99 protein-coding genes and 10 pseudogenes (2 of these 109 cut by a window edge) are annotated in these 113,479 nt (G+C 71.4%); 69 read left to right on the forward strand and 40 right to left on the reverse strand.

What is annotated here, in order from left to right; genetic code table 11:
• Positions 1-931, reverse strand: partial view of a lytic transglycosylase domain-containing protein gene (locus ACLB9X_RS07470; RefSeq protein WP_410359447.1) — the 5' portion only. It extends 101 nt beyond the left edge of the window; only the first 931 of its 1,032 coding nucleotides appear in the window; it begins with the start codon at positions 929-931; its stop codon lies off the left edge, out of view.
• A gap of 244 nt (positions 932-1,175) precedes the next feature.
• Here ACLB9X_RS07470 and ACLB9X_RS07475 point away from each other — a divergent pair, with 244 nt between their 5' ends.
• From ACLB9X_RS07475 to ACLB9X_RS07515, 9 genes and pseudogenes are all read left to right on the forward strand, one after another.
• The gene (locus ACLB9X_RS07475) at positions 1,176-1,424 is read left to right on the forward strand and encodes a hypothetical protein (RefSeq protein WP_410359598.1); all 249 of its coding nucleotides are present in this window, start codon (positions 1,176-1,178) and stop codon (positions 1,422-1,424) included.
• Complete coding sequence (locus tag ACLB9X_RS07480) at positions 1,421-1,798, forward strand: helix-turn-helix domain-containing protein (RefSeq protein WP_410359448.1); 378 nt, start codon at positions 1,421-1,423, stop codon at positions 1,796-1,798. The genes ACLB9X_RS07475 and ACLB9X_RS07480 overlap by 4 nt, the downstream gene beginning before the upstream one ends.
• A 151-nt stretch (positions 1,799-1,949) precedes the next feature.
• Positions 1,950-2,474 carry a 2-oxo-4-hydroxy-4-carboxy-5-ureidoimidazoline decarboxylase gene (gene uraD, locus ACLB9X_RS07485; protein WP_410359449.1) on the forward strand — a complete coding sequence of 175 codons (525 nt, stop codon included), beginning with the start codon at positions 1,950-1,952 and terminating at the stop codon, positions 2,472-2,474.
• On the forward strand, positions 2,471-2,863 hold the full coding sequence (gene uraH, locus ACLB9X_RS07490; RefSeq protein WP_410359450.1) for a hydroxyisourate hydrolase: 393 nt from the start codon (positions 2,471-2,473) through the stop codon (positions 2,861-2,863). Before uraD ends, uraH begins: the two co-directional genes overlap by 4 nt.
• A 5-nt stretch (positions 2,864-2,868) precedes the next feature.
• Positions 2,869-3,792 carry a factor-independent urate hydroxylase gene (gene pucL / locus ACLB9X_RS07495; RefSeq protein WP_410359451.1) on the forward strand — a complete coding sequence of 308 codons (924 nt, stop codon included), beginning with the start codon at positions 2,869-2,871 and terminating at the stop codon, positions 3,790-3,792.
• 75 nt (positions 3,793-3,867) lie between these two features.
• A pseudogene (locus ACLB9X_RS07500) lies at positions 3,868-4,142 on the forward strand (purine permease); the annotation flags it as partial.
• A 74-nt stretch (positions 4,143-4,216) separates the two neighbouring features.
• The gene (locus tag ACLB9X_RS07505; RefSeq protein ID WP_410359452.1) at positions 4,217-5,605 is read left to right on the forward strand and encodes an 8-oxoguanine deaminase; all 1,389 of its coding nucleotides are present in this window, start codon (positions 4,217-4,219) and stop codon (positions 5,603-5,605) included.
• 286 nt (positions 5,606-5,891) lie between these two features.
• On the forward strand, positions 5,892-7,289 hold the full coding sequence (locus ACLB9X_RS07510; RefSeq protein ID WP_410359453.1) for a nucleobase:cation symporter-2 family protein: 1,398 nt from the start codon (positions 5,892-5,894) through the stop codon (positions 7,287-7,289).
• 180 nt (positions 7,290-7,469) lie between these two features.
• Entirely contained in the window at positions 7,470-8,576 is a 1,107-nt protein-coding gene (locus ACLB9X_RS07515; protein ID WP_410359454.1) for a substrate-binding domain-containing protein, read from the forward strand.
• Positions 8,577-8,581: 5 nt separating this feature from the next.
• Here ACLB9X_RS07515 and ACLB9X_RS07520 read toward each other — a convergent pair whose 3' ends face one another.
• From ACLB9X_RS07520 to ACLB9X_RS07530, 3 genes are all read right to left on the reverse strand, one after another.
• Positions 8,582-11,068, reverse strand: coding sequence for a polysaccharide lyase 8 family protein (locus ACLB9X_RS07520; protein ID WP_410359455.1), 2,487 nt, complete (start codon positions 11,066-11,068; stop codon positions 8,582-8,584).
• Positions 11,069-11,228: 160 nt separating this feature from the next.
• The gene (locus tag ACLB9X_RS07525; protein WP_410359456.1) at positions 11,229-11,528 is read right to left on the reverse strand and encodes a hypothetical protein; all 300 of its coding nucleotides are present in this window, start codon (positions 11,526-11,528) and stop codon (positions 11,229-11,231) included.
• A gap of 482 nt (positions 11,529-12,010) precedes the next feature.
• Positions 12,011-12,400, reverse strand: a complete 390-nt coding sequence (locus ACLB9X_RS07530) for an ATP-binding protein (protein ID WP_410359457.1) — start codon at positions 12,398-12,400, stop codon at positions 12,011-12,013.
• A 342-nt stretch (positions 12,401-12,742) separates the two neighbouring features.
• Between ACLB9X_RS07530 and ACLB9X_RS07535 the strand changes: the two genes are divergently transcribed.
• Both ACLB9X_RS07535 and ACLB9X_RS07540 read left to right on the forward strand, forming a co-directional pair.
• Complete coding sequence (locus ACLB9X_RS07535) at positions 12,743-13,594, forward strand: helix-turn-helix domain-containing protein (RefSeq protein WP_410359458.1); 852 nt, start codon at positions 12,743-12,745, stop codon at positions 13,592-13,594.
• A 12-nt stretch (positions 13,595-13,606) separates the two neighbouring features.
• On the forward strand, positions 13,607-13,798 hold the full coding sequence (locus ACLB9X_RS07540; RefSeq protein WP_410359459.1) for a hypothetical protein: 192 nt from the start codon (positions 13,607-13,609) through the stop codon (positions 13,796-13,798).
• A 559-nt stretch (positions 13,799-14,357) separates the two neighbouring features.
• Here the strand turns inward: ACLB9X_RS07540 and ACLB9X_RS07545 are convergent.
• The 3 genes from ACLB9X_RS07545 to ACLB9X_RS07555 all read right to left on the reverse strand — a co-directional run bounded on the left by ACLB9X_RS07545 (position 14,358) and on the right by ACLB9X_RS07555 (position 23,129).
• Positions 14,358-14,888: a hypothetical protein gene (locus ACLB9X_RS07545; RefSeq protein WP_410359460.1), complete on the reverse strand. Its 531-nt coding sequence runs from the start codon at positions 14,886-14,888 to the stop codon at positions 14,358-14,360.
• 268 nt (positions 14,889-15,156) lie between these two features.
• The gene (locus ACLB9X_RS07550) at positions 15,157-15,423 is read right to left on the reverse strand and encodes a hypothetical protein (protein WP_410359461.1); all 267 of its coding nucleotides are present in this window, start codon (positions 15,421-15,423) and stop codon (positions 15,157-15,159) included.
• Entirely contained in the window at positions 15,423-23,129 is a 7,707-nt protein-coding gene (locus ACLB9X_RS07555; protein WP_410359599.1) for a DNRLRE domain-containing protein, read from the reverse strand. The genes ACLB9X_RS07550 and ACLB9X_RS07555 overlap by 1 nt, the downstream gene beginning before the upstream one ends.
• Before the next feature lie 1,324 nt (positions 23,130-24,453).
• Here ACLB9X_RS07555 and ACLB9X_RS07560 point away from each other — a divergent pair.
• Entirely contained in the window at positions 24,454-25,089 is a 636-nt protein-coding gene (locus ACLB9X_RS07560; RefSeq protein ID WP_410359462.1) for a hypothetical protein, read from the forward strand.
• Between the two features lie 206 nt (positions 25,090-25,295).
• On the opposite strand, the gene ACLB9X_RS07565 is transcribed toward ACLB9X_RS07560, so the two are convergent.
• Positions 25,296-25,922: a TIGR03086 family metal-binding protein gene (locus tag ACLB9X_RS07565; protein ID WP_410359463.1), complete on the reverse strand. Its 627-nt coding sequence runs from the start codon at positions 25,920-25,922 to the stop codon at positions 25,296-25,298.
• A gap of 158 nt (positions 25,923-26,080) precedes the next feature.
• On the opposite strand from ACLB9X_RS07565, the gene ACLB9X_RS07570 reads away from it, so the two are divergent.
• Both ACLB9X_RS07570 and ACLB9X_RS07575 read left to right on the forward strand, forming a co-directional pair.
• Complete coding sequence (locus ACLB9X_RS07570) at positions 26,081-28,291, forward strand: hypothetical protein (RefSeq protein ID WP_410359464.1); 2,211 nt, start codon at positions 26,081-26,083, stop codon at positions 28,289-28,291.
• A 1-nt stretch (position 28,292) separates the two neighbouring features.
• Positions 28,293-28,536: pseudogene (locus ACLB9X_RS07575) on the forward strand (hypothetical protein); the annotation flags it as partial.
• Positions 28,537-28,618: 82 nt separating this feature from the next.
• On the opposite strand, the gene ACLB9X_RS07580 reads toward ACLB9X_RS07575, so the two are convergent.
• Both ACLB9X_RS07580 and ACLB9X_RS07585 read right to left on the reverse strand, forming a co-directional pair.
• Complete coding sequence (locus ACLB9X_RS07580) at positions 28,619-28,825, reverse strand: DUF397 domain-containing protein (protein ID WP_410359465.1); 207 nt, start codon at positions 28,823-28,825, stop codon at positions 28,619-28,621.
• Positions 28,822-29,664 (reverse strand): Scr1 family TA system antitoxin-like transcriptional regulator, encoded by an 843-nt coding sequence (locus ACLB9X_RS07585; protein ID WP_410359466.1) that lies wholly within the window; start codon positions 29,662-29,664, stop codon positions 28,822-28,824. The genes ACLB9X_RS07580 and ACLB9X_RS07585 overlap by 4 nt, the downstream gene beginning before the upstream one ends.
• Positions 29,665-29,843: 179 nt before the next feature.
• On the opposite strand from ACLB9X_RS07585, the gene ACLB9X_RS07590 reads away from it, so the two are divergent.
• Entirely contained in the window at positions 29,844-30,353 is a 510-nt protein-coding gene (locus tag ACLB9X_RS07590) for an ATP-binding protein (RefSeq protein ID WP_410359467.1), read from the forward strand.
• A gap of 76 nt (positions 30,354-30,429) precedes the next feature.
• Here ACLB9X_RS07590 and ACLB9X_RS07595 read toward each other — a convergent pair whose 3' ends face one another.
• The gene (locus ACLB9X_RS07595) at positions 30,430-30,651 is read right to left on the reverse strand and encodes a hypothetical protein (protein WP_410359468.1); all 222 of its coding nucleotides are present in this window, start codon (positions 30,649-30,651) and stop codon (positions 30,430-30,432) included.
• A 94-nt stretch (positions 30,652-30,745) separates the two neighbouring features.
• Between ACLB9X_RS07595 and ACLB9X_RS07600 the strand changes: the two genes are divergently transcribed.
• From ACLB9X_RS07600 to ACLB9X_RS07620, 5 genes and pseudogenes are all read left to right on the forward strand, one after another.
• The gene (locus ACLB9X_RS07600; protein WP_410359469.1) at positions 30,746-30,997 is read left to right on the forward strand and encodes a hypothetical protein; all 252 of its coding nucleotides are present in this window, start codon (positions 30,746-30,748) and stop codon (positions 30,995-30,997) included.
• A gap of 53 nt (positions 30,998-31,050) precedes the next feature.
• On the forward strand, positions 31,051-31,740 hold the full coding sequence (locus tag ACLB9X_RS07605; protein ID WP_410359470.1) for a response regulator transcription factor: 690 nt from the start codon (positions 31,051-31,053) through the stop codon (positions 31,738-31,740).
• A complete protein-coding gene (locus tag ACLB9X_RS07610; RefSeq protein ID WP_410359471.1) occupies positions 31,737-33,059 on the forward strand; it encodes an ATP-binding protein in 1,323 nt (440 codons plus the stop codon). The genes ACLB9X_RS07605 and ACLB9X_RS07610 overlap by 4 nt, the downstream gene beginning before the upstream one ends.
• A 623-nt stretch (positions 33,060-33,682) precedes the next feature.
• Entirely contained in the window at positions 33,683-34,285 is a 603-nt protein-coding gene (locus tag ACLB9X_RS07615) for a carbonic anhydrase (RefSeq protein WP_410359600.1), read from the forward strand.
• A 236-nt stretch (positions 34,286-34,521) separates the two neighbouring features.
• A pseudogene (locus ACLB9X_RS07620) lies at positions 34,522-35,959 on the forward strand (SulP family inorganic anion transporter).
• A 239-nt stretch (positions 35,960-36,198) separates the two neighbouring features.
• Here the strand turns inward: ACLB9X_RS07620 and ACLB9X_RS07625 are convergent.
• A complete protein-coding gene (locus ACLB9X_RS07625; protein ID WP_410359472.1) occupies positions 36,199-37,035 on the reverse strand; it encodes a CAP domain-containing protein in 837 nt (278 codons plus the stop codon).
• Positions 37,036-37,310: 275 nt separating this feature from the next.
• Here ACLB9X_RS07625 and ACLB9X_RS07630 point away from each other — a divergent pair, with 275 nt between their 5' ends.
• Together ACLB9X_RS07630 and ACLB9X_RS07635 are read left to right on the forward strand one after the other, a co-directional pair.
• Positions 37,311-38,264, forward strand: a complete 954-nt coding sequence (locus ACLB9X_RS07630; RefSeq protein ID WP_410359473.1) for a fibronectin type III domain-containing protein — start codon at positions 37,311-37,313, stop codon at positions 38,262-38,264.
• A gap of 69 nt (positions 38,265-38,333) precedes the next feature.
• Positions 38,334-39,200 (forward strand): PhzF family phenazine biosynthesis protein, encoded by an 867-nt coding sequence (locus ACLB9X_RS07635; protein ID WP_410359474.1) that lies wholly within the window; start codon positions 38,334-38,336, stop codon positions 39,198-39,200.
• Positions 39,201-39,335: 135 nt separating this feature from the next.
• On the opposite strand, the gene ACLB9X_RS07640 is transcribed toward ACLB9X_RS07635, so the two are convergent.
• From ACLB9X_RS07640 to ACLB9X_RS07665, 6 genes are all read right to left on the reverse strand, one after another.
• The gene (locus ACLB9X_RS07640) at positions 39,336-39,485 is read right to left on the reverse strand and encodes a hypothetical protein (protein WP_410359475.1); all 150 of its coding nucleotides are present in this window, start codon (positions 39,483-39,485) and stop codon (positions 39,336-39,338) included.
• Between the two features lie 49 nt (positions 39,486-39,534).
• Positions 39,535-40,290 carry an LGFP repeat-containing protein gene (locus ACLB9X_RS07645; protein ID WP_410359476.1) on the reverse strand — a complete coding sequence of 252 codons (756 nt, stop codon included), beginning with the start codon at positions 40,288-40,290 and terminating at the stop codon, positions 39,535-39,537.
• Positions 40,206-40,490 carry a hypothetical protein gene (locus ACLB9X_RS07650; protein ID WP_410359601.1) on the reverse strand — a complete coding sequence of 95 codons (285 nt, stop codon included), beginning with the start codon at positions 40,488-40,490 and terminating at the stop codon, positions 40,206-40,208. The genes ACLB9X_RS07645 and ACLB9X_RS07650 overlap by 85 nt, the downstream gene beginning before the upstream one ends.
• Positions 40,400-40,630 (reverse strand): hypothetical protein, encoded by a 231-nt coding sequence (locus tag ACLB9X_RS07655; RefSeq protein WP_410359477.1) that lies wholly within the window; start codon positions 40,628-40,630, stop codon positions 40,400-40,402. Before ACLB9X_RS07655 ends, ACLB9X_RS07650 begins: the two co-directional genes overlap by 91 nt.
• Positions 40,631-40,860: 230 nt before the next feature.
• A complete protein-coding gene (locus tag ACLB9X_RS07660; protein WP_410359478.1) occupies positions 40,861-41,211 on the reverse strand; it encodes a hypothetical protein in 351 nt (116 codons plus the stop codon).
• Complete coding sequence (locus ACLB9X_RS07665; protein ID WP_410359479.1) at positions 41,208-41,645, reverse strand: hypothetical protein; 438 nt, start codon at positions 41,643-41,645, stop codon at positions 41,208-41,210. The genes ACLB9X_RS07660 and ACLB9X_RS07665 overlap by 4 nt, the downstream gene beginning before the upstream one ends.
• A gap of 8 nt (positions 41,646-41,653) precedes the next feature.
• Here ACLB9X_RS07665 and ACLB9X_RS07670 point away from each other — a divergent pair.
• Positions 41,654-42,187: pseudogene (locus ACLB9X_RS07670) on the forward strand (DUF5753 domain-containing protein); the annotation flags it as partial.
• Entirely contained in the window at positions 42,180-42,359 is a 180-nt protein-coding gene (locus ACLB9X_RS07675) for a DUF397 domain-containing protein (protein WP_410359480.1), read from the forward strand. The pseudogene ACLB9X_RS07670 and the gene ACLB9X_RS07675, both read left to right, overlap by 8 nt.
• Before the next feature lie 146 nt (positions 42,360-42,505).
• On the opposite strand, the gene ACLB9X_RS07680 is transcribed toward ACLB9X_RS07675, so the two are convergent.
• Positions 42,506-43,012, reverse strand: coding sequence for a hypothetical protein (locus ACLB9X_RS07680; protein WP_410359481.1), 507 nt, complete (start codon positions 43,010-43,012; stop codon positions 42,506-42,508).
• Positions 43,013-43,161: 149 nt separating this feature from the next.
• Positions 43,162-44,274, reverse strand: coding sequence for an NADAR family protein (locus ACLB9X_RS07685; protein WP_410359482.1), 1,113 nt, complete (start codon positions 44,272-44,274; stop codon positions 43,162-43,164).
• Positions 44,275-44,486: 212 nt separating this feature from the next.
• Here ACLB9X_RS07685 and ACLB9X_RS07690 point away from each other — a divergent pair, with 212 nt between their 5' ends.
• Positions 44,487-47,099: an MXAN_6230/SCO0854 family RING domain-containing protein gene (locus ACLB9X_RS07690; RefSeq protein ID WP_410359483.1), complete on the forward strand. Its 2,613-nt coding sequence runs from the start codon at positions 44,487-44,489 to the stop codon at positions 47,097-47,099.
• Positions 47,100-47,161: 62 nt separating this feature from the next.
• Here ACLB9X_RS07690 and aceB read toward each other — a convergent pair whose 3' ends face one another.
• Complete coding sequence (gene aceB / locus ACLB9X_RS07695; protein ID WP_410359484.1) at positions 47,162-48,793, reverse strand: malate synthase A; 1,632 nt, start codon at positions 48,791-48,793, stop codon at positions 47,162-47,164.
• A 527-nt stretch (positions 48,794-49,320) separates the two neighbouring features.
• On the opposite strand from aceB, the gene ACLB9X_RS07700 reads away from it, so the two are divergent.
• Positions 49,321-50,523 carry an RNA-guided endonuclease InsQ/TnpB family protein gene (locus tag ACLB9X_RS07700; RefSeq protein WP_410359485.1) on the forward strand — a complete coding sequence of 401 codons (1,203 nt, stop codon included), beginning with the start codon at positions 49,321-49,323 and terminating at the stop codon, positions 50,521-50,523.
• A gap of 34 nt (positions 50,524-50,557) precedes the next feature.
• Here ACLB9X_RS07700 and ACLB9X_RS07705 read toward each other — a convergent pair whose 3' ends face one another.
• Complete coding sequence (locus ACLB9X_RS07705; protein WP_410359486.1) at positions 50,558-51,178, reverse strand: NTP transferase domain-containing protein; 621 nt, start codon at positions 51,176-51,178, stop codon at positions 50,558-50,560.
• A gap of 230 nt (positions 51,179-51,408) precedes the next feature.
• Here ACLB9X_RS07705 and ACLB9X_RS07710 point away from each other — a divergent pair.
• From ACLB9X_RS07710 to ACLB9X_RS07720, 3 genes and pseudogenes are all read left to right on the forward strand, one after another.
• Positions 51,409-51,756: pseudogene (locus ACLB9X_RS07710) on the forward strand (serine/threonine protein kinase); the annotation flags it as partial.
• A gap of 208 nt (positions 51,757-51,964) precedes the next feature.
• Positions 51,965-52,096, forward strand: coding sequence for a hypothetical protein (locus ACLB9X_RS07715; RefSeq protein ID WP_410359487.1), 132 nt, complete (start codon positions 51,965-51,967; stop codon positions 52,094-52,096).
• 129 nt (positions 52,097-52,225) lie between these two features.
• The gene (locus ACLB9X_RS07720) at positions 52,226-52,534 is read left to right on the forward strand and encodes a DUF5955 family protein (protein WP_410359488.1); all 309 of its coding nucleotides are present in this window, start codon (positions 52,226-52,228) and stop codon (positions 52,532-52,534) included.
• 419 nt (positions 52,535-52,953) lie between these two features.
• On the opposite strand, the gene ACLB9X_RS07725 is transcribed toward ACLB9X_RS07720, so the two are convergent.
• Positions 52,954-53,754: an IclR family transcriptional regulator gene (locus ACLB9X_RS07725; RefSeq protein ID WP_410359489.1), complete on the reverse strand. Its 801-nt coding sequence runs from the start codon at positions 53,752-53,754 to the stop codon at positions 52,954-52,956.
• A gap of 350 nt (positions 53,755-54,104) precedes the next feature.
• On the opposite strand from ACLB9X_RS07725, the gene allB reads away from it, so the two are divergent.
• Together allB and alc are read left to right on the forward strand one after the other, a co-directional pair.
• Positions 54,105-55,451, forward strand: coding sequence for an allantoinase AllB (allB, locus tag ACLB9X_RS07730; protein ID WP_410359490.1), 1,347 nt, complete (start codon positions 54,105-54,107; stop codon positions 55,449-55,451).
• A 3-nt stretch (positions 55,452-55,454) separates the two neighbouring features.
• Positions 55,455-56,576, forward strand: coding sequence for an allantoicase (gene alc / locus ACLB9X_RS07735; RefSeq protein WP_410359491.1), 1,122 nt, complete (start codon positions 55,455-55,457; stop codon positions 56,574-56,576).
• Positions 56,577-56,701: 125 nt separating this feature from the next.
• Here alc and ACLB9X_RS07740 read toward each other — a convergent pair whose 3' ends face one another.
• Positions 56,702-57,433: an SDR family oxidoreductase gene (locus ACLB9X_RS07740; RefSeq protein ID WP_410359492.1), complete on the reverse strand. Its 732-nt coding sequence runs from the start codon at positions 57,431-57,433 to the stop codon at positions 56,702-56,704.
• 179 nt (positions 57,434-57,612) lie between these two features.
• Between ACLB9X_RS07740 and ACLB9X_RS07745 the strand changes: the two genes are divergently transcribed.
• The 4 genes and pseudogenes from ACLB9X_RS07745 to ACLB9X_RS07760 all read left to right on the forward strand — a co-directional run bounded on the left by ACLB9X_RS07745 (position 57,613) and on the right by ACLB9X_RS07760 (position 61,951).
• Positions 57,613-58,224 carry a dihydrofolate reductase family protein gene (locus tag ACLB9X_RS07745; RefSeq protein ID WP_410359493.1) on the forward strand — a complete coding sequence of 204 codons (612 nt, stop codon included), beginning with the start codon at positions 57,613-57,615 and terminating at the stop codon, positions 58,222-58,224.
• 104 nt (positions 58,225-58,328) lie between these two features.
• Positions 58,329-59,376 (forward strand): annotated as a pseudogene (locus ACLB9X_RS07750) (DMT family transporter).
• Between the two features lie 140 nt (positions 59,377-59,516).
• Positions 59,517-60,695, forward strand: a complete 1,179-nt coding sequence (locus ACLB9X_RS07755; protein ID WP_410359494.1) for a cytochrome P450 family protein — start codon at positions 59,517-59,519, stop codon at positions 60,693-60,695.
• Between the two features lie 59 nt (positions 60,696-60,754).
• Positions 60,755-61,951: a cytochrome P450 family protein gene (locus ACLB9X_RS07760; RefSeq protein WP_410359495.1), complete on the forward strand. Its 1,197-nt coding sequence runs from the start codon at positions 60,755-60,757 to the stop codon at positions 61,949-61,951.
• Positions 61,952-62,068: 117 nt separating this feature from the next.
• Here the strand turns inward: ACLB9X_RS07760 and ACLB9X_RS07765 are convergent, their stop codons facing one another.
• On the reverse strand, positions 62,069-63,073 hold the full coding sequence (locus ACLB9X_RS07765) for a Gfo/Idh/MocA family oxidoreductase (protein WP_410359496.1): 1,005 nt from the start codon (positions 63,071-63,073) through the stop codon (positions 62,069-62,071).
• A 155-nt stretch (positions 63,074-63,228) separates the two neighbouring features.
• On the opposite strand from ACLB9X_RS07765, the gene ACLB9X_RS07770 reads away from it, so the two are divergent.
• From ACLB9X_RS07770 to ACLB9X_RS07800, 7 genes are all read left to right on the forward strand, one after another.
• Positions 63,229-63,948 carry a GntR family transcriptional regulator gene (locus tag ACLB9X_RS07770; protein ID WP_410359602.1) on the forward strand — a complete coding sequence of 240 codons (720 nt, stop codon included), beginning with the start codon at positions 63,229-63,231 and terminating at the stop codon, positions 63,946-63,948.
• Positions 63,949-64,092: 144 nt separating this feature from the next.
• Positions 64,093-65,088, forward strand: a complete 996-nt coding sequence (locus ACLB9X_RS07775) for a sugar ABC transporter substrate-binding protein (protein WP_410359497.1) — start codon at positions 64,093-64,095, stop codon at positions 65,086-65,088.
• A gap of 140 nt (positions 65,089-65,228) precedes the next feature.
• Positions 65,229-66,245, forward strand: a complete 1,017-nt coding sequence (locus ACLB9X_RS07780) for a sugar ABC transporter substrate-binding protein (RefSeq protein ID WP_410359498.1) — start codon at positions 65,229-65,231, stop codon at positions 66,243-66,245.
• Complete coding sequence (locus ACLB9X_RS07785) at positions 66,242-67,306, forward strand: ABC transporter permease (RefSeq protein ID WP_410359499.1); 1,065 nt, start codon at positions 66,242-66,244, stop codon at positions 67,304-67,306. The genes ACLB9X_RS07780 and ACLB9X_RS07785 overlap by 4 nt, the downstream gene beginning before the upstream one ends.
• Positions 67,303-68,166: an ATP-binding cassette domain-containing protein gene (locus tag ACLB9X_RS07790; protein WP_410359500.1), complete on the forward strand. Its 864-nt coding sequence runs from the start codon at positions 67,303-67,305 to the stop codon at positions 68,164-68,166. Before ACLB9X_RS07785 ends, ACLB9X_RS07790 begins: the two co-directional genes overlap by 4 nt.
• A gap of 238 nt (positions 68,167-68,404) precedes the next feature.
• Complete coding sequence (locus ACLB9X_RS07795) at positions 68,405-69,571, forward strand: ROK family glucokinase (RefSeq protein WP_410359501.1); 1,167 nt, start codon at positions 68,405-68,407, stop codon at positions 69,569-69,571.
• Positions 69,568-70,137 carry a hypothetical protein gene (locus ACLB9X_RS07800; RefSeq protein WP_410359502.1) on the forward strand — a complete coding sequence of 190 codons (570 nt, stop codon included), beginning with the start codon at positions 69,568-69,570 and terminating at the stop codon, positions 70,135-70,137. The genes ACLB9X_RS07795 and ACLB9X_RS07800 overlap by 4 nt, the downstream gene beginning before the upstream one ends.
• A 44-nt stretch (positions 70,138-70,181) precedes the next feature.
• Here ACLB9X_RS07800 and ACLB9X_RS07805 read toward each other — a convergent pair whose 3' ends face one another.
• Positions 70,182-71,060 carry a potassium channel family protein gene (locus ACLB9X_RS07805; RefSeq protein WP_410359503.1) on the reverse strand — a complete coding sequence of 293 codons (879 nt, stop codon included), beginning with the start codon at positions 71,058-71,060 and terminating at the stop codon, positions 70,182-70,184.
• A gap of 144 nt (positions 71,061-71,204) precedes the next feature.
• Here ACLB9X_RS07805 and ACLB9X_RS07810 point away from each other — a divergent pair, with 144 nt between their 5' ends.
• Positions 71,205-71,882 carry a CBS domain-containing protein gene (locus ACLB9X_RS07810; RefSeq protein WP_410359504.1) on the forward strand — a complete coding sequence of 226 codons (678 nt, stop codon included), beginning with the start codon at positions 71,205-71,207 and terminating at the stop codon, positions 71,880-71,882.
• 31 nt (positions 71,883-71,913) lie between these two features.
• On the opposite strand, the gene ACLB9X_RS07815 is transcribed toward ACLB9X_RS07810, so the two are convergent.
• A complete protein-coding gene (locus tag ACLB9X_RS07815) occupies positions 71,914-72,798 on the reverse strand; it encodes a universal stress protein (RefSeq protein ID WP_410359603.1) in 885 nt (294 codons plus the stop codon).
• Between the two features lie 209 nt (positions 72,799-73,007).
• Here ACLB9X_RS07815 and ACLB9X_RS07820 point away from each other — a divergent pair.
• The 6 genes and pseudogenes from ACLB9X_RS07820 (at position 73,008) to ACLB9X_RS07845 (ending at position 79,050) form a co-directional block, all read left to right on the forward strand.
• Positions 73,008-74,247, forward strand: a pseudogene (locus ACLB9X_RS07820) (PP2C family protein-serine/threonine phosphatase).
• A gap of 106 nt (positions 74,248-74,353) precedes the next feature.
• Positions 74,354-75,409, forward strand: coding sequence for an iron ABC transporter substrate-binding protein (locus ACLB9X_RS07825; protein ID WP_410359505.1), 1,056 nt, complete (start codon positions 74,354-74,356; stop codon positions 75,407-75,409).
• 2 nt (positions 75,410-75,411) lie between these two features.
• Positions 75,412-76,986 (forward strand): ABC transporter permease, encoded by a 1,575-nt coding sequence (locus ACLB9X_RS07830; protein ID WP_410359506.1) that lies wholly within the window; start codon positions 75,412-75,414, stop codon positions 76,984-76,986.
• Between the two features lies 1 nt (position 76,987).
• Positions 76,988-78,049: an ABC transporter ATP-binding protein gene (locus ACLB9X_RS07835; protein WP_410359507.1), complete on the forward strand. Its 1,062-nt coding sequence runs from the start codon at positions 76,988-76,990 to the stop codon at positions 78,047-78,049.
• A gap of 40 nt (positions 78,050-78,089) precedes the next feature.
• The gene (locus ACLB9X_RS07840; protein ID WP_410359508.1) at positions 78,090-78,530 is read left to right on the forward strand and encodes a MarR family winged helix-turn-helix transcriptional regulator; all 441 of its coding nucleotides are present in this window, start codon (positions 78,090-78,092) and stop codon (positions 78,528-78,530) included.
• A complete protein-coding gene (locus ACLB9X_RS07845; protein ID WP_410359509.1) occupies positions 78,523-79,050 on the forward strand; it encodes an aspartate carbamoyltransferase in 528 nt (175 codons plus the stop codon). Before ACLB9X_RS07840 ends, ACLB9X_RS07845 begins: the two co-directional genes overlap by 8 nt.
• 249 nt (positions 79,051-79,299) lie before the next feature.
• Here ACLB9X_RS07845 and ACLB9X_RS07850 read toward each other — a convergent pair whose 3' ends face one another.
• From ACLB9X_RS07850 to ACLB9X_RS07880, 7 genes are all read right to left on the reverse strand, one after another.
• On the reverse strand, positions 79,300-79,785 hold the full coding sequence (locus tag ACLB9X_RS07850; protein WP_410359510.1) for a hypothetical protein: 486 nt from the start codon (positions 79,783-79,785) through the stop codon (positions 79,300-79,302).
• 184 nt (positions 79,786-79,969) lie between these two features.
• Positions 79,970-80,779 (reverse strand): methyltransferase domain-containing protein, encoded by an 810-nt coding sequence (locus ACLB9X_RS07855; RefSeq protein ID WP_410359511.1) that lies wholly within the window; start codon positions 80,777-80,779, stop codon positions 79,970-79,972.
• Positions 80,776-82,344 (reverse strand): radical SAM protein, encoded by a 1,569-nt coding sequence (locus ACLB9X_RS07860; RefSeq protein ID WP_410359512.1) that lies wholly within the window; start codon positions 82,342-82,344, stop codon positions 80,776-80,778. The genes ACLB9X_RS07855 and ACLB9X_RS07860 overlap by 4 nt, the downstream gene beginning before the upstream one ends.
• Positions 82,345-82,378: 34 nt before the next feature.
• Complete coding sequence (locus tag ACLB9X_RS07865) at positions 82,379-82,633, reverse strand: hypothetical protein (RefSeq protein WP_410359513.1); 255 nt, start codon at positions 82,631-82,633, stop codon at positions 82,379-82,381.
• Positions 82,634-82,683: 50 nt separating this feature from the next.
• On the reverse strand, positions 82,684-83,079 hold the full coding sequence (locus tag ACLB9X_RS07870; RefSeq protein WP_410359514.1) for a hypothetical protein: 396 nt from the start codon (positions 83,077-83,079) through the stop codon (positions 82,684-82,686).
• Positions 83,080-83,137: 58 nt separating this feature from the next.
• On the reverse strand, positions 83,138-84,352 hold the full coding sequence (locus tag ACLB9X_RS07875) for an IS110 family transposase (RefSeq protein ID WP_410359515.1): 1,215 nt from the start codon (positions 84,350-84,352) through the stop codon (positions 83,138-83,140).
• A 171-nt stretch (positions 84,353-84,523) separates the two neighbouring features.
• Positions 84,524-84,850 carry a MauE/DoxX family redox-associated membrane protein gene (locus tag ACLB9X_RS07880; protein ID WP_410359516.1) on the reverse strand — a complete coding sequence of 109 codons (327 nt, stop codon included), beginning with the start codon at positions 84,848-84,850 and terminating at the stop codon, positions 84,524-84,526.
• Positions 84,851-85,137: 287 nt separating this feature from the next.
• On the opposite strand from ACLB9X_RS07880, the pseudogene ACLB9X_RS07885 reads away from it, so the two are divergent.
• From ACLB9X_RS07885 to ACLB9X_RS07905, 5 genes and pseudogenes are all read left to right on the forward strand, one after another.
• A pseudogene (locus tag ACLB9X_RS07885) lies at positions 85,138-85,963 on the forward strand (DUF3179 domain-containing protein).
• 561 nt (positions 85,964-86,524) lie between these two features.
• A complete protein-coding gene (pcaC, locus tag ACLB9X_RS07890; protein WP_410359517.1) occupies positions 86,525-87,799 on the forward strand; it encodes a 4-carboxymuconolactone decarboxylase in 1,275 nt (424 codons plus the stop codon).
• Between the two features lie 13 nt (positions 87,800-87,812).
• On the forward strand, positions 87,813-88,445 hold the full coding sequence (locus ACLB9X_RS07895) for an MBL fold metallo-hydrolase (RefSeq protein ID WP_410359518.1): 633 nt from the start codon (positions 87,813-87,815) through the stop codon (positions 88,443-88,445).
• Between the two features lie 55 nt (positions 88,446-88,500).
• Positions 88,501-89,280, forward strand: a complete 780-nt coding sequence (locus ACLB9X_RS07900) for an exodeoxyribonuclease III (protein ID WP_410359519.1) — start codon at positions 88,501-88,503, stop codon at positions 89,278-89,280.
• 58 nt (positions 89,281-89,338) lie between these two features.
• Positions 89,339-89,791 (forward strand): DUF6278 family protein, encoded by a 453-nt coding sequence (locus ACLB9X_RS07905; protein WP_410359520.1) that lies wholly within the window; start codon positions 89,339-89,341, stop codon positions 89,789-89,791.
• Between the two features lie 673 nt (positions 89,792-90,464).
• On the opposite strand, the gene ACLB9X_RS07910 is transcribed toward ACLB9X_RS07905, so the two are convergent.
• Positions 90,465-91,208, reverse strand: coding sequence for a hypothetical protein (locus tag ACLB9X_RS07910; RefSeq protein ID WP_410359521.1), 744 nt, complete (start codon positions 91,206-91,208; stop codon positions 90,465-90,467).
• A 105-nt stretch (positions 91,209-91,313) separates the two neighbouring features.
• Between ACLB9X_RS07910 and ggt the strand changes: the two genes are divergently transcribed.
• A complete protein-coding gene (ggt, locus tag ACLB9X_RS07915) occupies positions 91,314-93,128 on the forward strand; it encodes a gamma-glutamyltransferase (RefSeq protein WP_410359522.1) in 1,815 nt (604 codons plus the stop codon).
• 149 nt (positions 93,129-93,277) lie between these two features.
• A complete protein-coding gene (locus tag ACLB9X_RS07920; protein ID WP_410359523.1) occupies positions 93,278-93,991 on the forward strand; it encodes a glycoside hydrolase family 75 protein in 714 nt (237 codons plus the stop codon).
• Positions 93,992-94,007: 16 nt separating this feature from the next.
• On the opposite strand, the pseudogene ACLB9X_RS07925 reads toward ACLB9X_RS07920, so the two are convergent.
• A pseudogene (locus ACLB9X_RS07925) lies at positions 94,008-94,205 on the reverse strand (type I methionyl aminopeptidase); the annotation flags it as partial.
• A 191-nt stretch (positions 94,206-94,396) separates the two neighbouring features.
• On the opposite strand from ACLB9X_RS07925, the gene ACLB9X_RS07930 reads away from it, so the two are divergent.
• The 6 genes from ACLB9X_RS07930 (at position 94,397) to ACLB9X_RS07955 (ending at position 102,491) form a co-directional block, all read left to right on the forward strand.
• The gene (locus tag ACLB9X_RS07930; RefSeq protein ID WP_410359524.1) at positions 94,397-96,208 is read left to right on the forward strand and encodes a hypothetical protein; all 1,812 of its coding nucleotides are present in this window, start codon (positions 94,397-94,399) and stop codon (positions 96,206-96,208) included.
• Positions 96,209-96,376: 168 nt separating this feature from the next.
• Positions 96,377-97,219, forward strand: a complete 843-nt coding sequence (locus tag ACLB9X_RS07935; protein ID WP_410359525.1) for a nitrilase-related carbon-nitrogen hydrolase — start codon at positions 96,377-96,379, stop codon at positions 97,217-97,219.
• A complete protein-coding gene (locus ACLB9X_RS07940; protein ID WP_410359526.1) occupies positions 97,216-98,496 on the forward strand; it encodes an aspartate aminotransferase family protein in 1,281 nt (426 codons plus the stop codon). The genes ACLB9X_RS07935 and ACLB9X_RS07940 overlap by 4 nt, the downstream gene beginning before the upstream one ends.
• A gap of 18 nt (positions 98,497-98,514) precedes the next feature.
• Positions 98,515-99,918, forward strand: coding sequence for a dihydropyrimidinase (gene hydA / locus ACLB9X_RS07945; RefSeq protein WP_410359527.1), 1,404 nt, complete (start codon positions 98,515-98,517; stop codon positions 99,916-99,918).
• Between the two features lie 19 nt (positions 99,919-99,937).
• The gene (locus tag ACLB9X_RS07950) at positions 99,938-100,939 is read left to right on the forward strand and encodes a TIGR03842 family LLM class F420-dependent oxidoreductase (protein ID WP_410359528.1); all 1,002 of its coding nucleotides are present in this window, start codon (positions 99,938-99,940) and stop codon (positions 100,937-100,939) included.
• Positions 100,940-100,961: 22 nt separating this feature from the next.
• The gene (locus ACLB9X_RS07955) at positions 100,962-102,491 is read left to right on the forward strand and encodes an NCS1 family nucleobase:cation symporter-1 (RefSeq protein ID WP_410359529.1); all 1,530 of its coding nucleotides are present in this window, start codon (positions 100,962-100,964) and stop codon (positions 102,489-102,491) included.
• Here the strand turns inward: ACLB9X_RS07955 and ACLB9X_RS07960 are convergent.
• Positions 102,407-103,285 carry an SDR family NAD(P)-dependent oxidoreductase gene (locus ACLB9X_RS07960; protein WP_410359530.1) on the reverse strand — a complete coding sequence of 293 codons (879 nt, stop codon included), beginning with the start codon at positions 103,283-103,285 and terminating at the stop codon, positions 102,407-102,409. The genes ACLB9X_RS07955 and ACLB9X_RS07960 overlap by 85 nt on opposite strands.
• A 55-nt stretch (positions 103,286-103,340) precedes the next feature.
• Here ACLB9X_RS07960 and ACLB9X_RS07965 point away from each other — a divergent pair, with 55 nt between their 5' ends.
• From ACLB9X_RS07965 to ACLB9X_RS07980, 4 genes are all read left to right on the forward strand, one after another.
• Complete coding sequence (locus tag ACLB9X_RS07965; protein ID WP_410359531.1) at positions 103,341-104,774, forward strand: amidase; 1,434 nt, start codon at positions 103,341-103,343, stop codon at positions 104,772-104,774.
• Positions 104,775-104,808: 34 nt separating this feature from the next.
• Positions 104,809-105,423, forward strand: a complete 615-nt coding sequence (locus ACLB9X_RS07970; protein WP_410359532.1) for a TetR/AcrR family transcriptional regulator — start codon at positions 104,809-104,811, stop codon at positions 105,421-105,423.
• A 115-nt stretch (positions 105,424-105,538) separates the two neighbouring features.
• Positions 105,539-106,195 carry a M15 family metallopeptidase gene (locus tag ACLB9X_RS07975; protein WP_410359533.1) on the forward strand — a complete coding sequence of 219 codons (657 nt, stop codon included), beginning with the start codon at positions 105,539-105,541 and terminating at the stop codon, positions 106,193-106,195.
• Between the two features lie 164 nt (positions 106,196-106,359).
• Positions 106,360-107,178 (forward strand): inositol monophosphatase family protein, encoded by an 819-nt coding sequence (locus ACLB9X_RS07980; RefSeq protein ID WP_410359534.1) that lies wholly within the window; start codon positions 106,360-106,362, stop codon positions 107,176-107,178.
• A gap of 30 nt (positions 107,179-107,208) precedes the next feature.
• Here ACLB9X_RS07980 and ACLB9X_RS07985 read toward each other — a convergent pair whose 3' ends face one another.
• Positions 107,209-108,003, reverse strand: coding sequence for a nucleotidyltransferase domain-containing protein (locus tag ACLB9X_RS07985; protein ID WP_410359535.1), 795 nt, complete (start codon positions 108,001-108,003; stop codon positions 107,209-107,211).
• An 88-nt stretch (positions 108,004-108,091) separates the two neighbouring features.
• Here ACLB9X_RS07985 and ACLB9X_RS07990 point away from each other — a divergent pair, with 88 nt between their 5' ends.
• The gene (locus tag ACLB9X_RS07990; protein ID WP_410359536.1) at positions 108,092-109,507 is read left to right on the forward strand and encodes a phytoene desaturase family protein; all 1,416 of its coding nucleotides are present in this window, start codon (positions 108,092-108,094) and stop codon (positions 109,505-109,507) included.
• Positions 109,508-109,552: 45 nt separating this feature from the next.
• Entirely contained in the window at positions 109,553-110,086 is a 534-nt protein-coding gene (locus tag ACLB9X_RS07995) for an O-acetyl-ADP-ribose deacetylase (RefSeq protein WP_410359537.1), read from the forward strand.
• A 97-nt stretch (positions 110,087-110,183) separates the two neighbouring features.
• Here the strand turns inward: ACLB9X_RS07995 and ACLB9X_RS08000 are convergent, their stop codons facing one another.
• Positions 110,184-111,191 (reverse strand): zinc-dependent alcohol dehydrogenase family protein, encoded by a 1,008-nt coding sequence (locus ACLB9X_RS08000; RefSeq protein WP_410359538.1) that lies wholly within the window; start codon positions 111,189-111,191, stop codon positions 110,184-110,186.
• Positions 111,192-111,318: 127 nt separating this feature from the next.
• The gene (locus ACLB9X_RS08005) at positions 111,319-112,470 is read right to left on the reverse strand and encodes a hypothetical protein (protein WP_410359539.1); all 1,152 of its coding nucleotides are present in this window, start codon (positions 112,468-112,470) and stop codon (positions 111,319-111,321) included.
• 362 nt (positions 112,471-112,832) lie between these two features.
• On the opposite strand from ACLB9X_RS08005, the pseudogene ACLB9X_RS08010 reads away from it, so the two are divergent.
• Positions 112,833-113,479, forward strand: a pseudogene (locus ACLB9X_RS08010) (AlkA N-terminal domain-containing protein) (it continues 831 nt past the right edge of the window).

Genomic DNA, 113,479 nt, shown 5'->3' on the forward strand with positions numbered 1-113,479 from the left:
CCGGGCGCCCGGACGGCGACGGCGAGGGGGTGGCGGGCCGGGGCGAGGGCGCGGACGACGGGGTCGGCGACGGCTTGGGGGACGGCGGCTTCGCGTCGGACGCCGGTTTGGTGGACCGCGTCGGATCCGGCGAGGGACGTGCCTCGCCGCGTGGCCCCGCGGCGGCCGCACCGTCGGGCACGACCGTGTGTCCGTCGAGGTAGTACGCGAACCACGACCGCACGGTGAGCAGGTACGCGGTGGAGTGGTTGTATCCGAGAAGGGCCCGGTCGAGGTCGCCCGCGTCCGACAGGTCGCGCCCACCCGCGCACAGGTAGCGTCCGGCGGCGAGGGCCGCGTCGAAGACGTTCCCCGGATCGCGGACGCCGTCGCCGTTGCCGTCCGCGCCCCAGTGGGCCCAGGTCGAGGGGATGAACTGCAGGGGGCCGACGGCCCGGTCGTACTCGGTGTCCCCGTCGTACCGGCCACCGTCGCTGTCCCGGATGAGCGCGAAGCCGTTCCCGTCCAGCCGCGGGCCGAGGATCGGCGTGATCGTGGTGCCGTCCTGGGTCACCCGGCCGCCGCGTGCCTGGCCGGACTCGACCTGGCCGATGGCGGCGAGGAGCTGCCAGCGCAGTCCGCAGCCGGGGGTACTGCGCGCCAGCTCCGATTCGGCCGCCCGGTACGCGGCGAACACCGTGGCGGGCAACGAGCCGACCGACGCCGACGCCTGAGCCTGCCGCTCCCCGGTGTCGCCCGCGCCCGGCACCCGCAGCGGCGGGAGCTCGGTGTGGTAGGCGCCGTCCCCCGACACGCTCGGCCCCTGCGAGGGGTCGGGGTTCCGCTGCCCCGCGGGCGCGGCGGCCCCCGGCCCCTGGGAGGCGGTGAGGACCACCATCGCCGCGGTCGCGACCGCCGTCGCCCTGACGCCTCTGCGCGTACGTCCTGTCATCTGCAGACCCCTCCTGCCCCGCCCACCGGACATCCGTCCGCGGCCCTTCACCTGCTCTACGCACAGCCGCCGCGGGTCCGTCGCACGTCCCCGCAGGTTTTTCGCGTTCCGCCGGCCCGAGGGCCGAGCCCGAGGCCCTGAAGTCGGAGCCCGAGGCCCCGGAGCCGGTGCCGAGCCCGAGCCCGAGCCCGAGACCCCGGGCCGGGTCCCCGTGCGACAGGGCCGCAGCTAACGTGGGGGCATGGTGCGACTGAGAGTGGAGTTCACGACCGAGCCGTTCGACCTGGACGAACCGCCCGCCCACGCGCTGGCGGTCCGCGAGGTCGTCCAGGGCGCGGGTCTGGACAAGGTGGACGTCGGCCCCTTCGGCAACACCGCCGAGGGCGGCGCCGACCAGGTGCTCGGCGCCGTCGACGCGCTGCTGCGCAAGGCGCTGGAGAGCGGTGCGACGCGAGTGTCCCTCCAGGTCAACGTGGTGGAGGGGGAGGAATGACCGAGCCTGCCGACCACGCGCTCGCCCAGGCGGTCAAGCCTCTCGTCGACGCCATGGGGGGCGTGCTGATCAGCCCCGCCGAGGCCGCCGAGGACGACGTCGTGCTGAGCTGGGAGGGCGAGGAGGTCGTCGCCGTACGCCTGCCGCAGCTCGCGGACTCCCTCGATCACATCCTCGCGGCGCTGGAGCGGCAGCACGGCCGGCCCCTCGCCGAACTCGACCGGAAGACAAAGCAGTCGGTCGTCAGGACACTGGAGGCGCGGGGCGCGTTCTCCGTACGCCACGGCGTCGAGACGGTGGCGGGCGCCCTCGGCGTCAGCCGCTTCACCGTCTACAACTACCTGAACAGGGAAAACGCGGCCAAGGGCGACTGAGCGCCGGCCCGCCGTCGCCGCCGTCCGGTTCCCCGGGCGGCGGCTTTTGCTTACCCAATCTTTCAACAAAGTGTTGACGTCGTGTTCCGGAGGGCGTTAGCTATCCGCAGCCCGTCCGAAGCACCACGATGAACAAGCCACGGAGGCTCCCGTGACTTCACTCTCGAACCAGGGTCTCGCCCGGTTCAACGCCTCCGAGGACAGCGCGGCCCAGACCGCGCTGCACGAGGTGTGCGCCAGTTCGGCCTGGGGGAGCAAGATCCTCGCCCAGCGGCCGTACGCAAGCACCGAAGCCCTCTTCGAGGCCAGTGACGCCGCCATGGCCGAGCTGACCGCCGACGACCTGGCCGAGGCGATGGCCGATCACCCGCCGATCGGCCGGCCGAAGCCCGGCGACCCGACCTCCTCCCGCGAACAGAGCGGCATGGCCGGGGCGTCCGAGGCACTCAAGGCCGAGATGCTCGAACTGAACCTGGCCTACCAGGAGAAGTTCGGTCATGTCTTCCTGATCTGTGCCACCGGCCGTACCGGTGAGCAGATGAGGGACGCCGTCCGCGAGCGGAGCGACAACACGCCCGAGCAGGAGCGGGAGATCGTCCGCACCGAACTGGGCAAGATCAACCGCATCCGGCTGACCCGCCTCGTAGAGCTCGCAGAGGAAGAAAAAAGCGCATGAGCACGGAAAGCACCGCATCGGTGTCCACGCACATCCTGGACACCAGCATCGGCCGCCCCGCCGAAGGCGTCCCCGTCTCGCTGTCGGCCCGCAGCGGCCCAGGCGCGCAATGGGCGCCGCTCGGCGGATCGGCGACCGATGCGGACGGGCGCTACAAGGACCTGCCGGCGCTGCCGGAGGGAACGACCCACGTACGTCTCGACTTCGAGACCGAGACGTACTTCGCGAAGAAGAAGCAAGCCGAGGCACAGCAGGACGCCCCCGCGCTACGGGACAGCGGCGTGTTCTTCCCCGAGGTGGCGATCACCTTCGCCGTCGTACCGGGCGAGCACTACCACGTACCGCTGCTGCTCAACCCGTTCGGCTACTCCGTTTACCGAGGGAGCTAGCAGACATGCCCACGATTCTCGGCCAGAATCAGTACGGCAAGGCAGAGAACCGCGTTGTCAAGATCACGCGGGACGGCGACACCCACCACATCAAGGACCTGAACGTCTCGGTCGCGCTGTCCGGCGACATGTCCGATGTGCACCTGTCCGGTTCGAACGCCAACTGCCTGCCGACCGACACCACCAAGAACACGGTGTACGCGTTCGCCAAGGAATACGGCATCGAGTCCGCCGAGCAGTTCGGCATCCACCTGGCCCGTCACTTCGTGACCAGCCAGGAGCCGATCCACCGGGCGCGCATCCGGATCGAGGAGTACGCCTGGGACCGCATCGAGACGTCCGACGCCAACTCCAAGTTCATCGGCTCCGACGAGGTCAAGCACTCCTTCGTCCGCAGGGGCCAGGAGACCCGGGTCACGCAGATCACCTACGACGGTTCGTCGTGGCAGGTCATCTCCGGTCTCAAGGACCTGATCGTGATGAACTCGACCAACTCCGAGTTCTGGGGCTACGTCAAGGACAAGTACACGACGCTCCAGGAGGCGTACGACCGCATCCTGGCCACCCAGGTGTCCGGCCGCTGGCGGTTCAACTGGAGCGACGACGAGCAGCGGATGCCCAACTGGGAGAAGTCCTACGAGCAGGTCAAGAAGCACATGCTCCAGGCCTTCGCCGAGACGTACTCCCTCTCGCTGCAGCAGACGCTGTACCAGATGGGCTCGCGCATCATCAACAGCCGCAGCGAGATCGACGAAGTGCGCTTCTCGCTCCCGAACAAGCACCACTTCCTGGTCGACCTCGAGCCGTTCGGCCTCAAGAACGACAACGAGGTCTACTTCGCGGCGGACCGCCCGTACGGCCTGATCGAGGCCACCATCTTGCGGGACGGCGTCGAGCCGCAGATCCCGGTCGACATGACCAACCTCTGACGCGGGACCGATCCGCCCCCGCCGCAGCCGGCGGGGGCGGATCAGGACCGGAGGACTCTCATGGCACAGCTTGCGGTCCTGTTCGGCTCGATCGCCGTCAGCGGCATCCGTGCGCGCTCCGAAGCGGGACCCGACGACAGTGCCCCCCTGATCCTGGTGGCCGTCGCGCTCGCAGCGGGCATCGTCCCGCTCGCCGCGGCCACCCTCTACGCCGATGTCCCGGCCGGGGCGCAGACCGCGCTCGGCTCCGGACCGTCGCCGGAGCGCTCGTCGCGGTCCTGCTCCCCCTGTTCTTCCACCATCTCGGCACCCGGAGCCGTCAACCGGCCCCGGCACTCAAATCCTCCTAGGGTCCTGCCGTGCCCTTCCCCCGCGACATCGTCGCGGGGGGACTCCACCAAAGAGGAATGAAGGAACCACCGCCATGGCAGCACCTTCGGCACCCCGGCGCATCGTCATCGAGAACTGTGCGATCGCCACCGTGGACCCGCACGACACCGAGTACGCCTCCGGGCATCTCGTCGTCGCCGACAACAGGATCGAGTCCGTCGGAGCCGGCAAGGCACCCGAGGGCCTCGAGAACGTGGTCCGCCGGATCGACGCCACCGGCCACCTCGCGACGCCCGGTCTGGTCAACACCCACCACCACTTCTACCAGTGGATCACGCGGGGTCTGGCCACCGACCACAACCTCTTCGACTGGCTGGTCGCGCTGTACCCGACCTGGTCGCGGATCGACGAGTCGATGGCCCGCGTCGCGGCGCAGGGCTCGCTCGCGATGATGGCCCGCGGTGGTGTCACCACCGCCATGGACCACCACTACGTCTACCCGCAGGGGGCCGGCGACCTGTCCGGTGCCATCATCGGCGCCGCCCGGGACATGGGCGTCCGCTTCACCCTCGCCCGCGGCTCCATGGACCGCAGCGAGAAGGACGGCGGTCTGCCGCCGGACTTCGCCGTCGAGACCACGGAGGGCGCCCTCGCCGCGACCGAGGAGACGGTGCACCAGCACCACGACGCCTCCTTCGACGCGATGACCCAGGTCGCCGTCGCCCCCTGCTCGCCGTTCTCCATCTCCACCGAGCTGCTCAAGGAGGGGGCCGCACTGGCCCGCCGTCTCGGGGTGCGGATGCACACGCACGGCTCGGAGACCGTGGAGGAGGAGAAGTGGTGCCACGAACTCTTCGGCATGGGCCCCACCGACTACTTCGAGTCGACGGGCTGGCTCGGCGAGGACGTGTGGATGGCGCACTGCGTCCACATGAACGACTCCGACATCGCCGCCTTCGCCCGGACGAGGACCGGTGTGGCGCACTGCCCGTCCTCCAACGCGCGACTGGCCGCCGGCATCGCCCGCGTCCCCGACATGCTCAAGGCGGGCGTCCCGGTCGGCCTCGGCGTCGACGGCACCGCGTCCAACGAGTCGGGTGAGCTCCACACCGAGCTGCGCAACGCGCTCCTCATCAACCGGCTCGGCGCCCACCGCGAGGCCGCTCTCAACGCCCGCCAGGCGCTGCGGCTCGGCACCCACGGTGGCGCGCAGGTCCTCGGCCGCGCCGACAGCATCGGTTCCCTGGAGCCCGGCAAGCTCGCCGACCTCGTGCTCTGGAAGATCGACGGCATCGGCCACTCCTCGATCGCCGACCCGGTCACCGCGATCGTGTTCGGCGCCGCTGCCCCGGTGACGGCCTCGTTCGTCAACGGCCGGCAGATCGTCGAGAACAACCGCCTGCTGTTCGCGGACGAAGAGGCCATCGCCCGCGACGCTCGCGCGGAGGCCCGGCGCCTGGCCCGTATCACGGCCCAGGGCTGAGCCTCCCCAGGAAGTCCGGCCGGGGGGGACGGCCCCCGGCCGGCGGCCGCGGACCCGAGCGGGGTCCACGGCAGCCCTCGCCGGGGGGTGCGTGCGACAAAGGCACGTACCCCCCGGTGAAGGTGACTCGCGCCGACAGCTTCCGGCACGGTCGCCTTCCGCACCACCGGTCTGGGCGATCCGGTATGTGCACGGCGCATCAAGAGCAACAACTGCACCACCCCACCTGCACCACCTCCTTGACACCCATGTCCCCGAGACGTGATCCCCGACCGGAGGCACCGCCGTGGCCGCGCATACCCCGACCGCCGAGGCACCAGACCGGAAGCATCCGGTCGACGAGACCCTTCCGCCGTTCAAGATGTTCACCACCGGGCTGCAGCACGTGGCCGCCATGTACGCGGGTGTGGTGGCCCCGCCGATGATCGTCGGCCCCGCCGTGGGCCTCGACGCCAAGGACACCGCGTTCCTCATGGGCGCGAGTCTGTTCACCGCCGGAATCGCGACGCTGCTGCAGACGCTCGGCTTCTGGCGCGTCGGCGCCCGGCTGCCGTTCGTCAACGGCGTCTCGTTCGCCGGTGTGACGCCGATGGTCGCCATAGGCCGCGACCGCGGGTACGACGGGATCGCCGTCATCTTCGGCGCGATCATCGTCGCCAGCGTGCTGGGCTTCGTCCTGACCCCCTACTTCTCGAAGCTCGTCCGCTTCTTCCCGCCCGTCGTCACCGGCACCGTCATCACGCTGATCGGCGTCTCGCTGCTGCCCGTGGCCTTCAACTGGTCGCAGGGCGGCAACCCCACCGCTGACGACTACGGCTCGATGAAGAACATCGGCATGGCGGCGTTCACGTTCGTCGTCGTGCTGGCCCTGCGCAAACTGCTGCGCGGCTTCCTCCAGCAGATCGCGATCCTGCTGGGCCTGGTCGTCGGCACGCTCGTCGCCCTGCCGCTCGGCATGACGAACCTCGACGCCATCAAGGACGCCGGCCTCGTCGGCTTCCCGACGCCGTTCCACTTCGGCGCACCGCAGTTCGAGATCGCGGCGATCGTCTCCATGTGCATCGTGATGCTGGTGTGCATGACCGAGTCCACCGCCGACATGCTGGCGCTCGGCCGGATCGTGGACCGCCCCGCGGACGAGCGCGTGATCGAGGGCGGCCTGCGCGCCGACACGCTCGGCTCGGCCATCAGCCCGCTCTTCAACGGCTTCATGTGCAGCGCCTTCGCCCAGAACATTGGGCTCGTCGCGATGACGAAAGTCCGTAGCCGCTTCGTCGTCGCCGCGGGCGGCGGCATCCTGATCCTGCTCGGCCTGTGCCCGGTGGCCGCCTCGGTGATCGCCCTCGTACCGCTGCCGGTGCTCGGCGGCGCGGGCATCGTGCTCTTCGGCACCGTCGCGTCGAGCGGCATTCAGACGCTGGCGACGGCGGCCCTGGAGAAGGGCGAGAACGCCCTGATCGTGGCCGCCGCCGTCGGCATCGGGCTGATCCCGATCGCGGCGCCCGAGTTCTACCACGCGTTCCCCAAGGACCTGCTGGTGGTGCTGGACTCGGGCATCTCCACCGGGTGCATCGTGGCGATCCTCCTCAATTTGGCCTTCAACCACCTGGGGAAGAAGAACACTTCGTCAGAGGACGCCTCGCCGGAATCCGACGAGGTTCCGGCGCAGGCCGCTGTGCACTGACGGCACGCGGACAGGATGTGGCGGGCCGCCCGGGAACAGCCCCGGGCGGCCCGCCCGCCTCGTTCGGGGGACCGTACGGACACCCCCGCAGGTGGGCCCTTGCGGCCGATCGTTCGGAGCGGAAAGCGATCGATACGCTTGCCGCGATGCGCCGTCGGCGGAGCGGAAGTGGGGGCGGACATGAGGCAGCACGTCGATCAGCGTCATGCGCGGGTCCTGGAGCTGGTCAGGCAGCGGGGCAGGCTGCGCGTCGCCGACCTCGCCGACGAACTCGGCGTCTCCGCCGTGACCCTGCGCCGTGACGTGGAGGCGCTCGCCGCCCAGGGGCGGGTACGCCGCACGCACGGCTCCGTCCTGTGGCCCGGGGGGAGCGCCGAGGAGCCGCCGGCGGCGGAGGGCGACGGATTTGTGATCGGAATGATCGTGCCGACCACCAACTTCGTCTTCGCCGACATCGTGCGCGGCGCGCGCGAAGCGGTCGAGGCGCAGGGCGGCCGGCTCGTCCTCGGGATGACCGGCTACCTCGACACCGAGGACCCGGTGCAGGCCGGACGCATGCTCGCCGGCGGCGCCGACGGGCTGCTGGTGGCCCCCAGTTGGTTCGACGGCGTGCCCGTGGAGGGTCAGGAGGAGTGGCTGCTGGGGTGCGGGGCCCCGGTCGTGCTCGTGGAGCGCTGGGCGCCCGCGGGCAACCCGGCGGCGGGACTCGACCGGGTGCGCACGGACCGGGCGCAGGGAGCCGCGATGGCGATGGCCCACTTCGCCGCGCTCGGCCACCGCACGGTGACCGCCGTGGTCCAGGAGGGCCCGCACGCGGCGCAGATCACCGCCGGCTACCGGGTGGCCGTGGAGACCCTGGGGCTCGATGCGGCACCGGGCTCACCGCTCGCCTTCGCGCCGGACCGGCAGGGGCACGCCCGCTACGACGCGCCGGCCGCGCACCTCGCCGAGGCCGTGACCCGGCACGGCGTGACCGCGGCCCTGGTGCACAGCGACGAGGACGCGATCGTGCTCGTGCCCAGGCTGCAGGCGCGCGGCATCGCCGTCCCCGGCGACCTGGCGCTCATCGCGTACGACGACGAGGTGGCGGGCATGGCGGACGTACCGCTCACCGCCGTGGCGCCGCCGAAGCGGTCGGTCGGCGCACTGGCGGCCGGCCTGCTGCTGCAGCGGCTCGCCGAGCAGGGCTCGGGCAGCAGGCCGTCGCCGCGTCAGCACGTGGACCTGCTGCCCGAGTTGAGGGTGCGGGCCTCCTGCGGAGCACTGGCGGGAGAGACGCCGGGCTGAGCGGATCAGCCGTCGGCCCTGCCGCGGGCCCTGTCGCGTCGGTCCAGCCGGACGGTGATCTCCTGCGTGGCGCCGGCGGTGCCGCTCAGGTTCCCGAACGTCAGGCGGAGGGACGCTCCCGTCGTCGCCGATGTGACCGTCGGCGGCTTGGCGACCACCGAGGCGACGGGCCGGTTCCACGTCAGCGTCAGCGACGTCAGGGTCCGCGTCGGGTCGGCGACGCAGACCACCGCCGTGCCGTCGTCCTTCTCCCGGATCAGCACGGCGCACGGGGCACTTGCCACCAGGGGGCCGGCCGTCCCGCCGGACCAGAAGGCGACCCCGGTGAAGCCGAGAGCCGGCACCCGAACGCCCTGCTGCGCCCCGGAGTTGGCGAGGATCAGCATCCGGCCGTGGTCCGCCGCGCGCGCCGCCGTCCGCTCGGCACTCGCGCCCGGCAGCAGCTGATACGCGTACCCCGCGTCCACCGGATCCGTGCCGTGGTCCAGGTACAGCGTCAGGTAGCGCCTGCTGACCGGGTCCGTGGAGCCGCCCCTGTTGATGTCGCTCCACCGGCCGGTGCGCTGCTCGCGCAGGCCCTTGAGGCCGGTGCCGTCCATGAACACGTAACCGCCGAACCCGCCGATGTGTGCCCAGCCGGCGCCGGACAGGGACGCCGACCAGGGGAGCGTCGAGGGCCGGACCGTGCCGTCGACGGTCAGGGCGTGCGTACCGGACGCGCCGAGGTTCCGGTTGTCCACGACCGACTCGACGGCCGTGCCGTCGGCGCAGGTGATGCCCGCGCCCAGGCAGAGAGTCGTGTCGTCGAGGAGAAACCACGCCTTCTTCGCGGTGAGGGTGCTCGACAGGCCCTTCAGGTGCTGGCCGACGGTCGCGTACGTGCCGTCGGTCGCCCCGCCGACCCAGGTCACGTCCGGCCGGGAGGCTCCCCAGTCGCCGCCCGCCGCGTCGGCCAGGGGCTTCTTCGACACGGTGGTGCCGGGCAGCCGGCAGGGATCGACGGTGGGCCAGAAGGCGTCCGCGTACTGCCCGTTGCCGTAGCCGTCGCCCCACCAGTAGAGCATTCCGCTTCCGGTGTGCCAGCCCCGCAGGTTCTCCCCGTTGCCCGTCTCGTAGTGGGTGATCCGCCGGGACGCCATGCTGACCGAGGCCGCCCAGCCCGGCCTGCGGTGGGTGGCCCGGTCCATGGCCGCGAACAGCCGGTGCCCGGTGGGTTCGGCGACGGGGGAGAGCGAGGTGTCGTTCTGCACCCCGGCCAGCCGGGCCAGCGCCGCCAGTCCGAGCGAGCGGTCCTGGAGCGCCGGGCTGTAGTAGTCACGCTGCATCCAGCCCTTGACCAGTCCGCGCCAGCGCTCGTTCTCGGCCGTGCTGGCGCCCTGGCCGAGCAGGACGATCGACGCGAGGACGATGTGCCCGCGGGTGTGGTCGTCCTGCTGGATGCGCTTGGCGTCGGTCGCCGACACCCCGCGGCTCGGCGCGCGGCCGGAGACGCCGTCCATCATCAGGCCGTTGTGGAGGAACGGGGCCCAGGCGTTCTCGACCGCGTCCAGCACGGTCTGCCGGCCCGGGTCGGTGACGGCCCAGGACGACCCGGCGAGCAGCGCGAGGAGCAGCCCGATGCCGCCGAGCATGACCGAGCCGTACGAGCCCGTGTACGGCACCCAGGTGTGCTGGACGAACGACCCGTCGGCGTACAGCCCGTCGCCGGAGGTGACGTAGGGGAAGACCGGCGAGAGCGCGTCCCGGGCGAGGGCGATCTTCGCGGAGTTCTTGCCGACGACCCCGCGCACCGCGATGACCCGGCACAGGTCGACGCGGTTGGCGCCGGTGCTCGTGCCGGTGTACGAGCCGACCGCCGAGTCCGGCACGAAGTGGTCGACGGCGGCGCAGTACGCGGCGATGCGGTCGGCCGGGATCAGGTCGTACATCAGGACGCAGGCGTCGAGGAGGAGTTGCGGGGCGCCGATCTGCCAGCTCCACCAGTTGCCGTACCGCGTGCGGTTCTCGTTGTACACCTGGGTGTACAGGTGGTCGAGGCCGGTGACGACGCCGGAGCCGAGTCCGGGGTCGCCGGTCAGACCCGTGCCCGGGCGGACGTACGCCTCCGCCATCGTCCGCAGGCGCGCGTAACTGTCCACGAGCTTCGCGGAGTAGCGGTACGACTCCTGGTCGGTGTCCGGCTCGGGGTCGGCGAAGACCAGGTCGGGCCAGAGCGAGCCGGCGCGCGGGTCCATCGAGTCGAGCCGGCCCGCGGCCGTGGTGCCGAGCTCGGCGAGGCGGGAACGGAACGGCTCGGCGGTCGGACTGAAGCCGGTGCCGAGGACGAGATCGCGCCAGGTCGCGCGCAGTGTGTCGAACTCGTCCTCGGCAGCCGTCGTGCTGTTCTTCGTGGTGGCGGCCCCGGCCGCCGGGGCCGGGGCGGCGATCGTGAGCGCGAGGGCGGTGCTGCCGGTCACGTGCAGAAAGCCACGACGGGTCCAGGCAGTCGTCATCGGGGTCCTCCGGTGCCGAGGGGCGGTCAAGTGACCGGTTTCTAGCACCGAGTTGCTCAATCGCTCAATACTGCTGACGTAATTGAGCGTTTCGATCGAATCTTGTGAGTGTCCCCGCTCGGAACCGCACGCCCTGTCTGCCTGCGCAGACTTCAGGGCCTCAGGGCGCTCGGTTCGACAGGCGCTCCGTCTCCGTCTCCGGCTCCCAGAGCATCAGGTTGCTGAACAGCTCCGCCTGCTCGATCGCGTCGTCCAGGGCGTGGTGGGTGTGCCGGCGCGAGGACAACAGCGCCGGCGGCATCGTGCCCTTCGCCACGGCACGCAGCGGCAGGCGCGCCTTTGTCGCGTACAGGGTCTTCATGTCCAGGCAGCCGGAGTGGCCGAACGGGCTCGCCCCGGTGAACCGGATCAGGTACCAGTACAGGAACGTCCAGTCGTACGACGCCGGATACCCGCACACCACCGGCTGCGCGCCCGCCCCCCCGGGCGGCCTCGCGCACCCAGGCGGCGAACCCGGCCATCACCTCACCCGGTTCGCCGCCCTCGCGCAGCAGACGCTCGCGGTCCAGGCCGCTGACGGCGAGGGCCTCCGGCACGAAGGCGTCGCTGATGGGCCGCAGTTCGCGGTAGAAGGTGCACGCCTCGGGATCGGCCGGCACGTAGCCGTCCGCGTCCTGACGGCCCGCGACGGCCGCGCCGAAGCTGATCATCGAGTACGGGCCGGGGATCATGCCGTCCGCCTCGACGTCGACGGAGATGTAGAGCGAGGGCTTCGCATCCGTACGGCGCGACGTACGCGACGTAGGCGAACGCGACGTGCGTGAACCGCGTGACGTGTGCGACATGGAGGGATCATGGCAGGGCAAGGGCCCGCATCTCCCGCGGATTTCGGCGGAGCGGCAGGACGGCCCGGGGCCGGGCCAGAGGCCCGGCACAGGCCCGCTAACGGGGCAGCACCACCCAGGTTTTGGAGCCCCGGTCGGGCTGCGGCGTCGCCTTGCAGATCCCCCACCGGCCGCCCCAGTCGTCGACGACGGCGTCCAGCAGCCACAGCGCCCGCCGGCGCCGGGCCGCGCAAAGCGTTACGGCGGCGGGGTCGGCGTGCCGGGGGTGCTGGTCCCACACGACCAGGCGCAGGTGGTCGTCCCGGTGCCGGAGCGAGAGGTAGAGGTCCGCGCCGGGTGCGAGCCGCGCCGTGACCGCGACGATCTCGGACGCGGCCTGCACGGCGGGCGGCACGTAGCGGCCGAGCGCGTGCGCGCGCAGCGTGGACGTGACCGCGATCCGGGCGATCGCGGCGCTCTGAGGCTCCCCGGGGAGCGTGAGGCTCACCGCGAGTCCCCGGGGTGGTGCGGTGGTAAGGGCGCCGGGGCGCGGGGCGATGGGGCACAGGGCGGGGCGGCGGCATGGCGGACTCCCTTGTCATGGAGGGTGGTTGCTCGCCGCGGCGAGAGGTGGCCTGTCTCCCTGACGCGGGCTCGCCCCTCCCAGGGACGGAGACTGCGGGCGGGCACGCGTGATGCACTTCCAACTCGTCTGCGTGAGCGGTGCGTTACTCAATGTAGAGCACTCGAGGGCAAATTAGCCCCCATTTCTCGGAAAAGGTGCCCCCGTGTGGCCCGCACGCGCGCGCAAGCGGCAGACTGCACACGACCGCATGCGGAAGGAAACGGCATGGCTGCGAGGACCTCTCCGACCGAACGCCAGAAGCGGCTTGGCATCGAGCTGCGCAAGATGCGCACGTCAGCCGGTGTGTCAGCCGAGTTCGCGGCCGGACTGCTCGGAGTGGACCGGGCCAAGATCTCCAACATCGAGTCCGGGACTCGCCCCATCAGTCCGGACCGGCTGCGCACACTCGCCTGCAACTGTGACTGCACGGACGAGAGGTACGTGAACGCCCTGGCCGAGATGGCGCAGCCCGCAAAGCGCGGCTGGTGGGAGCGTTACCGCGGCACCCTGCCCCAGGGTTTGCTGGACATCGCCGAGTTGGAGGCGCACGCCGCACGCATGCGGGCGGCCTACTCCGTGCACATCCCCGGCCTGCTCCAGACCCCTGATCATGCGCTGGCGGTCTTCCGGGTCGTGATCCCGCAGCTGCCCGAGCACGAGATCGCTGTGCGTCTGGCCCATCGCGTGGAGCGCCGGCAGATCCTGACGGGCCACCGTCCGGTCCCCTTCACAGGCATCGTCCATGAAGCCGCCTTGCGGATGCAGTTCGGCGGGCGCTCTGTGGCGTTGGCCCAGCTCGAACACCTGCTGGAGATGTCCACGCGCGACAACGTCACGCTCCTGGTACTCCCCTTCGAGGCAGGTGCGTTCCCCGGCGCAGGGCAGACGGTCCTGTACGCGGAAGGTCCGGTACCCCAGCTCGATACCGTTCAGATCGACAACTCGCACGGACCGGACTTCCTCCATTCGGAGGCGCAACTTGCGAAGTACCGGGCCCACTTGGACTGGATGGAGAAGATCGCGCTGTCCCCGGAGGACTCGCGTCGCTTCATCCGTATCATCGCGCAGCAACTGTGAGGGGACGTTCCGATGCCACACGTCAACTGGGAACCGCCGTACTGCGGTGAGGGCAACTCCTGCTACCGCCTGGGCACCGACGACCAGGGAAACAGCTACATCGCCATATCCGGCGAGGAGGACCGTTACCTCACCGACAGCCGCGAGGCCCTGCGCAACCTGATCCGCGACATCAAGGCAGGCAAGGCCGACCACCTCCTGTAGGCGACGCACAAGGGCCGGGCCGCGTCGAACGTGTCACATCCCTCCCCAGAGGAATCCAGACACGTCGGGCATGCGGTGCCGAACGGCTACCCGACCAACTCGCGCCCATCAGGGGTGAAGTCAACCCATCTCGCCCCTGCGCGGTGGACGATCACCTCTTCGGTGTACACACCGACGGCCCACAGCAGCCCATCGAGCTGATCCCGCCCGGCCCCGCGACGCCGCGCCCCGGGCCGGATCTCCGAGTCTGTACGCACGCCAGCGGCGGGATGACCCTGGGCGGCGAGACCAGGGGCGAATCGAATGCACCGGTTCTAGAGAGAAAAGCGACCGTTCCGACATTTTAAGAGGAAACAGACGGCCCGCCAGACAGTCTGGCGGGCCCTCTCTGGACCGCATCAGCGACGATCCTGGGCGACTGGCACGACGATTCCGGTAAGGCACGCCACTGCGCCCACGGCGAATCCGATTGCCGCGATCTTCGTATCGGCCTCCTGAGCCGGGAAGGACATCACACCAGTCTATGGCGAATCTGGGCCCGGCCTCAGGGCGCGATCACTCATTCCCCGGTCGGCGTGAACGAAGGCCGGGGAATCTGACCAGCCACTCCGAAGGGTCGAAAGTCGGGATCCGTCAGGACTCGAAGGACGAACTCCGGGACCGACAAATTGAATTTGCGCCAGTTCGTCGAATCGGCGACGCGGGCCAGGATGGGCCAGGGGCCGGCCCCCTCGGCATCGACCAGCCAATAGAATTCGTCCCCGGAACGGGTGGAGCCCCATGGAATGAGCCCGCCCTTCCCGGGCTCATGAATTCGATAAGGATCAAAAATCGGGTCGACGTCGTCGTCGTCGACCCCAAACGTGACCGCGTCACTCAGGAATACACGCCATCGCGTGAGCAGGTCGAACACCTGGCTCTGGTCGACACAGAGCACGTGGAGGGAATTTGAAAACTCGCCGCATCCGAAGTCTTCGCACAACTGCTTATAGTCAGCTGGGAGTTCAACCCCGAGTTCGCTCTCCACCTGCCTCCATGCCATCGCCGCCCCTCTCGGCTCCCACCCGGTTGCGGTCAAAAGCTGGTTCATCTGTGCCACCTGCCAAGAGCTCGCCGTTCCGTTCGACCGCACCCAACCAGTCGTTCTCGTCAGCAGGCTGAGGAAGTATCAGTTCAAGAAGGGCGCAAGTACTGTCGGGTGGCCCGGAGGCGAACCCCCTCCGGGCCACCCGAAGTACCTGCATCAGCCCTTTTCCATCCCGATCACCGGCGAGTGGATTCAGGCCCAGTACACGCGACGGACGACAGCCATGGCGGCCGAAGCATCCCTGCAGTCGGCCGCCATGCACTTGTCCGGTCTAGCCAAGCCGCCAGAATTCCCGCTCCTCCAGCTTGCCGAAGCGGGCCTCTCCGGTAGACAAATTCACCAGGATCGGCCAGCAGTCGAGCAGCTGATCCCTGGGGTCACGGGTTTCCAGGAAACAGGTGGAGTTGTACGGAGCGATGAGATGCCCCTCCTTCACCCGGACCCGTACCCAATCGATGCCGAGTTCCGGTTCGCCAGCAGTACGGCTGGCGCGCAAAAACTCGGCGGCAACCTCTCTGGCTTCGTCTTCCGAAATCATCAGTTAGTCCTCATGAATTGGTAGCCGTCCCACGTCGGAGCGTGACTGGCGTTCCCTGACTGGCCGTCCAGAAATGTGACACGTCCATGAGTATTCACCACATTGAACACGTGTCCACCATCCTTATCGAGACCCCAGACGATACCCCTGGCGCCATCCCCGGCCTTCTGTATGTCACTTACGATGTTCGAAAAACTCCTGGTGCGGAACTTCCGCCCATAGAACTTTTCGATGACTTCCACGCTGCCGCGAGGAATGTTCGGCAATGCGTTGGAGCGGGATCCATTGGCGAGGAGCTGATCCGTAGAGATCACGCATGCTCGGCAGTTCGTCCCTCCTCCGGCAGGGTTGATAAGCGCCTTGAGGCCGGTTTCCGGCGTGTAGTACTTGCCGCCAAGGATAGTACTGCGAGCCGGGCTCAAAGCACCTGGACCAGCCATGGGTGCACCGCGGAGCGGCGCACCCATGCCGAAACTACCTACCAGAAGCGAAATGCTAATGGTTGCTTCGCCGCCCCCGTACATGTCGGACCCGGTGTCCGCACCGTGTTCCGCGGCGAACTTGTCGTAGTCCGTGTCCCAGCTAGAGCAGTCCTGGAACCAGCATCCTGGACCTGCTTCGGAGATGAACTCGAGAGTGGAGGCGATGTAGCGGCCCATGCCCCACAGGAAGTCCCCGCCATCACCCGACATCGGCCTGGTGGCTGCCTCGACCTGCTCCTCACCGCACACTGTGGTGAGACCTGTTCCATAGCAGGGGATGTGACCGTCCAGTTCGACGAAGCTGATGGGGTTTCCGCCGGTGAAGGCGTATCGGTTGCCCGTGAAGGGATCGGCGCCGAGACTCATGTCGGCGAGTGCGCCGTTGTACATGTCCCGGGTGGTGAAGCGGTTGAGTCCCGGGCTGTAGTCTCGGAAGCCCATGTCGTACGTCTCGGACTGGGCGTCCCAGCGCTTGGCGTTGTAACGGTACGGGTTGTACGCCTCCTTCGTCGGGTCCGCGGCGTCCGGCTTGTCGATGCCGGTGAACTCAGACTTGTCGTCGGAGCCGTACGCCGTGTAGCCGTACGTCGCCTTGGTGTCGCCGTTGCCGTCGGTCAGCGTCTCGACGTCGGTGTGGCTGTTGTAGCCGTAGTAGCTGTCCTCGGTCGTGCCGCCCGTGTTGTGCTTGACCTGCGAGAGGCGCTCGCCCCACGGGCTGTACTGGTACGACTTGGTCAGGGTGCCGGCGACTTCCTCGTTCAGCACCTCGCCGGACAGGCCGAGGTAGGTGAAGTCGGTGGTCTTGCCGTCGGCGGTCTTGGACTGGGTGCGGTCGAGCGGGTCGAAGGTGTAGGTCGTCGACGTCATCGCGCCGGTGTCGTCCATCTTCTGGGACTCGATGACGTGGTCGAAGCCGTCGTACACGCTCCGGGAGATGACCTGGCCACCCGAGGTGACGGACTCCTGGCGTCCGAACGGGTCGTAGTTGTAGTTTGCCGTGACGCCACTGGTCGTGGCGCTGAGCAGGCGGTTGCGGTCGTACGAGTAGGTCGTCGTCGTGCCCTTGACCGTCTGACTGATGACGTTGGCGTTGTTGTCGTGGACGTAGGTTTCCGTCCCGGCGCCGTTGCCGGTCTTCACCGACTTCGCCAGCCGGTTGGCCGGGTCGTAGGTGTAGTCGGTGGTGGAGTCGAGGTACGCCGCGTGGTTGTCGGCGTTCATCTTCTTCGCCACGTCCTGCGCCTTGTTCCCGTTCGGGTCGTAGGCGTAGGTGTGTGAGGAGACGAGCGTGCCGTTCGGCTTCTTCTCGCTCGTCGTCTTCAGCGCACCGTCGCGGAAGTACGTGTAGTCGACGGTGTTGCCGTTGCCCTTCGTCTCCTGGAGCTTCTGGCCGCGGTCGGTGTACGTGTACGACGTGACCTTCGGGGACGCGTCCGTGGACGTCTTGCCGACCGAGACTGTCTTGACCAGCTCACGCAGGTCGTAGGTGTACTTGGAGAACTGGTCGGGGTGGGTGACCGTCTCCGGCTGGCCGTTGGCGTCGTAGGTGTACGACGTGGACTTCTTCTCCAGGGTGGCCAGGGACTCGGTCACCTTCTGGACCTGGTTGAGGCCCGTGTAGGCAACCGTGTAGGCGTCGATCTTGGCGCCCGACGACGTGTCGTCAATCTTCGTGAGGTTGGCGTTCGCGTCGTAGGTGTAGGTGAAGGTCTTCTTCTCGTTGTCGACGTCTGATGTGGAGTCCCGGACGAGCTTCACGCCGTCCGCGACCACCACGCCGCCGCTGTTCTGGAACAGCTGGAGCTTGGCGTCGTTGCCCTGCTTGAAGCTGAACGAGCCGAGCGAGACCCAGGTGCCGGTCCCGGCGTTCTGGTCGATCGTCTTGTCGGTCGTGGTGTCGAGCCCGAGCGCCGACTTGTGGTGGACGGTGTACTTCGCCGTCGTCGCTGCGCCCGTCACCTTCGGGAACTTCACGTACGCCGTGTACGTGCCGTCCTCCGGGACGTTCAGCGCCCATGTGAAGGCATCCGTGCCCGCGCCCGTCGCGTGCGTGGCGTGGTCGTAGCCCTGCTGACCGGTGACGCTTCCCTTCGTCCAGGTGCCGGTGGAGGACGTGTTCTGGGTGTCGGAGTTGTCAACGAGCACGACGGCGCTGCCGACCGGGACGCCATCGTCCGACTTGGACTTGAGCTTGCCGTCCGGGTAGTACGACCACGTCATGGTGCGGTTCGAGGAACCGCCGGTCGAGGTGAGCGTACGGGCGGTCTGCTGGCCCAGGTCGTTGTAGTCATACGTGGTGGCGATGTCCCACGGGTCCGTGGAGGACTTCGCCCAGCCGTTGTCGAAGTAGCTGTACGTGGTGTCGTTGCGAACCGTCTGGCCCTCCGACGGCGGCAGTGACGTCTTCTCCACCCGGCCCACGGCGTCGTACACCGTCTGGGTGTAGACGTTCGGGTCGTTGTAGCGGGCATCGGCCGGGTCGTACGGCTGGAACTGCTTCACCGGACGGTTCAGCGCGTCGTACTCGGTACGCGACACGAAGTCGTCCGCGGCAGCCGTTTCCACACCCCGCGGCGTGATCACCTTGGTGGTGTTGCCGACCTGGTCGTAGTCGAACTTGGTTGTCCGGTACGTGATGGCCGCGGTGCCGGTGTGCGGGACCTTCTGCTCGACGACCTTGCCGCGCTCGTCGTAGGTGACCGTGGTGGTGTTGTTCTCCGCGTCCGTCGTCGAGACGACGAGCGAGTCCTTGTCGTACGTACGGCTCGTGGTCTTCCCGGCGGCGTCCGTGACCGTTGTGACCCGGTGGTTCAGGTCGTATGCGGTCTTGGTGGTGTAGTCGGTGGTGTCCGCGGTCGCGTTCTTCTTGGGGTCGATGACCGTGGTGACGTTGCCGACGTTGTCGTACTCGTACGAGATCTTGTCGCCCGCCGCGCTCAGAACGGACGTGAGCTGGTAGATCTCGTCGTAGTTCTGCGTCGTGACGAAGTCGGAGGAATCCGACGTCGTCAGCGTGCCCTTTGGCTCCGTCGTCGTCTTGAGGTTGCCGACCCTGTCGTACGTGTAGGTCGTTTTCCGTTCGTCCGACGTGGCGGTGTCCTTGGGCGCCGTGGCCGAGGTGATCTGGTCCGCGGCGTCGTACACCGCGGTGGATACCGCACCGTTCGGCGCCGTGGACTGGGTGACGTTGTCGTTGGCGTCGTAGACCGGTGCAGGCGTCGTGATGAGCACGCCCGCCGCCTGGTCCTTCGGCACAGTGCTGACCAGTGGACGTCCGAAGGTGTCGTACGTCTGCGTGGTTTTCTTCAGCAGTGCGTCGGTGACCTCGGTAACCTGGCCGCGCTCGTCGTAGACGTACTTCGTCGCCTTCGTCTTCGCGTCGGTAATCGTGGCCGGGTAGCCGGTGGGCCCGAAACTGTCGTAAGACGTCGGGTTGCCGTTGGCGTCCGTCGCCTTGGTGAGCTGGCCGTAGGAGTCGTACTCGTACGACGTGGTGTAGTCACCCGCCGTCGTGGTGGCGACGCCCTTGGGGTCGGTGACCGTCTTCAGGTTGCCGAAGGAGTCGTAGCCGAACTGCCACTTGCGGCCCTCCGGGGAGGTCTTGGTGAACAGGTCGGCGGCGAAGCCGTCGGCACGCGTCTGGTACGTGTACTGCGCGGAGTTCGCCGGGTAGACGCCCGGGGCGCAGTCTGAGGCCGGCGGGACGCCGGTCTTGTTGTTCTCCGCGTCGCGCTGCCAGAGCGGGTAGCCGGTCTTCTGGTCGTAGCAGTACGCGGTCTTGGCGCCGTTGGCCTCCTCGAGATAGGTGACGTTGTTGTCGGCGTCCCACGACATCTTCGTAGTTTGCGACTTGGCGTTCGTCGTCTGGACCGGGCGGCCGAAGTCGTCCAGGACGTGGTCCGTGGCGTGGTTCTCGGCGTCGGTGACCTTGGTGTCGGTGAACTTGGTGTTCAGGACGTTGGGCTTGTACGCGAAGTTCGTGGTGCCCTGGAGACGGTCGGTGATCGTCTTGGTCCACCAGTGGTACTTCGGGTCGTCACCGGTCTGCGGCGCGTAGTACGCCAGCTGCGTGGCGTTGCCGCGCGGGTCGGTGGCCTTGACCAGCTTGACGTTCTTGTTCCCCTGCGTGGCGTCGTAGGTGAACGTGAAGTCCTTCGGCTGGGAGGAACCCACGCCGTCGGTGAACTGGCCGAGCAGACCCTTGGTGGTGTAATAGAAGGCGATCTTGCGGCCCGAGATGTCCGTCATGGACTTCACGTGGTCGTAGATCTTGGAGTTGGTCAGGTTCGAGCCCGTGACCTTCGCGCCCAGGTCGTTGATGTACTCGTAGGACGCGTCGCCCTTCTTGTAGTAGTCGACGGTGAGCGACTGACGGCCGGCCGGGTCCGTGATGTAGGTCAGGAACTTGGTCGGCTTGTTGTTGGACTTGCGCTCCTCGTACGTGAACGTCTGCGTGTTGCCGTTCTTGTCCACCGTCGAGGTGAGATAGCCGTCGCAGCCGAACAGGAACCGCGTACCGTCGGGCCTGGTCATGGTCCAGGCGTCGGGGACGGGGTCCTTGGTCGGCTTGCAGTCCAGGCCCGACTTCATCGCCAGCTTGTAGTGGACGCCCGCCGGGGCCTTCCACACGCTGTTGACGCTGTCCCAGCGGAAGACGTGCGTGGTGCCGTCGCCGTCCGGGAGCCGGATCTCCGTCGGGTTGGGGTTCGGGTGGAAGTCCAGCGGCGCACCCATACGGATGGGTCCGGAAGCCTGGAACGACCAGCCGTGACCGGCGACCGTGTCACTCGTGTCAAGGCTGTTGTACGCGAACCGAGCGAACGTACTCAGTCCCCGACCAGGGTTGGTGAACGCGTTGTACTGCCACACGGTGTTGCCGGCGGCCAGGTTGTTCATGACCGTGGAGCCGGCGCCGGTGTTCTTGCCGGTGTAGCTGTAGAACTTCTCCATGCCGAGGCTGTTGGAGGTGGGGTCCTCGACCGCCACGTTCTGCTTCAGTGACGGAATCCCGCCCGTCCCGGCGGACAGCCAGGTGCCGTCGGAGATCTTGCGGACGTCCCAGCCGAGCACGTACTCGTTGCGCTTGTTGCCCGAGTCCGAGTTGATCGGGGTGGCGACCTTGGCCTGGATGGTGGCCGACTTGCCCGGCAGCAGTGCCGGGATCGCCGTCTCGAGCTGGTTGCCGCCGGTCGTCACGTCCGTGCCGTCGGGCAGCTTCCAGGTGTAGGACAGCTCCCGTTCACCCGCGGCCCACGCCGAAGCGGTGGTGTTGGTGACGGTGAACTCCACGGTGTAGGTGGTGTTCGGGGTCATCCGGGCCGGGGTGGTGGGCGCGTAGTACGTGTCCTCCGTCGTGGAGTCCACGTAGATGACCTGCATGTACGGGCGCAGCTGCGGGTCGGCGGCTTCCCCCGACAGGAACAGCGTGCGCTCCTGCGGGCCGGTCGTGGACTCGTCCTTCAGCTTAACGGCGACGCCCTTGTTGCTGGTGGGGGTCTTGACCCAGCTCTGCATCAGGCTGGTGGCGTCCCACCAGTGGCGGCCGACGTCGGACATGTTCGCGACGGTGTCGGAGACGGTGGCGGACATGTCGCCGCCGGCCGTGGTCCACGTGGTGGTGGAGTTGGCGTTGTTCCAGGTGGCCTGGGTCTCGGTGAAGTCGCGGGTGAGGGAGTGGAGTTCGTAGATCGCTCCGCTGCTGCCGGTGGTGGTCTCCGCGCCCCACATGTACATCTTGTTCTCGAGCACCGTGGCGGTGGTCGGAATGGATGTGGTGGGGAACTTCAGCACCGCACGGGTCTTGCCGTAGGTGCTGGAGTTGTTGCCGACGCTCAGCCACTTCTGTCCGACGCCCCAGGACTGGATGGTGTCCTGGTTGGTGGTGGGCTGGGCGGAGGAGAGCGTGGTGTCGGTGACACCGCCCTGGCTGCCCTGGATGATCTTCATCGTCCGGCCGGCCTTGGGGATGCCCACCACACGCGTCGGCGATCCGAGCAGCTGCCCGCCCGCCGTCTTGACCGCGATCTGGTAGTAGTACGACTTCCCGATCTCCGCGCTGCTGGAGTCCGGGGTCGGCACCGCGGTGGTGTCCGTGTGGGTGGTCGCGGCCTTGTCGATCGGCGCGATCAGCGTGGCCGCGGACGGCGTGAACGCCTGCTGCGTGGAGCGGTGCAGCTGGTACTCCACGATGTCCAGGCCGGTGTCACCGGTGGTGTTCGTGTACTTCGGCCAGGACAGCTCGGGTCCGGTGGAGTGCACCACCGTCGGCGAGTTCAGCGCCGTGCCCACGTTGCCGTAGGTGACGGTCAGCCGCGGAATGCTGGACGTCTCGCCGCCGTAGTAGCCGTCACCGGCCTCGTAGCGAGGACCGCCGAGCGGGCCGGTGGACGACTCGTCCTTGGCCTTGAGGATGAAGCCGTGGTTCGCGGTGCCGTTGACCCACTGCTGGACGGTGTCGGCGACCGGGAAGTCGTGCCACTGGTTGTACTCGCCCGTGTTCTTCACGATCTGGGCGGGGTTCACCAGGCGCACGGCGTCCGCGATGACCGCGGTGGTGTCGGAGGCGGGGCCGTCGCCGAGGACGACCTTGCCGACGGTGCCCTTGGTGAACGGCAGCTGCGTCCCGCCGTTCAGCGACGTCCACACCCCGTTCGTGCCGGCCGACTGGTCGACCGTGAACGTCTGGGTGCCGTCCCGGTGCGTCACCGTGTACGGGGCGTTGGTCGCCCGGTCGGAGGCCGCCACGTAGTGGACGTCGACCCGGTACGTGCCCGTGTCGGTGACCTTCGGCTGCCAGGTGTAGGTGTCCCCGGCGACCGAGTCCTTGTTGTAGCGGTAGTCCTGGCCGATCGCGTACTGCGTGAGGGTGGAGCCGGAGGCCGGCCAGGCGCCGGTCGCGGCCGTGGTGCCCGCGTCCCCGTCGTCGACCTGCACGCTCGTGCCCGACAGCTCACCCAGCAGGCCGGACGTGTTGTCCCAGGTGGCCGTCGACTCGTCCCAGGCGCCCGTCGCCCGGTGCGCCTCGATGGTGACGTCGTTGCCGTTGGTGGTGTGCGCCTGGTCGAAGTAGACACTCAGCCGCGCACCGTCGACCTTGACCCCGGCGGGGATCTCGTCCAGCGGGAACTTCAGCAGGGACCGGGCCTGGGCGCTGCTGGAGGTCTTGCCCGCGGACAGCTTCCACGACGAGTTGAAGTTCGTCGAGGCGGAGTCGGACAGGACCATGGTGTCCTGGGACCCGGACGGTGACGGCGCGATGGTGATCGTCGGGTCGATCGCGACCGGGTACTGGCGATCCTTCGCCGCCAGCCATTTCGCGTCCGGCGTGACGGTGAGCTTCCAGCCCTTGCCGTCCCGCGTGAGCTTCTGCGTGACAGCGGCGCTGTAGGCGTATCCGTACGGGGATGCCTGATCCTTCTTCGCGTCCGTCATGTACGGCGCCGGAATGACCAGCACCGGTGTGTTCGGCAGTTCGCCGAAGAACGCGATCGACCCGTCCTTGCGGGCCTTCGGCACCAGCCCGTCCGTGTCCAGCGTGAACGTGAACGACACCGGACCGGACGGAGCCTCGTCCAGAACGATGTTCTCCTTCACCCGGCCGGGACCGACCTGGTACTGGAGATCCGCACCGCCGGCCGCGCCCCGGTAGGTGACCGAGCCGCCCTTGACCTCGGGCTTCAGCTTCCCGCCGCTCGCATCCTCCAGGCCGAGGGTGACGGCCTCGCCGCTGCCGGCCTCGAACCGCAGCAGCCGCTCGGGGGCCGAACCGAACCAACTACGGCCGGTATTCGTCGTGTTGGCGAAGTCGAAACCCTTCGCCTTCGTCGCCGTGACCGCGGTGTCGATGGTCTTCCACGACTTCGACGACGGATCACGGTACGACGTCGGAGCCGCCGACAGCTCGGCCTCGACTCGTCCGTCAGACAGCTGCCAGAACCGGGCGTTCGCCGTCCGCCGGCCCGTCAGCTCCCTGACCCGCTTCGCCTTCGGGTCGTTCTTCGCCTGGGGCAGTTTCTGCCGGTCGGCTATACCCCGGCTCCCGTACGACGGCGGCTTTTCCCGGCCCTTGTCGTCGTCCGAGAACCAGCCCGCAACCGTGTCGACGACGCCCTTGTCGTCGGAACTCTCGGAAACCGGCGCGGCATACGCCACTTGCGGCAATAGCGTACCCGCTACCGCCGAGACGACCAGACAGGAGATATATCTCCTGTACGGAACTTTCACCTCAATACCTTTCGGTATCGGCGGCCCGATTCCGTGCATGCGAAAAGGGCACGCCAAACGAGCCGGAGCGAGGGTTTACGCCCGGCTTGGGGTGGTGCTGTGCAACGCGGTGAGCAGGGCAAGAAGCCGAACCCCTCCACGTGGCAGCGGGTTTCTAATCACTTGGCCGACGCCATGTCAAACACACGGACATTCCGGTACATCCGAACCCTGAACCGGAGTCACTTCGCCCCGCTTCATCCGCTCGCTCGACTCCCGCCGAAGGAATGGTGTATAACCGCCCGGTTCATCGTCAGCCGAAGCAGCGAAAGCCGGGGGCCCACTCATGTCGTCCACGGAAAACAACCATCCGGAAACCAACGGCACGACGACTGCCGAAACGACCGCCGAAGAGCAGGTGAACGGAAGCGAGGAAAGCGACGCGGACAAGGCAGCGGGCGAGGCGGCGGACGCCGTGACCGAGGCGGACCGGGCGGCAGCCGAGTCGGCCGAGCCGGCCGACCTGGCTCCGGCTACGGACGCGCCCACGGGGCCGCCGGCGGACGAGAAGGGCTCGGGCGCGCGCCAGGGCCTGGCGATCGCCGCCGCACTGCTGCTCGCCTGCGGCGGCCTCGTCGGCTACGGCCTGCTCGACAGCGACGAGCAGCAGCCGAAGCAACGCGCGGTGCCCACGGCCGAGGTGACGTACGAGGTCACCGGCGAGGGCACCGTGGAGATCTCCTACCTCGCCCGCAGCGAGTCCGGCACGGCCACCGTCGAGAAGGGCGTCACCCTGCCCTGGCAGAAGACCGTCCAGGTCCCGGTCGGCAACAACCCGGTCGTCGCCGTCACGCTCGACGGCAAGGGCGGCCAGGCGGCCTGCACCCTCGCCATCCGCGGCAAGCACGTCCAACGCGCCACGGCCACAGGCGAGTTCGGACGAGCCACCTGCACGGGCGAGCTGCCGGCCCCAGAGCGCTGATCTCTTGGGCGCGAGGGGACCCCTGCGTCACGCCGACGGGCTCCGCAGTGCGCTCCGCCACCTCGGCGGTCCGGCACGGCGGCCTGACGGGGTCTCAGCCAATCCCCGCTCCCGGGGCATGGGGTAAGGCCCGTCCGTCTCCCGCGTACAGCGACGGGCAGGCGCGGTCGGGGGCCCGGTGGACCCGCCCCCCGACCGCGCGCGAGTCAGCGGGCGTCCGCCGGTGTCCAGTCGGGGCGGCGGCCGCTGAGGCCCACGATCCGGTCCAGCAACGGCGCGCCGTCCGGCACCGCCACCACCGGGCCGAAGATGCCCTCCCGCAGCTCGTCGTCGCCCGTCGGGGTCAGCAGCTCACGCGAGACGGCCATGCTCGCCTCGTCGGGCGCGTACGGCTGGCCCGTGGCGCGTGCCAGGTCCCAGCCGTGGACGACCAGCTCGTTCAGCGCCACCCGGCCCGCCACGGCCCCGGGCAGCGTGACGCCCCCGGCCTGGGTCATGCCCTCCCATGCGCCGGGCGCTCGCCAGGCTTTGACCAGCTCGTCCAGGCGCTGCGGAATCGCGGTGCGCCAGTCGTCGGGGAGCACCGGACGCTCGGCGTCCGGGCTGTGATCGGTGGTCGGGCCGAGATCCTTGCGCCCGGCGTCCCGGAAGGCCGTGGCCAGCCCGTGGATATGGGCCAGGATCTCCCGCACGGCGTACGCGGGGCACGGCGTCGGGTCGCCCAGTTGCTCGTCGCCGATGCGGGGGAGCAGTCCGGCGATGCCGTCGGCGGCGGACCGGAGGTCGGGTACGGGTGAGGTCCCGGAGGCAGCAGGTGTGGCAGAGGCAGTCATGCAGGGGTGACCGGCCGCGGCCCCGGAACTCATCGGCGCACCGCCGACGAGTCCAGCCGGGCCGCAGGAGGCGCAGGTGAGCCGGTCGCTCGCTCGATCGGGCTACCCGGCGTCCGGTGGAGCCGCCTGGGGCCTGCCCGGTTTCATACGCTCCCCGCGTGACTCGTACCACAGCGCTGAACACCGGACTCGACGACTTCCTCGCCTGGGCCGCCCGCGAGCGGGGCACCGCCCTGCCCGTGCGCCCCGCGGACGCGGTGCTGACCTTGCTCGCGCTGCGCGGCGCGGACCGCCGGAGCGGCGTGCCCGAACCGACACCGCAGCTGGTCGCCCAGGTGCTCCACGAGGATCTGCCGGGACTGCTGTGGGCGTCCGACGAGGAGCTTGCCGCGGTGCCGGCCGTGCTCACGGCGCTCGCGGACCGCGTCCGCGCGGCGGGCCGCCTCAACGCCAAGCGGCACGCCCGCCTCCTCGCGGCGATTGACGACGCCGTGCCCGGCTTCCGCGCCGCCATGGCCGACCCGGCCGCTCTGACGTGGCCGCGCTGGTACGCCTCGCTTCTGAGGGCCGACGGCACGGACCCGGGCGACCCCGACGCCGTACGGGCCTGGCTCGACGCGTACGAGCGCACCCCGCGGGCCGAGCGGCCCGCGCTCCCCGAAACGCTGCACCGCTTCGAGATCGCCGGCCGGACCTTCGCCACTCGCGCGCGGCTCGCGGAGGCACTGCTCGCGGCCTTCGCACGGGACACCGCCGGACCCTCCCCGGCCGGTCCGCTGCTCCCCGCCCCGCCCCTCGACGCCGACCGGCCCGACGACGCGCTCGGCGCCGAACTGGAACGCATCGCGGACGCCCTGACGAGCCGCTGGACCGCCGCCGGACTGACCGAGGCGCTCGCCGGGCCGCACGCCGGCCTGGCGCCCAGCCCCGAGGCACTGCCCCACGCCGCCCTCGCGGACCGCATGCTCGACGAACACCTCGACTACTACGGCGCCTCCTCGGTCCCCCTGCCGCCCCCGGCCCGCGTGCCCGCCCCCAGGGACATCCGGGCCCTGCTGCACGCCGCCCCGCTCCCCGCCGCCCTGGCCGCGGGCGGCGACCTGAACGACGAGCGGCGGGAGATCGCCGAACGCTGCGGCCTCCCCGGGCCCGCGACCGCCGTCTGGGACGAGGGCACACCGCAGGAGCTCATCGAGCTGGCCGCCGACATCCTGGCCGCCCAGGTCGAGCTGCTGCCCACCGTGAGCGGCCCGCAGGACAGCTGGGCCCTGGACGGCGCCCACGTCCTCTACTCCCTCTACGAACGCGGCAGCACACCGGACTCCGTGGCCCGCAAGGCGTCCGACACCGAGGTCGCGGAGATCCCGCCCGAGCTGGAGGACGCCCCGGCGCAGGTGCCCGCCATCGCACCGGCGGCGTACGAGACCCCGTCCCCCGAGGAGCTGTCGGTCCTGCTCGGGCTGCCCGGCCGGACCGAGGCCGACCGCGAGGCGATCGACGCCACCGCCCGCTCCCTCGCCGCGCTCGTCGACCGCCTGGCCGAGACCGGCTGCGTCTTCCGCCGGGGCGACACCTTCGGCCTGACGCCGCTCGGCGGCGCGGTCATGCGGCACGTGATGGCCGCGGGACAGGTCGCCGCGCCCGACGCCGCCACCGTCGCCGGGTGGGACGCGGCGCACACCGTCGCCGCGGTCCGCAACTGGCCCCCGCGCATCGCGGCACGGACCCTCGCCGCCTGGGCCGATCGCCGGGCAGGCGCGGAACAAGCAGGCGCGGAACAAGCAGGTGCGCCACGGGAAGGCGCCGAACAGGACAGCGGCGCGGCCTGGGCGCCGCTGCTCACCGCGGTCTCCGAGGCCAAGGCGGAGGACCGCCAAGGGACGCGTCTGCGCGAGTTCTTCGCTCTCCTCGACCGGGCCGGCGTCCCGACCGCGGCCCTGCGCACCGCGCTCACGGACCCCGTGACCGGCGCCGTGGCCCGCCGGCTCCTGCTCGCACGCGGCGACGAGGTCCCCGAGGAGAGCGTGCCGCCGAGCGCCCGGGCGACGCTGCTCGCCGAGGAGTTGGACGCACGGTGGACGGACGACATGCGCGCGCACGTGGCGGAGCGACACGAGAACGGCGGCACCCGCATCCCCGGGCCGGACGAGATCCCGCCCACCACCCTGCTCCCCGCCTTCGACGCGGAGGCAGCCGCCTGGCCCGGGGGCGCCCCCGCCCTGGTCCGGTCCCTCGCCACCGAGGACCCCGGCACCGCCCACCGGACCCTGACCGCTCTGCGTGACCACCACCCGGACAAGCGGGTGTCGGAGGCCGCGGCGCGCGCCCTGCGGACCGCCCACCGGAGGGCACGTCGCGGCCGCCACTGACCGCGTGGCGCCCGGGAGTTGCGGATACACGTACCGGGTCGCGGCCCACCTGGGCAACGACCCGCATCCGCACCCCCTTTCACCCTTCCTGCGCGAGGGCCGACCGGGCGCCGGACGCCTGGTCCGCCCTGATGGCCAAGCAGCGCGCGGCGCGGGAGACGTACTACGCGGCCGTGCGGCGCGACCTGTCGCTCTCGCCCGGCCACTCCGGCCTCTGGGAACTGCCGCAGCGCAGCGACCGGTAGTGACTGAGGCTCGCGTACAGACGCGTACAAGGAGGAGCCCCGTCGCCGGTGCACTCCGGTGACGGGGCCCCTTCTCGAGCACTCAGCACTGCGCGGCGAACTCCACGAAGGCCGCCCAGCCCTCGGCGGTCACCCGCAGGGTCGGCCCCGCCGTGACCTTCGAGTCGCGGACGTGGACGACACCGGGGCAGGCTGCGACCTCCACGCACTCGCCGCCCTCACCACTGCTGTAACTGCTCTTGAACCAGGCGGATTCCGGAACAGGCTGCACGGTCGCTTCGACGTTCATCTCTCTCCAAGCAACTTCTCGACAAAGGCCAGCGATTCGCGCGGAGTGAGCGCCTGAGCCCGGAGAATCCCGTACTGCTCCTCAAGCTCCCGGACGGGCTGTCGCTCCGTGTAGAGACGGCTGTCCTTGTGCGCCTCCACATACGCGATCCTCCGTCCTTCTCTCGTCTCGATCAAGGAGAACGGGCCAGCCAAGCAAGCATGCTCCTCGCGGTCCGTCATCATCACCTGGAGCTCGACATTGCGACGCTGTCCGCAGAGCAGCAGGTGTTCGAGTTGGCCACGCATCACCATGCGGCCACCCGACGGGCGGCGCAGCACAGCCTCCTCGATCACGAAGCTGATTGTGGGCAGGGGAGTGCGTGACAGGATCTCCTGCCGGGCGAGGCGGGCAGCTACTCGCTGAGCGATCGTCTCCTCGTCCAGAAGCGGACGCCGCATGGCGAACACCGCGTGCGCGTACTCCTCCGTCTGCAACAGCCCCGGTACGGCGTTCGTGGCATAGACGTGCAATTCGACCGCCTGCGCCTCCAACCGCGCCGCGTCCCGGAAGAACGCCGGGTACTGTGCCCGCGCGACCTCCTCCTTGCTCGCCTTCAGTAACCCACCCGCGTCCAGCAGCTCGTCCGCCTTGTCGATGAACTTCGGCGGCGGAATGCGGCGCCCCTGCTCGAACGACGCGATGGTCGACGCCGAGTAACCCGTCTTCGACCCGAACTCGGTCCGCTCCAGACCCGCCCGGATCCGGCAGAGCTTCAACTGCTGCCCGAAGACGTGCAGGATGCCCGACCCCGCCTCGTGCTCGTACCCGTGCTCCGGTTGTTCCTGCTGATCGCCCACGACCCCGTACCTCCCGTACCCGCCCGTTACGCACACGGCTCCACGTGCCCAACTCCCCACGCGCCGCCCCTGGTCACGCTCCACCCCGCGTACAACGCCACCCGCGCCCGCGTACACCTCGCGCCCGTCACCGCGTCCCTCCTGGTCAACGGTATGCACGGACCGCCAGCGTTTCCCCCATGAACGGAGCAATTACCCCTCCCGTGGCACCGGCCCAACCAACCGCCGGTGACCGCGAGTTCTCGATGCGGTACACGTCCACCCCGCGCGGCGCGCGCCTCGCCCGCCGGCTGGTGGCGCACCGGCTGGACGACTGGGGCTACCCGTACGACTCGACGCCCAACGAGACGATCACCCTCATCGCCGCCGAGCTCACCGCGAACGCCGTCCGCCACGGCCATGTCCCCGGCCGGGACTTCCACCTCCGCCTCACCGCAAGCCCGACCCCGAGCCCCGCCCCGACCGCCACCCTCCGAGTCGAGGTCACCGACACCCGAACCGAGCGCCGCCCCGCGCCCGAGGCCGCGGACACCCCGCCACCCCTCCACGAGGAGTCCGGCCGCGGCCTGTACCTCGTCGCCCGACTCGCCGACCGCTGGGGCGTCGCACCCCGCGTCGCCGCCCCCGGGAAGCGAATCTGGGCGGAGCTGCACCTACCGCCCGCTCACCTCGGCACCGAGCCCACCTGAGCGCACACACACCCTCCTCGGACCGCACCGGGGACACCGCCCCACCCCGTTGCGATTTTCGCGATCTGCGTCGGACCTAGTACGACGTCTCCCGCACGCTCGCCCGGTCCGAGGGCTCCGTCGTGGCCGTGATCTGCGAGCGGTGCCCGGACGCGTCGAAGGTCACCGTCAGCGTCTCGGGCGCGCTCTGCGTCGTACTCGCGGTGAAACCCTGGCTGGGCACGGCCGAGATGAGGCACACCCCGCCGCTGCCGTAGCGCACCGTCGCCTTTCCGCCCCGCGACGAGATCGTGTGCACGCCCGTACCGCCCTCCTGGCACCAGGCCCCCTTTTCCTCCACGGAGGGCTCGGCCGGTTCCGGCGGCGGGGGCGCGGTCGTGCGGGACGCGGGCGTGGGAGTCACCGGGCGCGGTTTCACCGCCGTCGGCGACGGAGTCGGCGTCGCCGTGCGGCTCGGCTTCGGCCGGGGCTTCGGCGACGGGCTCGGGCGCGCGGACGCCGAGGCGTGCGGCGCGGCCGCGAAGTCCTTCGGCGCCGACTGGGCCACGGGCGCGGTCGGGCGCGTCGAGCCCACCACGAAATGGATCGTGATCATGACGGCCGTGACACTGGCCGCGGTGCACGACAGCCAGATCAACAGGTAACGCAGGAGGCGGGACACGACACCATAGTGACGGACCGGCTAACGTGCGTGCCCATGGCCTGCGTACTTGTCGTCGAGGACGACCCCGTGATCCGTGCGGCACTGATCGAGGTGCTCACCGGGCACGGGTACGCCGTCCGCACCGCCCACCAGGGATTCGAGGCGCTGCGCGAAGTCACCCAGGCGCCGCCCGACGTCGTCGTGCTCGACCTCGGACTGCCCGACCTGGACGGCCTCGACGTCCTGCGCATGATCCGGGGCATATCGCGCGTCCCCGTCCTCGTCGCCACCGCCCGCGACGACGACGCGGAGGTCATCAGGCTCCTCAACGCGGGGGCGGACGACTACATGGTCAAGCCGTTCTCCGGCGGCCAGCTCGCCGCCCGTATCGCCGCCGTGCTGCGGCGTTCCGTACCGGCCGTGCAGGAGAGCGACCAGCAGCCGGTCCTTCAGGTGGCGGACCTCAGGATTGACCCGCGCGCCCGCACCGCGCACCTCGCGGGCCACGAACTGAGTCTGACACGCCGGGAGTTCGACCTGCTCGCCTACCTCGCCGCCCACCCGGACCAGGTCATGTCCCGCCGGCGCATCCTCGCCGAGGTGTGGCAGCAGCCGTACCTGGAGGACCAGACCGTGGACGTCCATCTGTCCGCCCTGCGCAGGAAACTGGGCGAAAGGGCCTCCGAACCCCGCTATCTGCACACCGTGCGCGGTATCGGCATCAAACTGGTCGCCTCGCCATGAGACGCGCACTCGCGGGCATAGCCCTCGCCGTGACCTCCATGGTCGCGCTGTCCTTCCTCATCCCGCTCGCCCTCCTCGTCCGCGAGCAGGCCCGGGACCGCGTCACCACGGCCGCCGAGCAGCGCGCGGGCGCGCTGTCCCCCGTTCTCGCCCTGACCACCGAGCGGTCCGACGTGCAGCAGGCCGTGGCCGAGCTCGACTCGCGCGACCAACTCGCCGTACGGCTCCCCGGCGGCGACTTCGTCGGCACTCCGCACGCACCGGACGAGGCGCTGCATCGCGCCGTACGCAAGCGCGAGACGCTGGCCATGGACATCCCCGAGGGCTGGGTCTACCTCCAGCCCGTCGTCCTGCCGGGGGACCGGGTCGCCGTCGTCGAGGCGTACGTCCCGGCGGCGGATCTCACCCGCGGCGTCGGGGCGTCGTGGGGCGTCATGTCCCTGCTCGCCCTGGGCCTCGTGGGCGGATCCGTGCTGGTCGCCGACCGCCTCGGCGCCCGGGTCGTCCGCTCCTCGCGCGGGCTCAAGAGCGCCTCGCTCGCCCTGGGCTCCGGGGACCTGGACGTACGGGTGGAACCGGACGGTCCGCCCGAACTCCAGGAGGCCGGCGTCGCGTTCAACACCATGGCCGACCGCGTCGTCGAACTGCTCGCCGTCGAACGGGAGATGGTCGCCGACCTCTCGCACCGGCTGCGCACCCCGCTCACCGCGCTGTACCTGGAGGCGGACCTCATGAGCGGTACGCCGGGGGCGCGGCGGATCACCGCGGCGGTCGGCCAGCTGGAGAGCGAACTGGACTCGATCATCGCCGCCGCCCGCACCCCGCTCGCCGCCGGACCGGCCACCCAGGAAGCACCGGCGCGGCCGTGCGAGATGACCGAGGTGGTCGCGCTGCGGCTCGACTTCTGGTCCGTCCTCGCCACCCAGCAGGGCCGGCCCTGCGAGCGCTTCTTCACACCGCGGCCGACGCCCGTGCTCTTCCCGGAGGACGACCTCGCCGCCGTCGTCGACGCCCTCATCGGCAACGTGTTCCGGCACACGCCGCAGGGCACGGCCTTCGCCGTACGCGTGGAGCGCACCGACCGGCACGTCCTGCTGACCGTGGACGACGCGGGTCCGGGAGTCGAGGATCCCGAGGCGGCGCTCACCCGGGGCGTGAGCGTGGGCGGCTCCACGGGCCTGGGGCTGGACATCGTGGCCCGCGCGGCGCACACGGCCGACGGCGAACTGCACATCGCCCGCGCCCCCATGGGCGGGGCGCGGGTGCGGGTGTCGTTCGCACTGGCCGGGCCGGCGGCCCGAGGGGTGTCGGCGAAGTAGCGGCGGGGCGGCGGCTGGAGGGGTGTCGGCGAAGTAGCGGTGGGGCGGCGGCTGCAGGGGCGTCCGTGAAGTAGCGGTGGGGCGGCGGCTGGAGGGGCGTCCGTGAAGTAGCGGTGGGCCGACGGCCGGAGGGTGTCCGCGGCGTAGCCGTGGCCCGGCGGCCGTGGCGTCCGTAACACTCGCGGGGCGGCTCTTTCCGCGTCGCCCGACTCGACCGGCGTCTCATCTGGGGTGACCCGAGGTAGCCCCGGCGAGTGTCGGCTGTCAAGCAGTGTGACGCTCACGAATGTCTAACGAATCACAGACTTTTGGGCCTCGTTGATGCCAGAGCGACTCAAGAGGCTGGAGTTACTGACCAGTTGGACCATTTCCGTGCCCGATCCGCCGGAGTCACCGGGACGAGACCCGTCCCCGCTCCGGAACACGCCGCTACGGGGGTCACCAGACGTGACCCCCGTCCCGGCCCTGAACGCCCCCACGGCACGGCCCGCCGTCCTGCCGGTGTTCCGCCTCCGAGCCATCCGTCGACCTCCGCACGGCCCTCGACGAGTACCTGCGATCGATCCGACATGACGACTCACGACTCCCCACCGCGCGCCTCGGGCGCGCTGGAGGAACCCCCCATGCACCTGCTCATGAACAACGCCCGCGCTTTCCGGCACCGGGCCGCCGCACGCGCCGAGGAGTTCCGCCGCCTCGCGGCCGGCCAGTCCCCACAAGCGCTCTTCATCACCTGCTCCGACTCCCGCGTGATCCCCTCACTGATCACCGGAGCCCGCCCCGGCGAACTCTTCGAACTCCGCACGGCGGGCAGCATCATCCCTGAACACACCCCTGGTCGGCACTCGAGTGAAGCGGCCACCATCGAGTACGCCGTCGACGTGCTCGGCGTCACCGACATCGTCGTCTGCGGCCACTCCCACTGCGGTGCCGTCGGCGCCATGGCGCGCCGCGAAGACCTCTCCGCCGTCCCGGCGGTCCGCGGCTGGCTGGAGAGTACCTCGCCGCCGCCCCTGTTCACCGACCCCTCCGTGCCCGGCGACCCCGCCGTCGCCGAGGCCGTCCAGCACCATGTGGTGCGCCAGCTCCGGCGGTTGCGCGACCACCCGTGCGTCGTCCGCCGGTCCGCGGAAGGGCGACTGAGCCTGCACGGCTGGTACTACGAGATAGACACAGGGGCCGTGCTCGTCCGCCGGCCGCACGACGACGCGTTCCTTCCGCTGTGACCCCCGCCGACACCCGCGAAGGCGGGCACAGCGAGCGTGGACACGGCGAGCGTGGACACGGCGAGCGTGGACACGGCGAGCGTGGACACGGCGAACGTCGGGACCATGGCCGCGGGCCCAGCGAGCGTCGGCACGGCGAACGTCGGGACCATGGCCGCGGGCCCAGCGAACGCGGGAACCGCGGACGTCATCGGCGGGCCGCGCCGCAGCGCGCGGAGCGGCCCTCCGCCTCGACGCTGCGGTCCGACCTCACCGCGTCCGTCGTCGTCTTCCTGGTCGCCCTGCCGCTGTGTGTGGGCGTGGCCGTGGCCTCCGGCGTCCCGGCGGAACTCGGCCTGGTCACCGGCATCGTCGGCGGGCTGGTCACCGGACTGCTCCCCGGAAGCAGCCTCCAGGTCAGCGGACCCGCCGCGGGCCTGACCGTCTCGTCCTCGAAGCCGTCACCGAATTCGGACTCGGGGCCCTGGGCGTCTTCGCCCTCCGGCGGGCGTGCTCCAGCTGGTCATGGGTGCGCTGAGGCTGGGCCGCTGGTTCCGTGCCATCTCCATCGCCGTCGTGGAGGGGATGCTGGCCGGGATCGGCCTCGTACTGATCGCCGGCCAGCTCTACGCCATGGCCGACGCGAAGGCGCCCGGTTCCGGCCCGGCCATTCTGGCCGGCCTGCCCGGACTGGCCGTCCGTACGGCGGGCTCGCCCGAGGCGCTGACGGCGTTCGCCCTCGCGGCGGTGACCGTCGCGTTGATGGCCCTGTGGAAGCATCTGCCGCCCAAGGTCCGCACGGTCCCCGCACCGCTGGCCGCCGTGGCTCTGACCACCGCCGCCGTGGCGCTGTTCCAGCTGCCCGTGAAGCGGGTCGACGTCCAGGGGCTGCTGGGCGCGATCCGGCCACCGTCCCTCGACGACCTCGACGGGATCGCGGATGTGGGGGTGGTCGGGGCGGTCGGTACGGTCGTCGCCGTCACACTCATCGCGTCGGCGGAGAGCCTGTTCAGCGCCGCCGCCGTCGACCGGATGCACAGCGGGCCCGGCACCGACTACGACAAGGAGCTGATGGCGCAGGGTGCGGGCAACGCCCTGTGCGGCGCCCTCGGTTCGCTGCCGATGACCGCGGTCATCGTGCGCAGCTCCGCCAATGTGCAGGCGGGCGCGCGGACGAAGGCGTCACGGGTGCTGCACGGTGTCTGGCTGCTGCTCTTCGCGGCGCTCCTGCCCGCGGCGCTCGGCCTCATTCCGGTCGCCTCACTCGCCGGCATCCTGGTCTTCTCCGGCTGGAAGCTCATCCCGCTGAAGGAGCTCGGGCCGCTGTGGCGCGAGCACCGCGGAGAGGCCCTGATCCTGGTGGCGACAGCGGTCGCCATCATCGCGACCAGCATGTTCGAGGGCGTGCTCGCGGGGCTGCTGCTCGCCGTCGCCAAGACGGCGTGGGAGACGTCGCACGTCCACGTGGACGTGGAGGAGGGCGCCGACCGGAACAGCCCTCTCCGGGTGGTCGTCTCCGGCAACGCGACCTTCCTCAGGCTGCCCCGGATCCTGGACACCCTCGAGAAGCTGCCGAAGGACCGGCACATCGAGCTCGACCTGCTCGGCCTGCGGCACGTGGACCATGCGTGCAGTACGGCCCTCTCCAACTGGGCGACCGTCACAACGAGGAGAAAGGGGCCACGCGCGTGCTGACGCCCGCGGCCTGACACGGCCCAGCGAACGGGACGTCCCCGACCGGCTCGTGGGTCCGGTCCGTACGGCCGCCGTCATCGGCGGTCGTACGGACCGGGGCCTTACGGGGCCGCACGGGGTCCGGGGTGCACGAACCCGGGGTCGTACGGACCGGACCTCGTAGGGACGGTTCGTACGGACCGGTTCGTACGGACCGGACCACAGCCGCCCGGCCCGGTGCGATGCGGCTTGAGCGGCTTTCAGCGGCTGGTGCCGAAATTCTGTGTCCACCACGGGCCGCCGTCGCCGAGGTGGACGCCGACGCCCAGCTCCTCGAAGGAGCAGTTGAGGATGTTGGCGCGGTGGCCGGGGCTGTTCATCCAGGCGTCCATGACGGACGCGGCGTCGGGCTGCCCCTGCGCTATGTTCTCGCCGAGGTTGGACCAGGCGTACCCTGCCGCCTCGACGCGGCTGGTCATGGTGGAACCGTCGGGCCCGGTGTGTGACATCACGCCGGAGTCGGCCATGACGTCGCTGTAGTCGTCCGCGGCCTGCGTCAGCCGGTCGTTGGCGGTGACCGGACCGCAACCGGCCGCCGCCCGCTCCTTGTTGACGAGCGCGAGGACCTGCGCCTCGGGGCCGCTCGGCGTGCTGTCGCCGGTGGCCCTGCTCGTACGGGCAGCGGTGCCGGGCGTGTGCGTGGCGGTCGTGCTGTCCCTGTTCGCGCGCTCGGCCGCCGCCGACCGCTCGGCCGATGCGCTCGGGCTCGCGCTCTTCCCGGACGTCGGCTTCGCCGGCTTGGCGGACACCGGGCTGTGCGAAGGGGACGGGCTCGCGCTGCGCGTCGCGGAGGGAGACGCGAGGGGCGTGGCGACGCCGCCCGCGACCTCGTCGGCCGAGCCGCTCGCGGTGTCGGGGCCGTCGGCCGTCACCCGGTCCGCCGGCCTGCCCTGGTCCCCGCCCGAGAGGGCGGTGACACCCGCGCCTGCCGCGACCGTCATCGCGCCGAGCGCCAGAACGAGGCCCCGCGCCCGTGGAGCGCCCTTGGGCTTGGCGTGGGAACGGGACGGCTTGCGCGCGGCTCTGTGGGAACCCATACGGAGGCACCTCGGTGACAGTTCGAAGGATGGTCGGTCCAACGAAAGATCCCGGCAGGCGCGACCGCGCCCACCGGGATTCGTGGGGGGTTGGTGGAGAGCGTAGGCGGGACCGGCTGCGGACGGTGCGCCGGAAGCCCATCTTCAAGAAGCCATAAGAAAGCCTTGAGGCTGAGGCAAGGTACGTCCCGCCAGAAGGCTTGAAGCGGGCCGACAGGTGTGCCATACAGGTCTGGACCAATGCTCGTCAGTCTGCCGCCCGCGGAGGCCCGACCGTGCGACGTCCCCCCACCCTGGCCGCTTTGGCCTGCCTCGCCGTCCTGCCGCTCGCCGCGTGCGCCGGCGAACCCGAGGACACCGAACGCCCCACCACCCCCGCCGGGGTCACGGCCCAGGCGAGCAGCGCCACATCCGTCCACGTCATGTGGGAGACCTCCGCGGACAACGAGGCGGTGACCGGATACGAGGTCTACGAGAGGGGCACCAGGGTCAGGACGCTGCCCGCCACCAAGCACATGGTCGACGTCGACCGCCTGAACCCCCGGACCGCGTACCGCTTCACGGTCCGCGCCCGCGACGCGGCCGGGAACCTCTCCGCGCCGAGCACCGCGATATCGGTGACGACACCGGCGCCTGCCCCGGACGACCGACGCGCGCCGACGCCCCCGGGCGGCGTGCGCGGCACGGTGGACGGCAGCCGGGCCGTGACCCTGACGTGGACCCGGTCGACGGACGACACGGGCGTCACGTCGTACGACGTCTACCAGGAGGACTCCCGCGTCCACAGCGTGCCCGGCACCCGCACGACGGCCCGCGTGACGGGCCTGCGCCCGGGCACGGTCTACACGTTCACGGTCCGCGCCCGCGACGCCGCCGAGAACTCGTCCCCCGACAGCAATCCGGTCGACCTCACCACCGCCCCGTCCCCGGGCGACGAGACGCCGTCCACGGCCCCCACGTCCCTGAAGGCCACGGCCCGCGAGGGGGCGATCGACCTGTCCTGGACACCCCCGCGCACGGGCGTCCCGGTGCGCGAGCACCGGCTGTACCTGAACGGCCGCCCGGCGACGACGATCGTCTGGGGCGCGGAGCCACCGGCGGACACGGCGACGTACACGATGACGATCACGGACCCCCCGGGCACCCGCTACAGCATCAAGCTCCGCGCGAAGCTGCCGGACGGCAGGTGGGGAGACTTCTCCGCGCAGCGGGCGGTGGTGGTGCCGTAGGGGCAGCACGCGCCGAGGTGGGGACATCCGGCCGGGAACAAACCTCTCCGGAACGTCGTTCCGCCGATCATGACCACGACGCACGAAGTCCTGCGCTACACCGCCTTCTCCGACGACCCGGCCGGAGGCAACCCCGCGGGGGTCGTCCTCGACGCGACGGGGCTCGACGACGCCGCCATGCTCGCGATCGCCGCCGACGTCGGGTACAGCGAGTCCGCCTTCCTGACCGCGCCGCCGCAGGGGCTCGGCGGGGAACCCGGGCGGGCGTTCACCATCCGGTACTTCAGCCCCAAGGCCGAAGTGCCCTTCTGCGGGCACGCCACCGTCGCCACCGCCGTCGCGCTGGGTGAGCGTATCGGCACCGGGGACCTGGTGTTCGCCACGCGGGCCGGGACCGTGCCGGTGACGGTGAGCGAGGCGGGCGGGACGCTCCGGGCCACGCTCACCACGGTCGAGCCGCACAGCGAGGACATCGCCGACACCGATCTGACCGAGGCGCTGGCCGCCCTCCGCTGGCCCGCCGCCGATCTGGACCCGGCGATCCCGCCCCGCATCGCCTTCGCCGGCGCCCGCCACCTCGTGCTCGCCGCCGCGACCCGCGCGCGACTGGCCGACCTGGCCTACGACTTCGACCGCCTGGAAGCCCTGATGCGCCGCCTCGACCTGACCACGGTGCAACTGGTGTGGCGCGAGTCGGAGCACGTCTTCCACGTACGCGACCCCTTCCCGGTGGGCGGCGTGGTCGAGGACCCGGCGACGGGCGCGGCGGCAGGCGCGCTCGGCGCGTACGTACGCGAACTGGGCCTGGTCTCCGAGCCGGCGGAACTCACGCTCCACCAGGGCGAGGACATGGGCCGCCCCGGCGTCCTGACGGTGGAGCTGCGCGCGGGCGACAGGCGGATACGGGTGACGGGGACGGGGGCGCGGATCGACTGACCGGAGGCGCGGCGGACGATGCTGTGCAGCGGGCCAGAGCGGCCCGGGGCTTCTGTGTTACGAGCACGTCAGCCGGCTCGGTCGGCCGGAACAAGCCCGGGACCGGCCGAGCAGAGATGACGGGAGCCGTTCAGGTCAGGGGTGTCGCAGGGCGATGAGGTCGATGCCGTTCGCCTTGGTCAGATCGATCGTGTCCGATACGGGCACGATCCGCGCCTCCTGCGCGTAGCGAAGGCAGTTGGATTCGATGTCTCCGGGCGATCCCTCGTTTCGCAGTCCCCACATGGACACTGGTCTTGTTGTTGTACTCATCAATCAGCTGAGCGTTGAGGGTTCAATCCGGGTTCGCTCTCCCGTCGCGCTCGTGGGCGGTGGCCATCCGCTCCGCGAATCCCTGGTTGGCTCCCTCGGTCATCAGACCGTTCCAGATGCAGTGCCGTGCGGCGTCGATCCGATTGCCGTCCGTCTCTGTCGCTTCGGGGAATGCCTGCTTCGACAGGTCGAACGCTGGCCCACGCGCGTTGCGAACCCGGTAGCAGTCGTAGGGTTCGTTCTCGCACGTCATGCGCTGGACCCTGGTGGACCACCACGCGTCGAGGGCGTCTCCCGCCGCCGCGATCGCGGGGAACTCGATCGGATACGCAATCGAGTCGCCGAGCTGCAAGCGCAGCTTGTGCCCCTCGAAACTCGACTGCACCGGTACCGGAGCTCCGGTTGCGTCGAACCCCATGGGCAGCCCGACGCCTGCGACGACCGCTCCCGCCGAGTCGACGAGTTCGACCCGTTGCGGGGTCGCACGAAGGGTGTAACCGGCAGGTGCACCGACCTGTAGAGTCGGTCGCGTTGGAATTTCTGAATTCCGCCCGGGTGCGTGACCGGGTCGGCCGTCGGGTATCCGTAGACTCGCCTCGAACCCGGTGCGGGACCACTGGTCCAAGACGGCGCCGGTGCCCGGACGCGCTCCTGTGTCGGGTGACCAGTAGACGACGCCGTGCTCGAAGCGGTTCATGCGGCCCTGGCCGTCGGGTAGTTTGCTTTCGTCGCTGGTCGGGTAGCCGAGCCGGCTGCCTTCCCAGCCGGACTCACCCACTTGTCGCGGATCACGCCGGTGACGTAGTACGCCTCGTTGAGTCGCCAGTAGACGGTGTCGCCCTGAAAGTACTGGCGTCGGCCGATGTTGTCGAGGATGACGATGTCGGCTATCCGAGGGCCCCGGCTGCCCAGCCGTTGCGCTGCCAGGCGGCGAAGCAGTGATTCACCGCGGGGTGCGCGCCACTGTGCGCCGACCAGTAGATGGGCCCGTTCTTGAAAGCCGAACGCTTGCCGTGCCCGTCAGGTTGGTCAGTTCGTTCGATGTCGGAAACAGTAAGAAGAAGCTGTTCGGCCACCGAGCTCGTTGTACTTGTCGCGGATCGCGCCGCACACCTCATACGGTGCCGGCCAGTACACCTGACAATCAGCCGCAGCGAGGGACGACACCTGAGGCTGCGCTGCGGGCCCCTCGGCCCTGTCCAGCAGTGCGGCTTCCATCGTCTCGGCCCTGTGAAGGGTCTCGTGGACCATGGCGGGCGTCCGAAGCCCCTGGGCACCCCGCGTCCAAGTCGATTCACATGAGGTGCCGCCGGCCCTCACGCGAAGCACAGCGGTGAAGAGGTTCGCGTCAGAGCTCCGGGGCGAGGAGGGTCAGTCGCAGGAGCGCGGCCAGGGCCGTCACCGCGGGCACCGCGAACCACCACCGCCGCAGCCACTGTGCCTTCACGAAGAGCAGGGTCAGCAGTGCCACGACGGCAGCCACCCCCAGCGCCGTGCCCGCAGCGAAGCCCGAGTGGGAGACCGTCTCCCGGTCCCAGGGACCCGCCGGCTCGGCGGCGTAAGCAAGGAGGAGCAGGTACGCCGTGACGAGGTGCGCCACCACGAGCACCACGGCGCAGACGGCGGAACCGACGCGGCCGAGTGGCTTCGCAGCGGCCGTCGGGCGCTTCGGCGCCGCAGTGCTCGTGGGGTCACTCACCGCAAGGCCTCCTTGGCCTGATCCAGCTTGTTGTCGAAGCCACGACCGTACCCCTGGGCGGCGTCGGTCTCGTAATAGGGACCGCCGTTGTAGCGGGCGGCCAGCTCCTGCATCTGCGCCCGTGTCATCTGGTCCGGTGGCACGTCGGCGAAGCTGCTCTCGGCCTTCAACTGGGCGAGATACTCGGAGGCGATGAAAATGTTCGTGCCCGGATCCTTGATCGCGTCCACCACGGTGCTCCGCTGGATGTCCGTGAGATTCTGCGGGTCGTAGCCGAGTACCTCGGCGGCGCGGCGGACCTGGATGGCCATGGGCCCCATGGATGTCCGGTCGGGATCCTCGCTACCAGGAATGATCTTGCGCCCCTCGTAGGCCAGGTCGTCCAGCACACCGGGATCGCCTTCGACCTCCTGCCAGGCGATGCCCGCGACCATCTCCGGTGCAGGGGCGGCGGGTGCCGCCGCCGCGGTTCATCGATCAGTCGGATGAGCTACTGGGGGCGCGGGGCGTGCTGGTGGAGATGAAGGAGGAGGTGGCGCGGGCGCAGTATCCGGCGTTCTTCCGGGACGCGGCGAAGTTGGAGGCGGAGGCCGTCGAGTTGCACGTCTACGACACCCATGTGGTCAACGGCTTCCTGCAGACGGAAGAGTACGCGCGGGCCGTGTTCACGATGAGGCGGCCGATCCTGAACGAGGAAACGATCGAGGAGCGTGTCATCGCCCGGCTCGCCCGACAGGATGTCTTCGCGCGCAAGCCCATGCCCACGATCAGCTTCGTCATCGAGGAGTCGGTTCTGACGCGGCCCGCTGGCGGGCAGAGTGTGATGCACGGGCAGCTTGAGCGACTCCTCCTGTACGGCGAGCGCCGGAACGTCGACATTCAGGTCATGCCGAACAAGCGCGAGGAGCACGCTGGACTGGCCGGACCGTTCACCTTGATCGAGACGAAGGAAGGACGGAGGATCGCCTATGTGGAGGCGTAGGAGCAGCTACAGCAGCGGCGAGGGCGGTCAATGCGTCGAGGTTGCGACCTGCCCTGGGGCTGTGCACGTTCGTGATTCCAAGGACACGACCGTTCCGATGCTCATCGTGCAGACGCAGGCATGGGATGACTTCGTCGCGTTCGCAGCGGGGAGCGAGGCCGTGTAGGTACGTGGTCGGCTGGCGTGGGGACCGGAGGAGCGGTCAGGGCAGTTGGACGACTGCCCAGATCGTCTTGCCTGGGGGCACCGACCCGTTGCCTCGTGGACTCGCAGTTTGTCGAGGGCACTTTGCCCTACGGTCCTGTCTCGCGCTCAACTGCGGCGGTCCAGCAAGCGGGCCAGGTCTCCCGGTGTCACGTCGAAGGGAAGCCGCCCGTCGTCGAACAGGTGGATGCCACAGGTGCGGTAGATGTCGTCAGCCGCCTGGGAGCAGATCATCTTGTCCGAACGCGCCACGCGCGAACGCAAGAAGCGGGTCACCAGTGGCAGCCGGAGACGGTAGGCCGCCAGGTAGAAGTAGGTCGTCCAGTTGTAGCCCGTGCCGACCCGGCTCCGTGCCTCGGCGACGATGGCGTCCCGCTCGTCGTTCCGCAGGTCCCAGGGGACGACGGCATGCGGCCGGCCTTCGTACTTCGACCAGGGGCTGACGACGGCCCCGCCGGGCTGGGCCTCGAAGACCGTGCCGTCGTCGAGGGCCACCGCCACGTGCGTCCAGCGGCTCAGGTCGCCGTTGATGGCCTGGAGCAGCCACACCAGCTTGCCGGCCAGGCCGTCGATCTGCGTCAGGACGATGGATCCGGGCAGGGGAGAAGCGGCCATGGCGGTCACCTTTCAGAGGGCCTGCGGATCGGTGAGGCGAGAAGTCGGTGTCAGCACCGAGGTGAGTATTCCCGGCTTGCCGTGCAGTCCAGTCCTGCCCGGTGCGCGGCGTCGACCGTTCCCGACGACCGCCGTCTCGTCCGCCCCCCTCACCCCAACCCCGCGCGCTCCGCCCACAGTTCCGAGCGGACCAGTTCCAGCAGGCGGCCGAGCCAGTTGCGGCCGCCGCCCGCGTTGTCGCCCCAGAAGGCAGAGTCCGCGTCGGCGTAGACGAGCGTCGCGTCGGCGGTCGACAGCAGGTACTCGGCGAGGTCCGGGTGCTGGGCGTACTTGGCGCGCAGCAGGCGGGCCATGACCGCGGTCCGGGCCTGTTCCCAGCCGTCGCGCCGCCCGGCTTCGGCGGCGAGCTTGGCGGCCGCGGCGGCTGTCTTGGCCGATGTGATCGCGGCGCGGGCATCGGCGTCCGCCGCGGACAGCGCCCAGTACGCGTGCGCGACCGAGGGATACGTGACGCCGTCGATGTCGACGGGCGCCGGGAAGTCCGTGCGCAGGGACAACTTGGTGCGCGCGTCCGAGGGCTTCAGCGGGTACATGTGGGGGACGTGGACGGCCGGGGCGTGCGGGGTCGTGGGGCCGTCCGCAGGGACGCGGGAGGGACGTTCGGCGATCCAGCGGGCCCGGTCCTCGAGGAACGCGATCGCCTCGTCGTACTCCTCCTGGGTCACCGGGTCGTCCGGCCACTCCTCCGTGTGCCCGCCCGGTCCCGCCACGAGGACCTGGAGCGGTTCGTCCCTGCGGTCCATGTCGCCGAGGGCGTAGCGCCGCTGAGTGACCGGGATGGCGTGGTACGTGTCGCGGACGGCGGCGCGCCTCTCCTCGGTCCGGTCGGCGAGGAACGCGCCGACGGCGGCCAGGCACCGGTCCGTCGAGTCCGGACGGCCGTTGAGCTGGTCGATCGTGTCGCGGACCTCGGCGAGCAGCAGCTCCGGGGTGAGCCAGGTGCACGGCTCGTGGAACGTCCAGCCGGCCAGGTCGTGACCCGATGCCCGGGCCCCTTCGGGCAGTTCGGTGGCGACCCAGCCGCTGCGGAGCTTCCGCTCGAACTCGTCGAGGGTCACCAGACCCCAGCAGTCGATCAGCCCGTCCGCGTAGATGAGCAGGTCGGTCAGGTAGTAGTCGCCGTTGCGGATGAAGGCGTGACGCCAGGTGCCGGGGACGCGGACGCCGTCCGCCATGCGATGGGTGACCCGTCTGCCGATCATCACGCCATTGTGCAGGTTGCTCGCCGGCACCACGGCAGGGGGCCCGGTGGGCCGCCCGGAAAACCGGATGATCAGTGCCTCGGCCCCCTGTTACCTTCGTGACGCGCGGGGCGGCTCCCGGGTGTGCTTCCTTCTCAACTTCCTGTCAAGAAACAGCGTGCCCACTTCCCGCCCCGCGCATCACCCGGTCATCCGGGAGGGGGGAACCGAACGTGTCCAGCACCACCGTCACCACGCGCACCGCCACCACTCCACGGAGCCTCGCCGCCGTGCTGCTCGCGCGGCGCGGGGTCGTCCACCTGCCGGCCGGCGGGGACGTCTCCGAGCCCGCCGGGCAGGTCGGCGCCGCGCTGCTCGAGGCGGATCTCGTCGAGCGCGGGTATCTCGTCGCCGCCCCGCTGCGTGCCGCGTTCGCGGCGCTCGACGCCGGGGCCCTCGGGGCGACGGGCCGGGCGCTGCTCCAGGACATCGACCGGGAGACCGGCGCCGACCGGCCCCACGAGCCCCTGCTGCGTGGATTCCCGGACAGCACGCCGCGCGACACGTACGCGCACTACGTCGACCGCGTCCTCACGGTGCTGTTCCAGCAGCCCGAGCAGCCGTGCGTGCTGTGCGGCACGGTCGACTCGGTCGTGCCCGTCGCGCCCTGCGCCCACCTCGTGTGCGGCACCTGCTTCGACGGCGCCGACTTCTCGGCCTGCCCGGTGTGCGAGCGGCGGATCGACCCCGACGATCCGTTCCTGCGCCCCAAGCGCCCGCGCCGGATCTTCTCCCGTCGGCCGGCGCGGCCCCAGCGGCTGCGACTGCTCACGTACGGCGGTGATCTGAGCGACCGTCAGCGCGACGCCGCCCGGGAGCTGGACACGTTGCTCGCCCGGACCGGCGCCCTCAGCCCGCAGGACACCGATGACCTGGACGCCCTGCTCGCCGCCCGGCCGCGGGACGACCTCGACCGGCTGCCCGCCACCGTGCCCGGCCGGGAGACCAAGGCCCGTCTCGTCGCCTGGCTGCTCGCCGACCCGGCGGACCTGCCGGCCACCCTGCCTTTCGCCACCGGTCTGCTCGACACCCCCACGGACGTGCTGCGCGTGCTCGCGGTCCGTTCCGGCGGCGACGCGGGGCTCGTGCGGATCCCGCGCTTCGCCCGCCTGCCCCGCCCGCTGCGCCGCGCCCTGCTGTCGGCCCTGGACGCCCTCGACCCGGCGCAGGCGGCCCAGGACATGCGGCGTCACCGGCGTGCCTGGATCCACGCCGCGGAACTGCTCCACCCCTTCGAGTACACGGACCGGTACCCCCGCGCCGCCCTCGCCTTCGCCGCGCTGCGCGGCACGGCGCTCGGCGACGACGCCCTGTCCCTCGCCCTGCGCAAGGGCGCGGACGGCGTCGAGGCCATCGACGTCTCCGGCCCGGCGGTGACTGTACGGAGTTGGCGCGGCCAAGTCGAGGCCGCTCTCGCGGACCGCGACCTCCACCGGGCGCTCGCCCTGCTCGGGCAGCGGCCGGGCGAGCTCGTCCGCCGCCTGGACCACCTGCTGCGCCTCGCCCGTGAAGGGGACGGAGACGGCGCCGGGGACGAGGGCCGCGCCGTCGTGTCCGCGCTGGAGCGGGCCGTCGGGCGCGTGGCACCGGCCGTGGTGCTGTCCGCACTCGGTGCGCTCCGCACCCGTACGATCGCGCGGACGGCCCGGGTGTTCTTCCCCAAGGGCGCGGCGGCGCGGGCCCATGTGACCGACGACGGCAGGCCGCCGCTCCCCGCCGAGCTCGTGCGGTCGGTGGCCGGCGTGCTGACGGCGGAGATGCTGCGCCGCGCCCGGGCAGAGGCGCCCGTGGAGGTCGCGGTCGTGGACGCCGCGCTGGACGGCGTCGTCGCACCGTTCACCGAGCGGACCGCCTCACGCGCCCTGGTGACCCTTCCGCGCGGCAGCGAACTCGCCGTCCCGGACGGCACGACGCTGCGCCTGTTCCTCCACTGGATGGAGAGTCCCGCCTCGGGACGCACCGACCTCGACCTGTCGGCGGCCATGTTCGCCGCGGACTGGCAGCACATCGGGCAGTGCGACTACACCGGGCTGCGGTACGGGGGCACGGCGGCCGTGCACTCGGGCGACCTCCAGGACGCCCCGCCCCCGCTCGGCGCGTCCGAGTTCGTGGACCTCGACCTGGAGCAGCTCGCCGAGGCCGGCGTGCGGTACGTCGTCGCGGTCGTCTACTCGTACAACAACGTGGCCTTCGGCGATCTGGCGGACGCCTTCGCCGGGCTCATGGTGCGCGACGCGCCCGGCAGCGAGGGCCCCGTGTTCGACGCGCGCGCGGTGGAGCAGCGCTTCGACCTCACCGGCAGCAGCCGCGCCTGCGTGCCGCTGGTCGTCGACGTGCAGGCGCGCACCATGCGCTGGCTCGACGTGGTCAAGGGCGTCACGGGCACGCAACACGCGGTGTGGCGGCACGCCCACGCGCTGGCCACCCTCGCCCACCGGCTCACGGAACTGTTCGGATCCGGCGCACGCGTCGGCCTGGGCGAGCTCGCGGTGTGGCAGGCCGCGGCCCGGGCGGCCACCGTCGTCCTGCGCCACACGGACGGCTCGCGCAGCGTGTACGCACGGCGGGACGGCGAGGACGTGGCCGCCTTCGCCACCCGTATCGGCTCACCGGACACCGACGCGGCCGAGCCGACGGCACCGCCCCGGCTGGCCTTCCTGCTGCGCGGCGACGTCGACGTGCCGGACGGCGGCGAGGTGTTCGCCGTGTACCCGTACGCGCAGGACGCGACGCGCGTGCGCCTGCTCACCGCCTCGGACGTCGTCACGGCCCTCGCGCCGCACTGACACGCCACCGCCCCCGGTGCTGTGCGGTACCGGGGGCGGCGCAGAAGCCGAACGGGCAGGGATCAGCCGACCAGTTGCTCGTACGCGGGCAGCGTCAGGAAGTCCTCGTACTTCTCGTCCAGCGCCACCTTCAGCAGCAGGTCGTGCGCCTGCTGCCAGTTGCCCGCGGCGAACGCCTCCTCGCCCAGCTCCGCGCGGATCGCGTCCAGTTCCTCCGCCGCGACCTCGCGCGCCAGCTCCGGGGTGGCCCGCACGGTCTTCCCGGCGTGCTCGAAGCTGACACCCGCGTTGATCCACTGCCAGATCTGGGAGCGGGAGATCTCCGCCGTCGCCGCGTCCTCCATCAGGTTGAAGATGGCGACCGCGCCGAGGCCGCGCAGCCACGCCTCGATGTAGCGGATGCCCACCTGGACCGCGTTGCGCAGGCCCTCGTAGGTGGGCCTGGCGTCCAGGGAGTCGATGGCGATCAGGTCGCCGGGCGCCACCGAGACGTCCTCGCGCAGGCGGTCCTTCTGATTGGGCTTGTCGCCCAGCACCGCGTCGAAGGAGGCCATGGCGATCGGGACGAGGTCGGGGTGGGCGACCCACGAGCCGTCGAAGCCGTCGCCGGCCTCGCGGTCCTTGTCGGCCTTGACCTTTTCGAAGGCGACCTTGTTGACCTCGGGGTCCTTGCGGGAGGGGATGAAGGCCGCCATGCCGCCGATGGCGTGCGCGCCCCTCTTGTGGCAGGTGCGCACCAGCAGTTCGGTGTACGCGCGCATGAACGGGGCAGTCATCGTGACCGCGTTGCGGTCCGGCAGGACGAACTTCTCGCCGCCGTCACGGAAGTTCTTGACGATGGAGAACAGGTAGTCCCAGCGGCCCGCGTTCAGGCCGGAGGCGTGGTCGCGCAGCTCGTAGAGGATCTCCTCCATCTCGTACGCCGCCGTGATCGTCTCGATCAGGACGGTCGCGCGGACCGTGCCCTGCGGAATGCCGACGTAGTCCTGGGCGAAGACGAAGATGTCGTTCCAGAGGCGGGCCTCCAGGTGCGACTCGGTCTTCGGCAGGTAGAAGTACGGCCCCTTGCCGAGGTCCAGCAGGCGCTGGGCGTTGTGGAAGAAGTACAGGCCGAAGTCGACCAGGGCGCCCGGCACCGGGGCGCCGTCGACCCGCAGGTGGCGCTCGGAGAGGTGCCAGCCGCGCGGGCGCATCACGACGGTCGCGAGCTCCTCGGCGGGGCGCAGGGCGTACGACTTGCCCGAGCGCGGGTCGGTGAAGTCGATGCGGCGCTCGTAGGCGTCGATCAGATTGAGCTGGCCGAGGACCACGTTCTCCCAGGTGGGGGCCGAGGCGTCCTCGAAGTCGGCGAGCCAGACCTTCGCGCCGGAGTTGAGCGCGTTGATGGTCATCTTGCGGTCGGTGGGTCCGGTGATCTCCACCCGGCGGTCGTTCAGGGCCGCGGGCGCCGGGGCGACCTTCCAGGAGTCGTCCGCGCGGATGGCGGCGGTCTCCGGGAGGAAGTCCAGCGTGGAGGTGCGGGCGATTTCGGCCCGGCGGGCGGCGCGGCGGGCGAGCAGCTCGTCACGCCGGGGCGTGAACCGCCGGTGCAGCTCTGCCACGAACGCGAGGGCCGCGTCGGTCAGGACCTCTTCCTGCCGGGGCAGGGGCTCGGCTTCGACGATGGCCAGCGGGGACGGCGCTGGTGCGGACATGAGCTGTCACTTCCTTCAGCGAGCATTTCAGCGAGCTTTTGACGAGCGTCGCGGGCTTCACGAGGGCGCCGGGCGGCCGCCGGGACGCCACAGGATGGCACGCAGTGCCAAGGCTCTGAGGTACGGCCGAGGGGCGCCCTCCGATGGTTGGGCGCTTCTGAACAGTGGATAGTAGTTACCGCATGGTGGAAGTTCAATGGTTTGTTGATATCGAGATTCTCCGGGTCGACACAACGTGTCGCTCAGTGCCACGCCGCTCCTGTTTCTCGCGAGGGTGTCCCGGCGTTCACGCCGGTGAGGGTCGAGTCCGGATGTTGTGACGCGGAGCCTCGCCCCATCGGTTCAGGGCGCGGCGCGCACTTCAGGGCTGTTTGGCATCCGGGTGGTGTGAACGTGTGTGCCTTTGTTCACCGGTTGGAGTGGTGGCGCTGTGATCGAAGTATGCGTGTGCGGCGGTCGTACATATGGTCCTCGCGGAGGGTTCGGGGTGCCAGGGCGTCCTGGCCGGGGACCGTGAGGGGGGCGACATGGCGCAGGTGAGGGCGGCTGCGGAGGGCAGGCATGTCCGCTGCACCTATCGTCTGCGTGTTTCGTCCTCCGCGCGTGCGGTGCTGCTGGTGGAGTGGGAACGGTGCCGGTGGGTGTGGAACGAGTGCGTCGCCCGGTTCCGGAAAGCCAACCGGGACGGCGAGGAGTGCGGCCCGGCCCGGCTGGATCGGATGCTGACCGAGGCCCGTGCCGTCACGCCGTGGCTCGCTGAGGGGTCATCGGTTGTGCAGCAGCAGGTCGTCCGTGACTTCGGCAGGTCCCGTGCAAAGGCGCTGAAGGACATCAGGGACCGCGTCCCGGTCCACCGGCGGGCCGGAATGCCCGGGTACAAGAAGAAGCGCGAAGCGCTGCCTACGTTGAACTACACCCGGCGTGGGTTCCGTATCAAGGACGGGCGCCTGCACCTTGCGGGTGGGATCGTGCTGATGGTGGTGTGGTCGCGGGAGCTGCCGGCCGAGCCCTCCTCGGTGCGGGTATACCGCGACAGCGTCGGCCACTGGTACGCCTCGTTCGTGGTCGCTGCCCAGGTACAGCTGCTGTTGGGGACCGGCCAGGTACTCGGCGTGGATTGGGGCGTGAAGGAGACCGCCACGACCACTTCCGACGCGCACGACCTGCCGCACGCCGGGCACGGCAAGAAGGCCGCTGCGCAGCTGACCCGGTACGACCGGATGATGGCCCGCCGCAAGCCGAAGAAAGGGCAGGCCGGATCGAAGGGCTACCAGGAGGCGAAGAAGTGGCGGGCCAAGGCGTACAAGAAGGTGGCCCGGCAGCGGCAGGACACCGCCCGCAAGTGGGCCAAACGCGTCGTGACCGACCACGACGCCATCGCCGTGGAGGACTTCCGCCCGAAGTTCCTCTCCAAGACCTCCATGGCCCGCAAGGCGGCGGATGCTGCCATCGGTGCCACCAAGCAGGCACTGATCGAGATGGGCCGCAAGCACAGGCGGGATGTGCATCTGGTGCACCCCGCGCACACGACCATGGACTGCGCATCGTGCGGAGCGAGAACCAAGCATGCACTGCCGCTGTCCGAACGCACGTACACCTGCACCGCGTGCGGAGCCGTGTCCCCCAGGGACAAGAACTCCGCCCACGTGATGCTCGTCCGGGCAGGTCTGAACCCGGCTGGTGTCGAGGGCACAAGACCTCCGGGAGCGCCGCTCCCGGAGGCAGCCTGAGCCAGGAATCCCCTCCCTTTCAGGAGGGGAGCATTCAATCAAGGTGCCTCAGGTCCCCGGGCGTGTCGATGTCGTACGCCTCCGCCACGTCGCCGCACTCCACGAGCGTCAGCTCGCCCTCGTGCGCCGCCACGTACGCCCGCGCCCCCCGGTCCCCGACCGCGCTCGCGGCGACGTCCGCCCAGCGGTCCGCGCCGAACACGAGCGGATGGCCCCGCCTGCCCCCGTACGCCGCCGCCGCGAGCGCCGTACGCGATACGGCAGCCGCCCGCACCCGCGCGACCGCCCGCGCGCCGATGCCCGGCTGGTCCACCAGCAGGACCAGCGCCGCGTCCACGCCCTCCGCGGGCAGCGACGCGAGTCCCGCCCGCAGTGAGGAGCCCATCCCGCTCTGCCAGTCCGGGTTCTCGGCCACCGTGCACCCCGACAGGTCCGCCGTCTCGCGCACCGTGTCGGCCGCCGCGCCCAGCACCACGTGCACAGGACCGCAACCGCCCTCCCGGAGGGTCCGTACAGCGTGTTCCACCAGCGGTCTGCCGCGGTGCGTCAGCAGCGCCTTCGGCCGGCCGCCGAGCCGCCTGCCGCCGCCCGCAGCGAGCAGCAGGCCCGCGACGACGGGTTCCTGGACGGCGGGGTGCGGCTGAGGGTGTGACATGAGGACTCCTTGGTCCGTATCAGGCACGAGTTGCTCTGTTCCGGGCGTGAATTGGTCTGTCGCGGGCGTGAGTTGGTCTCTTTCGGGCACGAGGGCCGGCCGGCTCGTCCGGCATGTGGCGCGGCTGCAACCGCGGGGCCACCCCGGCCGTCCGACGTGGAGAGCATGGGGTGACCTTGGATAAGGTTCACCTCCACATACTGAGCTTCGCCATGGGGGATCGAGAGTCGATGAGTGGGCGTGCGCACCAGGGAGCGGTGTTCCAGCCGCTGGGCGAGGACGATCCGAAGACGGTCGCCGGGTACGAGATCGCCGCTCGCCTCGGCGCCGGCGGGATGGGCAAGGTCTATCTGTCGTACACCCCGGGCGGCCGGCCGGTCGCCATCAAGGTGATCCGGCCCGACTTCGGCCAGGACGCCGAATTCCGCCGCCGGTTCGCCCAGGAGGTACAGGCCGCGCAGCGCGTGCAGGGTCTGTTCACGGCGCCCGTGATCGACGCCGACCCGGATGCCGAACAGCCCTGGCTCGCCACCGCCTACGTGCCCGGTCCCTCCCTCTCCGAACCGGTACCACCTCACGCTCGACGACGACCCCCTCAAGCCCGTTTCCGACGACTCGCCCCTGGACGTCTACTACAGCGACATCAGCGAGCACATTCGGACGGAGAACGGCCGGTACATCCTGCTGCGCACCGGCTAGGCGCCCACGCTCGACACCTGCCGGAACGAGACGCGGTACGCGACCAGCATTGAGCTGGACGTCCTGTCGAAGGGCGCCAATTTCTGTGTGCTGACGGATGCGGGGCATGTGGGTGTGGTCACCTATCAGGGCAAGTCGCCCGACACCGATCCCAGCCAGTTCATCACGCTCGATGTCACGGTGTGGCGCAACGCCATCGATCCTGCCCCTTCGTCCTGATTCTGTCCGTACTGTGGCGCGTCGCGGGCCGGATGGCGTTAACTGGCGCACCCCGCGGACGTTCCGCCGTCCGGCGGAACGCGGTCGCGGGCACAAGGACGTGCGAGGGGCTGGGCTTTGTTGCGGAGCGTGGGGCAGACGCGGGTGACAGGGAGCGGCGAGGATCCGAGAGCGACGGAGTTACGTGCTGCGGTCGCGCAGCTCCGGCGTGAACTGGCCGGGTACCGCGCTGAGTTCGGCGACCGGGCGATCGCCGAGGACGAGCTGGCCGTGCTGGCGGCGATGATCGCCGCGGGTGACCCCGAGATCCCGCGGATGCGCCGCTCGCTGCTGCTCATCGCGGGCGCGATCGGCTCGGTGAGCGCGCTGTCGCCGGCGCTGATGCAGGTGAGAAAGGCGGTGGACACCTTCGGGGCCACGCCACCCCGGCGCGTCTGAACCCGGGGGCTCCACCCCCGGCCCGTGCTGCCGCCGCGGGTGACTTTGGGGGCCTGCCCCGAGACCCCTGCGGCCTGGCAATCGTCTCCAGGGCCATGCCCCTGGGCCCTTGCGGCCTGGTGGGCGCGTGCCATGGGTGGACCGACGTTCCTGGGCCGGGCTCCGGCACCTGCCGGGTGAGGCTCGGGACTCCGCCCTGAGCGGCCGACGTGGGCTTGCGGGTTCGGCCCGGCCGTGCGCCGCCGCGGGTGACTTTGCGCCGCGGGCCCGGCTCGCGGGCTGGGCCCGCAACCCCCGCGCGGTCGCCGGCGGGCGAATCGGGGCCCTGCCCCGAGGCATCTCCGGCCCGAGCGGGGGGTACCCCGGCCTCGCCGGCGCTTGAGGCGCGGGGTGCGGGGCGGAGCCCCGGCCGGGTGGGGTCAGGACTGGGGGGACGTGTTCGCCAGGGCCGTCGAGAGGTCGTGCGCGACCTCCTGGAGGATCGGCACGATCTTCTCCGTCGCCGCCTCCGTCACCCGCCCCGCCGGCCCCGAGATCGAGATCGCCGCCGCCGTCGGAGAATTCGGCACGGAGACCGCGAGGCAGCGCACGCCGATCTCCTGTTCGTTGTCGTCGACCGCGTACCCCGCCCGGCGGACCTGTTCGAGCGCGGCCAGGAAGCCCTCGGGCGTCGTGATCGTCTTCTCCGTCGCGGCCGGCATGCCGGTGCGCGACAGCAGCGCCCGCACCTCGTCCGCCGGGGTGTGCGCCAGCAGCGCCTTGCCCACGCCCGTGGAGTGCGGCAGGACGCGCCGGCCGACCTCGGTGAACATGCGCATCGAGTGCTTGGAGGGCACCTGCGCCACGTACACGATCTCGTCGCCGTCCAAAAGCGCCATGTTCGCCGTCTCGCCGGTCTCCTCGACCAGGCGGGCGAGGTACGGGCGCGCCCAGGTGCCCAGCAGCCGGGACGCGGACTCGCCGAGCCGGATCAGCCGGGGGCCGAGCGCGTAGCGGCGGTTCGACTGCTGCCGTACGTATCCGCACGCCACCAGCGTGCGCATCAGCCGGTGGATGGTCGGCAGGGGGAGCCCGCTGCTCGCGGACAGCTCGCTGAGCCCGACCTCGCCGCCGGCGTCGGCCATGCGTTCGAGCAGATCGAAGGCGCGCTCCAGGGACTGCACGCCACCACTGGCGGCGGTCTTGGCTGCGTCGGTGGTGCTGGCGCTGGACGTCGGCACGTCGGCGGTCCTTTCGGGCAGGCAGGGCAAGTCAGCAGCCTACCGGGCGTGTGCGCGGGACACATCGCTCCCGTCGAGGCGTCCTTGCCGGTCAGGGCCCGTTTGTCCGGGTGTCTGCGGGCTTTTCGGGCCGGCCGGAGTCTGCGCCGTTGGGCGAAGCAACCCACATGACAGTGGAATCTTACTTCCACTTTGTGGAAACGTCCAAGCGTGGCGCCCGAAGCGAGTGGGTCTTGACGGGCATCCGTCGGGAGTGAAAACTCCTTCAACAGTTCGTTGAATTTCTGGCCCGCCGGAGCAGATCCGGCGGTCGCCTGCGTTCATGCATGTGAGGGGAGCTGGTTTCCGACGTGGACGGGACCGTGGATGTGAACCTGGTGCTGCGCTCGACGCGCGTCGTCACCCCGGAGGGGACGCGCGCCGCGACGGTCGCCGTCGCCGACGGGAAGATCGCGGCGGTGGGGCCGTACGACGCCGAGGTCCCGGCCGGCGCCCGCCTGGAGGACGTCGGCGACGACGCGCTGCTGCCCGGCCTCGTCGACACCCACGTCCACGTGAACGACCCCGGCCGCACCGCCTGGGAGGGCTTTTGGACCGCCACCCGCGCCGCCGCGGCCGGCGGCATCACGACCCTCCTCGACATGCCGCTCAACTCGCTCCCGCCGACGACCACCGTCGACCACCTGCGCACCAAGCAGGACGTCGCCCGGCCCAAGGCCCACGTCGACACCGGCTTCTGGGGCGGCGCGATCCCGGACAACGTCAAGGACCTGCGGCCCCTGCACGACGCCGGGGTCTTCGGCTTCAAGTGCTTCCTGTCGCCGTCGGGCGTCGAGGAGTTCCCCGAGCTCGACCAGGAGCAGCTCGCCCGCTCCATGGCCGAGATCGCCGGATTCGGCGGCCTGCTCATCGTGCACGCCGAGGACCCGCACCACCTGGCCTCGGCCCCCCAGCGCAGCGGCCCCAAGTACGCCGACTTCCTCGCCTCCCGGCCCCGCGACGCCGAGAACACCGCCGTCGAGGGCCTGATCGCCCACGCCGAGAGGCTGAACGCGCGGGTGCACGTACTGCACCTGTCCTCCAGCGACGCGCTGCCGCTGATCGCCGCCGCCAAGCGCAGGGGCGTGGCGGTCTCCGTCGAGTCCTGCCCCCACTTCCTCACCCTCACCGCGGAGGAAGTCCCCGACGGCGCCACCGAGTTCAAGTGCTGCCCGCCGATCCGGGAGGCCGCCAACCAGGACCTGCTCTGGCAGGGCCTCGCCGACGGCACCATCGACTGCATCGTCTCCGACCACTCCCCGTGCACCACCGACCTCAAGACCCCGGACTTCGCATCCGCGTGGGGCGGCATCTCCTCGCTCCAGCTGGGCCTGCCCGCCATCTGGACCGAGGCCCGCAAGCGTGGCCACACCCTCGACGACGTCGTCCGCTGGATGTCCTTCGCCCCCGCGAAGCTGGCGGGCCTGACGGAGAAGGGCGCCATCGAGGCCGGCCGCGACGCCGACTTCGCGGTCCTCGCCCCCGACGAGACGTTCACCGTCGACCCCGCCGAACTGCACCACCGCAACCAGGTGACCGCCTACGCGGGCAAGACCCTGCACGGCGTCGTCCGGTCGACGTGGCTGCGCGGCGAGCGGATCGTGGAGAACGGCAACCTGGCCGAGCCGACGGGCCGGCTGCTCGAAAGGAACAACTGAACCGTGTCTGCATCCTCCATCCCCTCCTTCACCGGTGACGCCAGCCCCTACGGCGGCGGCGACCCGTACGCCGACTACCGCACCGCGGACTTCCCGTTCACGCAGTACGCCGACCTCGCCGACCGCCGCCTCGGCGCGGGTGTGGTCGCCGCCAACGACGAGTTCTTCGCCGAGCGCGAGAACCTGCTGAAGCCCGAGGCCGCCGAGTTCGCCCCCGAGCACTTCGGCCACAAGGGCAAGATCATGGACGGCTGGGAGACCCGCCGCCGCCGCGGTGTCTCCGCCGAACAGCCCCACCCCACCGACGAGGACCACGACTGGGCGCTCGTACGCCTCGGCGCGCCCGGCGTCGTACGCGGCATCGTCGTCGACACCGCCCACTTCCGCGGCAACTACCCGCAGGCCGTGTCCGTCGAGGGCGCCTCGGTCGCCGGGTCCCCCTCGCCCGAGGAGCTGCTCTCCGGCGACGTGAAGTGGACGACGCTCGTCCCGCGCACGGCCGTCGGCGGCCACGCCGCGAACGGCTTCGCCGTCGACGCCGAGCAGCGCTTCACGCACCTGCGCGTCAAACAGCACCCCGACGGCGGCATCGCCCGCCTGCGCGTGTACGGCGAGGTCGCGCCCGACCCGCGGTGGCTGGCCGCCCTCGGCACCTTCGACCTCGTCGCGCTGGAGAACGGCGGGCAGGTCGAGGACGCGTCCGACCGCTTCTACTCCCCGGCCTCCAACACCATCCAGCCCGGCCGTTCCCGCAAGATGGACGACGGCTGGGAGACCCGCCGCCGCCGCGACAAGGGCAACGACTGGATCCGCTACCAGCTCGTGGAGCACTCCGAGATCCGCGCCGTGGAGATCGACACCGCCTACCTCAAGGGCAACAGCGCCGGCTGGGCCGCGCTGTCCGTCCGCGACGGCGAGGGCGGCGAGTGGCGCGAGGTGCTGCCGCGCACCCGCCTGCAGCCCGACACCAACCACCGCTTCGTGCTGGACACCCCGGCGGTCGGCACCCACGCCCGCATCGACATCTACCCCGACGGCGGCATCTCCCGGCTGCGCCTGTTCGGTTCGCTGACCGACCAGGGCGCGGCCCGGCTGACCGCCCGCCACCAGGAGCTCGGCGGCTGACGGGCCGCCGAGGGCGGGGAGGCAGGACACTCTCCCCGCCCCCGCGCGCGGGGCGCACCGGCCGACAGCAACGGCGCGCCCCGCACGCACGCCCGGCGGCGTTTACCGCGGCCCGGCTGGGCGGCTCACGCCCCGTGGCCGCCGTCGACGGAGAACTCGGCGCCCGTCACGTACGCCGCTCCCTCACCCGCCAGGTACGCGACCATGGAGGCGATCTCCTCCGCGGTGCCGAAGCGGCCGAGCGCCGTGTCCGCCTTCTGCGGCTCCGCGTACGGGCCGTCCGCCGGGTTCATGTCCGTGTCGACCGGCCCGGGGTGGACGATGTTGGCAGAGATGCCGCGTCCGCCCAACTCCCGTGCCATTGCCTTCGTCAGGCCGATCAGGGCCGCCTTGCTCATCGCGTACAGCGTGCCGCCGGGGCCCGGCACGCGCCGCGTCATGCAGGTACCGATCGTGATGATGCGCGAGCCGTGCCCCATCCGCGCCGCGGCGGCCTGAGACGCCAGATAGACGCCGCGGACGTTGGTGGCGAGCACCCTGTCCACGTCGGCGACGGTGATGTTCTCCAGCGGCGCGAGGAGTCCCACACCCACGTTGTTCACCAGCACGTCGAGCCCGCCGAGCGCGTCTGCGGCACGTGCCACCGCCTCGGCGGCCTCGGCCGCGTCCGCGGAGTCCGCGCGCAGCGCCACGGCCCGCCGGCCGAGCGCCTCCACCGTGCGCACGACCTCCTCGGCGGCCTCCTTCCCCGCCGTGTACGTGATCGCGACATCTGCGCCGTCGCGGGCCAGCCGCAGCGCCGTCGCCGCACCGATTCCGCGGCTTCCGCCGGTCACCAGCGCCACCTTGCCGTTCATCGAAGCCTCCGTGTGCGTTCCCGTGAATGGTTGCGGCTTCAATGACAGCGTGGCGGGTCGCCAGGCGCTGGCGGTGATCGGACGTCGTGATCGGCGCGCCGATGACTTCCGGGCGACAGTGGAGTCAGAGCTGTGACATCCCAGAAGGACCGCGCACACCGCAGCGAAAGGCGCCCATCATGGCAACGCTCAGCCTCACCCAGTTCGTCTCCCTCGACGGCGTCTACCAGGCCCCCGGCGGCCCCGACGAGGACCGCCGCGGCGGGTTCGAGCAGGGCGGCTGGTCCGTGCCGTACGGGGACGAGGACTTCGGCCGGTTCGTCAACGAGGTCTTCGGCCGGCCCACCGCCTTCCTCCTCGGCCGCCGGACGTACGAGATCTTCGCCGGCTACTGGCCCCTGCACAACGACCCCTCGGACCCGGTCGCGACGAAGCTCAACACCCTGCCGAAGTACGTCGTCTCGACCACCCTCGAAAGCGCCGACTGGTCCGGCAGCAGCATCATCCGCGGCGACGTCGTCAAGGAGGTCACCGACCTGAAGGAGCGCACCGACGGCGAGATCCAGATGCACGGCAGCGGCGCCCTCGCCCAGTCGCTCATGGCGCACGACCTCATCGACACGCTCTACCTGCTGACCTTCCCGGTCGTCCTCGGCACGGGGCTGCGCCTGTTCCCCGACGGCGCGACGCCCACCGCCTTCCGGCACGTCGACGCGAGGACCACCGGCTCCGGCATCGCCATCCACACCTACGAGCTGGCCGGCCGCCCCGAGTACGGCAGCTACGCCTGAAACGTGTAGCACCCACGAGTCTTCCCCGGGTACGGTGATCGCTCCGTGAGCGAGCCGCCGACGCCTCCGCCACGCCGGCCCGCCGGAGACGTTGGAGACCCAAGGTGTCGTCGATCGCCGTACCCGCCCCCGCGTTCGCACCACGCCGCGCATGGCTCACGGATCTGCCCGTGCTGCTCGTGGCCGTCGTCTGGGGCGCCAGCTACCTCGCGGCCAAGGGCATCACCACGACGCACACCGTCGTCGCCGTGCTGGTCCTGCGCTTCGCCCTCGTCGTGCCGGTGCTCGTGGTCGCGGGACGGCGGCGGCTGCGTGCGCTGAGCGCGGCCGGGTGGCGCGGGGCCGGACTGCTGGGACTCGTCCTGAGCGGGATCTTCCTGCTGGAGACGTACGGCGTCGTGCACACCTCCGCCACCAACGCCGGGCTCATCATCAGCCTCACCATGATCTTCACCCCGCTCGCGGAAGCGGCCGTGACCCGGCAGCGGCCCTCCCGCTCCTTCGTCGCCGCGGCCGGCGTCTCCGTCGCCGGCGTGGTGCTGCTGACCCAGGGCGGCGGCTTCACCACACCCTCGCTCGGCGACCTGCTGATGCTGCTCGCCGCTCTCGCGCGCACCGTCCACGTCCTGGCGATGGCCAGGATGACGTCTGTGCGGGGCGCGGACTCACTGTCGCTGACCACGGTCCAACTCGGCGGCGCCGTCGTGGTGTTCGCCCTGCTGGCGACCGTCCCGGGCACGGGGGCCTCGCCGTGGTCCGTGGCGGCCGGCTTCGGACCGGGGGGAGTGGGCCGGACTGCTGTTCCTGGCCGTGTTCTGCACGCTGTTCGCGTTCTTCGTGCAGATGTGGGCCGTGCGCCGCACGTCGCCGTCGCGGGTCAGCCTGCTGCTCGGCACTGAACCGCTGTGGGCGGCGGCGGCCGGCATGGCGATCGGCGGCGAACACCTGGGCACGCCCGGCCTGCTGGGCGCGGCGCTGGTCCTGACCGGCACGACATGGGGCCGTCGCGCGGCGGAACGGCGGCGGCGCGGGGCACGCGCCGACAGGCGGCCGCACGCCGGCCGGAGACGCCCGCCGGGCCTGAACAGGAGGCGGCCGTCGCCGCCGGACAGGGGCCGCTCGAACGCCGGAAACGCGTCGACGCTGTACTGAGCGTGCCGACGGTCCAGGCCCATGTGCCGCGGAATCCCACCGAGCCGGGCTCGGCAACGGTGTCCGGATCCCGCCGTTGGCCCACGACGCCGGGCCGCCGGGCCGAGGACGGGCCGCGGAAACCGCCGTAGGCTGGGCGAATGACGATCGTCGATCTCGCCGATTTCGGGGCTGACTTCACGGCGGACCCGTATCCGTACTACGCGCGGCTGCGCGAGACGGGGCCGGTCCACCAGATGCGGGCCACCGACGGCGGCCGGTTCTGGCTGATCGTGGGCCACGAGGAGGCACGGGCGGCGCTCGCCGACACGCGGCTGTCCAAGGCGCCGGCCACCGTCGGCGCGACCATGCTCGACCAACAGGTCATCGGCCCCAACCTGCTGGTGCTCGACCCGCCCGACCACACCCGGCTGCGCAAGCTCGTCGCGCGCGAGTTCACCGGCCGGCGCGTGGAGGCGCTGCGGCCGAGGATCCAGCAGATCACCGACGAACTGATCGACACAATGCTGCCCGCGGGCCGCGGCGACCTGGTCGACGCGCTCGCCTTCCCGCTGCCCATCATCGTCATCTGCGAGCTGCTCGGCATCCCGGCCGCCGACCGCGACGACTTCCGCAAGTGGTCCAACGAGATCGTCGCCCCCACCAGCGCCGAAGGCGAGTCGCACGCGGTCCACCGGCTGCGCGGCTACCTGGACGAGCTGATCGAGGTCAAGCGCTGCGCCGGGCCCGCCGACGACCTGCTCTCCGCCCTGCTGTGCACACGCGCCACGGAGGACGACCGCCTCTCCGCCGCCGAACTGCGCGCGCTCGCCTATCTGCTGCTCATCGCCGGCCACGAGACGACGGTCAACCTCATCTCCAACGGCATGCGCGCGCTGCTCACCCACCGCGACCAACTCGACGCGCTGCGGGCCGACTTCTCGCTCCTCGACGGTGCGGTGGAGGAGATGCTGCGCTACGACGGCCCGGTGGAGAACGCGACCGTCCGCTTCAGCGTCGCCCCCGTCCCGTACGGCGACACCGTCATCCCGCCCGGCGAGACGGTCCTCGTCGGACTCGCCGCCGGCGACCGGGACCCGGCCCGCTTCCCGGACCCGGACCGCTTCGACATCCGCCGCGACACCCGGGGCCATCTGGCCTTCGGCCACGGCATCCACTTCTGCCTGGGCGCGCCGCTGGCCCGGCTGGAGGCCCGGGTCGCCGTCCGCTCCCTGCTGGAGCGCTGCCCGGCGCTCGCCCTGGACGAGCCCGCCTCCGCGTACGAGTGGCTTCCCGGCCTCCTGATGCGCGGCGTCCGTCACCTGCCGGTGCGCTGGTAGTCCGGTCCCGGCCGGCCCCCGCACTCCGCAGCACCACCCGATGATGTGAGAGGAACGCCGTGACCACCGAAGCCGCCGTCGTCGATCTCGCCGCGCTCGGCGCGGATTTCACCCGCGACCCCTATCCCGTCTACGCCGCGTTACGCGAGCGGGGCCCCGTCCACCGGGTCCGGCTGCCCGAGGGGCACCAGGCCTGGCTCGTCGTCGGTTACGAGGCCGGGCGCGCCGTCCTCGCCGACAACGCCCTGTCCAAGGAGTGGCGCAACGCCGCCCCCGATCTCGGCGCCTCGCCGCTGTCGGCCGGCATCACCATGCTCAGCGCCGACGCGCCCCGGCACACGCGGCTGCGGGGGCTCGTGGCGCGCGAGTTCACCATGCGGCGCGTGGAGCAACTGGCCCCGCGCGTGCAGCGGATCACCGACGACCTGCTGGACCGCATGGGGCCCACGGGCAGCGCCGACCTCGTCGACGCGTTCTCCTTCCCGCTGCCCATCGCCGTCATCTGCGAACTGCTGGGCGTGCCCTTCCTCGACCAGGACTCCTTCCGGCGCTGGTCCAACACGGCCCTGGCCTCGACCGATCGTGCCGAGCGGGAGGCTGCGGCGGGGGAACTGACCCGGTACCTGGCCGGGCTGCTCGCCGAGAAGCGCGAGAAGCCCGGCGACGACCTCCTGAGCGCGCTCATCCACCGGGCCGACGAGGACGACGACGACCGGCTCGGCGGCGACGAGCTGATGGGCATGGCGTGGCTGCTGCTGATCGCCGGCCACGAGACGACGGTCAACCTGATCTCCAACGGTGTCCTCGCGCTGCTCACCCACCCCGACCAACTCGCCGCGCTCCGGGGCGACTTCTCGCTGATGGACGGGGCCGTGGAGGAGATGCTGCGGTACGACGGGCCCGTGGAGACCCCGACGTACCGCTTCACCGTCGAGCCGTACGAGATCGGCGGCACGGTCGTACCCGGCGGCGGACAGCTGGTCCTGGTCGCCCTCGCGGACGCCGACCGCGACCCGGCCCGCTACCCCGAGCCGGACCGCTTCGACATCCGCCGCGACACCCGGGGCCATCTGGCCTTCGGCCACGGCATCCACTACTGCCTGGGCGCGCCGCTGGCCCGGCTGGAGGCCCGCATCGCGATCCGCTCCCTGCTGGAGCGCTGCCCGCGCCTCACGCTGGACGCGCACCCGGCGGCACTCGCATGGCGCACGGGCATGCTGATCCGCGGCCCACGCTCCCTCCCGGTCCGCTGGTGACCCCGGGGGGGGGCGGCCCCCGCGTCCCCGTCGGGGCTCCGCCCCGAGCCCCGCGCCTCAATCGCCGGCGGGGCTGGTTCTTGCCGCCCCGTGCGGGAAGGGGCGGGGTGGGGGAGATCAACCCGACGGGATCTCCTCCACCCGCACCGGCCGCCTCTCCCGCCGCGACACCTCGCACGCCTCCGCCACCCGCAGCGCCGTCAGCGCCTCGCGCCCGTCGCACGCGTTCTCCGTCTCGCCCTGCACCAGGCGGACGAACGCGTCCAGCTCCGCCTCGTACGCCGGGGCGAACCGCTCCAGGAAGCCCGGCCAGGGGTTCTCCACCGGCGGCAGGCCCTTCGGCTCCGTCGAGCTGATCGGCGTACGGTCGTCCAGCCCGACCGCGACCTGGTCGAGTTCCCCGGCCAGCTCCATCCGGACGTCGTACCCCGCCCCGTTGCAGCGCGTCGCGGTCGCCGTCGCCAGCGTCCCGTCGTCCAGCGTGAGCAGCGCCGCCGCGGTGTCCACGTCGCCCGCCTCGCGGAACATCGAGGGCCCCGCGTCCGAGCCGGCCGCGTACACCTCGACGATCTCGCGGCCCGTAACCCAGCGCAGGATGTCGAAGTCGTGGACGAGGCAGTCGCGGTACAGCCCGCCGGACAGCGGCAGGTACGCGGCAGGCGGCGGCGCCGGGTCGGAGGTGATGGCCCGTACGGTGTGCAGCCGGCCGAGCCGGCCCGAGCGCACCAGCTCCCGGGCCGCCGTGTACCCCGCGTCGAAGCGGCGCATGAAGCCGAGCTGCAGCTCCGTGCCCGCCTCCTCCACCGCGCGCAGCGCCCCGAGCGTCCCCGGCAGGTCCAGGGCGATCGGCTTCTCGCAGAAGGCGGGCAGCCCGGCATGTGCCGCGCGGGCGATCAGGTCGGCGTGCGCGGCGGTGGCCGACGCGATCACCACCGCGTCCACGCCCCAGGCGAAGACCTCGTCGGCGCTGGGCGCCGCGGTGGCGCCGCAACGGTCCGCCGTCTCCACGGCACGCGCCGCGTCCGTGTCCGCCACGACGAGCGAGCCCACCTCGCGATGGCGGCTCAGCACCCCTGCGTGGAAGCTGCCGATACGTCCCGTGCCGATCAGTCCGATGCGCATGGCCCAAAAATGGAGGCGGCACCGCCGCCTGTCAAGACTTTGTCCTGACAATCGAACCTCACGACTTCCCGTCAACATGGCGTGCGACTACGCTCGCCCACGTGCCCAAGCAGCCCAGTCACGAGCCGGAACCGCCGCTCTCGCTCGCGTTGAGCGTGGACCGCACCAGCCCGGTCCCGCTCTACTTCCAGCTCGCCCAGCAGCTGGAGGCCGCGATCGAGAGGGGCGCTCTGACCCCCGGCACCCTGCTCGGCAACGAGATCGAGCTCGCCGGCCGGCTCGGCCTGTCCCGGCCCACCGTCCGGCAGGCCATCCAGTCCCTGGTCGACAAGGGCCTGCTGGTGCGCCGCCGCGGTGTGGGTACGCAGGTCGTGCACAGCCGGGTCAGGCGCCCGCTGGAGCTCAGCAGCCTCTACGACGACCTGGAGGCGGCCGGCCAGCGGCCGGCCACGGAGGTGCTGACGAACGTCGTCGAGCCCGCGAGCGCCGAGGTCGCGGCCGCGCTCGGCGTCGCCGAGGGCAGCGAGGTCCGGTTCGTCGAGCGGCTGCGCTACGCCCACGGAGAGCCGATGGCCCGGCTGCGCAATCACCTGCCCGCCGGGCTGCTGGACTGCGACACGGCCGAACTGGAGTCCACCGGTCTGTACCGGCTGATGCGCGCGGCCGGCATCACCCTGCACAGCGCCCGTCAGTCGGTGGGCGCCCGTGCGGCCGGCGCGCAGGAGGCGGAGCTGCTGGGCGAGGAGGCGGGGGCGCCGCTGCTCACGATGGAGCGCACCACGTTCGACGACACGGGCCGTGCCGTCGAGTTCGGCTCGCACGTCTACCGGGCCTCGCGATACGCCTTCGAGTTCCAGCTGATGGTCCGTTCCTAGGGGTGTCCGGCGCGCCGCGCCCTCACGTAAGGAAGCCGCGCCCTCGCGTAAGAATGTTCGGACAAACTCTTGACGGGCTCGCGGGCCACCGTAGAAACTCACCCAGCCGCAACCCGGCGGCCGGGTAAGGAGGCGGACCCCACGATGCGCAGTACCCGCACGGCAGCAGCCCTGCTCGCCGCGAGCGCCCTGGTCGTCGTCGCCGGATGCAGCAGTTCCGGCGGCAAGGGGGGCAACGAGACGCCCTCCGCCGAGGGAGGCGGCGAGGCCGCGAAGACCCCGCGCATGAAGATCGCCATGGTGACCCACTCGGGCCAGGGCGACACCTTCTGGGACATCGTCCAGAGCGGCGCGAAGGTCGCGGCCCGCAAGGACAACGTCCAGTTCCTCTACGCCGCGAACCCCGAGGGCAGGGAGCAGGCCCAGCTGGTCCAGACGTACATCGACCAGAAGGTCGACGGCATAGTCGTCACCCTCGCCAAACCCGAGGCGATGAGCGATGCCGTCAGGAAGGCCGTCGCCGCCGGCATCCCCGTGGTCACCATCAACTCCGGCGCCGAGTTCTCCCGGGACCTCGGGGCGCTCAGCCACATCGGCCAGGACGAGTCGGTCGCCGGCGAGGCCGTCGGCGAGGAGCTCAACAAGCGGGGCCGGAAGAAGGCGCTCTGCGTCATCCACGAACAGGGCAACGTCTCGCTCGAAGCGCGCTGCGCCGGTGTGAAGAAGACGTTCGAGGGCACGGTCGAGAACCTCAACGTCGAGGGCACCAACATGCCCGCCACCACCTCGTCCATCGAGGCGAAGCTGCAGAGCGCGAAGGACATCGACGCCGTCGTCACCCTCGGCGCGCCCTTCGCCGCCGCCTCGGTGAAGGCCAAGGACGGCGCGGGGTCCGACGCGGAGATCAACACGTTCGACCTCAACGCCGACGTGGTGAAGGCCCTCAAGGCCGAGGAGATCGCCTTCGCCGTCGACCAGCAGCCCTACCTCCAGGGCTACCTCGCCGTCGACGAGCTGTGGCTCAACAAGGTCAACCGCAACGTCATCGGCGGCGGCAAGCCCGTCCTGACCGGTCCCGCACTCGTCACCGAGAAGGACGTCCCGGCGCTGGAGAAGCTCACCGCAGCCGGCACCCGATGACGCCTCCGCAGGTGGCCCGTCCGTACCCGATGCCGACCCGGCGACCAGGCGTGACACATACTTGGGCGGCCGGGTCGGGTCGTTTCGGCCCCCGGCGGCACAGGGCGGCACAGCGAGTACGGCAAGAAGGGCACGGCGTCGTGGCACGGGCAAGGACAGGGGTACGCGCGCTGGGCGCGATGCTGGCAGCGGTACTCGGAGCGAGTCTGGCCGGGTGCAGCAGCACCGGCGGCAAGCGCGCCGAGGACGCCCGCAAGGCCGCGCAGAACGCCCGTGGCCAGGCCGCGGTCACGACCCCGCGCTGGACCTTCGCCATGGTCACCCACTCGGGCGACGGCGACACGTTCTGGGACATCGTCCAGAACGGAGCCAGGGAAGCGGCGGCCAAGGACAACATCAACTTGCTCTACGCCCACAGCGACGAGGGCCAGCAGCAGGCTCAGCTCGTCGACTCGTACATCTCCAAGAAGGTCGACGCACTGATCGTCACCCTCGCCAAGCCCGATGCCATGAAGGGCGCCGTCGCCAAGGCCCGCAAGGCCGGCATCCCCGTGATCACGGTCAACTCCGGATCCGAGCAGTCCAAGGCGTTCGGCGCCCTGACCCACATCGGCCAGGACGAGTCCATCGCCGGCGAGGCGGTCGGCGAGGAACTCGACGCGCGCGGGAGGAAGAAGGCGCTGTGCGTCCTGCACGAGCAGGGCAACGTCGGCCACGAGCAGCGCTGCGCCGGTGCTGAGAAGACCTTCGGCGGCCGGATGCAGAACCTGTACGTCGACGGCACCAACATGCCCGACGTCCAGGCGTCCATCGAGGCCAAGCTGCAGGCCGACCGGTCCATCGACGCGGTCGTCACCCTCGGCGCCCCGTTCGCCGACGCCGCCGTCCAGGCGAAGAAGAGCGCCGGGTCCGAGGCCGAGATCGACACCTTCGACCTCAACTCCAAGGTCGCGGCCGGGCTGAGGGACGGCAGCCTCGGCTTCGCGGTGGACCAGCAGCCCTACCTCCAGGGCTACGAGGCCGTCGACCTGCTGTGGTTGTACAAGTACAACGCCGACGTCCTCGGCGGCGGCCGGCCCGTGCTGACCGGGCCGCAGATCATCACCGAGAAGGACGCCGCCGAGCTCGCGGAATACACGGATCGGGGGACCCGATGAGCGCGACCGCACCACCCGCCACACCCGGCAGGGCGCCGGAGGGGACCGACGAACGGCTGCTGCGCACCTCCCCGCTGCGCCGGCTGATGGGCCGGCCGGAGCTGGGCTCGGTCGTCGGCGCCGTCGCCGTCTTCGTCTTCTTCTCCGTCTTCGCCGACTCCTTCCTGAAGGCGTCCAGCTTCTCCACCGTCCTGTACGCGGCGTCGACGATCGGCATCATGGCCGTGCCCGTCGCGCTGCTGATGATCGGCGGCGAGTTCGACCTGTCGGCCGGCGTCCTGGTCACCACCTCGGCACTGGTCTCCTCGATGGTCAGCTACCAGATGACCGCCAACGTCTGGGTGGGCGTGGGCGTCTCGCTGCTCGTCACGCTCGCCGTCGGGGCCTTCAACGGCTTCATGCTGACCCGGACGAAACTGCCGAGCTTCATCATCACGCTCGGTACGTTCCTGATGCTCACCGGTCTCAACCTGGGCTTCACCAAGCTGATCAGCGGCACCGTCTCGACGAAGACGATCGGCGACATGGAGGGCTTCGACTCCGCCAGGAAGCTGTTCGCCTCCGAGCTCACCCTCGGCGACGTGACGCTCAAGGTCACCATCCTGTGGTGGTTCGTCCTGGTCGCCCTCGCCACCTGGATCCTGCTGCGCACCCGCTTCGGCAACTGGATCTTCGCCGTGGGCGGCGGTGCGGACGCGGCCCGCGCGGTCGGCGTCCCGGTGAACCGGACGAAGATCGGGCTGTACATGGGCGTCGCCTTCGCCGCCTGGGTCTCGGGCCAGCACCTGTTGTTCTCGTTCGACGTGGTGCAGTCCGGCGAAGGCGTGGGCAACGAACTGACGTACATCATCGCGGCCGTCATCGGCGGCTGTCTGATCACCGGCGGCTACGGCTCCGCGGTGGGCTCCGCGGTCGGCGCGTTCATCTTCGGCATGACGAGCAAGGGCATCGTCTACGCCGAGTGGAACCCGGACTGGTTCAAGTTCTTCCTCGGAGCGATGCTCCTTCTCGCGACCCTGCTCAACGCATGGGTGCGCAGGCGTGCGGAGGCGACCTCATGAGCGCTCTGGTGGAGCTCGACGGCATCAGCAAGTACTACGGCAACATCCGCGCCCTCGAAGGCGTCTCGCTGGAGGTCCACGCGGGTGAGATCACCTGCGTCCTCGGTGACAACGGCGCGGGCAAGTCCACCCTCATCAAGGTCGTCGCCGGGCTGCACCGGCACGACGCGGGCACCTTCTCGATCGAGGGCGAGACCACCGAGCTGAGCTCGCCGCGCGAAGCGCTCGACCGCGGGATCGCCACCGTCTACCAGGACTTGGCCGTCGTCCCGCTGATGCCGGTGTGGCGCAACTTCTTCCTCGGCTCCGAACCGACGAAGGGCACGGGGCCGTGCAAACGCCTCGACGTGCGGACGATGCGCGAGACGACCCGGTCGGAGCTGCTGCGCATGGGCATCGACCTGCGGGACGTGGACCAGCCGATCGGCACGCTGTCCGGCGGCGAGCGCCAGTGCGTGGCGATCGCCCGCGCCGTCTACTTCGGCGCCAAGGTGCTGGTGCTGGACGAGCCGACCGCCGCGCTCGGTGTGAAGCAGTCCGGTGTGGTGCTCAAGTACGTGGCCGCCGCACGCGACGCGGGCCTCGGCGTGGTGCTGATCACCCACAACCCGCACCACGCCTATCTGGTCGGTGACCGTTTCGTCCTGCTCAAGCGCGGCGTCATGGCGGCGAGCCACACCAAGGACTCGGTCACGCTCGACGAGCTCACCCGCCAGATGGCCGGGGGCAGCGAGCTGGAGGACCTGCGCCACGAGCTGGAGCGCGCACCCGCCCCGACGCACCTGGGCGGCCACGACGTCAAGGAGCGGCCCGCCGCCGACCAGGGCCGCTCCCGGCGGACGGGCCGGGAGGGGCACTAAGTCCTCTCTTTTGGATCAGGCCGGATCAGTGAGCGGGGTCTGGTGCCGTGCATCGCAAGGCGGAGGAAGGAGTCCACGCGGAGCGTCGGCGACTGACGACAACGCAGCGAGGTGCGGTGCCAGGGCGCGCGAGCCCGGCAAGATCCGAAAGAGAGGGCTTAGCATCGAGGGCGGCGGGCGCCGCCCGCCCCGGGACCGGGTCCGGGTCCGGACCGCCACGACGAACCGCAGGGACGACTTGAGCACGTACCGCGACTTCACGCAGCGAGGCGCCGCACGCGGCACCGTCCTCAAGACCGTCGGGCCGCGCGAGCGGCGCTCCCACCTCAGCGCACCCCGCGTGCCGACGGTCGGCATCGACATCGGCGGCACCAAGGTGATGGCCGGCGTCGTCGACGCCGACGGCGTCATCCTGGAGAAGGTCCGCACCGAGACCCCGGACAAGTCCAAGAGCCCCAAGGTGGTCGAGGACACGATCTGCGAACTGGTCCTCGACCTCTCCGACCGCCACGACGTCCACGCGGTCGGCATCGGCGCCGCAGGCTGGGTCGACGCCGACCGCTCCAAGGTGCTGTTCGCCCCTCATCTTGCCTGGCGCAACGAGCCCCTGCGTGACGCGCTGTCCGCCCGCCTCGCCGTCCCCGTCCTCGTCGACAACGACGCCAACACTGCCGCCTGGGCCGAGTGGCGCTTCGGTGCGGGCCGCGGCGAGGACCACCTCGTCATGATCACCCTCGGCACCGGCATCGGCGGCGCCATCCTGGAGAACGGTCAGGTCAAGCGCGGCAAGTACGGGGTCGCCGGTGAGTTCGGCCACATGCAGGTCGTGCCGGGCGGCCACCGCTGCCCGTGCGGCAACCGCGGCTGCTGGGAGCAGTACAGCTCCGGCAACGCGCTGGTGCGCGAGGCCAGGGAACTCGCCGCGGCCGACTCCCCGGTGGCGTACAACATCATCGACCGGGTCGGCGGCAGCATCCGGGACATCACCGGGCCGCTGATCACCGAACTGGCCCGCGAGGGCGACGCCATGTGCGTCGAACTGCTCCAGGACATCGGCCAGTGGCTCGGCGTCGGCATCGCCAATCTCGCCGCCGCCCTCGACCCCTCCTGCTTCGTCATCGGCGGGGGCGTCAGCGCCGCCGACGACCTGCTCATCGGCCCCGCGCGCGACGCCTTCCGGCGCCACCTCACGGGCCGCGGCTACCGGCCCGAGGCGCGCATCGCCAAGGCCCAGCTCGGGCCCGAGGCGGGTATGGTCGGTGCGGCCGACCTGGCTCGCCTGGTCGCGCGCCGCTTCCGCCGGGCGAACCGACGCCGGGTGGAGCGTCACGAACGATACGAGCGCTACGCGCAGGCCCTGCGCAGCCCGAGCTCCGTCCGTCCCACCCAGGAACCGCCGTCATGACCTCCACGCTGACCCGACAGACCGTTCCGCCCGCCCCCGAGGGCAGGCGGCACATGCTGGTGCGCCGCTGGCTGACCGCGATCACCATCGTGCTGCTCGTCGGCATCCCGGCCGGCTACCTCGTGATCTCCGCCGAACAGAGCCGCGCCAGCGGCCGGGACAAGGCGGCCGAGTCGTCGGCCACCGGCCTGCGCGACAAGTGGCCCTCGCTGATGAAGCGCCGCATCTTCGAGGTGCCGATCCCGGCGGGCTCCTGGCGGGTCGGCTACTACGAGACGAGCAACTGGAAGACCAGTCGGCTGTACGTGCAGTTCCGCACCACCCCGAACGGGCTCGACACGTTCCTGAAGGGCGTCGGCACCAGCCGGGACGCCCTCCAGGACGGCAAGGTCACCATCAGCGACCGCGACAGCGAGGTCGCCGGCTGGAACTTCGGGCTCGCGGGCCGGGCGTGGGCGGGCACGACGCACACCAACAAGGACCCGCGCCCCACGCAGGACATCACCGTCGACCTCACGGAACCGGCCAAGCCGTGGGTGTACGTCGTGTCCACCGCGACACCGTAGGGGCCACCGGCACCGGCTCCCGAACTCCCGGCGTGCACCCGTGTTCAGGGCCGCGCGCGGGTGCGGCCGTGGTCGTCGGCGTACGCGGCGAACACCTCCGCCGGTGTTCCGTCCGTATGGAGGAAGCGCTGGTCCAGGACGGCCGCGAGGTCCTGCAGCGCACCGGCGAGCAGGTCACCGGCCAGGCGCACCTCCGGCCGCCGCACCGCCTGGCCACGCTCGGCGAGAGCGGAGGCGTAGCCGACCATGACGGCCAGCGAGGAGTGGTCATCCCCGTCGTGGAAGTAGTACGCCTCGGCGTACTGGGTGAAGTCCATGCGGACGCGTACGACATCGGTGGCCAGGCTGTCCAGCAGCAGTGCACCCGCGGTGCAGTCGATCTGCTGCGGGGTCGGGTCCGCGTCGCGCAACAGCGCCAGCCGGATGGCGAGGACTCTCCTGCGGGTCAGCGCCGGGTAGATCTGAAGTACCCAGGAGACGGTGGCCGTCAGGAGGGCGAAGCCGACGAGGGCCTCCAACGGCGAGACCACGCGCAGCCAGCCCTCCCCGGGCGCGATGTCGCCCAGCCCCAGGGTGGCCACCGTGACCAGCGACAGGTACACGGAGTCGAGCAGGGCCGGCTCCTGGGCCGCCTTGGAACCGGGGGAGAAGGTGAACGCCCCCGGCATGTGCGGCCAGTAGATGACGGCCCAGCCGAGGACGATGATCCCGGCCCACATGCCGACCACCGTCACCATGGCCAGCGGCCCGACGAGTCCGACCACCCGCCTACGGGCCCGCAGGCGCCGGGCCAGTCGCCACAGCGCCGTCATCACGTGGCGACTCAGCCCGCCGTGGCGCGTGGGGTGCCAGAGCGTGTGGAACAGGTCCCGCAGAGTGACCATGACCAGCCCGGCGCCGACCAGCGAGACCAACCACCTCATGCACGTCTCCCACGGCTCTCTTCGCTGAAGCGGGACTCCCGGCTTCGGAGCCTAGGCCGACGAGAACACCGGGAGGCGCCGAATCGCCGCGCTCCCGGTGCTGCCGATTTGCGACGATGGTGGAGGGGAGACGAGAGGTGTGCGATGCCTGAGACCCCGCACATCGTCAGCGATGTGATGACCCGGACGGTCGTGGCGGTGGGACGCGATGCGCCCTTCAAGGAGATCGTCCGGACCATGGAGCAGTGGAAGGTCAGCGCCATGCCGGTCCTGGAGGGGGATGGACGTGTCATCGGTGTCGTGTCCGAGGCCGACCTGCTGCCCAAGGAGGAGTTCCGCGGCAGCGAACCGAGCCTCTTCGAGCAGAGCCGACGCCTGTCCGACGTCGCCAAGGCCGGTGCGGTGACGGCCGAGGATCTGATGAGCGCCCCCGCGATCACGGTCCACGCCGACGCCACCCTGGCCCAGGCGGCCCGGATCATGGCCGTCCGGCGCGTCAAACGGCTTCCCGTGATCGACGACGTGGGCATGCTCCAGGGCATCGTCAGCCGTGCCGACCTGCTGAAGGTCTTCCTGCGGTCGGACGAGGAGATCGCGGAGGAGGTCCGCCGCACCGTGGTGTCCCCCCTCTTCCCGGCCGCCGGTCACGCCCTCCAGGTGGACGTGCACGAGGGAGTCGTCACCCTCCGCGGGCACGTCGGCGACACCTCGCTCATCCCGGTCGCCGTGCGCCTGGTCCACGCGGTGGAGGGCGTCGTCGACGTCGAGCCCCTGCTCACCGGCCGGCCCGCCGGCCAGGACGGGCCCGAGACGGCTCAGTGACCCCGTGGGCACGACGGGCCGACGACCTCGGTCACGCCTTTTGAGGTACCACGGCGACCGGGCAGGACGCGTGGTGCAGGACGGTGTGGCCGACCCTGCCCAGCTGCAGGCCGAAGTGGCTGTGCCGGCGTCGCGCCCCGACGATCAGCAGATCGGCTGCCGCCGACCGCGCGACCAGGACCTTGCGCGCGGTCCCTTCGACAGGGTCTCGCCTCACCCGGACGCCCGGATGGTCCCTCGCGGCTGCCTTGACGGCCTCCTCCAGCAGGGCCGTTGCCCGGTCCTCGTGGTAGTGGGCGGGGTCTCCCACCAGCAGCGGGTGATCCGTGGTCTCGTGGGACGGTCGGCGCCATGCGCGCACCAGGTCCAGGGTGCAGCCCCTCACCTCCGCCTCGCGGAAGGCGAACCGGACCGCCGCGGAATCGATGTCCGCATCCCCGACGCCGAGCATGATTCGCTCGTGCGTGCCCGCCAGTCCCGCCTTGTCACCACGCACCACGATGACCGGGCAGTGGGCCCTGGCGGCCACGGACAGACTGACCGATCCCAGGAGGAGTCCGGCGATGTCGCCACGGCCTCGGGAGCCGGTGACCAGTGCGAAGGCGAAGTGCCCCTCTCTCAGCAGAGCGCCCACGGTGTCCTCCGGCAGGACGTCGGTGACGACCTTGACGGCCGGAGTGCGGTGCCTGACGCGCTCGGCCGCGGTGCCCACGATGTTCTCGGCGATCACTTGCTCGTCGGGCCGGCCGGGGCCGGTCGCGAGAGCGGCGCCTTCGTAGCGCTGCCACTGGGACGCGTACACCAGCCGTAGCGGCACGTCATGGCGGAGCGCCTCGTCCGCAGCCCAGTCGGTTGCCCGGAGGCTGGATTCGGAACCGTCCACACCTACCACCAGAGGCGACTCCATCGTCCCCATCTCCTCCGACCAAGGGGCCATACGGGTTCGTTCTCACTGTCACACGCGGCAGGGGCCGACCCCAAGGCCGGTCGGTCCCACGCGTACCCGTCCGGCCCGGGCCCCTCGCTCCTGGGCGGCTCATCCGGGGGTCCGGCAAGCCCGGACAGGGGATCGCTCCTAGATTGGAAAAGGCAGGCAGTAACGCCCGCGGCCACGGAGAGAGCGTGATGACAGCGGACATCGATTTCACGGCCTTCTTCGACGCCACACCAAGCTTCTACCTGGTGCTGGACACGGGCCTGGTGATCCGCTACGTCAACACGGCATACCTGGCGGCGACCGGGCGGACCCGGGACGAGCTGATCGGGAAGTACTTCTTCGAAGCCCTGCCGGAAAGCCCCGGCATGCCCGACGACGCGCAACGGAACCTCGAGGCGTCGCTGCGCCGGGTCCTGGACACCGGGAAGGCGGACACCCTGGTGCTGCAGCGCTACGACATCCCCGCCCCGGACCAGGCGGGCGGGTTCGAGGAGCGATGGTGGGTCCGAGATCCACACCCCGCTGCCGGCGCCGGACGGCACAGTGAAGTGGATCGTCCAGCGCGCCGAGGACGTCACCGCTTTCCTCCGCTCGCGCCGCGCACGCGAGCTCACCGAGGAGTTCACCGAACGGGACAAGGGCATGGCCGCCGAGCTGTACGCGCGGACCCGCGAGCTGCACCGGCTGAACGAGGAACTGCGGCAGGCCCACTCCCGCGAACGGCAGGTCGCCGTCACCCTGCAGGAAGCCATGCTGTCCGTCCCCGACCCGGACCGGCATCACCACGACATCGCCGTGCGCTACCTGCCGGCGGCCACCTCGCTGAACGTGTGCGGCGACTGGTACGACGTCGTCGACCTGCCACCCGACCGCTACGCCGCGGCGGTCGGCGACGTCGTCGGCCACGGCCTGCACGCCGCGGCCGTCATGGGCATGCTGCGCAGCGCCTTGAGCGCGGTGATCCGTACCACCCCCAGTCCTGCCCAGGCCCTGCAGGTTCTCGGTCTGTACGCCCGCTCCCTGGACGGCGCGACGGCCGCGACCGCGGTCAAGGTACTCATCGACACCCGCAGCAGGCTGATCATCTACAGCAGCGCCGGGCATCCACCGCCTGTCCTCCTCCACCCCGACGGGAGGTGCGAGCTGCTGGACCAGGCGACCGATCCGCCACTCGGCACGCGCGAGCACCACGTCCCCCGCCCTCAGGCCGGCCTGTCCTACACCCCGGGGGACACCCTCGTGCTGTACACCGACGGCAGCATCGAGCGCCGCGGCCAGGACATCGACGCCGGCCTGGCCCGCCTGACCACGGCCCTGGCCCAGGACAGCACCCTCGCCCCCGACCAGCTCGCCGACGCACTGCTGGCCCGGCTCGGCGTTGCCAGTGGTGCCTCTGACGACATCGCGCTCATCGTCATGCGCCTCTGACTGGCGTCGTTCACCGTCCGGCCGGGAAAACAAGCGACATTTCGACACAAAGAGTAAAGTAAGCCTAACCTAACTGGAGGTGCTTGGGGCAGCGAGGAGTGACCACATGCGTACCAGTCGTCCGAGAGCCGTCGCCGCGCCCGCCGTCGCCGGTCTGCTGATGCTCGGCCTTGCGGCCTGTGGTGGCGAGAGCCACGGAGCGCAGTCGGCCGCGCAGCCTTCCGACAAGAGGATCACCGTGTACAGCGGGCGGAGCGAGTCCCTGGTCAAGCCGGTGCTGGACGATTTCCAGGAGGCCAGCGGCATCACGGTCGAGGTGCGCTACGGGGACACGGCGGCCATGGCGGCGCAGTTGCAGGAGGAGGGCGGTCGGACGCCGGCGGACGTGTTCCTCGCGCAGGATGCCGGTGCCCTGGGTGCGGTCGCAGGGCAGGATCTGTTCGCCAGGCTGCCGGACGCGGTGCTGGACAAGGTGCCGAGCGCCTACCGGGACGAGGACGGGCAGTGGGTCGGCGTGACCGGCCGTTCACGCACCATGGTCTACAACGAGGACCAGGTGGCCAGGGAGGACCTGCCGGAGTCGGTGTTCGAGGCGACCGAGCCGCAGTGGAAGGGCAAGGTGGGCATCGCGCCGACCAACGGCTCCTTCCAGGCGTTCGTCACCGCGATGCGGGTCGAGCACGGCGACGAGCGGACCCAGGACTTCCTGAACGGGCTGAAGGCCAACGACGCACAGATCAGAGAGGGCAACGCGCCCATCGTCGCCGACGTCGACCAGGGGCGGCTCGCCACGGGGCTGGTCAACCACTACTACGTGTACGAACTGGCCAAGGAGGAAGGCACATCCGCCGACGCGCTCAAGGCGAAGAACCACTTCTTCCCGAACGGCGACATCGGCGCCCTGGTCAACGTCTCCGGCGTCGGCGTGCTCAAGGGGGCCGGTGACGATCCCGACGCCCGTGCCTTCGTCGACCACCTGTTCGGCAGGCAGGCACAGACCTACTTCGCCGAGGAGACGTACGAGTACCCGTTGGTGGCCGGTGTGGCCACCGCGCCCGGACTGCCGAAGCTGTCCTCGCTCAACGCCCCGGACATCGACCTGAACGACCTGGACGACCTGCGGACCACGGTCCGGATGATCAGGGAATCGGGGCTGGCCTGACCATGGCGTCGGCGGCCGCCGTGCGCCGCCGGGCACGCCGACTGGTGCCGCGCCCGGCGCTGGCGGCTGCCGCGGTGGCCGGGGTCGGTGTGGCGCTGATCCCGCTGGCCTATCTGGCGGTACGGGTCGGTGACGCCGGCTGGGAACGCATCAGCGAGGAACTGTTCACGGCGCGGACCGGGGAACTCGCGGCTCGGAGCCTGGCGCTGGCCGGGGTGGTGACGGCGGCGTGCACGGTGCTCGGTGTGGCCGCGGCGTTCCTCGTCACGCGCAGCGACCTGCCGGCGCGCCGGCTGTTCGGGGTGCTCGTCGCCCTGCCGCTGGCGGTGCCCAGTTATGTGGCGGCCTTCGCCTGGGTCTCCACGGTGGAGGGGTTCGCGGGATTCTGGGCGGCCGCGCTGGTCCTGACGCTGGTGTCGTACCCGTACGTCTTCCTCCCCGTCGCCGCCGCGCTGACGAGCGCCGACCCGGCACAGGAGGAGGTGGCCCGGTCGCTGGGGAGCGGCCCGTGGCGCACTTTCCTCACGGTGACGCTGCGTCAGGTGCGGCCCGCGGTGGGAGCGGGGGCGCTCCTCGTCGCGCTCTATGTGCTCTCCGACTTCGGCGCGGTCTCCGTCCTGCGGGTGGACGTCTTCACCCGGGCCGTCTTCACCTCCATCAGCCTCGGGTTCGACCGCACCGGAGCACTCGTACTCGCCACCGTGCTGGTGGTGCTCACCGTCCTCATCGTCTCGGGCGAGCAGCTGACACGGCGGCAGGCCGCCCGGTACGCACGCCTCGGCGGGGCGGGCCGCCCACCGGTCCGGCAGCACCTGGGGCGCCTGCGGTGGCTTGCCGTGTCCGCTCTCGCCGGCACGGGGGCGGCGGCGCTCGGCGTCCCGGCCGCGAGTCTCGCGCGATGGTTCGGCGAAGGTGTCTCCCGGCCCGGGGCACTGACCGGGCTGGCCGCGGCGGCGGGGCACTCGCTCACCGTCTCCGCCGCCGGGGCCGGACTGACCATGCTGCTCGCCCTGCCGCTGGGACTGCTGAACGCCCGCGCGCCCAACCTGTTCGCCGTGGTCCTGGACCGCCTGGCCTACGTGTCGCACGCGCTGCCCGGCCTGGTCATCGGGCTCTCGCTGGTGTTCTTCGGGATCAACGTGGCCTACCCGCTCTACCAGAGCGTGTGGCTGCTCGCGCTGGCCTACGCGGCGCTGTTCCTCCCGCTGGCCGTCGCGGCGGTCGGCACCGCCGCGCTGCAGGCCCCGCCGGCGCTGGAGGAGGTGGCCCGCTCGCTCGGCCGCCGCAGATCCTCCGTACTGCGCACGGTGACCGTGCCGATGACCGCGCCCGGTATCGGCGCCGGAGCAGTCCTGGTCTTCCTCACCTGCATGAAGGAGCTGCCCGCCACCCTGCTGCTGCGCCCGACCGGAATGAACACACTCGCCACCGAGCTGTGGACCCGTACATCGGTCTCCGCCTACGCGGCCGCCGCACCCTACGCCGCGCTGCTGGTGCTGCTGGCCGCGGGACCGACCTGGTGGCTGTCGGCCCGCACCGGCGTCCTCACGCAGGGAGTCCAGGGAGGAGGAGCCTGACATGGCCGAACTGCGCGTCACCGCGGTGCACAAGTCCTTCGGCCCGGTGCGGGCGCTGCGCGGGGTGGACCTCACGGTCCGCTCGGGAACGTTGATGGCGGTGCTCGGGCCCTCCGGCAGCGGCAAGACCACGCTGCTGCGCTGCATCGCCGGATTCGAGGGCGTGGACGCCGGGGAGGTCCGCCTCGACGGCCGGCGGATCGCCGCCCCCGGCCGCACCGTGCCGCCGGAACGGCGGCGGATCGCGGTGGTCCCGCAGGAAGGCGCACTCTTCCCGCACCTCCCGGTGCGCGGGAACGTCGCCTACGGACTCGACCGGCACACCCGACGGGCCGGACGGATCGAATCCGTGCTGGCGCTGGTGGGCCTCGCCGGCTTCGAGAACCGGATGCCGCACCACCTCTCCGGCGGCCAGCAGCAACGCGTCGCCGTCGCCCGGGCGCTCGCCCCGCACCCGCCGGCCGTCCTGCTCGACGAACCGTTCAGCGCCCTGGACGCCGCCCTGCGCGCCGAGGTGCGCCAGGACGTACGCGGCGCCCTGCGCACCGACGGCGCCACCGCCGTCCTCGTCACCCACGACCAGGCCGAGGCCCTGTCGATCGCGGACGAGGTCGCCGTCATGCACGACGGCCGGATCGTGCAGAGCGGACCGCCGGACCTCGTCTACCACGCCCCCGCCACCCCCTGGGTGGCCGACATCGTCGGCGAAGCCGTCTGGCTGCCCGCCGAGTTGACCGGCGACCGGGCCCGAACCCCGCTCGGCCCCGTGCCGGTTGTCACGGCGGACGGCCGTCCGCCGTCCGCCCCCGGACGGGTCCTGCTGCGCCCCGAACAGATCGAGGTCGTCCCGGCGGCCACGGCAGTGATCACCGCGACGGTCGTACGCCGGGACTTCCAGGGCCACGACGCCCTGCTCGCCCTGCGCCTGACGGACGGCACCCCGGTGGTCGCCCGGATCTTCGACCCGCCCTCCGTCCCCCACGCCATAGGCGGCGAGGTCGGCCTGCGCGTGCGCGGCGCCGCCCGGGCCTTTCCCGCGCCGCCCGGGGCCGGGGCACCCTAGCTGGTTGTCCTTTCGAACCTCTTGGTTGTACTGTCGAACCATGAGGGATCGCAGGACCGACGACCCGGCCGTTCTGCAGGAGGCACTGGCAGGTTTTGTCCGTGCCTTCAGGCTGCACCAGCCGGAAACCACCCCCTGCGGCCAGCAGATCTCTGTCTCCGAGGCACACGCCCTGGGTGAGTTGGCGCAGGAGGGCGAACTGCGGCAGGTGGAGCTGACGCGCCGGCTGCGACTGCAGAAGAGCACCGTGAGCCGCCTGGTCACCCAGCTGTCCGCCCGTGGCTGGGTGGAACGCGCCCCGGCCCCTGACGACGGACGCGGTGTCGTCCTGCGGCTCACCCCGTCGGGACGTCGAGCCGCGCAGAACCTTGCTCAAGCACGACGGGATCGCTTCTCCCGGCTGCTCGAAGCGATCCCGGCCCACGAAAGAGAAGGCGTACTCCACGCCCTCGACGTGATGGTGGAGGCACTGGATGAATAGCAGCAAGCGCCGGGTCCTGGTGGCGGGCGCGGGCGTGATGATCGCCGGCGCGGTGACGGCTGTCGCCCTGGCGGTCGGCGGCTCCCAGCAGGGTGCGGGCGAAGGCCGGATCGATCGGCAGGCGCTGGTGGCCGAGCGGGGCAGAACCGTGATGCCCTTCGACCTTGAGCAGACCACCCACCGCTTCACCCCCACGGCAACGGGGGGCATCCAGGATGTCGTGGCCGACCAGCGCGGCGACACCGAGCAGATCGACCTGATACGCGCTCACCTGCACAAGGAAGCCGAGGCGTTCAGCCGGGGGGACTTCGCCGACCCCGCCCGGATCCACGGCGCCGACATGCCCGGCCTCGCCCAGCTGCGCGACGGGCACGACCGGATCAAGGTGCAGTACGAGGACCGGGCCGACGGGGCCACCCTGACCTACACCACGGAGGATTCCGCGTTGGCCGACGCCCTGCACGACTGGTTCGAAGCCCAGCTCGGCGACCACGGCGCACACGCCGAGTCCGGCCACTGAAGCGGAAGGGGAACGCGCCCGGACGACGACCGACGCGGCCGACGTCAGCGACAGTCACCGCCGGTTGTCGAACGGCAGAGCCGGGACCGTGGCCGGCAGAACGACCCGGCGGGGGAGCGGCTCCCCACGCCGGGCCGGCCGGCGCGCCCGCGCTGCTGGCCAGGCAGTAGCCGTCCGGGGCGCCGAGGGGAGGTTCAGCGCCCCGGAGCGGTGAGCCGGGGCCAGGTGTTGACGCCGGCGGTATCGGTGTCATGCCGCTGTCCGGTCGTTCCGCCTGGCTGCCCGTTGGGCGATGGAGGCGAAGGTGAGTCCGGCCAGGAGGCCGAAGACGAGGTGGCCGCCGAGACTGGAGGCGGTGACGTCGTTCCATTCGAAGACGGGCATGCCCAGGTTGGCCGGCATGATCCACAGGGCGCCGAGGAACCACCACACCGCGCCGTAGACCAGGCCGAGGACAACCGCGGGCGCGAGGCGCTGCGCGAGGTGGCCGAGCACAACGCCGAAGGTGGTGCCGGCGAACAGGGCGATCGCGAGATGGACCAGCCAGCCGACGACGGCGTTGGTCGAGCCGAGCAGCCCCGCCACCATGGTGATCATCGCGGTGTCCATGGCCGGCCGGGAGACCGACATCCAGATGCCGAAGCCGATGCCGCCGACCAGTCCGGCCGCGGCGCCCCAGACGGCGTGGACCGGGATCGCGGCGGTCTTGGGGGATACGTGTGCTGCGGTGACCATGGTGATCATCCCATCCGGTGGGTTTCCCTCTGTCTCTTTCGGTGTCGACGCTAGGTCGCATGGCACGGGCAGGTATGTGACCGCGCTTACCTACGCGTCGGTAGTCAGGGCAAGGCGTGAGCACGGTGGCAGGGGGCGCCGACGCTCTTTCAGCGTGGATATGGAGGCACCTGCAGGCTTTTGATCAGGCTGTCGGGCGGGGCTTTTCGCCGATCAGCAGGGCGTAGCCGAGGGCGCCGTCGGCCACCGCCGTGCGGGCCGCTGCCAGGACAGCGGGGGCGGAGTCGAGGTCGACGCCGGCGTCGGTGAGCCGGGTAGGGGCGGTCATGCGCAGCAGATTCAGCCTCGCTTCGATCTGGTCGATCATGCGCAGCAGGGCCTGGTCGTGGTGCTCGGTGTGCAGCGTGCGCAGGCCCGCGGCGGCCAGGATCTCGCTGTACTCGTCCAACGGGCGGGCGTCGGCGATGCAGGCGATGCGGGCGCCAAGGCCGGTGAGTTCGGACGGGGGCCGTGCGGCGTCGATGGTGACGTCGGTGATGCCGAGGCGACCGCCGGGCTTCAGGACGCGGGCGAACTCGGCGGCGGCTTGCGTCTTGTCGGGGAAGGTGCACAGCGCGCACTCGCACACCACCGCCTTGAAGACGCCGTCGGGGTAGGGAAGTTGCTCGGCGTCTCCGGTGGTGAAGCGCGCTCTGTCGGCGAGTCCCGCGGCCTGGGCGGCGCCCTGGGCGAGGGCGGTGTTGGCGGCGGAGTAGTCCACGCCGTCCACCTCCGCACCGTAAGCCCCGGCAAGGAGCAGGGCAGTGGTACCGCGGCCGGAGGCGACGTCGAGGACCCGCGCACCCGGGGTGAGAGCGAGGCCGTCGGCGAGGCGGCGGGTCAGGGCGGTGCCCCCGGGGTGGTAGGAGTCACCCAGCAGCAGGGCGACGACGTCGGAGGAGTACGCGGCGGCGCAGCACGCCTTGAGCTCATCGCCGGCGGGTGGCTGGGTCATGACGGGGACTCCTCTTCGGCGGTGCGGGCGGTCTTCGACCCGTACGGTGTTGCGGTGAGGCGGTCGGCGAGCGGCAGCGCGTTGGGCACGACCTGGGCGATGGGCACGCCGGACATCTGGGCGCGGACCTGTTCGCGGTAGCCGACGGAGTTGTACGCGCAGAACGGAATGAGGCGTCCGTCGGGGGTGATCTCCTCCACGCAGCACTTCATCAGCTGTTTGACGTTGAGGGTGTAGGGGTCCTGGAAGTCCTGGACCACGATCATGAACGCCTTGTCGTTCAGCTCCTTCACGGCCTGCGGCAGGTCGATGCCACAGGCGTCCGCGCAGTCGAGGGCCTCGGCGGTGGCCCGCAGCTTCTCCTCGGTGGTGGCGGTGCCCATGAAGGCGGAGGCGGACCACAGCTTCTCCAGCGCCTCGCGGATGCCGGCGTCGGGCATGACGCGGTTGGTGACGTAGTCGAGGTGGTCCTCCACGTCCAGCAGGCGCGGGATGGGGACCACGGTGCGGTTGCCGGGCTCGCCGTCGACGAGGAGGTAAGTGATGGAGCGGCAGGTCGGGAAGCAGCAGGGGACGGGGAAGAAGTCGCCCTTTTGGAACCAGCCCGGCCGCTGCTCGTTGATCAGCTTGATCACGTCCGGGTTGGTGAGCCGGTGCAGTGGGTCGAACGCGACGTGCCGCCCCGAGTGGGTGACGGGCTGGAAGGCGACCGAGCGGACGGCGGGGTGGTCGATGCCGTATTCGATGATCGCCCCGAGCTCGTGCTCGTTCAGGCCGCGTTCGACGGCGGCGACGAGGGTGACGGTCAGCCCGGCCTCGGCGCAGTTGTCCAGCGCCCGCTGCTTGAACGTGCGCAGGTCCCGGCCACGGATCTCCAGGTGGGTGCGTTCGTCGAAGCCGTCGAACTGCAGGTAGATGTTCACCGAACGGCCCGGCACCTGGTTGCGCTTGCCGAGTTCGGCGACGAAGTTCTCGTCGGTGGCCAGGCGGATGCCGTTGGTGTTGAGGTTGACGGTCTTGATGGGCCGGGCCTGGGCGAGGTCGATGAAGTCCAGGATGTGCTGGTGGATGGTGGGTTCCCCGCCGGAGAACATCACCACCTCCGCCTCGCCCTCGGAGGCGACGAAGGCGTCCAGCATCCGCTCGCACTGCTCGTGGGTGACGGAGTAGCCGTCCGGCTGGTGGCCGGAGTCGGCGAAGCAGATCGGGCAGTCCAGGTTGCAGCCGGTGTTGACCTCGATGATGCCCAGGCAGGCGTGCTGCTTGTGCTCCGGGCACAGCCCGCAGTCGGACGGGCAGCCGTCCCGCACCTCGGTCTGGAAGGTGTGCGGGATCGTGCCGGGCTTGTTGAAGCGGGCCGAGGACAGGTACTCCTCGGCGTCGCCATACACCAGGGCTTCGAACTCCCCGTGCTCCTTGCACCGTTTACGCAGGAAGACCTGGTTCTCGCGGATGTTGACCTGTGCGTCGACGGGTGTTTTGCACAGCGGGCAGATCGACTTGGTGAACTCCACGAACACCTCGTCCCGGTCCACCTTGCGGCGAGGCGCCGGCGTCTGGGTCATCGAAGAACTCCTTCCACGGGGCGGTCGTATCCGGTCAGTGGACGGCACGGCCCGGATCGTCGTCGGCACGGTGGTGCGGAGGCGGACCGGGGACGTTTCGGGCAGCAGTCCTCCAAGGGATGCGGACATCGCGCCCCACCTCCACTCCATCGGCTGGTACCCGCGACCGGGGCGTGTGGGCGGCACGCAGCAGCAGTCCGGCGTAGAGCAGGGTCAGGGCGTCCTGGAGCAGGACGAACCAGCTCAGACGCTGGGTGAGGTAGATCCCGAAGCAGCCGCAGTTGGCCACTGATGCTCCTATTGGCAGTCAAGGGCTGCCGAGAACCTGAGGGTGGCCGGTCAGGTTTGGTAGGGGTGCAGGGCGACACTGTCCGATCCGACGCTGATCTGCACCCAGGAACCGTCCTGGCCGTTGGGGACGGGTGATGCCAGATCGAACAGCACGGACCAGTGACCCATCTGGAGGTAGGCGGCGCCGTCGTCGGTCAGGTGGAGGCGGCCGCTCATGATCACCCGGTCGCCTTCCTGCCGGAGTTCCGGCTCGGCGGCAGAGGCCGCCCGGGTGTTCTGGCCCCAGTGGATGTCCTCATCGACTGTCCATTCGATGAGGTGCTGGCCGTCGGCGTCTCGCGGATCACCGCGCCAGAGCACCACAGCGGACCCGATGGTGGTGTGAACCCGAACTGTCATGTGCTGCTGCGGGGTCTGCGGCAGGCTCTCCGTGCGGACGAACATCGCCCCATCATCCCCGACGTCACGTCTCAGGATCGAGGAGTTGTCGGGTTGGCCGAGGTCAAGCGGCGGTGAGCCAGTCTCGGTAGGCGTCTGCGAGGTCGTCGTCGCGGCGTGTGCCGCGTTCGATGCAGGAGATCACCGCCGGCCAGACGCCGAAGTGTTCGGCGACGGTGGTGAGGGTGATGTTCTTGGCCTGGCGTGCGGGTCGTAGGTCGGAGATGTCCGGGACGGTGACCGGTGTGGTGAGGTAGCGGAAGATCTCCCGGGCGATGGCCCGCTTGAGCAGGCGGATGATCTCCTTCTTCGTGCGTCCGGCGGCGGTCTGCCGGGCGACATACTCGCGGGTGCGGGCGTCGCTGGACATGCGGACGAGAGCGATGCGGTAGAGGGCGGAGTTCGCTCCGCGGTCGCCGCCGCGGGAGAGACGGTGGCGGTTGGTCCTGCCGCTGGATGCGGGGACGGGTGCGACGCCGCAGAGCGCTGCGAAGGATGCCTCCGTGCGCAGGCGGTCGGGGTTGCCGCCGGCGGTGACCAGGAGCTGGGCCGCGGTGTCGGGGCCGACACCGAACGCGGCGCGCAGGCCGGGATTGTGCTCGGTGGCGGCGGTGTCCAGGGCGGCGGTGAGGGTGTCGTGTTCCGTGGTCAGCGCCTGGACCCGGCGGGCGAGGGTCTTCAGCGCGGTCAGGAGGGCGACGCGCGGTCCGTCGCCCGTGGGGCGGAGCCGGGAGATGGCGTCGACCTGTGTCTTGCCGCGCAGGGCGGTGTACTTGACTCGGATGTCGTCCGGGGCGGTGATGAGGATGTGCGCGATCTGGTTCAGGGTAGCGGTGCGGGCCTTGACGGCGGACCGGGCGGCGTTGTGGAGGGCGCGTATGCCGCTGACGGTGTCGTCCTTGGGTATGACCGATGCTCGGCCTGACAGCGCGGCCCGGGCGGCTGCGTAGGCGTCGATGGGATCGGACTTGCCGATTCGACGACGCTCGGCCTTGTCGGGCCGGTTGACCTCGATCACGGTCAGGCTCGCCCGGCGGGCGGCACGGGTGAACCCCAGGCCGTAGGAGGAGGTCCCCTCGACCCCGACGGCGGTCACGGTGCCATGGGCGTTCAGGAACTCGATCGCCGCGGCGTATCCAGCCGCCGTGGTGGGGAACTCGGCGTCGGCGATGTGGCCGCCCCGGTCGGTGATGACAGCAACGTGGATCGTGTCCGCGTGGGAGTCCACTCCGCCGAACACCGCATCCAGTTCGGTGGCGGGCGTGATCGTCACGGTCATCCTGTCAGCTGCCTTCCCGGGCCGGAGGTGACGCCGGCCCGGGTGGGTCAGACAGGACATTGAGGGGGCCGCTGGCCAAGCTCCTATCAGGTCATGTTCCACCTGGCCGGAGCCATGGAGAACGGGTCCCGGCGGCCGGACAGAACAGTCGCAGGACAGCCCAGCAGGACGTCAGTCAGACCCTGAGCCACGACCACCGGAACCCGCTACGAGTATCAATGTCAGACCCCGCGCGTAAGCCTGCACGGCCAGCAGCGTCCACACCACCGACACGCCCGTGTACGCCCACACCGGCGCCAGGGCCTTCGACCGTGGCCGGGTCAGGAACCAGACGCCGCACAGCAGCTCCCCGGCGATCAGCACGACGGCCAGTACGGTCGCGGCGCCGCCGGGCAGCAGCCCGTACGCGGACAGGATGCCCGGCATGTGCGCGAAGGAGGCGAGCTGGCCGATGGCCATCGCCGTGTACACCGTGCCCAGCACGATCCTCAGCACCATGATCCGAACCGTAGGCCCCCGGAGGGGCCAGAACTGTAAGCGCGCTCACCGAACTGCCGCACGGCGCGGCGGCATGCTCATCAGTGCGAGGCGTTCACCGCCCGCCGGTGGCCCCGGGAGTGTCGGGAGGCGACAGGTGAACGGTCAGCAGTCGGCCCGGTCGCCGAGGCGGCAGGCCCTCAAGGGCGCGGGCGTGATCGGGGCCGCCACGATTCTGCTCGTTGGCGGGGGCGTCGCCGGCCGGCCGGCAGGCCCTCTCCGACCGCCCGGACCGCCCGGTGACGGCCGTGCAGTCCGGCCAGGACCCGTCCCTGGAAGCCCTCGCCGATGCGGCGGTTGCCGGCGGGCCCGGCAAGGACGGCATCCCCTCCGTCGACAAGCCCCGCTTCGTCCCCGCAACCGAGGCAGGATTCCTCGCCGACGATGAGCCGGTGTTCGGCCTGGAGTACCGCGGTGAGGTACGGGCCTACCCGCAGCTGGTGCCGGTGTGACACGAGATCGTCAACGACACCGTGGGCGGCGAGCCGCTGGCCGTCACCTACTGCCCGCTGACCGGCACGGTCATCGGATTCTCCGCCCCGCCCGGCATGCAGGAGCTGACCTTCGGCACCACCGGCCGGCTGGCTGCTGATGTACGACCGGCAGACCGGCTCCGAGTGGCCCCAGCTGCTCGGCACCGCCGTCAGCGGCCCGCTCAAGGGCACCCGGCTGGACACCGTCCCGCTGGTGTGGACCGCGTGGAAGCAATGGCGTGCCGCGCATCCCGACACCCAGGTGCTGTCCACCGACACCGCCACACTGCGCGGCTACGGCAGCGACCCGTACGGTTCCTACGACGCGTATCCGGACAGGAGCGGCTACTACGCCGACCAGGGTGCCCTCTTCCCGGTCCTGGCCACCAGCGGCCGCTTCCGCGACAAGGACGTCGTGATCGGCGTGCGCGTCGGCGACAAGCGGCTGGCGATCCACAAGAACCTCGTCCGTACCGCCGGGACCGTGCGCCGAGGTCGGGGGCACACAGATAGAAGCCCGCTGGGACGACAGACTCGACACCGCCCGGGTCCTGCGGCGCGCCGGCGACCGGTGGGAGGCGGCCATCCGCCTCCGCCTTGACCGCCGCGAGGGAGGACGCGACGGTTTGTCAGCCTTCCGTGCGGGTGACACGCAGTTCGCCGCGGTCGCTCGAGAGTGCCAGGTGCGCCTTCTGCGCTTCTGCGGCAATCATCATCTTGCTCGGGATGCACGCCCAGTACGGGCACTCCCCGCCGAACCAGCTCCGCCTCCACCCCGACCACGTCCAGACCGGCCTCGGCCAGCCGCCCGGCGACATGCTCGCCGCCCACCCCCATCCCGATCACCACGACATGGGTCTGCTGCGCCATGTCCGCCTCCTGCGCGTGGTCCGTCTCCCCGCGTGTACCCGGAACCCGGCCGGCGGTCCCGCGCCTTCCCTTCGGTCACCCGGGCGGAGGCGCGGCCATCTTCCTTCTTTCCACAGCGCGCAGGGCCCTCGCTGACAGCCATAGGCGCACCGAAGCCGGGGAGCAGGCAGCCGACGTGAGATCATCCGTCGCCTCGAGCGATGTGCTGCCCGCGAGGTCTTCAACCTGGTCAGGACGGTGTCTACCAAACCCCGTTATAGGGGCGTCCGTGATACGTGAGAGGGTCTGAGGCGTGAGTGAGACACCGTCGAACACCCTGCAATACCGCTCCGACGGGCCGGAAGGCGCCCCAGTTCTGATCCTGGGTCCCTCCCTGGGCACCACCTGGCACATGTGGGACCGCCAGATCGGTGAGCTGTCCGCCCGGTGGCGGGTCATCCGGTTCGACCTGCCCGGACACGGCGGCGCCCCCGCCCACCCCGCCGACTCCGTCGGCGAGCTCGCCGAGCGGCTGCTCGCCACCCTCGACCTGCTCGGCGTGCAGCGCTTCGGCTACGCGGGCTGTTCCATCGGCGGCGCGGTCGGCCTCGAACTCGCCCTGCGCCACCCGCACCGACTGGCGTCCCTGGCGCTGGTCGCCGCCTCGCCCCGCTTCGGCACCGCCGACGAGTTCCGCCAGCGCGGTGTGGTCGTGCGCACCAACGGACTGGACCCGATGGCCCGCAGCGCGCCCGAGCGCTGGTTCACCGGCGCGTTCGCGGCCGCCCAGCCCGCGATCGTCGAGTGGGCGGTCCAGATGGTCCGCACCACCGATCCCGGCTGCTACATCGCCGCCTGCGAGGCGCTCGCCGCCTTCGACGTACGCCCCGAACTGTCCCGGGTCGGTGTGCCGACCCTCGTCCTGGTCGGCTCCGAGGACCAGGTCACCGGCCCCGCCGAGGCCCGCACCCTGGTCGCCGGGATACCGGACGCCCGGCTCGCCCTGGTGCCCGGCGCCTCCCACCTGGCGCCCGTCGAGCAGCCCGGCGCCGTGACGGACCTGCTGGCCCACCACTTCGACACCGCCTGGAACGACACCCTGGCGTCGATCCCGGTCCCGCCGGCGCCCCCCACGTCGGCGCCCGTGTCGCCCGTCGCCGAGATCGCCCCCGCCGCGCCCGAGCAGCCCGCGGCGGTGCCGTCCGGCAGGCCCGACCCGTACGACGTGGGGATGAAGATCCGCCGGGAGGTGCTCGGCGACGCGCACGTGGACCGGGCTACGGCCGCCGACGACTTCACCGGCGACTTCCAGGAGCTGATCACCCGCTACGCCTGGGGCGAGGTGTGGTCCCGCGAGGGCCTCGACCGGCGCACCCGCAGCTGTGTCACGCTCACCGCGCTGGTCGCCGGGGGCCACCTCGACGAGCTCGCCTTCCACACACGCGCGGCGCTGCGCAACGGACTGACACCCGCGGAGATCAAGGAGGTCCTCATCCACGCCGCGGTCTACTGCGGCGTGCCGGCGGCCAACGCGGCGTTCAAGGTCGCCCAGGCGGTGATCCAGGAGGAGACCAAGCCCCGCGCGTAGCAGGATGTGCGGCATGAGGATCGTCAAGAAGACTCATTCCTGCGTCCGGCTGGAGAAGGACGGGCACACGCTCGTCATCGACCCCGGCGGCTTCAGCGAACAGGACGCGGCGCTGGGCGCGGACGCCGTCCTGGTCACGCACGAGCACCCCGACCACTTCGACGAGGGACGGCTGCGGGCCGCCCTGGAGGCGAACCCGGGCGCCGAGATCTGGACGCTGCGCAGCGTCGCGGAGCAGATCTCGGCGGCGTTTCCCGGCCGGGTCCACACCGTCGGCCACGGCGACACCTTCACCGCCGCCGGGTTCGACGTCGAGGTCCACGGCGAACTGCACGCCGTCATCCACCCGGACATCCCGCGCATCACCAACGTCGGCTACCTCGTGGACGGTTCGCTCTTCCATCCCGGCGACGCGCTGACCGTCCCCGGCCGGCCGGTCGACACCCTGATGCTGCCGGTGCACGCGCCGTGGAACAAGATCTCCGAAGTGATCGACTACGTGCGCGAGGTGCGGCCCCGGCGGGCCATCGACGTCCACGACGGGTACCTCGCCGACATCGCCCGGCCGATCTACGACCGGCAGATCGGCGGACTCGGCGGCGCGGAACACGGACGTCTGGCACCGGGGGAGTCCCGGGACGTCTGACGGCGTGAGCCCGGGCGGGCCGGTGCCTGTCACACCGCGCCGTTAGGCTTGCCGCATGCGTATCGCCACGTGGAACGTCAACTCGATCACCGCCCGGCTGCCGCGGCTGCTGGCCTGGCTGGAGAGCAGCGGCACCGACGTGCTGTGCGTCCAGGAGACCAAGTGCACCGAGGAGCAGTTCCCCGCCGAGGCCCTGCGCGAGCTCGGCTACGAGTCCGCGGTGCATGCCACCGGCCGGTGGAACGGCGTGGCGCTGGTCTCCCGGGTCGGCATCGGCGACGTGGTCAGGGGCCTGCCCGGCGCCCCTGACTACGAGGGCGTGCAGGAGCCCCGCGCGATCTCGGCGACCTGCGGTCCGGCCCGCGTCTGGTCGGTCTACGTGCCCAACGGCCGCGAGGTCGCCCACGACCACTACGGCTACAAGCTGCGCTGGCTGGAGGCGCTGTCCGTGGCGGTGACGCAGGACGCGGCGGGTGAGCGCCCCTTCGCGGTCCTCGGCGACTTCAACATCGCCCCCACCGACGACGACGTGTGGGACGTGGCCGCGTTCGAGGGCCTGACCCATGTGACCGGGCCCGAGCGCGCCGCGCTGGAGGAGCTGCACAAGCGCGGCCTCTCGGACGTCGTCCCCCGCCCCCTGAAGTACGAGCACCCCTTCACGTACTGGGACTACCGCCAGCTGTGCTTCCCGAAGAACCGCGGCATGCGCATCGACCTGGTCTACGGGAACGGGCCGTTCGGCACGTCGGTCAAGGACAGTTACGTCGACCGTGAGGAGCGCAAGGGCAAGGGCGCGTCGGACCACGCCCCGGTTGTTGTCGATCTCGACATCTAGCGTTCGTTGACGCGCGCCCTGTGGTGCGTCCGGCCGGGGGGATGCGAGGCTGAGTGGTATGAACATCCCTTTCTTGGACAACTGGCTCAGGCGCCATGACGACGATCGGGAGCACGGGGGAGGGGCCGCGGCGAAGGAGTCCGATCCGGAGCGCGCGGCGGCGATCACCGAGCTGCTGTCCGAGTGCGAGCTGCTGCGCGTCCGAGCGGGGCAGGCCGGGCTGGAACTGGACGATTCCCCGGCCTCGTTGACGGCGCTCGACCAGCTGCCCCCGCGCTGGCGGGACGACCCGGAGGAGCTGCCCTGGCTGGGCAACGACGCGGGCCTGTATCTGGGCACCGTCATCGTGCGGACGGTGCCCGGCGCCTCCTGGCACATCTGGCCGGGCGGGCACCCCGTGGTCCGGCTGGCCTCCGGCCGCGAGGTGAGCGTCGTGGAGGCCGGTCTCGAGTGGGCGGTCAACGGAGCGCCGGAGCTCTCCCAGGTCTACGCGGAGGCCGCCGAGGCATGACCGGGTGCGGCACCGGCCGAGGGGCCCGCTGCCCGCACGCGTGACGTCTGCGCCCCCGAGTGCTGCCGCTGCCCGGCGGAATCCTCGATTTATACGGATTATGTCGTGTTTATGCGTGTCGGGCGTAAAGGCCCCTGCCGGGCTGGTTAGTTTGCGCTGACCGCGACACAGCGACAAGGGGCAGGGCAGCGTATGGCCGTCGATCCGTTGATCGAGCTGACGTCAACACCTACTTCTCATGGCGCTCAAGGCGGTGCCCACCGCCGCAGTTCGTCCCCGTAGACCAGGGCCACACCGGCCGCGCGCGCAGCGCAGGCCGAACCAGAACGCTGTTGTCCGGGGGCCTTCGCGCACGCCGGTGCGGGGGTGAGGGGGCAGCAGCTCTTGGGGCACCACCCCGCCCTGCCTTGCGCAGGGCCCGGCGGCAGCCGGTGATCACTCCCTCGCAGCAGGACCGACGGACAGCACGGGCCGGCTGCCGAAGAGGAGAAGGTCAGCTGCGCGTCGGCCGGGTTGTGCCACCGGCTCGCCGAGGCCGAGCGGGCCCTGTCGTACCGACACACGACGAGGGCGCCGCTCGCCTTGGACCCGGGCCCGCCTCCCGGGCGGTGACGAGCGTCCGACGCCGTCGACGGCCTCACCTCGCCGCCCCGCGCACTCCTGCGGCCTCCGGTCAGCTCACCGCTCCGTCCGAGGCGCGCTGGGCGGGCGGGGCGCTGAGCGCGGCTCTCGTCACGTCGGCGACGACCTCGACCACGTCCGGCCCGTACGCCTGCGAGTTGACCACCTTCAGCAGCAGACAGAAGGAGTTCCGGCCGTGCTTGCGGGACAGCTTCTCGTGGTGGCGGGCCAGATAGCGGGTGGCGGCCTGGTTGGTGATGGCGCGCTGACCGCAGAAGAGGAACACCGGCCGGCTTCCCTCGCCGGCCGTCAGGCGGGCCAGCAGCACGTACTCGGCCGTGCCCCGGTCCATCCGGTAGTGCTCGGTGCCGATCACGAACGACCCCTGGTCCGGGCCCGGTTCCGTGTCGGTGTCGACCAGCACGCCGGGCAGCAGGCTCTGCAGATGGGCAGCCGTCCGGCGATTGGTGAAAGGCCCCCCGACGCAGAACTCGGTGCGCTCGCCGAAGCCCTGCTGCGTCGCGTCGTGCCAGATGATCTGCGCGTTCGCCCCGCAGTCCTTGACGAGCGCCGACAGCTCCAGCAGCGCGAACACGTCGAAGCGGTGGACCGAACCGTCCCGCCCCGCCTCGCGGTTGACGACGAGCAGACACTCCGAGTTGCCCGGCAGTCCGAAGAACGCCTGCTTGCGGCGGAGTCTGCGCCGCCAGAGGGAGGTGCGGGCCATCCAGCCGATGAAGGCGCTGATGCCGGCGGCCACCACGCCGAGCACGATGTTGCGTACGTCGTCCGTCATGGGCGCGCATGCTAGCGGTGTCCTGCGAACGGGCCGGCGGGCGGTCCTGACGGGGCGACGGCGGCGGGGTTAGGCTGCGCGGACGTTCGCCTCCGGGAGGTACGCATGCGTCGTTCCGCCGTACGGAATGTGTCGGTACTGGTTGTTGCCGCGGCCGTCGCCTCGCTCGGCGCGGCGGCACCACCGACCTCCTCCCCGCCCGGCGCGGCGCCTGCCAAGACCCCGCTCGCCGTCGGCCACGGCGGCGCCGTCGCCAGCGTCGACGCCGACGCGTCGGCCGCCGGCATCGAAGTCCTGCGCACGGGCGGCAACGCGGTGGACGCGGCCGTCGCGACCGCCGCCGCACTCGGCGTCACCGAGCCGTACTCCGCCGGAATCGGCGGCGGTGGCTTCTTCGTCCATTACGACGCGAAGTCCCGTACGGTCCACACCGTCGACGGCCGCGAGACCGCGCCGCTGTCCGCCGACGCCTCCCTGTTCCTGGAGAACGGCGAGCCCATCCCGTTCGCCGAGGGCATGACGTCGGGCCTCGGGGTCGGCACGCCCGGCACCCCCGCCACCTGGCGGACCGCACTGGACGCCTGGGGCAGCAAGCCGCTGAAGGAGCTGCTGCGTCCGGCCGAGCGGCTGGCCGAGGACGGATTCACCGTCGACGCGACGTTCCGGTCCCAGACGCAGGCCAACCAGGACCGCTTCGCCGACTTCCCGGCCAGTGCCGAACTGTTCCTGCCCGGGGGCCGGCTCCCGGTCGTGGGCTCGGTGTTCAAGAACCCGGACCTGGCCCGCACGTACAAGGAGCTCGGACGCAAGGGCGTCGGCGCGCTCTACCGGGGGCCCATCGCCGACGACATCGTCCGCACCGTGCAGGAGCCCCCCGTCGCCGAGGGCGCCGACCGTGTCGTGCGCCCCGGCGACCTGACCCGGCGCGACCTGCGCGCTTACGAGACGATCCGCCGCGCCCCCACGAAGGTGTCGTACCGGGGACTCGACGTGTACGGCATGGCGCCGTCCTCCTCCGGCGGCACCAGCGTCGGCGAGGCGCTCAACATCCTGGAGCGCTCCGACCTGTCGAAGGACAAGGCCGACGAGGCGCAGTACCTGCACCGCTTCATCGAGGCCAGCCGCATCGCGTTCGCCGACCGGGGCCGCTGGGTCGGCGACCCGGCCTTCGAGGACGTGCCCGTGCGGGGGCTGCTGTCCCAGCGGTTCGCCGACTCGCGCGAGTGCCTGATCAAGGACGACGCGGTCCTGAAGAGCCCGCTCGCACCGGGCGACCCGCGCCGGCCGGCCGCCTGCGGCTCGACCGGCGAGGCCGCGCCGACCACGTACGAGGGGGAGAACACCACGCATCTGACGACGGCCGACAAGTGGGGCAACGTCGTCGCGTACACGCTGACGATCGAGTCGACGGGCGGCAGCGGCATCACGGTGCCCGGACGCGGCTTCCTGCTCAACAACGAGCTGACCGACTTCTCCTTCGCCCCGGCCGATCCCGCGGTCCACGACCCGAACCTGCCCGGCCCCGGCAAGCGGCCCCGTTCGTCCATCTCGCCGACGATTGTGCTCGACCGCCACGACCGTCCCGTGCTGGCGCTCGGCTCGCCGGGCGGCGCGACCATCATCACCACCGTCCTGCAGACGCTGACGGGGCATCTGGACCGGGGGCTCCCGCTCGTCGACGCGATCGCCGCGCCGCGCGCCAGCCAGCGCAACCAGGCGACGACAGACCTGGAACCGGACCTGTGGAACGACCGGCGGCTGCGCGCGGCGCTCGAGGGCATCGGCCACGCCTTCCGGCTGAACCCGGAGATCGGCGCCGCGACCGGCGTGCAACGGCTGCCCGACGGGCGGTGGCTGGCCGCGGCGGAGAAGGTGCGGCGGGGCGGCGGCGCGGCGATGGTGGTCCGCCCGGCGCCGTGACGCATGGCGGCGGCCGGGGCGTGACGAGTGGGGTGGCCGGGGCGCGGCGCGTGGCGGCGGCCGGGGCGCGGCGCGGTCACCCGTCCGGCGGGCACACCGAGCCGATTCGCGCGCACACGGGTAGGAATTTTTCGACAGAAAGGTTCACCGTGTACATATCGCGCACCATACTCACCACGACCGCCTGTACCTCCCTTCTCGCGGCTGCGGCCCTGCCCGCGGCCGCCGCCCCGCCACCCGGCACCCTCGCCGCCTACGAGGCGGCCCTGCCGGCCGAGGGCACGGTCGGCGCCGACACCCTGCGGGACGCCCTCGGCGCATGCCGGCAGATATCCAACGGCAACTACCGCCAGGACAACGGCGCACGCGCCGACATCCCCGTCTGTGAACGGGACGACATCGTGTACTGGACCGCCGACCTGGACATAGACTGCGACGGCGTCCGCACGGCGAAGTGCAACAGCACCACCGACACCTGGTTCCAGCCGACCACCTCGTACCAGCAGTCCGACGGCAAGCATCTCAACGCGGAGAAGCTGCCGTTCGTCGTCGTGCCCGCCCCGAGCGACCTCTGGGACTACCGGGACTCCGGAATCCGCGGCGGAACCGTCGCCGCGCTCGTGTACCAGGACCGTGTCGTGTACGCCGTCGTCGGCGACACCGGTCCTACGGGGATCATCGGCGAGGCGTCGTACGCCGCGGCCGAGGCGCTCGGCATCGACCCGCATCCGACATACGGCGGCGCGCCATCGGGCGTCACGTACATCCTGTTCAAGAACGTGCACGCGGCCCGGATCGAGAGGCACCAGACCGCCGTCTCACTCGGCGACGCGCTGGCCCGCCGGCTCGTCGACGCCGACTGACGGGGCCGTCCGCCCAGAGCGCCGTGCGGATGCGCGGCCCGTCGTCCGGGACCGCGACCGTGTGCTCCGCGTGCGAGGCGCGGCTGCCGTCCGCCGTACGCACCGTCCGGCCGTCGCGCGCCGAGCGGTGGTCGTCGCGGCCGCCCGCGGTGACCACCATGCCGCGCCGCAGGCGCGTGCCCCGGCCCGGGCGTCCCGCATGGGGCACGCCCGGGCCCGGTCAGCGTCGCCGCGCGACCGGGCGCGGACGCACCTGCCCGAACCGCTCGCGGCCCGGGAGCCTCACGCGAGCGGCCGACGGCGGCGGGGCATCGTGCTTCCCCGTCGAAAACCGCGTGTAGCAACCGCGTAACACGCCTGCGGTCGAATGCCAGCGGTTCTACCTCCGAGTGGTCAGGGGCAGCGATGGCGGTGCATCAACTCCCGGTGGAAACCGAGGTGTTCGCGCGGTACCTCGAAGAGCTGACCGGGCGGCTCGACCCTGCGGGCGGCTGGTGCGCCGTCTTCTGGCAGCGCGACCCCGACGGAATGCGCGCCTGCCTGGAAGGGGTCGAGATCCCTCCGTGGGACGTGGTCGAGTCGCTGCTGCACGATCTGGCGACGCCGGCCGGCCCCGAGCACGCCGAGCGGGAGTCGGTCCGGGCCCGTGCGCTCCACGCGGCGGCAGCGGCGGCGCACGACCGGTTGCCGGGCGGGCGCGAGGCGCTGGAGGGGCGACGGGCGCTGATGCACGGCGAGCAGGCGTACGCGGCGGCCCGCGCGGAGGAACTGCTGCGGGCGCTGGCCGCCGAGCCGGAGGGCACGGCGGAGGCGGAGCGCCTGACGCACGAGCTGTCCTGGACCCGCGACGACCACGCCCGCGCGACGGCGCGCATCACGGAACTGACGTCCCGCCTCGAGTCGCTGCCCCACCCCGGGTCCTGGTTCACCCCGGCCGGACCCGACGCCACGGGGCCGTCCGCGCTGTCCGGCCCGGCCGGCCCCGGGGGGCCAGGACCCGACGGGCCCTGGCCGACCGGTGTGCCCGGCACGGCTGGTGCGTACGCGACCGAGACGGCCGGCGTGGGGCAGCACGTCATGGGCGGATCGCCCGACAGGCACTGGGCCTCGGGCCCGGCCGGGTCGGCGACGGCCGGCGCTGCGGGCATGGCTGCGGCTCACGGCCGGGCCGGCACGGCGGAGACCGGTGCCGTCGGCGCGGCCGAGCCCGGTGCTCCTCGCGAGCACGGTGACCCCGGCATGGCCGGGCCCCGCCCAAGACCGGCCGGAGCCGACCACGGCGCACCGGGCGCCGGAGCCGACCCCTACGGGACGGGCAGGTACAGGGCGCCCGCGGGACCCGGCGCGGCCGAAGACGCCGGGGCGGTTGCGCTGCCCGGCGCCGCCGCAGCCGGCACGGCTCCGCACGGGGCCGACCAGGGCGCACCGGGCGGCGGCACGGCTCCGCACGGCGTCCCCGCGCCGGGCAGCGCAGCCGGAGGCGGACCCGCGGAGCGCGGCGCTTCCTCCCGGGGGAAGCGGAAGCCCCGGCGGGGAGCCCGGTTCGCGGGGGTGGAGGACGACGGCGGCGCCGTCGCCGTGCCCGTGCTGCCCGTCGCCGACGACACGCCCCGGGGCGCGCGGTACGGCGGCGCTGCCGCCGCCCCCGCGTCGGCCCCGTCACCCCGGCCCGTGCACGAGACCGACGGCGCCGAGCGGGCCGCGCGCGAGACCGTCGCCGCTCTCGGGCGGCTGCGGGCCGAGGGCCGCGGCGGCGAGGCGCATGTCGTGCTGTGCGAGGCCGCCGCCGGGCCGCCGGGCCGGCTGCCCGCGCTCGCCGCCGAGCTCCACCGCGGCGGACTGGCCGCGGACTGGGCCACCCTCCTGTGGGAGGTGGCGTCCCAGCCCGCCGCCCACCTCGCCGCGGCCGCCGACGCGCTCGCCGCGGCCGGACGGGCCGACGACGGACGCCAGTTGCTGCGCCAGGGGGTCTCGCGCCCCGCCGAGGAGATCGCCGACACCGCGCTCGCGCTGGCGGACGAGGGCCTCGGCTCCCGTGCCCGCGCGCTGCTCGCCGCGTACGCGCAGGTGCGCCCCGCCGAGGACGCGGCCAGAGTCGCCGGCCGCGACCCGGCACGGCTCGTTCCCGCCCTGCTCGACGCCGCCCGCGACGTCCCACCGGACCGCGAGCGCGACCTTATGCACGCGCTGCGTGTGGCTGGGTACCTCGGTGCCTGACCGAGACGAAACCGTTCCGGAATCGACCGCTCAGGTGCGAAACATGATCGACTCCGCGGGTTGACGACGATGGTCTTGCCCCGCTGTGTGACGTGGCTTACGTTCTCCATCTGCGTATTGCGTCTACGTGCGTAGAGGCTCTCTGGCGTCTCGTCGAAGGAGCAGCTCATGGCCCATGTCGTACGCGCCGCCCTCGTCCAGGCCACCTGGACCGGCGACACCGAATCGATGATCGCCAAGCATGAGGAACACGCCCGCGAGGCCGCCAGGCAGGGCGCCAAGGTCATCGGATTCCAAGAGGTCTTCAACGCTCCGTACTTCTGCCAGGTGCAGGAGCCCGAGCACTACCGCTGGGCCGAGCCCGTCCCGGACGGTCCCACTGTCCGCAGGATGCAGGACCTCGCCCGCGAGACCGGCATGGTGATCGTCGTCCCGGTCTTCGAGATCGAGGGTCCGGGCTTCTACTACAACACCGCAGCGGTCATCGACGCCGACGGCAGGTACCTCGGCAAGTACCGCAAGCACCACATCCCCCAGGTCAAGGGCTTCTGGGAGAAGTACTACTTCAGGCCGGGCAACGCGGGCTGGCCGGTGTTCGACACCGCCGTCGGCAAGGTCGGCGTGTACATCTGCTACGACCGCCACTTCCCGGAGGGCTGGCGCCAGCTCGGCCTCGCCGGGGCGCAGTTGGTCTACAACCCGTCCGCCACCCACCGCGGTCTGTCCTCCCACCTCTGGCAGCTGGAGCAGCCGGCCGCCGCCGTCGCCAACGAGTACTTCGTCGCCGCCATCAACCGCGTCGGCATCGAGGAGTACGGCGACAACGACTTCTACGGCACGAGCTACTTCGTCGATCCGCGCGGCCAGTTCGTCGGCGACCTCGCCAGCGACAAGGAGGAGGAACTGGTCGTACGCGATCTGGACTTCGACCTGATCGAGACCGTACGGCAGACATGGGCGTTCTACCGGGACCGCCGACCCGACGCGTACGAAGGGCTTGTGCAGCCGTGACCGATCTGTACGGGCGCCACAAGGCCGTCCTGCCCGACTGGCTCGCCCTCTACTACGACTGCCCCATCGAGATCACCCACGGCGAGGGCCGCCACGTCTGGGACGCGGACGGCAACCGCTACCTGGACTTCTTCGGCGGCATCCTCACCACCATGACCGCGCACGCCCTGCCCGAGGTCACCAAGGCGGTGAGCGACCAGGCCGCGCGGATCATCCACTCCTCCACTCTCTACCTCAACCGCCCCATGGTGGAGCTCGCCGAGCGCATCGCCGCCCTCTCCGGCATCCCCGACGCGCGCGTCTTCTTCACCACCTCCGGCACGGAGGCCAACGACACCGCGCTGCTGCTCGCCACCGCGTACCGCCGTTCCAACCAGATCCTGGCGATGCGCAACAGCTACCACGGCCGGTCCTTCTCCGCGGTCGCGATCACGGGCAACCACGCCTGGTCCCCGACCAGCCTCTCGCCCCTCCAGACGCTGTACGTCCACGGCGGCGTACGCACCCGCGGTCCCTACGCCCGGCTGTCCGACGCGCAGTTCATCCAGGCGTGCGTCGCCGACCTGGAGGATCTGCTCGGCCACACCCGCGACGTCGCAGCGCTGATCGCCGAACCGGTGCAGGGCGTCGGCGGGTTCACCTCCCCGCCCGACGGGCTGTACGCCGCCTTCCGTGAGGTGCTCGACCGGCACGGCATCCTGTGGATCTCCGACGAGGTGCAGACCGGCTGGGGCCGCACCGGTGAACACTTCTGGGGCTGGCAGGCGCACGCCCAGAACGGCCCGCCGGACATCCTCACCTTCGCCAAGGGCATCGGCAACGGCATGTCCGTCGGCGGTGTCGTCGCCCGCGCCGACGTCATGAACTGCCTCGACGCCAACTCCATCTCCACCTTCGGCGGTTCGCCCGTGACCATGGCGGCCGGCGTCGCCAACCTCGCCTACCTGCTGGAGCACGACCTCCAGGGCAACGCACGGCGCGTCGGCGGGCTGCTCATCGAGCGGCTGCGCGCCATCGGCGCGGCCGTCCCCGCCGTACGGGAGGTGCGCGGACGCGGCCTGATGATCGGCATCGAGCTGGTGCGACCGGGCACCGACGAGGCCGACCCCAAGGCCGCCGGCAAGATCCTGGAGGCTGCGCGCGAGAACGGCCTGCTGATCGGCAAGGGCGGCGGCCACAACACCAGCGTCCTGCGCATCGCCCCGCCGCTCTCGCTCACCGTCGCCGAGGCGGAGGAGGGCGCGTCCCTCCTCGAACAAGCCCTGCGCGCCGTCTAGTCCACACACGAGGAGACCATGAGCACCCGCACCCTGATCCGCGGCGGTCTCGTCATCACCGCCGCCGACGAGATCCACGCCGACGTCCTGATCGACGACGGCCGGATCGCCGCACTCGCAGCCCACGGCACCTCCGCCGCCGAGTCCTGGACCGCGGACCGCGTCATCGACGCCACCGGCAAGTACGTCATCCCGGGCGGCGTCGACGCCCACACCCACATGGAGCTGCCGTTCGGCGGCACGTCCGCATCGGACACCTTCGAGACCGGCACCCGCGCGGCGGCCTGGGGCGGCACCACCACCATCGTCGACTTCGCCGTGCAGTCGGTGGGGCACTCCCTGCGCGAGGGCCTGGACGCCTGGTACGCCAAGGCCGACGGCAACTGCGCCGTGGACTACGCCTTCCACATGATCCTCTCCGACGTCAACGAGTCCTCGCTCAAGGAGATGGACCTGCTGGTCGAGGAGGGCGTGACCTCCTTCAAGCTCTTCATGGCCTATCCGGGCGTCTTCTACAGCGACGACGGACAGATCCTGCGCGCCATGCAGCGCTCGTCGTCCAACGGCGGCCTGATCATGATGCACGCGGAGAACGGCATCGCCATCGACGTCCTCGTCGAGCAGGCCCTCGCCCGGGGTGAGACCGACCCCCGGTACCACGGCGAGGTCCGCAAGGTGCTGCTGGAGGCCGAGGCCACCCACCGGGCCGTCCAGCTCGCCCGGGTCGCCGGCGCGCCGCTGTACGTCGTGCACGTCTCGGCCGAGGAGGCGGTCGCCGAACTCGCCGCGGCCCGCGACAAGGGGCTGAACGTCTTCGGCGAGACCTGCCCGCAGTACCTGTTCCTGTCCACCGACAACCTCGCCGAACCGGACTTCGAGGGCGCCAAGTACGTCTGCTCCACGCCGCTGAGGCCCAAGGAGCACCAGGCCGCACTCTGGCGCGGGCTGCGCACCAACGACCTCCAGGTCGTCTCCACGGACCACTGCCCGTTCTGCTTCAGCGGCCAGAAGGAACTGGGCCGCGGCGACTTCTCCAAGATCCCCAACGGGCTGCCGGGCGTGGAGAACCGCATGGACCTCCTCCACCAGGCCGTCGTCGACGGCCACATCAGCCGCCGCCGCTGGATCGAGATCGCCTGCGCCACCCCGGCCAGGATGTTCGGCCTCTACCCGAAGAAGGGCACCATCGCACCGGGCGCCGACGCGGACGTCGTGATCTACGACCCGCACACCGAGCAGACGCTGTCCGCCGCGACCCACCACATGAACGTCGACTACTCGGCGTACGAGGGCAGGACCGTCACCGGACAGGTGGAGACCGTCCTGTCGCGCGGCGAGACGGTCATCGACCGGCGCGCGTTCACGGGCCGCGCCGGCCACGGCGTCTACACCCCGCGCGCCACCTGCCAGTACCTGAACTAGCCAGAACCAGGAGGCCCTCGTGGACTTCGGACTCGTCCTGCAGACCGACCCGCCCGCGTCCGCCGTCGTCGGGCTGATGCGGCGCGCGGAGCGCAACGGCTTCCGATACGGCTGGACCTTCGACTCCGCGGTCCTGTGGCAGGAGCCGTTCGTCATCTACAGCCGCATCCTCGAACACACCCAGAAGCTGACCGTGGGCCCCATGGTCACCAACCCCGGCACCCGCACCTGGGAGGTCACCGCCTCCACCTTCGCCACGCTCAACGACATGTACGGCAACCGCACCGTGTGCGGCATCGGCCGCGGCGACTCGGCGATGCGCGTCGCGGGCCGCAAACCCAACACCCTCGCCAGGGTGGGCGAGGCGATCGGCGTCATCCGCGACCTGGCCGAGGGCCGGGAGGCGGTCGTCGACGGCCAGCCGATCCGCCTGCCCTGGGTGAAGAACGGCAGGCTGCCCGTGTGGATGGCGGCGTACGGGCCCAAGGCGCTGGCGCTCGCCGGGCAGAAGGCCGACGGGTTCATCCTCCAGCTCGCCGACCTGTACCTCACCGAGTGGATGGTGAAGGCCGTGCGCGCGGCGGCCGCCGAGGCCGGGCGCGACCCGTCGTCGGTCACCATCTGCGTCGCGGCCCCCGCGTACGTCGGAGACGACCTCGCGCACGCCCGCGACCAGTGCCGCTGGTTCGGCGGCATGGTCGGCAACCACGTCGCCGACCTCGTCTCCCGCTACGGCGAGCACTCCGACATGGTCCCCGAGGCGCTGACCTCCTACATCAAGGAGCGGCACGGCTACGACTACAGCCATCACGGCCGCGCCGGGAACCCGTCCACCGACTTCGTGCCGGACGAGATCGTGGACCGGTTCTGCCTCCTCGGCCCCGCCGAGGCGCACATCGACAAGCTCAAGGCACTGCGCGACCTGGGCGTGGACCAGTTCGCGGTCTACAACATGCACGACGCGAAGGAAGCGACGATCGACGCGTACGGCGCGCAGATCATCCCGGCTCTCACCAGATGACCGTCTGCTGAAAGGTCACCACATGACCGCGACCGTCCCGCCCGTGCCCTCCCAAGGACCCTCATCCGACCCGGCGGGACGCGTCGAACTCCCGCCGGGCGTCCTCCCGGCCGACAGCCGTTTCGTCAACGACGACCTGCTGCCCGTGCCCGTCGCCCGCCGCCGCTGGACCGTGTACAACTTCACGGCCCTGTGGGTCGGCATGGCGCACAACATCCCCTCCTGGCTGCTCGCTTCCGGCCTCGTCGCGCTCGGTATGGACTGGAAGCAGGCCGTCTTCACCATCGCGCTCGCCAACGTCATCGTGCTGGCGCCGATGCTGCTCACCGGGCACGCCGGGCCCAAGTACGGCATCCCCTTCCCGGTGCTCGCCCGTGCCTCGTTCGGGCTGCGGGGCGCCAACCTGCCCGCGATGATCCGCGCCGCCGTCGCCTGCGCCTGGTTCGGCATCCAGACGTGGATCGGCGGCCAGGGCATCTTCGTCCTGCTGGGCAAGATGTTCGGCGGCTGGGCGGAAGTGGCGAGGATCGGCGGCCAGCCGTGGACGCTGTGGGTGTGCTTCGTCCTGTTCTGGGCACTCGAACTGGCCATCATCTACCGGGGGATGGAGGCCCTGCGCCGCTTCGAGAACTGGGCCGCGCCGTTCGTCATCGTCGGCGCGCTGGTGCTGCTGGGGTGGATCGCGGCCAAGGCGGGCGGTCTCGGGCCGCTGCTCGACCAGCCGTCGAAGCTGGGCTGGGGCGCGGACTTCTGGCCGGTGTTCTTCCCGTCCCTCATGGGCATGATCGCCTTCTGGTCGACGCTGTCGCTCAACATCCCGGACTTCACCCGCTTCGGCGCGGGCCAGCGCGCCCAGATCTGGGGCCAGACGCTCGGGCTGCCGACCACGATGACCCTCTTCGCGCTGCTGTCCGTCTTCGTCACCTCCGGCTCGCAGGCCGTGTACGGGGCGGCGGTCTGGGACCCGGTCGCGCTCGCGGGCAAGACGGACAACGTCTTCGGGCTGCTCTTCGCCCTGGTGACCGTGCTCGTCGCGACGATCTCGGTGAACATCGCGGCGAACGTCGTCTCACCGGCGTACGACCTGGCGAACCTGGCCCCGCGCTTCATCAACTTCCGCAGGGGAGCACTGATCACGGGTGTCGTCGGCGTGCTGATCATGCCGTGGAAGCTGACCGCGACGCCCGAGCTGTACATCTTCACCTGGCTCGGCCTGGTCGGCGGACTGCTCGGCACGGTCGCCGGCATCCTCATCGCGGACTACTGGCTGGTGCGGCGGACCGTGCTCGACCTCCCCGCCCTCTACACGCCCGGCGGACCTTACTGGTACACGTCCGGCTGGAACGCGCGCGCGGTCGTGGCGTTCGCGGTCGGCGGGGTGCTCGCGGTCGGCGGCTCGCACTCGGCACCGGGCAAGGGCCCCTTCCCGTCGGACGGCCTGATCCCGTTCCTGCGACCGCTCGCGGACTACGGCTGGGCGGTTGGGCTGGCGGCGTCGCTGGTGCTGTACGTGGGGCTGACGGGGGTTGCGGGGCGGCGGACGAGGGCGTGAGGGCGCGGCGGGGGGCGCTGCGCCGCGACCAGTTGGCGCAGCGTCTTCTCGGCCGCGCCGCCGCGCTGCAGGCGTTCCGCGACACCGGGGAACTGCCCCGCTACGGCGCTGAGGAGCCGCAACTCCAGCGGAGCCACGTTGATCTCGGCCACGTCGCGTTCCACCGCCCGTGTCACCCCGGCAACCACCTGCCGCGGCGACACCGTGCGTATGCCCGCCGGAGGCTTCGCGCCCGTGTCGGCGAACATGCCCGCGTCCCGGACGAAGCCGGGCTGGACGATCGAGACCCCGACGCCCGTGCCGTGCAGGTCCTGGCGCAGCCCGAGCGCGAAGCCGCGCAGGCCGAACTCGGTACCGCTGTACAGCGACGCCGACTTGGAGGCCGCCTTGCCCGAGAGGGAGCCGATGAACGCCAGATGACCCCGGCCCGCCGCCACCATGGCGGGGGCCAGCAGGCGGGCGAGCATGGCCGGGGCGTGCAGGTTCACGGTAAAGGCGCGCTCGACCTGCTCGGGGGTGCAGTCGAGCAGGTCGCCGCTGGAGGGCAGCGCGGCGTTGGTGATCAGGACGCCGGTGCCGGCGGCTTCGGCGGCGAGGCGGCGCACGTCGTCCGGCCGGGCCAGATCGGCGACGATCGCGCGGGCACCGTGACGCTCGGCGAGCGGGCGCAGCGCCTCGGCGCGCCGCCCGCTCACGGTCAACTTGGCACCCTGGGCGGCAAGTTCGGCGGCCAGGGCGCCGCCGATGCCGCCGGTCGCTCCGGTGAGCAGAACGCTTGCTCCGGTGATCCGCATCTGGTTACCCTCCAGTTCTGTTCGTTCGAACGAACAATAAGGAGGCGGGAGGAACGTGTCCACAGACCCGTTCGGCGGACTGGCCGAACACGCAAGGGCGTTGGCGGCGGGCGAGACCACGTCCGAGGCGCTCGTGACGGGCGCGCTCGCCCGTATCGAAGCCACTCAGGGCACCCTCAACGCCTTCCGTACCGTGCGCGCAGAGGCCGCCGTCGAGGAGGCGCGGGCCGCCGACCGCAGGCTCGCCGCGGGGGAGCGGCTGCCGCTGCTCGGCGTGCCGATCGCGGTCAAGGACGACACCGACGTGGCCGGGGTGCCCACCTTCTTCGGCTGCGCGGGCGACATCCCGCCCGCCACGGAGGACGGTGAGGCGGTGCGCCGGCTGCGGGCCGCGGGCGCGGTGATCGTCGGCAAGACGAACACGTGCGAGCTGGGCCAGTGGCCGTTCACCGAAGGCCCGGCCTTCGGCGCCGCCCGCAATCCCTGGTCCACCGGCCACACGCCCGGCGGTTCCTCGGGCGGCTCGGCGGCGGCCGTGGCGGCTGGACTGGTGCCCGCGGCGCTCGGCTCGGACGGCGCCGGGTCCATCCGCATCCCCGCGGCCTGGACCCATCTCGTGGGCATCAAGCCGCAGCGGAGCCGCGTCTCCGTCCACCCGTACGACGACTGCTTCCAGGGCCTGACGGTCTACGGTCCGCTCGCGAGGACCGTCGCCGACGCCGCCCTGCTGCTCGACGCGGCGGCGGGCGCGCACCCCAGGGAGCGCTTCCGGCCCGCCGCGATCGACGCGTCGGCGGCGGCCCGCAGGGAACCGGGACGGCTGCGCGTCGCCCTGGCCCTGCGTCCGCCGCTCACCCTCACGGGCGCCCGCGCCCACCCCGAGGTGCGAGGCGCGGTCACCGCGCTCGCCGACGCCCTGGCCCGCCTCGGCCACGACGTCGAGGAGGCACGCCCCCGTTACGGCCTCGTCGGGCTCGCCTTCCTGCCGCGCGCGGCAGCCGGCATCGCCGCGTACGCCGACCGCCACCCCGACCCCGCCCTGCTGGACCCGCGTACCCGGTCCGCGGCCCGCTCCGGCCACCGCCTCGGCCGCCTCGTCCCGGCCGCACGGGCCCGCGAGGCAGCGCAGCACCGCAGGATCGGCGCCTTCTTCGACCGCTACGACGTGCTGCTCACGCCCACCACGGCCGTCCCGCCGCCGCGGATCGGGTCCTTCGACGGACTGTCCGCGCCGCGCACCGACATCCGGATCGCCGCGGCCTGCCCGTACGCCTGGCCGTGGAACGTGCTCGGCTGGCCCGGCGTGAACGTGCCCGCCGGCTTCACCGCCCACGGACTTCCTGTCGGCGCCCAACTCCTCGGCCCCGCGGGCAGCGAGGAACGGCTCATCTCCCTCGCCGCCCAACTGGAGGCCGGCCAGCGGTGGTACGAGAAACGTCCGCCCTCGCCGCTCGGCGCGGCGGCCGTCGGCGGCACCCCCACCCCGTGACCAGCACCAGCGCGCCGATGGGACAATGGCGTCCATGCCCACCGCCGCCCGCGCAGCCGCCACCCGGCAGCGCATCATCGAGGCCGTCCTGCACATCATCGGCAAGGACGGGGTCGCGGCGGTCACCAACCGGCGGATAGCCAAGGAGGCCGGGGTCTCGCTCGGCTCGGTGACGTACCACTTCGCGACCCAGCACGACCTGCTGCGGGAGAGCCTGCTGCACTTCGTCCGCGACGAGACCCGGCGCTTCACCGCCCTCGCCGACCAGTGCCGGAGCGAGGGCGTCGACATCGCGGGCGCGGCGGCGCTCGCCGGCCGCGTGGCGGGCGGCATCGACTTCGACAGCGAGCACATCGCCACGTTCGAGCTGTACGTCGAGGCCGGGCGGGACGAGCGGCTGCGGGAGGCGGCGGCCGAGGCGTTCGCCGCGTACGACCGGCTCGCCGCCCAGATCCTGACCGGTCTCGGCGTCCCGGACGCCGAACGGTACGCGGCGACGACGGTCGCCCTGGTGATGGGCCTGCAACTGCGCAGGCTGGCCACCGGCGGGCCCGCCGAGGACCTGGTCGACGCGCTGTTGCTGCTCGCGCGGGGAGCGGTCGGCCCGAGCAGCGGAAACGGATTGCCTGTATCGCCCGCCGGGGGCTGACCCCATCTGATGCGAGCCGGGCAGGCCCGAGCAGCGGAAACGGCGGGCCCGTGCCACCCGCCCGGGCTGACGCCCGTCTGATGCGGGCCGGACGGCGCGTAATTACCCTGAAAGGGTGCATATCGCTCGCCGGTGCACCGGACCCGCCCTGGTCCTGGGGCTGGTGCTCGGTCTCCTGCCCGGTCACGCCGTCACGGCCGACGGGCCCCGGTTCACGGCCACCGTGCGGGACGTGCCGGGGGAGAAGCTCGGAGCGAGTCACGAGCCCGGCTGTCCGGTGCCGCCGGAGCGGCTGCGGCTGATCACCATGGACCACTGGGGCTTCGACGGTCGCATCCACCGCGGCGAACTGATCGTCCATCAGGACGTGGTCCGCCCCGTGCTGCACGTCTTCCGGGAGATCTTCGACGAACGCTTCCCCATCCGGCGCATGCGCGTCATGGCGGAGTACGACGGGAGCGACGCGCGCGCCATGGCCGACGACAACACCTCCGCCTTCAACTGCCGCCGGGTGACCGGCGACGCCGGCCACCTGTCCCGCCACTCCTACGGCGACGCCGTCGACATCAACCCGCTGGAGAACCCGTACGTGGACCGCTCGGGCGCCGTCCACCCGCCGGCCGCCGAACGCCACCTGGCGCGCGACCCGGCCACCGGGGGGCTGATCACGCCGGGCGACGCCGTGACCCGGGCCATGGAGGGGGCCGGCTGGCAGTGGGGCGGCCACTGGTCGCCGCCCGACTACCACCACTTCTCCGCCGACGGCACCTGACCGGCACCTGAACGTGCACCCGAGCGGCACCCGAGCAGCACCTGAACGGCACCCGAGCGGCACCTCCGGGCGCCCGGCGGGCCGAACCGCCGGGAAACGCCGGGTTGCGGGCCGGGGAACCGGGGCCCTCCCGCGATGTCAGCGGGACGTGGTTGGCTGGTGACATGATCGATGACTTCCTGACCGGTGATCTCTCCGACGTCGAGGAGGCGCTGCGCAAGGCGGCGGCCGCCGAGATCACGCCGCGCTTCCGGCAGCTCGCCGAGCACGAGATCGTCGAGAAGAACGGCCCGCACGACCTCGTCACCGCCGCCGACCGGCTCGCCGAGGCGCATCTGACCGCGTCGCTGACCGCCCTGCTGCCGGGCTCCGTGGTCGTCGGCGAGGAGGCGGTGCACGCGGACCCGGCGGTCTACGAAGCGCTGCACGGCGACGCGGCCGTGTGGATCGTGGACCCCGTCGACGGCACGCGCCAGTTCGTCCACGGTGAGCCCGGCTTCTGCACCCTGGTCGCGCTCGCCCACCGCGGCGAGGTCCTCGCCTCCTGGACGTACGCGCCGGTGCCCGACGAGCTCGCGGTCGCGGTGCGCGGCGGGGGTGCCCGGCTGGGCGGCGAGGTGCTGCGTTCCGGCTCGCCCGCCCCCGGCGCGGTGCTCCACGTGGCCATGTCGCACCCCGACTACACGACTCCCGAGCAGAAGCGGGCGCTGCTCGGACTCGCGGCGCCCGGCGTGCTGGCGCGTCCGTGCGGATCGGCGGGTCTGGAGTACCTGGACGTCGCCAGGGGCGCCCTGGACGCCGTCGCCTTCTCGTGGGAGTACGCCTGGGACCACGCGGCCGGACTGCTGCTGGTCACGGAGGCGGGCGGTGCCCATCTCACCGTCACCGGTGAGCCCTTCCGCATCACGGGCGGCAACAGCCTCCCCTTCACGGCCGCCCGTGACGAGGCGACCGCCCGGCGCATACGGGAGCTGCTGACCTGACGCGTCCGGCCCGGCCCTCGGCGGAGGCGGTCAGGTCAGCCGTGACCTGATCTCCCGCACCAGCTCGTCCGCCGCCTCCACCGCCGCCGCGTCCAGTCCGGCGAGCGCCGCCGACACGCGCGCGGTGAAGTCACGGGGCACACCCGGCAGCGCTGCGGCGGCCGCCAGCGCGCCCTTTTCGTTCAGGCACCACACACGGTGATACGCGTGCAGCGACTGCACCAGCACGCCGAACGCCCGGGACAGGCACAGCGAGACGTGCAGCGTGTCACCCGACCCCGCCGACTTGCGCGCCGCCGCGACGGAGAACTCCGCCTCCCACACGGCCCCCACCAGCGCCGCGCGCAACGGCTCCGGATACGTCGCCGTCTGCGCCCGAAGCTCCGTCAACTCGCCTGTGGGATCGGCCAGTACGCGGCACAGCGCCACCTCGCCGGCGTAGGCAGGCGACCAGAAGCCCAGCGGATGGCCCGGCTGCACACCGGTCTCGTAGCGGCCGGCGCGGCAGTCCGTCCACACGCGCCGCACCCGGTCCAGGTCCCGCAGGATCCAGTCCACGGGCGTCCCGTCCACGGTGAGCCAAGCGCCGCCGTCGACCCATGGTCCCCAGCCGCCGGGCCCGGCGACCTCCACCGGAGCACCGGTCAGCTCGGCGGCGAGCTCCGCGAGGGCCGCGACATCGGGCTCGCCGCGGTAGTACACGCCGAGGTCCCAGTCGGAGTCCGGCCGGTGGACGCCGCGCGCCCGGCTGCCGCCGAGCGCCACGGCGCGGATCCCGGCAACGGCGGTGAGCCGCCGGGCCATGGTCTCGATCGTGGTCTGCATCGGGAGGGAACGCTACCCGTGGCCCCGCTGTCGGCGCCCCGGAATATCCTGGGTGCTCATGGCCGTCGGCTGACAAAGGAGTCCGCAGGTGCCGTCGATGCTCGATGCCGTCGTCGTGGGGGCGGGGCCCAACGGGCTGACGGCCGCGGTCGAACTGGCCCGCCGCGGCCTGTCCGTCGCCGTGTTCGAGGCCCTGGACAGCGTGGGCGGCGGTGCGCGCACCGAGGAGCTGACCCTCCCCGGCTTCCGCCACGACCCCTGCTCGGCCGTGCACCCCCTCGGCATCGGATCGCCCGCGTTCGCCGCCATGCCGCTCGCCCGGTATGGCCTCGAGTGGCTGCACCCCGCGCTGCCCCTCGCGCACCCCTTCCCCGACGGCACGGCCGCGGTCCTCAGCCGCTCGGTCGGCGAGAGCGCCATGTCCCTCGGCGCCGCCGACGCGGGCGCCTACCGCCGCCTCGTCGCCCCGTACCTGGGGCACTGGGGCGACCTCGCGGCCGACTTCCTGCGCACGCCCTGGGACGGCCTGCCCCGCGCCCCGTACCGCTTCGCCCGCTTCGGGCTCGACGCGATCCGGCCCGCCAGCTGGCTCGCCCGCCGCTTCCGGGGGGAGAAGGGCAGGGCGCTGCTCGCCGGGCTCGCGGCGCACGCGATCGCGCCCACGAGCGGCGTCGCCACGGGCGGCATCGCCCTGATGTTCGCGCTGGCCGCCCACGAGGTCGGCTGGCCGGTGCCCCGGGGCGGCTCCCAGGCCATCTCCGACGCCCTCGCCGCCTACCTGCGGGAGCTCGGCGGCACCGTCCACACCGGCGCCGAGGTCAGGCGCCTGGACGAGCTGCCGCCCGCCCGCGCGTACGTCTTCGACACCTCGCCGACCGCGCTCGCCCGGATCGCCGGACTGGGCCAGGCGTACTGGCGCTACCGGTACGGCGCCTCCGCGTTCAAGATCGATTACGCGCTGTCCGGCCCGGTGCCGTGGACCGCGAAGGAGGCCCGCGCGGCCGGCACCGTGCACATCGGACCGACCGCGGGCGAGATCGACGACGCCCTGCGGCGGGCCGTCGAGGGGCGCGACCCCCGGGCCCCGTTCCTCATCACCGCCCAGCCCAGCCTGATCGACCGCACCCGCGCCCCCGAGGGCCGCCATGTCCTGTGGGCGTACGGCCATGTGCCGGCCGGCTGGGAGGGCGACGCGACGGAGGCCGTCGAGCGGCAGCTGGAGCGGTTCGCGCCCGGCTTCCGCGACCTGGTCCTCGCCCGCGCCGTCGCCGGCCCGCCCCAACTGGCCGCGCGCAATGCGAACTACGTGGGCGGTGACATCGCCTGCGGAGCGTTCGCCGGCCTCCAGACCGTGCTCCGCCCCAAGCTGGCCCGCGTCCCGTACGCCACCGCGCACCCCGCCGTGTTCCTGTGCTCGTCGGCGACCCCGCCGGGGCCGGGGGTGCACGGCATGTCGGGGCACCACGCGGCCAAGGCGGTCTGGCGCCGGCTGCGGCAGCGCTGACGCGGCCTGCGGGCTGTGCCGGGCCCCGGTGGGCATCATGAGCGCATGACACAGCACGCCCCGGAGATCACCCTCGTACGCGGTGACATCACCGAGCAGCACGCCGACGCCATCGTCAACGCCGCCAACTCCTCGCTGCTCGGCGGAGGCGGCGTCGACGGCGCCATCCACCGCAAGGGCGGCCCCGACATCCTCGCCGAGTGCCGCGCCCTGCGCGCCTCCCCCTACGGCAAGGGCCTGCCCACCGGCGCCGCCGTCGCGACCACGGCCGGCCGGCTGCACGCGGACCACGTCATCCACACGGTCGGGCCGGTCTGGTCCCGTGGGGAGGACCGGTCGGCGCTGCTCGCCTCCTGCTACCGCGAATCACTGCGCGTGGCAGCCGAGTTGGGGGCACGGACCGTAGCCTTCCCGGCCATCTCCACCGGCGTCTACGGCTGGCCCATGGACGACGGCGCCCGTGTCGCGGTCCGCACGGTCCGCGAGGCCACCACGCCGCCGGTCGTCGAAGTGCGCTTCGTGCTCTTCGACGAGGACGCGTACGCCTGCTTCCAGGCGGCTCTCGACGCTGAGCGCTGACGCCGGACGGCCCGGTCCCCACCGGCGCGGAGCGCTGACGTCGCGCGGCCCGGACCGCATCGGCGCGGCGAACCACGGCGGGGCCCGGCGTCCGGGGTCATGGCGCCATGAGCACGGCCACCCCGGTGATCCGTCCCGCCGCCAGGTCCGACAGGGCACGGTCGGCCTGCCGCAGTGCGTAGCGCGTGACCCGTACCGTGGGCCGCAGCCGCGCCGCTTCGGCGAGGAACGCGCGGCCGTCCTCCCGCGTGTTGGCCGTGACGCTGCGCACCGTGCGCTCCTGGAACAGGTGGGCGTCGTAGTCCAGCGGGGGGACCGCGCTGAGGTGGATCCCGGCGATCGCCAGCGTGCCGCCGCGGTCCAGCGCCGCCAGCGCCACCGGCACCAGGCCCCCGGCCGGGGCGAACAGGATGGCGGAGTCCAGCGGCTCCGGCGGTTCGCCGGCGCCCGCCGAGGCCGCGCCCAGCTCCCGCGCCAGACGCTGCGCCCGCGGCGACCGGGTGACCACGTGGACGGCGGCGCCCTGGGCCACGGCGAGCTGGGCGGTCAGGTGCGCGGACGCGCCGAAACCGTAGATCCCGAGCCGGCCGCCGGGCGGCAGCTCCGCGAGGCGCAGGGCGCGGTAGCCGATGATGCCCGCGCACAGCAGCGGTGCGGCCTCCTCGTCGTCCCACCCTTCCGGCAGGCGATAGGTGAACGGGGCGTCCACGAGGACGTGGCCGGCGAAACCGCCGTCGATGTCCCAGCCGGTGTAGCGCGACCCGGGGCACAGGTTCTCCCGCCCGGCGCGGCAGTGCCGGCACCGTCCGCAGGTCCCCGCGAGCCAGGCCGCCCCCAGCCGGTCGCCCGAGCGCAGGCCGGTGACATCGGGCCCGGCCGCGACGACCTCGCCGACGACCTCGTGGCCCGGTGTGCAACGCGGCCTGCGCGGCGGCAGGTCGCCCTCGGTCAGGTGCAGGTCGGTCCGGCACACCCCGCAGGCCCGTACGCGGAGCAGGAGTTGGCCCGGTCCGGGCTCCGGTACCGGGCGCTCCAGCCACCGCAGCGGGGTGGACGCGATCGGGCCCGGCGACTCGACCACCCAGGCCGACGTCGCTCTTGGCACAGGGGGCGCCATCGTCGTCCTGTCGCTTCCGTCACATGACCCGGGCCGGTCGGTGCGAGGCCGGCCCGGTGGTTCGTCGGGACGGGGCAGGGCCCGACCGTGCGGCGCCTGCCACGCCCCCCTTCGCTCACATGCTCCAGCGCAGCACCGCACCGAGTCCGCCCGCAGGACCGCGCATGCCCGGGGGAACCATCAGGACCTCGCCGCCCGCCGCCGCGGCGGAGCGCAGCAGCGCGTCGTCCGCGCGCGCCCGTTCGGGCTTGGCGACACCCATCGCCTGCGCCTGGCCGCGCTGCACGGCGACCTGGTCCACACCGGGGCCGATCCACACCTCGCGGCCCGCGTCGGACGCGTCCGGTGTGAACAGCAGGGTCTCCACCTGGTGCTTGCGCACCGCGTCCACGACGGCGGGCATGCCCTCGGCGGCCTCTCCGGGCCCCGTGTCGACGGCGGAGCTCTCGCGGTGCTCGCCGGGCCTGCCCCGACCGACACGGAAGCGGTCGAGCGCGTTCTCGAGCCGGTCGCGCGCGAACTTCTCGCACGCGTCGGCGATCTGCCGGTCCAGCAGGCTCGTGGACGCGCCCGGCGACCTGCTGCCGTTCCCGGCCTCCACGGTGACGGCCTGGACACGCTCGGGAAGCCGGTTGAAGACGGCCCGGCGCTCGCGGGGATCGCCGGTCAGCACGATGAGTTCGGCCTCGCTCTCGGGAAGCCGGCGGGCGAGCTCGCGGGCGATGATGTCGGCGGTCTCGTTCCAGCTGTTCTCGACCTTGTTCCGGTAGTGCCACTCGTAACGGTCCGCGGGAATGCTGCGGTGCCCGCGGCCCTGCCACTCCTTGCCGTTCGCCTGGCCCAGGGACTCGCGGTGGTGGGCGTCGCGCAGCTCCAGATCGGCGCCCGTGCGGTCGATGTACGCGACCAGGCACGCCGGCCGGTCGCCCCGCAGGTCCGCGAGCGGCGCGACGTGCGGCAGCACCGACCACGTCGCCGGGATACCGGCCGGGGCCACCGAGAGCGGGATGTCGAGCACGACCTCCGCGCCCGCGGCGAACAGGGCGCGTCCGGGCGGTGCGCCGGACACGGGCTCGTGGGCGAGCCGGTCCATGACGGCCCTGACGGTGTACGCGTCGGTGCCCGCCTCGATGAGCTGGGAGGCGACGGCGCGCTCGCGCAGCTGCTGCACCTTCTGTGCGTCCTCGGTCGCACGCGTGGTCTCGATGTAGACGGAAGCCCATGGGCCTGGCCGGGCGAAGAGCGGTTTGAGGAAGCCGAGTTCCATGATTACCCCCAGGCAATCGTGGATGGTGAATACCACCAGATTATGCCGGTATGCTCCTGTGGAGCGCGTGGCGACCAATGACGTGACGACGCCGTGAGTGCCCCCGTTTCGCCAACTGAAACGGGACGCGGGGCTCCGGTGACCGCCCGCGTCCGTACGGATCCGGCTCGTGGCCGGCCACGTCCCGGGCCGTTGGCGGGCTGCCGTGCCCGCCGGGCACCGTGCCGCGGGCGGCTGTCGTGACTGCCGGGCACCGTGCCGTTGGCGGGCTGTCGTGGCTCACCGGGCCGGTGCCGGTCAGTGCCGTGTTGATGTCGGATTTCCGCCAGCCACCCGCTGATCGCGTGCCCGATGCTTGACCCATGCACACCGACACCGAGCGCTGCGTACGCGCCGTCCAGTCCAAGGACGGACGGTTCGACGGATGGTTCTTCACCGCCGTCCTGACCACACGGATCTACTGCCGTCCCAGCTGCCCGGCCGTGCCGCCGAAGGCCGAGAACATGACCTTCTACCCGAGTGCCGCCGCCTGCCAGCAGGCCGGGTTCCGCGCCTGCAAGCGCTGCCGGCCCGACACCAGCCCCGGCTCGCCCGCCTGGAACGCCCGTGCCGACCTCGTGGCCAGGGCCATGCGACTCATCGGCGACGGGGTCGTCGACCGCGAGGGCGTGCCCGGACTCGCCGCCCGGCTCGGCTACTCCACGCGCCAGATCGAGCGCCAGCTCCTCTCCGAGCTGGGCGCCGGACCCCTCGCCCTCGTCCGCGCCCAGCGCGCCCAGACCGCCCGGCTGCTCGTCGAGACGACGTCCCTGCCCATGGCCGAGGTCGCCTTCGCCGCCGGGTTCTCCTCGATCCGCACGTTCAACGACACCGTCCGCGAGGTCTTCGCGCTCTCCCCGAGCGACCTGCGCACCCGTGCGTCGCACCGCCGCTCCACGCCGCCCGGCACGCCCGGGGTGATCGCCCTCAGGTTGCCGTACCGCGCGCCGCTCCATCCCGACAACCTGTT

Source organism: Streptomyces sp. 5K101 (assembly GCF_046506645.1).
GTDB lineage: Bacteria > Actinomycetota > Actinomycetes > Streptomycetales > Streptomycetaceae > Streptomyces.

Excerpts from the sequence above, each read along its gene's own strand:
- ACLB9X_RS07480 (WP_410359448.1), top strand. The coding sequence starts at position 1,421 with ATGACCGAGCCTGCCGACCACGCGCTCGCCCAGGCGGTCAAGCCTCTC.
- uraH (WP_410359450.1), top strand. The coding sequence starts at position 2,471 with ATGAGCACGGAAAGCACCGCATCGGTGTCCACGCACATCCTGGACACC.
- pucL (WP_410359451.1), top strand. The coding sequence starts at position 2,869 with ATGCCCACGATTCTCGGCCAGAATCAGTACGGCAAGGCAGAGAACCGC.
- ACLB9X_RS07505 (WP_410359452.1), top strand. The coding sequence starts at position 4,217 with ATGGCAGCACCTTCGGCACCCCGGCGCATCGTCATCGAGAACTGTGCG.
- ACLB9X_RS07515 (WP_410359454.1), top strand. The coding sequence starts at position 7,470 with ATGAGGCAGCACGTCGATCAGCGTCATGCGCGGGTCCTGGAGCTGGTC.
- ACLB9X_RS07520 (WP_410359455.1), bottom strand. The coding sequence starts at position 11,068 with ATGACGACTGCCTGGACCCGTCGTGGCTTTCTGCACGTGACCGGCAGC.
- ACLB9X_RS07535 (WP_410359458.1), top strand. The coding sequence starts at position 12,743 with ATGGCTGCGAGGACCTCTCCGACCGAACGCCAGAAGCGGCTTGGCATC.
- ACLB9X_RS07540 (WP_410359459.1), top strand. The coding sequence starts at position 13,607 with ATGCCACACGTCAACTGGGAACCGCCGTACTGCGGTGAGGGCAACTCC.
- ACLB9X_RS07545 (WP_410359460.1), bottom strand. The coding sequence starts at position 14,888 with ATGAACCAGCTTTTGACCGCAACCGGGTGGGAGCCGAGAGGGGCGGCG.
- ACLB9X_RS07550 (WP_410359461.1), bottom strand. The coding sequence starts at position 15,423 with ATGATTTCGGAAGACGAAGCCAGAGAGGTTGCCGCCGAGTTTTTGCGC.
- ACLB9X_RS07555 (WP_410359599.1), bottom strand. The coding sequence starts at position 23,129 with ATGGTCCTGTCCGACTCCGCCTCGACGAACTTCAACTCGTCGTGGAAG.
- ACLB9X_RS07560 (WP_410359462.1), top strand. The coding sequence starts at position 24,454 with ATGTCGTCCACGGAAAACAACCATCCGGAAACCAACGGCACGACGACT.
- ACLB9X_RS07565 (WP_410359463.1), bottom strand. The coding sequence starts at position 25,922 with ATGACTGCCTCTGCCACACCTGCTGCCTCCGGGACCTCACCCGTACCC.
- ACLB9X_RS07580 (WP_410359465.1), bottom strand. The coding sequence starts at position 28,825 with ATGAACGTCGAAGCGACCGTGCAGCCTGTTCCGGAATCCGCCTGGTTC.
- ACLB9X_RS07590 (WP_410359467.1), top strand. The coding sequence starts at position 29,844 with ATGAACGGAGCAATTACCCCTCCCGTGGCACCGGCCCAACCAACCGCC.
- ACLB9X_RS07605 (WP_410359470.1), top strand. The coding sequence starts at position 31,051 with ATGGCCTGCGTACTTGTCGTCGAGGACGACCCCGTGATCCGTGCGGCA.
- ACLB9X_RS07610 (WP_410359471.1), top strand. The coding sequence starts at position 31,737 with ATGAGACGCGCACTCGCGGGCATAGCCCTCGCCGTGACCTCCATGGTC.
- ACLB9X_RS07615 (WP_410359600.1), top strand. The coding sequence starts at position 33,683 with ATGCACCTGCTCATGAACAACGCCCGCGCTTTCCGGCACCGGGCCGCC.
- ACLB9X_RS07625 (WP_410359472.1), bottom strand. The coding sequence starts at position 37,035 with ATGGGTTCCCACAGAGCCGCGCGCAAGCCGTCCCGTTCCCACGCCAAG.
- ACLB9X_RS07635 (WP_410359474.1), top strand. The coding sequence starts at position 38,334 with ATGACCACGACGCACGAAGTCCTGCGCTACACCGCCTTCTCCGACGAC.
- ACLB9X_RS07640 (WP_410359475.1), bottom strand. The coding sequence starts at position 39,485 with ATGTGGGGACTGCGAAACGAGGGATCGCCCGGAGACATCGAATCCAAC.
- ACLB9X_RS07655 (WP_410359477.1), bottom strand. The coding sequence starts at position 40,630 with ATGAGGTGTGCGGCGCGATCCGCGACAAGTACAACGAGCTCGGTGGCC.
- ACLB9X_RS07665 (WP_410359479.1), bottom strand. The coding sequence starts at position 41,645 with ATGGTCGCGGGCATCGCCTGGCAGGAGGTCGAAGGCGATCCCGGTGTG.
- ACLB9X_RS07675 (WP_410359480.1), top strand. The coding sequence starts at position 42,180 with ATGTGGAGGCGTAGGAGCAGCTACAGCAGCGGCGAGGGCGGTCAATGC.
- ACLB9X_RS07680 (WP_410359481.1), bottom strand. The coding sequence starts at position 43,012 with ATGGCCGCTTCTCCCCTGCCCGGATCCATCGTCCTGACGCAGATCGAC.
- ACLB9X_RS07685 (WP_410359482.1), bottom strand. The coding sequence starts at position 44,274 with ATGATCGGCAGACGGGTCACCCATCGCATGGCGGACGGCGTCCGCGTC.
- aceB (WP_410359484.1), bottom strand. The coding sequence starts at position 48,793 with ATGTCCGCACCAGCGCCGTCCCCGCTGGCCATCGTCGAAGCCGAGCCC.
- ACLB9X_RS07700 (WP_410359485.1), top strand. The coding sequence starts at position 49,321 with ATGGCGCAGGTGAGGGCGGCTGCGGAGGGCAGGCATGTCCGCTGCACC.
- ACLB9X_RS07705 (WP_410359486.1), bottom strand. The coding sequence starts at position 51,178 with ATGTCACACCCTCAGCCGCACCCCGCCGTCCAGGAACCCGTCGTCGCG.
- ACLB9X_RS07740 (WP_410359492.1), bottom strand. The coding sequence starts at position 57,433 with ATGAACGGCAAGGTGGCGCTGGTGACCGGCGGAAGCCGCGGAATCGGT.
- ACLB9X_RS07745 (WP_410359493.1), top strand. The coding sequence starts at position 57,613 with ATGGCAACGCTCAGCCTCACCCAGTTCGTCTCCCTCGACGGCGTCTAC.
- ACLB9X_RS07755 (WP_410359494.1), top strand. The coding sequence starts at position 59,517 with ATGACGATCGTCGATCTCGCCGATTTCGGGGCTGACTTCACGGCGGAC.
- ACLB9X_RS07765 (WP_410359496.1), bottom strand. The coding sequence starts at position 63,073 with ATGCGCATCGGACTGATCGGCACGGGACGTATCGGCAGCTTCCACGCA.
- ACLB9X_RS07775 (WP_410359497.1), top strand. The coding sequence starts at position 64,093 with ATGCGCAGTACCCGCACGGCAGCAGCCCTGCTCGCCGCGAGCGCCCTG.
- ACLB9X_RS07785 (WP_410359499.1), top strand. The coding sequence starts at position 66,242 with ATGAGCGCGACCGCACCACCCGCCACACCCGGCAGGGCGCCGGAGGGG.
- ACLB9X_RS07790 (WP_410359500.1), top strand. The coding sequence starts at position 67,303 with ATGAGCGCTCTGGTGGAGCTCGACGGCATCAGCAAGTACTACGGCAAC.
- ACLB9X_RS07800 (WP_410359502.1), top strand. The coding sequence starts at position 69,568 with ATGACCTCCACGCTGACCCGACAGACCGTTCCGCCCGCCCCCGAGGGC.
- ACLB9X_RS07805 (WP_410359503.1), bottom strand. The coding sequence starts at position 71,060 with ATGAGGTGGTTGGTCTCGCTGGTCGGCGCCGGGCTGGTCATGGTCACT.
- ACLB9X_RS07810 (WP_410359504.1), top strand. The coding sequence starts at position 71,205 with ATGCCTGAGACCCCGCACATCGTCAGCGATGTGATGACCCGGACGGTC.
- ACLB9X_RS07815 (WP_410359603.1), bottom strand. The coding sequence starts at position 72,798 with ATGGGGACGATGGAGTCGCCTCTGGTGGTAGGTGTGGACGGTTCCGAA.
- ACLB9X_RS07825 (WP_410359505.1), top strand. The coding sequence starts at position 74,354 with ATGCGTACCAGTCGTCCGAGAGCCGTCGCCGCGCCCGCCGTCGCCGGT.
- ACLB9X_RS07830 (WP_410359506.1), top strand. The coding sequence starts at position 75,412 with ATGGCGTCGGCGGCCGCCGTGCGCCGCCGGGCACGCCGACTGGTGCCG.
- ACLB9X_RS07835 (WP_410359507.1), top strand. The coding sequence starts at position 76,988 with ATGGCCGAACTGCGCGTCACCGCGGTGCACAAGTCCTTCGGCCCGGTG.
- ACLB9X_RS07840 (WP_410359508.1), top strand. The coding sequence starts at position 78,090 with ATGAGGGATCGCAGGACCGACGACCCGGCCGTTCTGCAGGAGGCACTG.
- ACLB9X_RS07845 (WP_410359509.1), top strand. The coding sequence starts at position 78,523 with ATGAATAGCAGCAAGCGCCGGGTCCTGGTGGCGGGCGCGGGCGTGATG.
- ACLB9X_RS07850 (WP_410359510.1), bottom strand. The coding sequence starts at position 79,785 with ATGGTCACCGCAGCACACGTATCCCCCAAGACCGCCGCGATCCCGGTC.
- ACLB9X_RS07855 (WP_410359511.1), bottom strand. The coding sequence starts at position 80,779 with ATGACCCAGCCACCCGCCGGCGATGAGCTCAAGGCGTGCTGCGCCGCC.
- ACLB9X_RS07860 (WP_410359512.1), bottom strand. The coding sequence starts at position 82,344 with ATGACCCAGACGCCGGCGCCTCGCCGCAAGGTGGACCGGGACGAGGTG.
- ACLB9X_RS07870 (WP_410359514.1), bottom strand. The coding sequence starts at position 83,079 with ATGTTCGTCCGCACGGAGAGCCTGCCGCAGACCCCGCAGCAGCACATG.
- ACLB9X_RS07875 (WP_410359515.1), bottom strand. The coding sequence starts at position 84,352 with ATGACCGTGACGATCACGCCCGCCACCGAACTGGATGCGGTGTTCGGC.
- ACLB9X_RS07880 (WP_410359516.1), bottom strand. The coding sequence starts at position 84,850 with ATGGTGCTGAGGATCGTGCTGGGCACGGTGTACACGGCGATGGCCATC.
- ACLB9X_RS07895 (WP_410359518.1), top strand. The coding sequence starts at position 87,813 with ATGAGGATCGTCAAGAAGACTCATTCCTGCGTCCGGCTGGAGAAGGAC.
- ACLB9X_RS07900 (WP_410359519.1), top strand. The coding sequence starts at position 88,501 with ATGCGTATCGCCACGTGGAACGTCAACTCGATCACCGCCCGGCTGCCG.
- ACLB9X_RS07905 (WP_410359520.1), top strand. The coding sequence starts at position 89,339 with ATGAACATCCCTTTCTTGGACAACTGGCTCAGGCGCCATGACGACGAT.
- ACLB9X_RS07910 (WP_410359521.1), bottom strand. The coding sequence starts at position 91,208 with ATGACGGACGACGTACGCAACATCGTGCTCGGCGTGGTGGCCGCCGGC.
- ggt (WP_410359522.1), top strand. The coding sequence starts at position 91,314 with ATGCGTCGTTCCGCCGTACGGAATGTGTCGGTACTGGTTGTTGCCGCG.
- ACLB9X_RS07930 (WP_410359524.1), top strand. The coding sequence starts at position 94,397 with ATGGCGGTGCATCAACTCCCGGTGGAAACCGAGGTGTTCGCGCGGTAC.
- ACLB9X_RS07935 (WP_410359525.1), top strand. The coding sequence starts at position 96,377 with ATGGCCCATGTCGTACGCGCCGCCCTCGTCCAGGCCACCTGGACCGGC.
- hydA (WP_410359527.1), top strand. The coding sequence starts at position 98,515 with ATGAGCACCCGCACCCTGATCCGCGGCGGTCTCGTCATCACCGCCGCC.
- ACLB9X_RS07955 (WP_410359529.1), top strand. The coding sequence starts at position 100,962 with ATGACCGCGACCGTCCCGCCCGTGCCCTCCCAAGGACCCTCATCCGAC.
- ACLB9X_RS07960 (WP_410359530.1), bottom strand. The coding sequence starts at position 103,285 with ATGCGGATCACCGGAGCAAGCGTTCTGCTCACCGGAGCGACCGGCGGC.
- ACLB9X_RS07970 (WP_410359532.1), top strand. The coding sequence starts at position 104,809 with ATGCCCACCGCCGCCCGCGCAGCCGCCACCCGGCAGCGCATCATCGAG.
- ACLB9X_RS07980 (WP_410359534.1), top strand. The coding sequence starts at position 106,360 with ATGATCGATGACTTCCTGACCGGTGATCTCTCCGACGTCGAGGAGGCG.
- ACLB9X_RS07985 (WP_410359535.1), bottom strand. The coding sequence starts at position 108,003 with ATGCAGACCACGATCGAGACCATGGCCCGGCGGCTCACCGCCGTTGCC.
- ACLB9X_RS07995 (WP_410359537.1), top strand. The coding sequence starts at position 109,553 with ATGACACAGCACGCCCCGGAGATCACCCTCGTACGCGGTGACATCACC.
- ACLB9X_RS08005 (WP_410359539.1), bottom strand. The coding sequence starts at position 112,470 with ATGGAACTCGGCTTCCTCAAACCGCTCTTCGCCCGGCCAGGCCCATGG.